This window comes from Schaalia sp. Marseille-Q2122 (assembly GCF_903645355.1).
In the GTDB taxonomy this organism is placed as follows: Bacteria; Actinomycetota; Actinomycetes; order Actinomycetales; family Actinomycetaceae; genus Pauljensenia.
Genome location: NZ_CAHJXR010000002.1, coordinates 1 through 115343 on the forward strand (window position 1 = coordinate 1; position 115343 = coordinate 115343).

The 115343-nt window shown below is 61.6% G+C and carries 106 protein-coding genes, 2 tRNA genes and 1 pseudogene (1 of these 109 running past the window's edge); 90 read left to right on the forward strand and 19 right to left on the reverse strand.

The window, feature by feature from the left end; genetic code table 11:
• Window positions 1-283: 283 nt before the first annotated feature.
• Together HWX48_RS00950 and HWX48_RS00955 are read left to right on the forward strand one after the other, a co-directional pair.
• Window positions 284-754 (forward strand): CopG family transcriptional regulator, encoded by a 471-nt coding sequence (locus tag HWX48_RS00950; protein ID WP_175953780.1) that lies wholly within the window; start codon window positions 284-286, stop codon window positions 752-754.
• Window positions 755-758: 4 nt separating this feature from the next.
• Complete coding sequence (locus HWX48_RS00955; protein WP_175953782.1) at window positions 759-1589, forward strand: zeta toxin family protein; 831 nt, start codon at window positions 759-761, stop codon at window positions 1587-1589.
• A gap of 21 nt (window positions 1590-1610) precedes the next feature.
• Here the strand turns inward: HWX48_RS00955 and HWX48_RS00960 are convergent.
• Window positions 1611-1684 (reverse strand) — tRNA-Ile (locus HWX48_RS00960).
• A gap of 135 nt (window positions 1685-1819) precedes the next feature.
• Between HWX48_RS00960 and HWX48_RS00965 the strand changes: the two genes are divergently transcribed.
• From HWX48_RS00965 to HWX48_RS00975, 3 genes are all read left to right on the forward strand, one after another.
• Entirely contained in the window at window positions 1820-2308 is a 489-nt protein-coding gene (locus HWX48_RS00965) for a hypothetical protein (protein ID WP_175953784.1), read from the forward strand.
• Between the two features lie 106 nt (window positions 2309-2414).
• A tRNA-Asn gene (locus tag HWX48_RS00970) sits at window positions 2415-2489 on the forward strand.
• A gap of 155 nt (window positions 2490-2644) precedes the next feature.
• Window positions 2645-6889 (forward strand): ZmpA/ZmpB/ZmpC family metallo-endopeptidase, encoded by a 4245-nt coding sequence (locus HWX48_RS00975; RefSeq protein WP_175953786.1) that lies wholly within the window; start codon window positions 2645-2647, stop codon window positions 6887-6889.
• An 87-nt stretch (window positions 6890-6976) separates the two neighbouring features.
• Here the strand turns inward: HWX48_RS00975 and HWX48_RS00980 are convergent, their stop codons facing one another.
• The 5 genes from HWX48_RS00980 to rpmB all read right to left on the reverse strand — a co-directional run bounded on the left by HWX48_RS00980 (window position 6977) and on the right by rpmB (window position 8189).
• Window positions 6977-7099 (reverse strand): ribosomal protein bL36, encoded by a 123-nt coding sequence (locus tag HWX48_RS00980; protein ID WP_124868117.1) that lies wholly within the window; start codon window positions 7097-7099, stop codon window positions 6977-6979.
• Window positions 7100-7124: 25 nt separating this feature from the next.
• Window positions 7125-7376: a type B 50S ribosomal protein L31 gene (locus HWX48_RS00985; protein ID WP_175953788.1), complete on the reverse strand. Its 252-nt coding sequence runs from the start codon at window positions 7374-7376 to the stop codon at window positions 7125-7127.
• A 101-nt stretch (window positions 7377-7477) separates the two neighbouring features.
• Window positions 7478-7783, reverse strand: coding sequence for a 30S ribosomal protein S14 (rpsN, locus tag HWX48_RS00990; RefSeq protein ID WP_175953790.1), 306 nt, complete (start codon window positions 7781-7783; stop codon window positions 7478-7480).
• Window positions 7783-7953 (reverse strand): 50S ribosomal protein L33, encoded by a 171-nt coding sequence (gene rpmG, locus HWX48_RS00995; RefSeq protein WP_175953792.1) that lies wholly within the window; start codon window positions 7951-7953, stop codon window positions 7783-7785. The genes rpsN and rpmG overlap by 1 nt, the downstream gene beginning before the upstream one ends.
• Window positions 7953-8189, reverse strand: a complete 237-nt coding sequence (rpmB, locus tag HWX48_RS01000; protein ID WP_175953794.1) for a 50S ribosomal protein L28 — start codon at window positions 8187-8189, stop codon at window positions 7953-7955. Before rpmB ends, rpmG begins: the two co-directional genes overlap by 1 nt.
• A 94-nt stretch (window positions 8190-8283) precedes the next feature.
• Between rpmB and HWX48_RS01005 the strand changes: the two genes are divergently transcribed.
• Entirely contained in the window at window positions 8284-9327 is a 1044-nt protein-coding gene (locus tag HWX48_RS01005; protein WP_175953796.1) for a GTP-binding protein, read from the forward strand.
• Between the two features lie 55 nt (window positions 9328-9382).
• Here HWX48_RS01005 and HWX48_RS01010 read toward each other — a convergent pair whose 3' ends face one another.
• Window positions 9383-10519 carry a hypothetical protein gene (locus tag HWX48_RS01010; RefSeq protein ID WP_175953798.1) on the reverse strand — a complete coding sequence of 379 codons (1137 nt, stop codon included), beginning with the start codon at window positions 10517-10519 and terminating at the stop codon, window positions 9383-9385.
• Window positions 10520-10596: 77 nt separating this feature from the next.
• Here HWX48_RS01010 and rimP point away from each other — a divergent pair, with 77 nt between their 5' ends.
• The 21 genes from rimP to HWX48_RS01115 all read left to right on the forward strand — a co-directional run bounded on the left by rimP (window position 10597) and on the right by HWX48_RS01115 (window position 30238).
• Window positions 10597-11067, forward strand: coding sequence for a ribosome maturation factor RimP (rimP, locus tag HWX48_RS01015; RefSeq protein ID WP_175953800.1), 471 nt, complete (start codon window positions 10597-10599; stop codon window positions 11065-11067).
• A gap of 7 nt (window positions 11068-11074) precedes the next feature.
• Window positions 11075-12136, forward strand: coding sequence for a transcription termination factor NusA (gene nusA, locus HWX48_RS01020; protein ID WP_175953802.1), 1062 nt, complete (start codon window positions 11075-11077; stop codon window positions 12134-12136).
• Between the two features lie 96 nt (window positions 12137-12232).
• The gene (locus HWX48_RS01025) at window positions 12233-12526 is read left to right on the forward strand and encodes a YlxR family protein (RefSeq protein WP_368483974.1); all 294 of its coding nucleotides are present in this window, start codon (window positions 12233-12235) and stop codon (window positions 12524-12526) included.
• A gap of 112 nt (window positions 12527-12638) precedes the next feature.
• Window positions 12639-15494, forward strand: coding sequence for a translation initiation factor IF-2 (gene infB, locus HWX48_RS01030; protein WP_175953806.1), 2856 nt, complete (start codon window positions 12639-12641; stop codon window positions 15492-15494).
• A gap of 176 nt (window positions 15495-15670) precedes the next feature.
• Window positions 15671-16243 carry a 30S ribosome-binding factor RbfA gene (gene rbfA, locus HWX48_RS01035; protein ID WP_175953808.1) on the forward strand — a complete coding sequence of 191 codons (573 nt, stop codon included), beginning with the start codon at window positions 15671-15673 and terminating at the stop codon, window positions 16241-16243.
• 496 nt (window positions 16244-16739) lie between these two features.
• A complete protein-coding gene (locus HWX48_RS01040) occupies window positions 16740-17309 on the forward strand; it encodes a ribosomal protein L7/L12 (RefSeq protein WP_175953810.1) in 570 nt (189 codons plus the stop codon).
• Window positions 17310-17654: 345 nt separating this feature from the next.
• Complete coding sequence (locus HWX48_RS01045) at window positions 17655-17852, forward strand: CopG family transcriptional regulator (protein ID WP_254872896.1); 198 nt, start codon at window positions 17655-17657, stop codon at window positions 17850-17852.
• Window positions 17849-18220 (forward strand): type II toxin-antitoxin system death-on-curing family toxin, encoded by a 372-nt coding sequence (locus tag HWX48_RS01050; protein WP_175953814.1) that lies wholly within the window; start codon window positions 17849-17851, stop codon window positions 18218-18220. The genes HWX48_RS01045 and HWX48_RS01050 overlap by 4 nt, the downstream gene beginning before the upstream one ends.
• A 315-nt stretch (window positions 18221-18535) precedes the next feature.
• Complete coding sequence (truB, locus tag HWX48_RS01055) at window positions 18536-19537, forward strand: tRNA pseudouridine(55) synthase TruB (protein ID WP_175953816.1); 1002 nt, start codon at window positions 18536-18538, stop codon at window positions 19535-19537.
• 36 nt (window positions 19538-19573) lie between these two features.
• On the forward strand, window positions 19574-20563 hold the full coding sequence (locus HWX48_RS01060) for a bifunctional riboflavin kinase/FAD synthetase (protein ID WP_175953818.1): 990 nt from the start codon (window positions 19574-19576) through the stop codon (window positions 20561-20563).
• Window positions 20564-20916: 353 nt separating this feature from the next.
• Window positions 20917-21441 carry a hypothetical protein gene (locus tag HWX48_RS01065; RefSeq protein ID WP_175953820.1) on the forward strand — a complete coding sequence of 175 codons (525 nt, stop codon included), beginning with the start codon at window positions 20917-20919 and terminating at the stop codon, window positions 21439-21441.
• Window positions 21442-21462: 21 nt separating this feature from the next.
• A complete protein-coding gene (locus HWX48_RS01070) occupies window positions 21463-22149 on the forward strand; it encodes a hypothetical protein (protein WP_175953822.1) in 687 nt (228 codons plus the stop codon).
• A gap of 69 nt (window positions 22150-22218) precedes the next feature.
• Complete coding sequence (locus HWX48_RS01075) at window positions 22219-22866, forward strand: hypothetical protein (RefSeq protein WP_175953824.1); 648 nt, start codon at window positions 22219-22221, stop codon at window positions 22864-22866.
• Between the two features lie 195 nt (window positions 22867-23061).
• Window positions 23062-23553, forward strand: coding sequence for a hypothetical protein (locus HWX48_RS01080; RefSeq protein ID WP_175953826.1), 492 nt, complete (start codon window positions 23062-23064; stop codon window positions 23551-23553).
• A gap of 218 nt (window positions 23554-23771) precedes the next feature.
• Window positions 23772-24107 carry a hypothetical protein gene (locus HWX48_RS01085; protein ID WP_217701567.1) on the forward strand — a complete coding sequence of 112 codons (336 nt, stop codon included), beginning with the start codon at window positions 23772-23774 and terminating at the stop codon, window positions 24105-24107.
• A complete protein-coding gene (locus HWX48_RS01090) occupies window positions 24094-24816 on the forward strand; it encodes a hypothetical protein (RefSeq protein WP_175953830.1) in 723 nt (240 codons plus the stop codon). Before HWX48_RS01085 ends, HWX48_RS01090 begins: the two co-directional genes overlap by 14 nt.
• Window positions 24817-25009: 193 nt before the next feature.
• Window positions 25010-25504, forward strand: coding sequence for a hypothetical protein (locus HWX48_RS01095; protein WP_175953832.1), 495 nt, complete (start codon window positions 25010-25012; stop codon window positions 25502-25504).
• 142 nt (window positions 25505-25646) lie between these two features.
• Window positions 25647-26912, forward strand: coding sequence for a peptidoglycan-binding domain-containing protein (locus tag HWX48_RS01100; protein WP_175953833.1), 1266 nt, complete (start codon window positions 25647-25649; stop codon window positions 26910-26912).
• 8 nt (window positions 26913-26920) lie between these two features.
• On the forward strand, window positions 26921-27625 hold the full coding sequence (locus HWX48_RS01105; RefSeq protein ID WP_175953835.1) for an ABC transporter ATP-binding protein: 705 nt from the start codon (window positions 26921-26923) through the stop codon (window positions 27623-27625).
• Window positions 27622-28749, forward strand: a complete 1128-nt coding sequence (locus HWX48_RS01110; RefSeq protein WP_175953837.1) for an FtsX-like permease family protein — start codon at window positions 27622-27624, stop codon at window positions 28747-28749. The genes HWX48_RS01105 and HWX48_RS01110 overlap by 4 nt, the downstream gene beginning before the upstream one ends.
• A gap of 154 nt (window positions 28750-28903) precedes the next feature.
• Window positions 28904-30238, forward strand: coding sequence for a Fic family protein (locus HWX48_RS01115; RefSeq protein ID WP_254872897.1), 1335 nt, complete (start codon window positions 28904-28906; stop codon window positions 30236-30238).
• Between the two features lie 68 nt (window positions 30239-30306).
• On the opposite strand, the gene HWX48_RS01120 is transcribed toward HWX48_RS01115, so the two are convergent.
• The 3 genes from HWX48_RS01120 to HWX48_RS01130 are packed head-to-tail and all read right to left on the reverse strand — an operon-like array spanning window position 30307 to window position 32895.
• Window positions 30307-31218 carry a CE1759 family FMN reductase gene (locus HWX48_RS01120; protein ID WP_217701568.1) on the reverse strand — a complete coding sequence of 304 codons (912 nt, stop codon included), beginning with the start codon at window positions 31216-31218 and terminating at the stop codon, window positions 30307-30309.
• Window positions 31215-32408 carry a CE1758 family FMN-dependent luciferase-like monooxygenase gene (locus HWX48_RS01125; protein ID WP_175953839.1) on the reverse strand — a complete coding sequence of 398 codons (1194 nt, stop codon included), beginning with the start codon at window positions 32406-32408 and terminating at the stop codon, window positions 31215-31217. The genes HWX48_RS01120 and HWX48_RS01125 overlap by 4 nt, the downstream gene beginning before the upstream one ends.
• 46 nt (window positions 32409-32454) lie before the next feature.
• A complete protein-coding gene (locus tag HWX48_RS01130; RefSeq protein WP_175953841.1) occupies window positions 32455-32895 on the reverse strand; it encodes a MarR family winged helix-turn-helix transcriptional regulator in 441 nt (146 codons plus the stop codon).
• A gap of 220 nt (window positions 32896-33115) precedes the next feature.
• Here HWX48_RS01130 and rpsO point away from each other — a divergent pair, with 220 nt between their 5' ends.
• The 8 genes from rpsO (at window position 33116) to dapA (ending at window position 42218) form a co-directional block, all read left to right on the forward strand.
• On the forward strand, window positions 33116-33385 hold the full coding sequence (gene rpsO / locus HWX48_RS01135; RefSeq protein WP_124868065.1) for a 30S ribosomal protein S15: 270 nt from the start codon (window positions 33116-33118) through the stop codon (window positions 33383-33385).
• Between the two features lie 217 nt (window positions 33386-33602).
• Window positions 33603-35966, forward strand: a complete 2364-nt coding sequence (locus HWX48_RS01140) for a polyribonucleotide nucleotidyltransferase (RefSeq protein ID WP_175953843.1) — start codon at window positions 33603-33605, stop codon at window positions 35964-35966.
• 1056 nt (window positions 35967-37022) lie between these two features.
• Window positions 37023-37541: a hypothetical protein gene (locus HWX48_RS01145; protein ID WP_175953845.1), complete on the forward strand. Its 519-nt coding sequence runs from the start codon at window positions 37023-37025 to the stop codon at window positions 37539-37541.
• Window positions 37542-37695: 154 nt separating this feature from the next.
• On the forward strand, window positions 37696-38169 hold the full coding sequence (locus HWX48_RS01150; protein WP_175953847.1) for a hypothetical protein: 474 nt from the start codon (window positions 37696-37698) through the stop codon (window positions 38167-38169).
• A 142-nt stretch (window positions 38170-38311) separates the two neighbouring features.
• Complete coding sequence (locus HWX48_RS01155) at window positions 38312-39610, forward strand: pitrilysin family protein (RefSeq protein ID WP_175954308.1); 1299 nt, start codon at window positions 38312-38314, stop codon at window positions 39608-39610.
• A 25-nt stretch (window positions 39611-39635) separates the two neighbouring features.
• Window positions 39636-40379 carry a 4-hydroxy-tetrahydrodipicolinate reductase gene (gene dapB / locus HWX48_RS01160; protein WP_175953849.1) on the forward strand — a complete coding sequence of 248 codons (744 nt, stop codon included), beginning with the start codon at window positions 39636-39638 and terminating at the stop codon, window positions 40377-40379.
• Window positions 40376-41014: a GNAT family N-acetyltransferase gene (locus HWX48_RS01165; RefSeq protein ID WP_175953851.1), complete on the forward strand. Its 639-nt coding sequence runs from the start codon at window positions 40376-40378 to the stop codon at window positions 41012-41014. The genes dapB and HWX48_RS01165 overlap by 4 nt, the downstream gene beginning before the upstream one ends.
• Before the next feature lie 307 nt (window positions 41015-41321).
• Window positions 41322-42218 carry a 4-hydroxy-tetrahydrodipicolinate synthase gene (gene dapA, locus HWX48_RS01170; RefSeq protein ID WP_175953853.1) on the forward strand — a complete coding sequence of 299 codons (897 nt, stop codon included), beginning with the start codon at window positions 41322-41324 and terminating at the stop codon, window positions 42216-42218.
• Between the two features lie 117 nt (window positions 42219-42335).
• Here the strand turns inward: dapA and HWX48_RS01175 are convergent, their stop codons facing one another.
• Window positions 42336-42941 carry an NAD(P)-dependent oxidoreductase gene (locus tag HWX48_RS01175; RefSeq protein WP_175953855.1) on the reverse strand — a complete coding sequence of 202 codons (606 nt, stop codon included), beginning with the start codon at window positions 42939-42941 and terminating at the stop codon, window positions 42336-42338.
• A 105-nt stretch (window positions 42942-43046) separates the two neighbouring features.
• On the opposite strand from HWX48_RS01175, the gene HWX48_RS01180 reads away from it, so the two are divergent.
• From HWX48_RS01180 to HWX48_RS01220, 9 genes are all read left to right on the forward strand, one after another.
• Window positions 43047-43433, forward strand: a complete 387-nt coding sequence (locus tag HWX48_RS01180) for a helix-turn-helix domain-containing protein (RefSeq protein ID WP_175953856.1) — start codon at window positions 43047-43049, stop codon at window positions 43431-43433.
• A 1263-nt stretch (window positions 43434-44696) separates the two neighbouring features.
• Window positions 44697-46004 carry an MFS transporter gene (locus HWX48_RS01185; RefSeq protein ID WP_175954310.1) on the forward strand — a complete coding sequence of 436 codons (1308 nt, stop codon included), beginning with the start codon at window positions 44697-44699 and terminating at the stop codon, window positions 46002-46004.
• A 9-nt stretch (window positions 46005-46013) separates the two neighbouring features.
• On the forward strand, window positions 46014-46982 hold the full coding sequence (gene aes / locus HWX48_RS01190) for an acetyl esterase (RefSeq protein ID WP_175953858.1): 969 nt from the start codon (window positions 46014-46016) through the stop codon (window positions 46980-46982).
• A 48-nt stretch (window positions 46983-47030) separates the two neighbouring features.
• Window positions 47031-48164 (forward strand): crotonobetainyl-CoA dehydrogenase, encoded by a 1134-nt coding sequence (gene caiA / locus HWX48_RS01195; RefSeq protein WP_175953860.1) that lies wholly within the window; start codon window positions 47031-47033, stop codon window positions 48162-48164.
• 25 nt (window positions 48165-48189) lie between these two features.
• Window positions 48190-49410 (forward strand): L-carnitine CoA-transferase, encoded by a 1221-nt coding sequence (gene caiB, locus HWX48_RS01200; RefSeq protein WP_175953862.1) that lies wholly within the window; start codon window positions 48190-48192, stop codon window positions 49408-49410.
• A gap of 6 nt (window positions 49411-49416) precedes the next feature.
• Entirely contained in the window at window positions 49417-50991 is a 1575-nt protein-coding gene (locus HWX48_RS01205) for an AMP-binding protein (protein WP_175953864.1), read from the forward strand.
• Between the two features lie 68 nt (window positions 50992-51059).
• Window positions 51060-51935 carry a MaoC/PaaZ C-terminal domain-containing protein gene (locus HWX48_RS01210; protein WP_175953866.1) on the forward strand — a complete coding sequence of 292 codons (876 nt, stop codon included), beginning with the start codon at window positions 51060-51062 and terminating at the stop codon, window positions 51933-51935.
• Window positions 51936-52119: 184 nt separating this feature from the next.
• A complete protein-coding gene (locus tag HWX48_RS01215; protein ID WP_175953868.1) occupies window positions 52120-53454 on the forward strand; it encodes an MFS transporter in 1335 nt (444 codons plus the stop codon).
• A gap of 1 nt (window position 53455) precedes the next feature.
• Window positions 53456-54127, forward strand: coding sequence for an MBL fold metallo-hydrolase (locus tag HWX48_RS01220; RefSeq protein ID WP_175953870.1), 672 nt, complete (start codon window positions 53456-53458; stop codon window positions 54125-54127).
• Here HWX48_RS01220 and HWX48_RS01225 read toward each other — a convergent pair.
• A complete protein-coding gene (locus HWX48_RS01225; protein ID WP_254872898.1) occupies window positions 54091-54726 on the reverse strand; it encodes a TetR/AcrR family transcriptional regulator in 636 nt (211 codons plus the stop codon). The two genes, HWX48_RS01220 and HWX48_RS01225, sit on opposite strands and share 37 nt — an antisense overlap.
• Window positions 54727-54844: 118 nt before the next feature.
• Between HWX48_RS01225 and HWX48_RS01230 the strand changes: the two genes are divergently transcribed.
• The 17 genes from HWX48_RS01230 to HWX48_RS01310 all read left to right on the forward strand — a co-directional run bounded on the left by HWX48_RS01230 (window position 54845) and on the right by HWX48_RS01310 (window position 72788).
• Window positions 54845-55606 (forward strand): electron transfer flavoprotein beta subunit/FixA family protein, encoded by a 762-nt coding sequence (locus tag HWX48_RS01230; RefSeq protein ID WP_175953872.1) that lies wholly within the window; start codon window positions 54845-54847, stop codon window positions 55604-55606.
• Window positions 55607-55623: 17 nt separating this feature from the next.
• The gene (locus tag HWX48_RS01235) at window positions 55624-56496 is read left to right on the forward strand and encodes an electron transfer flavoprotein subunit alpha/FixB family protein (protein WP_175953874.1); all 873 of its coding nucleotides are present in this window, start codon (window positions 55624-55626) and stop codon (window positions 56494-56496) included.
• 42 nt (window positions 56497-56538) lie between these two features.
• Window positions 56539-57843, forward strand: coding sequence for an FAD-dependent oxidoreductase (locus tag HWX48_RS01240; RefSeq protein WP_175953876.1), 1305 nt, complete (start codon window positions 56539-56541; stop codon window positions 57841-57843).
• 29 nt (window positions 57844-57872) lie between these two features.
• Window positions 57873-58169 carry a ferredoxin family protein gene (locus HWX48_RS01245; RefSeq protein ID WP_175953878.1) on the forward strand — a complete coding sequence of 99 codons (297 nt, stop codon included), beginning with the start codon at window positions 57873-57875 and terminating at the stop codon, window positions 58167-58169.
• A gap of 291 nt (window positions 58170-58460) precedes the next feature.
• Window positions 58461-60152, forward strand: a complete 1692-nt coding sequence (locus tag HWX48_RS01250) for a ribonuclease J (protein ID WP_175953880.1) — start codon at window positions 58461-58463, stop codon at window positions 60150-60152.
• A 7-nt stretch (window positions 60153-60159) separates the two neighbouring features.
• Window positions 60160-61104: a PfkB family carbohydrate kinase gene (locus tag HWX48_RS01255; RefSeq protein ID WP_175953882.1), complete on the forward strand. Its 945-nt coding sequence runs from the start codon at window positions 60160-60162 to the stop codon at window positions 61102-61104.
• 145 nt (window positions 61105-61249) lie between these two features.
• Entirely contained in the window at window positions 61250-64201 is a 2952-nt protein-coding gene (locus tag HWX48_RS01260; protein ID WP_175953884.1) for a DNA translocase FtsK, read from the forward strand.
• 20 nt (window positions 64202-64221) lie between these two features.
• On the forward strand, window positions 64222-64845 hold the full coding sequence (pgsA, locus tag HWX48_RS01265; protein WP_175953885.1) for a CDP-diacylglycerol--glycerol-3-phosphate 3-phosphatidyltransferase: 624 nt from the start codon (window positions 64222-64224) through the stop codon (window positions 64843-64845).
• 323 nt (window positions 64846-65168) lie between these two features.
• A complete protein-coding gene (locus tag HWX48_RS01270; protein WP_254872899.1) occupies window positions 65169-65504 on the forward strand; it encodes a helix-turn-helix domain-containing protein in 336 nt (111 codons plus the stop codon).
• 73 nt (window positions 65505-65577) lie between these two features.
• Window positions 65578-65805 carry a DUF3046 domain-containing protein gene (locus HWX48_RS01275; protein WP_175953887.1) on the forward strand — a complete coding sequence of 76 codons (228 nt, stop codon included), beginning with the start codon at window positions 65578-65580 and terminating at the stop codon, window positions 65803-65805.
• 269 nt (window positions 65806-66074) lie between these two features.
• A complete protein-coding gene (recA, locus tag HWX48_RS01280) occupies window positions 66075-67163 on the forward strand; it encodes a recombinase RecA (RefSeq protein ID WP_175953889.1) in 1089 nt (362 codons plus the stop codon).
• Window positions 67164-67370: 207 nt separating this feature from the next.
• Complete coding sequence (locus HWX48_RS01285) at window positions 67371-68078, forward strand: regulatory protein RecX (RefSeq protein ID WP_368483975.1); 708 nt, start codon at window positions 67371-67373, stop codon at window positions 68076-68078.
• Window positions 68075-68626: a CinA family protein gene (locus HWX48_RS01290; RefSeq protein WP_175953892.1), complete on the forward strand. Its 552-nt coding sequence runs from the start codon at window positions 68075-68077 to the stop codon at window positions 68624-68626. The genes HWX48_RS01285 and HWX48_RS01290 overlap by 4 nt, the downstream gene beginning before the upstream one ends.
• 36 nt (window positions 68627-68662) lie before the next feature.
• Window positions 68663-70180 (forward strand): tRNA (N6-isopentenyl adenosine(37)-C2)-methylthiotransferase MiaB, encoded by a 1518-nt coding sequence (miaB, locus tag HWX48_RS01295; RefSeq protein ID WP_175953894.1) that lies wholly within the window; start codon window positions 68663-68665, stop codon window positions 70178-70180.
• A gap of 28 nt (window positions 70181-70208) precedes the next feature.
• On the forward strand, window positions 70209-71207 hold the full coding sequence (gene miaA, locus HWX48_RS01300) for a tRNA (adenosine(37)-N6)-dimethylallyltransferase MiaA (protein ID WP_175954318.1): 999 nt from the start codon (window positions 70209-70211) through the stop codon (window positions 71205-71207).
• A gap of 157 nt (window positions 71208-71364) precedes the next feature.
• Window positions 71365-71592, forward strand: a complete 228-nt coding sequence (locus tag HWX48_RS01305; RefSeq protein WP_175953896.1) for a helix-turn-helix transcriptional regulator — start codon at window positions 71365-71367, stop codon at window positions 71590-71592.
• Entirely contained in the window at window positions 71589-72788 is a 1200-nt protein-coding gene (locus HWX48_RS01310; RefSeq protein ID WP_254872900.1) for a type II toxin-antitoxin system HipA family toxin, read from the forward strand. Before HWX48_RS01305 ends, HWX48_RS01310 begins: the two co-directional genes overlap by 4 nt.
• Window positions 72789-72798: 10 nt before the next feature.
• Here HWX48_RS01310 and HWX48_RS01315 read toward each other — a convergent pair whose 3' ends face one another.
• The gene (locus HWX48_RS01315; protein ID WP_175953900.1) at window positions 72799-73503 is read right to left on the reverse strand and encodes an MgtC/SapB family protein; all 705 of its coding nucleotides are present in this window, start codon (window positions 73501-73503) and stop codon (window positions 72799-72801) included.
• Between the two features lie 206 nt (window positions 73504-73709).
• Between HWX48_RS01315 and HWX48_RS01320 the strand changes: the two genes are divergently transcribed.
• Window positions 73710-74702, forward strand: a complete 993-nt coding sequence (locus tag HWX48_RS01320) for a diaminopimelate epimerase (protein WP_175953902.1) — start codon at window positions 73710-73712, stop codon at window positions 74700-74702.
• On the opposite strand, the gene HWX48_RS01325 is transcribed toward HWX48_RS01320, so the two are convergent.
• Window positions 74699-75319: a class I SAM-dependent methyltransferase gene (locus HWX48_RS01325; RefSeq protein WP_175953904.1), complete on the reverse strand. Its 621-nt coding sequence runs from the start codon at window positions 75317-75319 to the stop codon at window positions 74699-74701. The genes HWX48_RS01320 and HWX48_RS01325 overlap by 4 nt on opposite strands.
• 380 nt (window positions 75320-75699) lie before the next feature.
• On the opposite strand from HWX48_RS01325, the gene hflX reads away from it, so the two are divergent.
• Both hflX and HWX48_RS01335 read left to right on the forward strand, forming a co-directional pair.
• Entirely contained in the window at window positions 75700-77259 is a 1560-nt protein-coding gene (gene hflX / locus HWX48_RS01330; RefSeq protein ID WP_175953906.1) for a GTPase HflX, read from the forward strand.
• Complete coding sequence (locus HWX48_RS01335) at window positions 77252-79273, forward strand: ATP-dependent DNA helicase (RefSeq protein WP_175953908.1); 2022 nt, start codon at window positions 77252-77254, stop codon at window positions 79271-79273. Before hflX ends, HWX48_RS01335 begins: the two co-directional genes overlap by 8 nt.
• 14 nt (window positions 79274-79287) lie before the next feature.
• Here the strand turns inward: HWX48_RS01335 and lexA are convergent, their stop codons facing one another.
• Window positions 79288-80001 (reverse strand): transcriptional repressor LexA, encoded by a 714-nt coding sequence (gene lexA / locus HWX48_RS01340; protein WP_175953910.1) that lies wholly within the window; start codon window positions 79999-80001, stop codon window positions 79288-79290.
• Between the two features lie 279 nt (window positions 80002-80280).
• Between lexA and HWX48_RS11165 the strand changes: the two genes are divergently transcribed.
• Entirely contained in the window at window positions 80281-80841 is a 561-nt protein-coding gene (locus HWX48_RS11165) for a LysM peptidoglycan-binding domain-containing protein (protein WP_254872901.1), read from the forward strand.
• A gap of 115 nt (window positions 80842-80956) precedes the next feature.
• Window positions 80957-81403: pseudogene (nrdR, locus tag HWX48_RS01350) on the forward strand (transcriptional regulator NrdR); the annotation flags it as partial.
• A gap of 395 nt (window positions 81404-81798) precedes the next feature.
• Here nrdR and serA read toward each other — a convergent pair.
• Both serA and HWX48_RS01360 read right to left on the reverse strand, forming a co-directional pair.
• Window positions 81799-83043 (reverse strand): phosphoglycerate dehydrogenase, encoded by a 1245-nt coding sequence (gene serA / locus HWX48_RS01355; RefSeq protein WP_175953913.1) that lies wholly within the window; start codon window positions 83041-83043, stop codon window positions 81799-81801.
• Between the two features lie 69 nt (window positions 83044-83112).
• Window positions 83113-85398, reverse strand: coding sequence for an AAA family ATPase (locus HWX48_RS01360; protein ID WP_175953915.1), 2286 nt, complete (start codon window positions 85396-85398; stop codon window positions 83113-83115).
• Between the two features lie 239 nt (window positions 85399-85637).
• Here HWX48_RS01360 and HWX48_RS01365 point away from each other — a divergent pair, with 239 nt between their 5' ends.
• Window positions 85638-87278: a PAC2 family protein gene (locus HWX48_RS01365; RefSeq protein ID WP_175953918.1), complete on the forward strand. Its 1641-nt coding sequence runs from the start codon at window positions 85638-85640 to the stop codon at window positions 87276-87278.
• Here the strand turns inward: HWX48_RS01365 and HWX48_RS01370 are convergent.
• On the reverse strand, window positions 87272-88129 hold the full coding sequence (locus tag HWX48_RS01370) for a spermidine synthase (RefSeq protein WP_175953920.1): 858 nt from the start codon (window positions 88127-88129) through the stop codon (window positions 87272-87274). The two genes, HWX48_RS01365 and HWX48_RS01370, sit on opposite strands and share 7 nt — an antisense overlap.
• Before the next feature lie 98 nt (window positions 88130-88227).
• Here HWX48_RS01370 and dinB point away from each other — a divergent pair, with 98 nt between their 5' ends.
• The 22 genes from dinB to dnaE all read left to right on the forward strand — a co-directional run bounded on the left by dinB (window position 88228) and on the right by dnaE (window position 113655).
• Window positions 88228-89487: a DNA polymerase IV gene (dinB, locus tag HWX48_RS01375; protein ID WP_175953922.1), complete on the forward strand. Its 1260-nt coding sequence runs from the start codon at window positions 88228-88230 to the stop codon at window positions 89485-89487.
• A 69-nt stretch (window positions 89488-89556) separates the two neighbouring features.
• Window positions 89557-89970: a DUF3040 domain-containing protein gene (locus HWX48_RS01380; protein ID WP_175953924.1), complete on the forward strand. Its 414-nt coding sequence runs from the start codon at window positions 89557-89559 to the stop codon at window positions 89968-89970.
• Between the two features lie 821 nt (window positions 89971-90791).
• Window positions 90792-91223, forward strand: coding sequence for a division/cell wall cluster transcriptional repressor MraZ (gene mraZ, locus HWX48_RS01385; RefSeq protein ID WP_175953927.1), 432 nt, complete (start codon window positions 90792-90794; stop codon window positions 91221-91223).
• A 222-nt stretch (window positions 91224-91445) separates the two neighbouring features.
• Entirely contained in the window at window positions 91446-92540 is a 1095-nt protein-coding gene (rsmH, locus tag HWX48_RS01390) for a 16S rRNA (cytosine(1402)-N(4))-methyltransferase RsmH (protein ID WP_175953928.1), read from the forward strand.
• Window positions 92537-92935: a hypothetical protein gene (locus tag HWX48_RS01395; protein WP_175953930.1), complete on the forward strand. Its 399-nt coding sequence runs from the start codon at window positions 92537-92539 to the stop codon at window positions 92933-92935. The genes rsmH and HWX48_RS01395 overlap by 4 nt, the downstream gene beginning before the upstream one ends.
• Before the next feature lie 18 nt (window positions 92936-92953).
• Window positions 92954-94729, forward strand: coding sequence for a penicillin-binding protein 2 (locus tag HWX48_RS01400; RefSeq protein ID WP_175953932.1), 1776 nt, complete (start codon window positions 92954-92956; stop codon window positions 94727-94729).
• 17 nt (window positions 94730-94746) lie between these two features.
• A complete protein-coding gene (gene murF / locus HWX48_RS01405) occupies window positions 94747-96177 on the forward strand; it encodes a UDP-N-acetylmuramoyl-tripeptide--D-alanyl-D-alanine ligase (protein ID WP_254872902.1) in 1431 nt (476 codons plus the stop codon).
• Window positions 96174-97253: a phospho-N-acetylmuramoyl-pentapeptide-transferase gene (gene mraY / locus HWX48_RS01410; protein ID WP_175953936.1), complete on the forward strand. Its 1080-nt coding sequence runs from the start codon at window positions 96174-96176 to the stop codon at window positions 97251-97253. The genes murF and mraY overlap by 4 nt, the downstream gene beginning before the upstream one ends.
• A 62-nt stretch (window positions 97254-97315) precedes the next feature.
• Window positions 97316-98851, forward strand: a complete 1536-nt coding sequence (gene murD, locus HWX48_RS01415; protein ID WP_217701572.1) for a UDP-N-acetylmuramoyl-L-alanine--D-glutamate ligase — start codon at window positions 97316-97318, stop codon at window positions 98849-98851.
• Window positions 98842-100122 carry an FtsW/RodA/SpoVE family cell cycle protein gene (locus HWX48_RS01420; RefSeq protein WP_254872903.1) on the forward strand — a complete coding sequence of 427 codons (1281 nt, stop codon included), beginning with the start codon at window positions 98842-98844 and terminating at the stop codon, window positions 100120-100122. The genes murD and HWX48_RS01420 overlap by 10 nt, the downstream gene beginning before the upstream one ends.
• A gap of 102 nt (window positions 100123-100224) precedes the next feature.
• A complete protein-coding gene (locus HWX48_RS01425; protein WP_175953939.1) occupies window positions 100225-101337 on the forward strand; it encodes a glycosyltransferase in 1113 nt (370 codons plus the stop codon).
• Between the two features lie 8 nt (window positions 101338-101345).
• The gene (gene murC, locus HWX48_RS01430) at window positions 101346-102779 is read left to right on the forward strand and encodes a UDP-N-acetylmuramate--L-alanine ligase (RefSeq protein WP_175954327.1); all 1434 of its coding nucleotides are present in this window, start codon (window positions 101346-101348) and stop codon (window positions 102777-102779) included.
• Window positions 102776-103930 (forward strand): cell division protein FtsQ/DivIB, encoded by a 1155-nt coding sequence (locus tag HWX48_RS01435; protein ID WP_175953941.1) that lies wholly within the window; start codon window positions 102776-102778, stop codon window positions 103928-103930. The genes murC and HWX48_RS01435 overlap by 4 nt, the downstream gene beginning before the upstream one ends.
• A 190-nt stretch (window positions 103931-104120) precedes the next feature.
• Entirely contained in the window at window positions 104121-105458 is a 1338-nt protein-coding gene (gene ftsZ / locus HWX48_RS01440; RefSeq protein WP_175953942.1) for a cell division protein FtsZ, read from the forward strand.
• The gene (locus tag HWX48_RS01445; RefSeq protein ID WP_175953944.1) at window positions 105455-106249 is read left to right on the forward strand and encodes a polyphenol oxidase family protein; all 795 of its coding nucleotides are present in this window, start codon (window positions 105455-105457) and stop codon (window positions 106247-106249) included. Before ftsZ ends, HWX48_RS01445 begins: the two co-directional genes overlap by 4 nt.
• A gap of 114 nt (window positions 106250-106363) precedes the next feature.
• The gene (locus HWX48_RS01450) at window positions 106364-106819 is read left to right on the forward strand and encodes a cell division protein SepF (protein ID WP_175953946.1); all 456 of its coding nucleotides are present in this window, start codon (window positions 106364-106366) and stop codon (window positions 106817-106819) included.
• Window position 106820: 1 nt separating this feature from the next.
• Complete coding sequence (locus HWX48_RS01455; RefSeq protein ID WP_303048059.1) at window positions 106821-107129, forward strand: YggT family protein; 309 nt, start codon at window positions 106821-106823, stop codon at window positions 107127-107129.
• Between the two features lie 201 nt (window positions 107130-107330).
• Window positions 107331-107906 (forward strand): DivIVA domain-containing protein, encoded by a 576-nt coding sequence (locus HWX48_RS01460; RefSeq protein ID WP_175953948.1) that lies wholly within the window; start codon window positions 107331-107333, stop codon window positions 107904-107906.
• A gap of 207 nt (window positions 107907-108113) precedes the next feature.
• Window positions 108114-108641, forward strand: coding sequence for a signal peptidase II (gene lspA, locus HWX48_RS01465; RefSeq protein WP_175953950.1), 528 nt, complete (start codon window positions 108114-108116; stop codon window positions 108639-108641).
• Window positions 108634-109545: an RluA family pseudouridine synthase gene (locus tag HWX48_RS01470; protein ID WP_175953952.1), complete on the forward strand. Its 912-nt coding sequence runs from the start codon at window positions 108634-108636 to the stop codon at window positions 109543-109545. Before lspA ends, HWX48_RS01470 begins: the two co-directional genes overlap by 8 nt.
• Before the next feature lie 3 nt (window positions 109546-109548).
• Window positions 109549-110100: a GNAT family N-acetyltransferase gene (locus HWX48_RS01475; protein WP_217701569.1), complete on the forward strand. Its 552-nt coding sequence runs from the start codon at window positions 109549-109551 to the stop codon at window positions 110098-110100.
• Window positions 110101-110109: 9 nt separating this feature from the next.
• The gene (dnaE, locus tag HWX48_RS01480) at window positions 110110-113655 is read left to right on the forward strand and encodes a DNA polymerase III subunit alpha (RefSeq protein WP_175953954.1); all 3546 of its coding nucleotides are present in this window, start codon (window positions 110110-110112) and stop codon (window positions 113653-113655) included.
• Between the two features lie 148 nt (window positions 113656-113803).
• Here dnaE and HWX48_RS01485 read toward each other — a convergent pair whose 3' ends face one another.
• Complete coding sequence (locus HWX48_RS01485; RefSeq protein WP_254872904.1) at window positions 113804-114538, reverse strand: FadR/GntR family transcriptional regulator; 735 nt, start codon at window positions 114536-114538, stop codon at window positions 113804-113806.
• Window positions 114539-114718: 180 nt separating this feature from the next.
• Here HWX48_RS01485 and HWX48_RS01490 point away from each other — a divergent pair, with 180 nt between their 5' ends.
• Window positions 114719-115343 carry the 5' end (the start) of an ABC transporter substrate-binding protein gene (locus HWX48_RS01490; RefSeq protein WP_175953957.1) on the forward strand. The gene runs 968 nt beyond the window's last position, so only the first 625 of its 1593 coding nucleotides appear in the window; the start codon lies at window positions 114719-114721; the stop codon falls past the right edge of the window.

The window sequence follows — 115343 nt, forward strand, 5'->3', positions numbered from 1 at the left end:
CTGCTGACCTGCGGGCGCAGTTGCAGCGCCTTTCGCCTGAGGATGAGGGCTATGACGGGGTATTCCGTCAGCTCATGGTTATTGAGCAGCGCCGCCAGCGGTATTCGGGCTACGAGCGGGGCTGAGCGGGTAAGCGTGTGGGCAGGCATTGCGCTCGCGAGTCTGGAAGTTGCCTTGTAAAGACCTGGAATTGGCGTGTTTTGGGAGCTGCGGCACGCAGGCCTGCATTTGTGTACTACACTAATGACTCTGAATCGAAGAGAAGAGTGTGAGAGGAAAACAGATGTCGACGGCATCAGTCAAGAATCGTGGGCGCAAGCGCCTAGGGATTAAAGGAAGCGGCGCATCGCCCAAACGGCAGGTTCGACTGAGTGAAGAGATCAATGATCGTTTGGATGAAGAGGCCCGTCGGCAGGGAGTGACTGCCAGTGAGGTGATCCGTGAGGCGATCGATGCGAAACTGCGTGAGCTCGATGCTGTGCAAGAAGGGGAGGAGGTGTATTTCGCCCAAGATGGCGTGACCGTCTACGATGTCATGCTTGAAACAATGTATGCATTAGATGCCGTATTTACCCAGCTGTCATATGAAGCCCCTAATGAGGAGCAGCGAGAGTATTGGACTAATCGTTCGGTGCAGCTTATGGCAGAGAAGGACAGTGTTGGTCTTGATGACATCAGAGCAATGCGTGAATGCATGAAGCGCTGGGACCAAATTCGAACAGATATCGAATATGCGAAGGCGCTGATACTCTAGCCTAGTGAGTCGAGGCGTTATTGATCAAGCATTCTCTCGTCTGTATCAGACGAAGCTGCATTCTCTCAATAGTCAGGATAATCCTGTCATAGTGAGCGTTGGTGGACAGCCTGGAGCTGGGAAATCTCGGACGTTGACGAGAATGAAACGCGAGTATCAATCACGAGTGCCCCTCTTTGAAATAAACGGCGATTCGCTACGGATGTTCCACCCTGACTATCACTGGCTCATCAACGATCCTGACCCTGAAGTATATCCGCGTGAGACCGCAGAACTTTCGGCGGCTCTGGTTGAGCGTTCTTTGGACTGGGCGTGTGCGCATAGGGTGAGCGTTATTGTTGAAGGGACGATGCGGCGGCCTGAGGTTACTGTGGGAACGCTATCGACTTTTGCTTCTCATGGCTTTTCCACTCATTTGGTTGTCCTCGCTGTGCCGAGAGCTTTTTCATGGCAAGGATGTGTGATGCGATATATTGGCGCTCTTCACGAAAAGAAGCCCGCACGCTGGGCTCCTCTTGAAGCTCATGATGCCGCGTGGAGAGGAATTCCTCTGACAATTTCAGAAGCGATTGTCAGTGGGGAGATCGATAGACTAACAGTGATTCTTCGATCCGGGAGAGTCCTGTACGATGCGTATTCGGGGGAGGAACCTTTTTCTAAAGAGGAAGTGCTCGCAGCACTTGAAGTGGGGCAAAAATATGGGACTGCTAGCGAAATGGCTGTCTGGAGAGCTAATCAGAGGCGTATTCAGGCAGTAGCGCCTCTCCTGAATGAGAATATTAGGCAGGAAGCGTCCTTTGTCTTTGAAGTTCCAGAAGTTCGGCAGTGGCGGTGATAAGGCCTGAATGTCGTACGGTGCCCCCAGCGGGGCTCGAACCCGCGACCCACGGATTATGAGTCCGCTGCTCTAACCGACTGAGCTATGAGGGCCCTTCTAGGGTACAGGGTGCAGGCCGGGATATTGAAAACGTGTGAAGCTGTGTCTTTGGGGTGGGGCGTAGTGGACTTGCCCGCTATGCACGTCGTTTTCAAGGACTTCTCAGTATTTGAAGGTACTCTAATGGCATGAGTCCCTTATCTGCACCAACACCTGTTTCTCGACATCTGCCTTCCTTTGATCGTTCAGCTCCGGCAGCTGAAGTTGAGTGCGATCAGTGGGTGGTGGCTGGTCGGCACGCGTTGATTCTCGCCTCAGAGCAGGGCGTGAGGGATTCAGGTATGTGGTACGAGGTTCAATCCGCCCGTTGGAATGGTGAGGATCGCAGCTTGCGGATTGCGTGGGTTGACCCGCAACGGGCAGCGTGGAAGCTCCACACGGTCACAGAAGATCCCGCCGATTTCATGCGGGCAATGACCGAGGCTGTCGATCACTCAATGGTGATGCATAAGCAGATCGTCGTAGAGAACGGTACGAAGGTGGTTGCGCAGATCCGCCGCCGTGAAGATGGTCACCTTTTCTCGATTTTGACGGCAGATGGCCCCCTGAGTCGCGAGGGTCAGGCTCAAGCTGACGCCCTCGAACGACGTCTTCGAGAAGGGGTTGGCCTCGACTAGAACGCCAGTAAATGGCCTGATTGCAGGGAAAAACCTTCGGTGAGGCGAGCGCCACATTTATGGATTTGCGTTGCCTCCCAAAAACTCGCTATATTCATTCCTGCAATCCTGCGTAGCTCAATGGCAGAGCATCCGACTGTTAATCGGACGGTTGTTGGTTCGAGTCCAACCGCAGGAGCCACAAAAACCCCGGCCAGACGGCCGGGGTTTTACTTTTCCTTCGATGTCCCGCTCTGAAACCCCGCAGAATGTGAAAAATCAGTGTAAAAAAGCTGAGAAAACGTTGGTAGGATCTGGGTGTTCCATCATCTTTTTCCTTCCGTTCCGGAGGTTCGTGTGAGTTCATCCTCGCAAGAGGTAAGGCTAACCACCCGGTCAGCCCCCTCGCTTCGCCGCATGATGCGCCTCATCGCCATCCCCTTAATCTCTGCCATTCTCGTGACCATGGCAGTCATTACGCCCGCATCCCCGGCCCACGCCTCAAACACGCCAGGCCCGCAAGCTCAAAGCCTGTGGCAGCAGGTCAGGAGCGAGTACACAAGCGCGAGCTACCGTGAAGCAATCGACACGATGTCGGTCTACATCGGCAACAGTGCTCGAACAGAACTCATCGCACTCCTCAAAGCCGAAGGCATCACCTCTCCCACCGAAGAGCAGATCCGCACAAAAGCTCAGGAACGATTCGCAGCAGAGCTTGGACTCCAGCGAGCATTCGACGCGCTCAACGGGCAACTCGACACCCTCATGCCTCGGATCATCCAAGCATCCGAACCCGGACGGGTGTCCGCCGCCGACCTGCGCCGTGACAAGCTCCCTATCCTTCTCGGCTTGGCCTACCTCACCCACTACTACGGCTTCGAGGTCAAGGGCGAGCGCGTCTATGACCTTCTCATCGACAAAGCGCCCGAATTCGATTTCCGCTGGAAAAAGATCCTCGCTCTGCTCGCAGCGATCGGCCGGGGCGGCCAAACCGGACTCATGGCAACCCGCACCGAGGAAACCTACACTCGCCACCTCAGCCCCATTACCGGGCAGGCAAATATCACCGAGCTCATCACCCACCTGCTCACCTCCCGAGGTGACACCAGGACACCCGATGAATGGCTCCGGAACCAGACACCAGCAGTGATCGAAGAAGTCGGCTCCACCTCACTGTTCTCCAAGTTCGCCAACCGCAGCCAACCCTTCAATCTGCTGAGGAACTATCTCCTGCCGCTCATGGCCATTGAATCCGGCAGTGTCTACGTGGCAAGCACGGAGCAGACCGTACAATTTGGTCTGACCAGCACCTATGGCGGCGCCGACAACCCGCGCCTACGCCCCTTGATTCGACAAACCTTGGCCGAGCAACAAGCCTTTTGGGATTTCTGGTCGCGCATGTCGCAGACCTTCGACCAGGTCGACAAGCAAGGACGCGGTCACGTCGTCGTCCTCGACACCATGAAACGCGGCGAAGAAACCGGAAACACTCCGCGTGAACGCTGGTCGCCTCGCTATGGCGATGCGGCAGACCCGGGTGTGCGTGACTTCTTCTCGCCCCTGTATCTGTACACGGACTACAAGAACTTCCAAGCTCACGCGACCGGCAAGACCGGCATGCGTTTCTACTCCCAAGATGCTCTGGGCCAGCCGGGCGTGAACACCTACACCCACGAACTGACCCACATCTACGACGAGACCATCTGGTTTAACGGACATGGGCGTCGCCCGAGCACCGGCCCGGAGGACTTCGCCCGAGGCCTGTACGAGACGGAGAATAACACTCCCGGCGCGAAGGAAGGTTACTACACCCCCTACTTCAGCCTGAATACCGCCTATGAGCTGGGCGAAGGTCGCCTGCAGAACGCCTCACCGACACGCTTCCAGCAGCCCGGTGACGTGAAGGATTACATGAGTGGCCTCATGGACGTGCTGTATTCCCTGGACGCCATGGAGGCTCGCAGCATCCTCAAGCAGGCGCCAGACAAGCGCGCGATTGCGCTGAACAAGGTCAGTCTTGAGCCTGACAACAGGCACCCTGGTGCTTCCTTCGATACCTTCTCGCGGATCAGCATTGACGAGGCAACCGCCCTGAAGAGCCTTGAGGACATGATTGACCTTGGCGCGGTATCGGGCCGTCTGCTGCCCAAGGGGCGCGCCAGCTCAACGGTGTCGGTGGGCCGGAACGATTACGTGATCGTCCCCCTCTTTGAGCCCATTTATGCTGGCATGCAAAATGATGGCGGCAATGTGGGCGGTGTCCTCTTGCGTCGCTACGCCCATGAGCTTCTCGCCGAATACGGTTGGGAGAAGGGCCTGATCGCCTATGTCTCCAATCAATACCCCAATGACGGCACTGCCTTGACGGCGATCCTGAGCGATCACGGTGGCTCTATGGCCGCCTTCAAGAAGGCCATGTTTGAGCGCCGCGTGAACAAGCTCGAGCAGTTGGCGCCCATCCCTGGTTTCGCTAATGCGCAGGCCATGCAAGAGGCGATGGACAGGGCTGTTGCTGATGACATTGCGCAGATGGAGGGCAATATCGCCCACCCGCGTCCTCACACCGCATTCGCCGCTGACGTGCTGGCGACGCGCGCCCTCAAGCAGCGCATCCTCCAGGCATACATTGCTCAGACCCAGGATTTTAGGACGTCGATCTACTCTGATCGCATGGTCTGGGTCGCTCCGATCGCAGGTACCCTCACCTTGCGCGAGGGGACGCACTCTCGTCCCTTTAGCGGTGAGGACTTCAGCGTGCAGGTCACGCCGCGCCCCGATAACGCCGAGGGCGCATATTCGGGCATTCCCGAGGCCCTCGTCAAGGTCAGCGAGGACGGGCGCTTCGATCTGGGTTCGTGGACCTTCACGCGCCCTGGGACCTACGAATTCACGGTCACGCAGGTGCCGGGTGGCCGCGGCGATGTCACCCACGATCCTGAACCTGTCACGGTCGTTGTCACCGTAGCCGCTCCGGCTGCTGACGTTGCACTGCCACCTGCCGAGAACGGTGTGGTGCGCCTGACGCCGACCGTCTCCTTCCGTAAGGCGAAGGCCGAGGCCGCCGCCCTCACTTTCGCTAATGCGATCAAGGAACGTCGCGCTCAGGTGAGGCCGGAGGTTTCGGTGAGCTACCGGAACGAGGCAGGCGCTGCCCTGCCGACGGACGCTCAGGGCTTTGCCTTCACCGTCGAGTCTGATCCGGCCAATGATGCTACCGGCCATAGCCTCGTGTCGGCCGAGCCGATCCTTTTCGTGCAGGGCCGCGCACAGCTTCCGGCGATCTCTTTCACGAAGCCGGGCACCTACCTGTTCCGTTACCGTCAGGTCGTGGGCGAGCAGGCCGGTGTCACCTATGATGCGACCCCTATCGTCCAACGACTGGTGGTTACTCCGTCGGATGCGGATCCGACAGCGTTCGTCGTGACCAGTACTCTCACTCGTCAGGACGTGCCGGTGGAGCGGATCGAGTTCGATAATCGCTACACCGCTCCTGCTCCGCCGCCGCATGTGCCCGTTGAGGGTGAGGATCGCCAGACGGTTGAGGTGGCGATCCCGATTGAGGATGAGTTTATTGACGATCCAGAGATGTTCGTCAACACCACGAAGGAGGTCTTCGCTGGTGTGGAGGGGCGCAAGAGCGTGACCACTATTCAGCCCACGCGCGATGGTGTGCCCTATGGTGAGGCTCGCGTCACTGAAACGGTGACGACCCCCATGCAGAAGCGTCAGATTAAGCGGGGTGTGAAGCCGATTCCGGTTGCCGGTGAGCAACGCTCGGTTCGTACTGAGAAGATCCCGGTAGTCGATGAGGTGATCCTCGATCCGACCTTGCCCGTTGGCGTGGAAGAAGTGATTCGCGAGGGCGTGGCCGGCGAGGTGCGTATCACCATCATTCAGCCCACGCTTGACGGCCGACCCGTGGGTGTGGCTCGCGAGAAACGTGAAGAGGTGCGCGCGATGCTTACCCGCCAGGTTAAGCGCGGCACGAAGGTTGTGCCGGTGCCTGGTGTGACGGATCCGGTTGATCCGGCGGCGCCCGATTCGCCGGCGAAACCTGAACCTCCGGCGAAACCTGAACCTCCGGCGACACCTGAGCCTCCCGCTGCACCTGGGGGCTCTGAGGAGCATAGCCCTGCCCTGAAGCTGTCGGAGAAAGCTCTTCCTGCGGGCGCGCAGTTTGAGGCCGTCGGCGCGGGCTTCCTGCCGGGAGAGACCGTTTCCTTGTTCCTCCATTCGACCCCGATCCATCTCATGGATGTTCAAGCAGATGCGTCGGGAGCGTTCCGTGTCCTTCTGACGCTGCCTGCTGGCGCGAGTGCGGGTGCGCATCATGTTCACGCGGTGGGGAAGACAAGTAGCCGCGTGGTTGAGACCCCGGTGACAGTCAAGGAAAGCTCGCCTGCAAAGGATGTTCCTGCGCGGCCTTCCGAGGCCGGTCAGGAGAAGGAGAGCGTTACGGCCGCAGGTACGGTGGTTCCCCATCGGAATACTGTTTCGGCGAAGGGCTTGGCTTCCACGGGTGCCTCTACGTTCGCTGTGGTTGCTTGTGCGGCTCTGCTGCTTGGGGTGGGCTCGACCCTGAGGACTCGGCGACGTTCCTGAGCGTTTGCTCAAGGGATTGCTGATAGACGCACTGAGTGCCTCGACCCAATTGGGTCGAGGCACTCAGTGCGTCCGGCCAGCTGTGTGTTAGCCCTGGCGCGCCTTGAGGCGCGGGTTTTTCTTGTTGATGACGTAGGTGTGGCCGCGTCGGCGCACGACCATTGACCCTGGCTGCTTGGCCAGGGAGCGGATGGATGCTCGAACCTTCATGGTGGTGTCCTTCGTGTCGGAATGGTCAGTTCTGGCGCTGTCCGTAGCGGGCGTAGAACTTCTCCACGCGGCCTTCGGTGTCGATGAGGCGCTGGCGTCCCGTCCAGAAGGGGTGGGAGGCGGAGGAGATTTCAATATCGACAACGGGGTAGGTGTTGCCGTCTTCCCATTCAATGCTCTGATCGGAGGTCATCGTTGAGCGCGTGAGGAACTGGAAGTTCGCTTGGCGGTCGCGAAAGACGATGGGGTGGTAGTCGGGGTGGATATCGGGTTTCATCGTGTTCTTTCAGGTCTGAGGTGTGCGCTTCTCTGTCGTATGACGAGGTTGACGCCTCGCCCTCGTGATGCGTGAAGGGGGACGTCGGGGGAGGGGAGGGCTTACCAGGAGGACTTGGTGACGCCGGGCAGCTCGCCACGCAGGGCGGCCTCGCGGAACTGGACGCGCGAGAGGCCGAACTTGCGTAGGAACCCGCGGGGGCGTCCGTCGCTGGAGCCTCGGTTGCGCAGGCGGGTGGGGGAGGCGTCGCGAGGCAGGGCGTGCAGGGCAGTCATGGCGGCTGCGCGTTCCTCGGCGGACAGGTGAGGGTTGATGCTGTCTCGCTTGAGTTGGGAGCGACGCAGGGCGTAGCGTTCGACGACGGCTGCGCGTTGCTCATTGCGGGCGATCTTGGATTTCTTTGCCATTAGCGGGTCTCCACGAATTCAATGTGCCGACGGACAATGGGGTCATATTTGCGGATGCGCATACGGTCAGGGGTGGTGCGTCGGTTCTTGCGGGTGACGTAGCGGTATCTGGTGCCTGCCGTGGATTCCAGGGTGATGATGGGGCGCAGGGCGGTTGTTTTTTGTGCCATTAGAAGCGTTCTCCTCGTGCGCGCATTTGGGCGACGACGGCTTCGATGCCCTGCTTGTCGATGGTTTTAATGCCGCGGGTGCTGACGGTGATGGTGATGTGGCGGCCCAGCGAGGGCACCCAGTAGCGCTTGCGTTGGACGTTGACGTCCCAGCGGCGGCGGGTGCGCCGGTGGGAGTGGGAGACGTTGTTGCCAAAGGAGGGCTGTGCTCCTGTGACTTGGCAGTAGTTGCTCATAGTGGCCTTTCTGACGTTGGCGTTTTCGCCCTACCTCTGTTTTACTAATGATAATCATTATCATCAAGTCAGGAAAGTGAGAGGTTGACCGCATATGCACCTCAGCGTCCTCACCAGCCTTCACCCCCTCATGCGCGACATCACCGCCCTTACCCTCCACGGCGCCTGCCACACGCTCAGCGTCGAACTCACCGCTCATAGCGTCATCCTCACCCTCACCACCCCCGAGGGAGACTCCGGCAGCGAAGAAATCCCCCTCGCCCACCCCTGCGTCACCTGCTCCATGCGCGAAGGCATCCTGCCCGCCATCATCGAACTCGCAGACCTCGGCTGCGAACGCCTCCTCCTCGCCCTCCCCGCAGCCATCGAAGCACTCAGCCTCGTCCCCACACTCGCCGACATCATCGACTCTGAAGAACTCCCCATCAGCCTGCGCGCCGTCGCGCACAGCGTCGACGTCACCACCGCCTGCGAAGACCTCCTCTCCCACACCCTCCTGCACGACAAGGGTCTAGCCGTCATTGACGAGGACGAACGCTGCGCCGGGGAAGTCCTCATGGTCTCCCTCGGCTACGCCGACATCATCATCGCCCTGGGAGAGGACCCCGCAGGCTCCGACCTCGTCGAACACCTACGCCCCCTCGACACCCTCCGCATCAACACCCTCGAAGAACTCACCGCAGAACTCCTCTTCGAACACCGCCACGACGCCAACGACGCCATCGGACGCATCCACCCCACCAGCACCCAAGCATGGGGAGGACCCACCGACAACGGCGTATGGACCCTCGACCTCCACTCCGAACGGCCCTTCCACCCCGAACGCCTCGCCCAATGGGCCAAAGAACTCAGCGCCGCCGACATCTGCGCACGCGGCTGCTTCTGGCTGCCCTCACGACCCCGCCAAATCTGCACCTGGGAAGCCAACGGGCCCTCAGCCTCGGTCGGACAAGCAGGCATATGGACCGAAGATCCCTTCACCCACCTGATCCTCACCGGAAACGCAAGCCCCGAACGCCAAGAAGAAATCGCCCAAACCTTCCAGCGCATCCTCATGACCGAAGAAGAAATGGCCACCGCCCTCGACTGGGTAGGGGCCGCCGACGGCCTCGACACGTGGTTCCCCGCCGACGACTAAAACCCGCCGCGCACGAGCTCAGGCACGCCCAAGCATTCGCACCACAGGAGCGCACCTAGCGGGCAAGCAAGGCCGCCACGTCGGCAGAAGAGAGAACGGAGCGCCACTGCTGCACATCAGCAAGCAAGAGCTCCACACCAAGAGCGCTCACATACTCCGAAGACGACAAGGCCAGAGCAATATCAGCAGCAACGACCTGCTGAGCCAGAGATGAAGCGTTCGACGCCTCCAGTTCGCAGCGCAGCTGGCGCTCATCAGTAGCGCCCTTGCTCAGCAGCTCCGTCGAACGCGTGAGCAGAGCATCAGCATAGAGCTCTGCATCACCCACCGGAGCAACAGCAATATCCATGTGGGGAAGGGTTTGAGCAACGCAATCCCAGGTCCGAACAGCCGCAGTTGCCTCAGGGGAAGCAGCCAGAGCCTCGCGCAGGGATTCACTGAAGCTCTCCTGGGCTTGCAAATCTGCCCACTCCGAAGACAAATCCTCAGCAGACAGCGCCCAGGCGGTAGCTGGGGCACTGGAGGGGTGGGCCTTGAGTTGAGCTGCACGCTCAATGAGGGTGCCCAACTGGGCGGGAGAATCCTCAAGATCAACCCCATAGGCCTGAGCAAGCGCCCACGCATCCATTGCGCGACCAGCAGCAAGAGTCACCACCGGAACCGCCTGCTCCTTCGTGACAGCCTCAGGGGAGGTGCGGTGAGCGGCCAGCACACTCGTCATATCGTGGCGGGCAGTCGCCTCCAGCCACTGCGCGAAAGCCGCAGGGGACAGAGGCGCCTCAGCGACCGGGGTCGGCATCTCAACGAGTGACTGGGGTGTGTCAGCAGGCCAGGGCTCCCACAATCCACCAATCGTCTCCAGACGAGCCTGCGCCCCCTCAACCAGGGCTGAACTAGCGCTCTGGCAATCTCCGCACGCACTCGCCTTGGAGGAAAGCTGGGTGGCGCGCTCCACACTGGCGGCCTCGTGACGGGCCACCTGGTCGCGAAGGGCAGCGGCCTCGTTCATCTCGGGCAGGGGAGTGATCGTGGGAACGAGGGTGGCGCAGGCGCCCAGGGACGCTGCGCAGAGCACGGCAAGCGCCGCCCGCCCCAAGGAGCGTCCGAGCTGTGCCGACGAGGGCGCCGCAAACGCGCCAGAGGATGACAGGGGACGATTCGCTGCTGGGGAAGGGGATGCTGAGACACTCACCCGTCGATCATCCCACGCTCAACGCGAGTACCATGGGAGGTTAGCGTGTGTCGCCAACGAACAATGAGGAGCATCCCATGGCTCACAGCCACAATTCTGAACGACTCGAAGCCCTTCTTGCCGGGGTCGTGGCAGAAAACGGGCTCGAACTTGACGCTGTCATCGAAGCCAAGCAGGGGACGATGGCCCTCGTTCGCGTCATCGTTGATGCCCCCGAAGGGCAAACAGGAGTGGACTCCGACCGCCTCGCCGAGGTCTCCCGCGCCGTATCGAAGGCCATGGATGTGGCAGATCCCATTGACGGTGAATATCTGCTGGAAGTCTCCACCCCCGGCGCAGAACGCGAACTGACCCAACCACGCCACTGGCGCAAGCAGATTGGCCGCCTCATCCGCGCCAAGATGCGCGACGGCTCCACCCTTCAAGGGCGTCTACTTGAGGCCGATGAGGAACACGCGACACTTGATGTTGACGGCGTTTCGACTACTATTTCCTACGCAAACGTGAAGAAGGCGCGCCCGCGCGTCGAATTGAACTCGGAGGAGTGAGGCGACCGTGGAAATCGATATGACAGCACTGCGCATGGTCGAGCAGGAAAAGGGCGTGTCCCTGGAAACCCTGGTCGACGCCATTGAAGAAGCGCTGCTCAAGGCCTATCACAATATCCCTGGCGCCATCAGCCAGGCCCGCATCGAAATCGACAAGCGCACCGGCCGCGTCACCGTCATGGCCACCGAAGAAGACGATGACGGTAATCCCATCGGCGAATTCGATGACACCCCCCGCAACTTTGGCCGCATCGCCCAGGCCACCGCGCGCTCGGTCATTATGCAGCGCCTGCGTGACGCTGACGACGCCCGCGTGCTCGGCTCCTTCGCCGACCGCACCGGCCAGATCGTCACCGGCGTCGTCCAACAAAGCCGCGCTGGCGGCCTGACCATGGTCAAACTCTCCGAGGACGTCGAGGGCGTGCTGCCCGACCAAGAAAAGGTCCCCGGCGAAACCTACCGCCATGGCGACCGCATCCGCGCCTTCGTCGTCTCCGTTGAACGCACCGACCGCGGCGCCCGCATCACCCTCTCGCGCACGCACCCGGGCCTTGTCCTTGGCCTCTTCCAGCGTGAAGTGCCCGAAATTCAAGAAGGCCTCGTCACCATTAAGGCCATCGCCCGCGAGGCCGGACACCGCACGAAGATCGCCGTCGCCGCACAGCGTGAGGGCGTCAACGCCAAGGGTGCCTGCATTGGCCCCATGGGCGCTCGCGTGCGCACTGTCATGAACGAACTCGGTGGCGAAAAGATCGACATCGTCGACTGGTCCGCTGACCCAGCACGTTTCGTCGCCAACTCCCTCTCGCCCGCCCGCGTGACCCGCGTGGTTGTTCACTCCGTGGAAAATCAGACGGCCACAGCAATCGTGCCCGACTTCCAGCTGTCCCTGGCCATCGGTAAGGAAGGCCAAAACGCCCGCCTTGCCGCCCGCCTGACCGGCTACCACATTGACATCCACTCTGACACGGAAAACGGCGAAGAAATCGCCGCGTCGCGCACCTCAATGCCTGATGACGTGACCAGTCGCTCACAGTCGATGAGTGAGATGCCTGAAGACCTGGGCTAAACTAAGGAAATTGTGTGCCCGCATATTGTGAAGGACCGTTCACAAACATCCGCCCCGCGGACTGCTGCTGAACGAGAGGCTGAGGGTCACCCACCGGTGACACCGCAGCGCACCTGCGCAGGATGTGGGGGCAAAACCTCGCGAAACATGCTGATTCGCGTGGTTGCCGACGCTGACCTCCACCTCGTGGTGGATAGGCAGCGAGCACTACCCGGCCGAGGCGCATGGGTGCACCCCGCACCCGAGTGCGTGGCCGGAGCCAAGCAACGACGGGCACTGCCTCGTCTGCTCAAACTTCCCGTCGGCGCACCAGCGCCCACCGAGGAATTTTGGCACGAGCTCGCCCTCGCGGCACTGTCAGAGGCGCCACCGGCGCCTACGCATGAGTAATGGAAGCGGGTTGGAAGCTGATGGGCACCCGATGAGTACCCAGCGATGAGCTGCCAGCAATATCAGTGACGCGTCTCCTGTTTGGAGGGAGACGCCCCCGAACAGGAGAAAAGTGGCAAAAACGCGTGTCCACGAGCTCGCCAAGGAGCTCGGAATCACCAGCAAGGAACTCCTTGCACACCTCGAACAAGCAGGCGAGTACGTCAAGGCGGCCTCCTCTGCCCTCGAGCCCCCCGTCGAACGAGCAGTGCGCGAACACTACGCCGCGCAGGCCCCCAAGGCTGAAGCAGCCAAGGAAGAAGCAAAGCCCGCTAAGAAGGCCGCTTCCCCCAAGCCTGCTCCCGCCAAGAAGGCTGCAGCACAGGCAGAGCCCACCGAGGCACCCGCCGACAAGAGCAGCGCCGACAAGCCTGCAGACAAGCCCGCTGCCCCGGCACAAGAGGCTCCTGCAGCAGCAGACAAGAAGCCTGCCGCCCCCAAGCCCGCCCCTCGCGCTGCCGCGAAGAAGGCTGAAGCCCCGAGGCTCCCGCCCCCAGCCCCAAGCCTGCCGCAGGCGCGCTCCCGGCCCGGCCGCGCCCCGGCGCACGCCCGCAGGCCCCGCCCAGCCTACGCATCCTCCCAGGGCATGCCTCGCCCCGGCGGTTCCGGCGGTCCTCGCCCCGGCCCCCGTCCCGGTGGCTCCGGTGGCTCCGGTGGCCCGCGCCCAGGCGGCGCTGGCGGTCCTCGCCCCGCTCAGGGTGAGCGTCCTGCACGTCCCGGCGGCTCCGGTGGCGCTCCTCGCCCCGGTGGCGGCCGCTCCGCTGGTCCTCGCCCCAACCCGGGCATGATGCCCGGCCAGGCAAACTTCGCTCGCCCCGGCGGCGATCGTCCCGCACGCCCCGGTGGCGGCGCTGGCGGCGGCCGCGGCCGCGGTGGCGCTCCTCGCCCCGGCGCAGGTGGCCCCAGCGCTACCGCAGGTGCTGGTGGCGGCTTTGGCGCCCCCCGTTCGGGTGGCCCCGGTGGTCCCGGCGGCGGTGCAGGTCGCGGTGGACGCGGCTCCACGCCCGGCGCATTCGGTCGTGGCGGCGGTGGCCGCAGCCAGCGCGGACGCAAGTCGAAGCGCGCGAAGCGTCAAGAGTTCGAGCAGCAGAATGCACCCACCATTGGTGGCGTGTCGATTCCTCGCGGCAACGGCCAGGAAATCCGCATCCGCCAGGGTGCATCCCTTGCTGACCTCGCTGAAAAGATCAACGTCAACCCCGCGGCGCTCGTGACCGTCCTCTTCCACCTGGGCGAAATGGCAACCGCCACCCAGTCCCTGGATCAGGACACCTTCGAAGCACTCGGCGCTGAACTGGGCTACGACGTTAAGGTTGTCTCCCCCGAAGACGAGGACCGCGAACTCCTCGAAACCTTCGACATCAACCTTGAGGCTGAAGAACTCGACGATATCGAGAACATGCAGCCCCGCCCGCCGGTCGTCACCGTCATGGGTCACGTCGACCACGGTAAGACCAAGCTCCTTGACGCGATCCGTCACACCGACGTGGTCGACACTGAGCATGGCGGCATCACCCAGCACATCGGTGCCTACCAGGTCACCGTCAACGTTGAGGGCAAGCCCCGCCCCATCACCTTCATCGATACCCCCGGTCACGAGGCCTTCACCGCTATGCGTGCCCGTGGCGCTAAGGTCACCGACATTGCCATCCTCGTTGTCGCCGCTGATGACGGCGTCATGCCTCAGACCGTGGAAGCAATCAACCACGCTCAAGCGGCCGAGGTGCCCATCGTTGTGGCCGTCAACAAGGTCGATAAGGAAGAAGCCAACCCCGACAAGATCCGCGCACAGCTCACCGAGTACGGCCTCGTGGCCGAAGAATACGGTGGCGACGTCATGTTTGTTGACGTGTCGGCCAAGCAGCGCAAGGGTATCCACGACCTCCTTGAGGCCGTGCTGCTGACCGCTGACGCCTCGCTGGAACTGTCGGCCAACCCCGATACTGACGCCCGTGGTGTGGCCATTGAAGCCAACCTCGACAAGGGCCGCGGCGCTGTGGCAACCATGCTCGTGCAGCGCGGTACCCTCAGCGTTGGTGACGCCATCGTCGTGGGTTCCTCCTACGGCCGTGTCCGCGCCATGTTTGATGACGACGGGAAGTCGGTTGAGCAGGCTGGCCCCTCCTGCCCCGTGCAGGTGCTCGGCCTGACCTCCGTGCCCCGCGCAGGCGACTCCTTCCTGGTTGCCCCCGATGACCGCACCGCGCGCCAGATCGCTGACAAGCGTGAAGCCGCCGAGCGTCAGGCTCTGCTGGCCAAGCGTCGCAAGCGCGTCTCCCTCGAGGACTTCGATAAGGTCCTCAAGGAAGGCGAGGTTGATACCCTCAACCTCATCATCAAGGGTGACGTTTCCGGTGCTGTGGAAGCCCTGGAAGACTCCCTGCTGCGCATCGAGGTTGGCGACGAGGTCGCACTGCGTATCATCCACCGCGGTGTGGGTGCCATTACGCAAAACGACGTCAACCTGGCAACCGTCGACAACGCCGTGATCATCGCCTTCAACGTCCGCCCGGCCGAGCGCGTTCAAGAACTCGCCGACGCCGAGGGCGTGGAGATCAAGTACTACAACGTCATCTACTCCGCTCTGGACGACGTGGAAGCCGCGATGAAGGGCATGCTCAAGCCGATCTACGAAGAGGTCGCACTGGGCAGCGCCGAGATTCGTCAGGTCTTCCGCTCCGGCAAGTTCGGCAACATCGCGGGCTCTATCGTTCGCTCGGGCACCATCAAGCGCGGCACCAAGGCCCGCCTGGTGCGCGACGGCGTTGTGGTGGCAGAGAACCTCTCTATCGAGTCCCTGCGCCGCGAGAAGGACGACGTCACCGAGGTCCGCGAGGGCTACGAGTGCGGTATCACCCTGGGCTACAAGGACATCGCCGAAGGCGATGTCATTGAGACCTGGGAGATGCGCGAAAAGGCTCGCGACTGATCGGTCGCTATCGGCTGATCGCCAGTGGTGTCCGCCGGTGGGCGGATGACACTGAGCGTCCCTAGCACATGGTGCCCCGCCAACCCAGTTTTCCGGGCTGGCGGGGCACCGCACCACTTAAAACACCGCAGATAGTTGAGACACCTTCTGGGGTGTTGACAAGGAAGGAGGCACTCGTGGCTGACGAATCGCGCGTGCGCAAGGTTCAAGATCGTATTCACCAGACCGTGGCCGGTATGCTGGGCCGCCGCATTAAAGACCCTCGCCTGGGTTTTGTCACTATTACTGACGTGCGCGTCACCGGTGACCTCCAGCACGCCTCGATCTTCTACACCGTCTTCGGTGATGAGGAGGAACGCAAGGGCACGGCTCGTGCGTTCGAATCCGCCAAGGGCATTATCCGCTCTGAGGTGGGCAAGGCCCTGGGTATCCGCCTGACCCCCACCCTGGAGTTCATCCTCGACGCCCTGCCTGAAACTGCCGCCTCCCTGGAGGATGTGCTGACGGCTGCCCGCCTGAAGGACGCTCAGATCGCTGAGCTGGCTGAAGGCGCGTCCTACGCCGGTGAGGAGGACCCCTACCGTCATCCCGAAGAGGATGAGGACTGGGATGAAGACGAGTGGGATGACGAGGACGAAGAGTGGGACGAGGACGAGGCTGCTGAGGAAGACGGCCTCGAAGAGGACGTTGACACTGACGACAGTGATGATGATTCTCAGGATGCCGAATCGGACGAGGATCTCGACTGAGGGGTGGCCTCGGCAAGCGGCGCTGATCTCAGCAAGCGGCGCCGGCCTCGACGGACGCCACTGACCTCAGCAAGCGGCGCCGACCTCGACGGACGTCACTGATCTCAACAAGCGGCGCCGGCCTCGGCATGCGGCGTCGGCCTCGACAAGCGGCGCAGGCCTCGACGGACTGGCTCCCGTGAACTGAAGCCGCCCCCAAGTCAATACTGCTGACTCACTGATGCTCTGCCGTACTCCCCACATTCGGGAGTGCGGCAGAGTCATTTTCTCTGGGGTGGGCACGAGGGGCAAAGGAGGAGAGTCACCTGCTAGCCTCAAAAGGCATCCTGTTATTGAAAGACTGGAAAGGATCACTGTGGCTCCGTTTCTTGACTCGCTGAAGAACTTTTTCTCCCGCTCTGTGCGAGGCATTCCTCCAACTCCTGAAGAGCACGCCGCTGAGGAAAGTTCTTTCCGCAGGCAAAGGGCGGAAAGCGTCACGGCTTGGGGAAGCGCAATGTCTTCGGACAGTGCTCGTGTGGAGGCGAGTCTGAGTGCGTCACCCATGGGTGGCCTTCCGGCAGATGCCCTTGTCGACATGACGCTCAAGGATGCTGGCGAGAGCCCTGCGAAGGTGATCGAGGTCATGATGGCAGCCTCTGGCATGAGCCTTATTGAGGCAAAGGCCTGCGTTGATAGCACCCCCGCTGTTGTTCTTCGCGCAGTGAGGGCAGACGAGGGACGTCAGTTCGCGCGCGAGGTGTCCATGGCCGGAGGGACGACCATATTGGCTCCGGCTGAAAGCGCCGTAACCTCCGATGTAGCTGTGTCTGATGCTGTGCCCGATGCTCTGGCTGATCTTCCGGACGATGCCGTTGCGGACCTGGTGTTGCGCGCGGTGGGCGCCGCGCCTGTGGCGGTGGTGAAGGCATTGTTTGCCCACTGTGGATGTGACCTGAAAGGGGCGAAGGACCTTGCCGATCAGGCGCCTGTCACCGTCATGGAGGGCGCATCGCTGGAGGTGCTTGTTCCTGCCTACCGCGCATTGCAGGAGGCGGGTGCTGAGGTGGAGGTTGTCGCCCACTAACTGCGTCTGGTTGCACTGGTGCGCCCTGGTTGCACTGGATGCGCCGGGCCCGGAGCTTTTCGATCGACCCGGCGCAACCAGTGCAACGCAGCGCAAGTGGTGCAACGGGAAGCCGTGCAACCAGGCGCTACCGGTGCAACCCGGGGCAACAGGTGCAACGTGAGGCCATGCACAGCGCAGAGTTCCAACAAACAAGTCAGTGTCCTGATGTACCCTTCTCAGAACTGTGCTGTAGAAAAACTTTGTATTACCCATCCAGGCATAACAGTGAGGTCCTCATGCTTGCGTTGTTCTGCCTCATACCGGGAAATACTGGTATCACATCGGTATCATTTTTCTATGGCGATGACATTACGACTGACCGAAGAAGAAGACGCTGCTCTCGTATTTCTTGCCGAACAGCAAGGAGTAAGCAAGCGTGAGGCAACAGTGCGCGCCATCCAAGAAAGTGCACAGAGGTTGGCGCATGAGACTCGTGTAGCCCAGGCCACCGATCGGGGTCTTGAGCGCTGGGCGGATGTGTTGGAGCGCCTTGGAAAATGACTGAGTTCCTCACACGGGAAGATCTTTTCTATCTCGTTGAGCGTCTTGGTGTGGGACCGATCCGAGACTTTGGCCTACTAGAAGCGGCGATGATGCGCCCGCGTACCAACCTGTATGGCGAGGATGTCTACCCGACGCTTCACCGAAAGGCTGCGGCTCTTCTTGAGTCTCTGGTGCGGAACCACTCGCTTGCTGACGGAAATAAGCGACTTGGCTGGTTAGCGACAGTTGTCTTCTATGACCTGAATGGTTACGAGTTTCGCCTCTCCGATGATGAAGCCTATGAGTTAGTGATCGCCGTGGCAGCCGGAGAACTCCCAGTTGATCTTCTTGCGGAGAAGCTGACTGAAGCAACACGGCCTCGCTGAATGAGTGCACACGCACGAATGCCTTCTGATTTCACTGGTGTGCCCTGGTTGCACTGGATGCGCCGGGTCCGGAGCTTTTCGATCGACCAGGCGCAACCGGTGCAACCCGGCGCAAGCGGTGCAACGGGAAGCCGTGCAACCAGGCGCAACCGGTGCAACACGGGGCAACAGGTGCAACGAGGCACAACAGGTGCAACGTGAGTGCCTTCCCTCCGCGTAAGTGGCACTCACACACGCCCTCAAGCCAGCACGCGGCCCCTTGCTACAATCGCTGGGGAAGCTGACCCTAAGAATCTGAACTGAGAACCCCCACCTATGGCGCGTAAAGCCGACCCCACTGCTCCCTCGGGCATCCTCATTGTTGACAAGCCTGCGGGTATGACCAGCCATGATGTTGTGGCGCGCGTGCGCCGCCTGGCCCGCACCCGCAAGGTCGGCCACGCTGGCACCCTTGACCCCATGGCCACGGGTGTCCTGATTCTTGGACTGGGTAAGGCTACGCGCCTACTGACATGGATCACCGGAGAAACCAAGGCCTACCTGGCTACCATGCGCCTGGGGGCCACCACCGCCACCGAGGATGCCGAAGGCGACATCACCTCCGCACGTGGATGCGCAGCCCTTAGCGATGCCGAGCTTGAGGCCGCCCTCGCCCCGCTGCGTGGCGACATTATGCAGGTCCCCTCCAGCGTGTCCGCGATCAAGGTCGACGGTAAGCGCGCGCACGCCCTCGTGCGCGAAGGCGTGGAGGTAGAACTGCCCGCCCGCCCGGTGCACATTGGCTGCCTGGCCAGCTCCGGGGAGCCTCGCCAAACAACAATGACCATCAACGAGGCCGACGCTGCCCGCGACATCCCCGTCGTCGACTGCGACCTCGTGGTGGATTGCTCCTCGGGCACCTACGTGCGCGCTCTGGCCCGCGACATTGGCGAGCACCTGGGCGTCGGCGCGCATTTGACCGCGCTGCGGCGTATCCGCGTGGGAGCTTTCGCGCTTGACGAGGCTCACCCCCTGGCTGACCTTGAGGAGATTGCGCGCACCCACGAGGAGTCGGGAGCGACAGATCGCCCGCCTTTGCCGATTATGCCGCTCAATGACGCGGTGCGAGCCATGTTCCCCGAGCTGGTACTGAACGAGCGTGAGACGGAGCTTTTCGCTCACGGTCAGGCGCCGCGCCGCCAGGGCGGGGAGCTGGAAGCTCTGCGCGAGCAGGCGGGGGAGGAGCCCATCGCTGTTATCGCCGCTGATGGGGTTACTGTTATGGGCTTGGCGCATATTGTCAACGACGCTGTGAAGACGATTTTGGTGTTCTCCTAAGGCGAGACCCTCGTGACGGAGAAAGAAGGAGCACTCGTGCAGGTTTGGACCTCGCTGGCTGATATTCCCACTGGCACCCAGTCGGTGGTGACGATCGGCAATTTTGATGGCATGCACCGCGGGCACCGCCGCGTCATCGCCACTTGCCGCGATCGTGCGCGCCGCCGCGAGGTTCAGGCCGTGGCCTGCACCTTTGACCCGCATCCGGTGAGTGTTCACCGGCCCGAGTCTGGCCTGGCCCTGATCAACCCCCTGCAGGATCGCCTGGATGCCATTGCTGCCAGCGGTGTGGATGCGGCCTTCGTCATCCACTACGACGAGAGCGTGTATTCCCTGACGGCTGAGGAGTTCGTCCGCACCTACCTGGTGGACAAGCTCGGCGCTGTGGAGGTCGTTGTCGGTGAGGATTTCCGCTTTGGGCGGGGCAATAGCGGCGACATTGACACCTTGCGTGAACTGGGCCGCGAGTACGGCTTTGACGTGGTGATGGTGGCCGATATTGAGGCTCCCGAGGGGCGACGCTGGTCGTCCTCGTGGGTGCGCGAACTGTTGGCCGAGGGCGATGTCGCGGGCGCGGCCCGCGTGCTTGGGCATATGCATCGGATTCGCGGCACTGTGGAGCACGGGTTTAAGCGCGGCCGTGAGCTGGGATTCCCCACGGCAAACCTGCACACCGGCATTGAGGGCGTGATCCCAGGGGACGGCGTGTATGCGGGGTGGCTGGTGCGCAATGTGCCCGGCACGACGGCGGGGGAGTTCTTGCCTGCTGCGATCTCGGTAGGGACAAACCCCCAGTTTGATGGTGAGAAACGCACCGTTGAGGCTCATGTGTTGGGGCGTTCGGATTTGAACCTATACGGCGAGCGGGTGGCTGTGACCTTCGTGTCGAAGATTCGCCCGATGATGACCTTCGATTCCCTTAATGACCTGTTGTGTCAGATGGATGATGATCTGCGTGTGACGGCTTTTGTGCTGGGGGTGGGCGTGTCGGGCCGTGTGGATCCTGCGGCTGTGACAGCTCACTAAGGGGCGTTACTTCTTTGGCCTGACGTGGCGGTGCCGTCTTTTTAATGGGGTGGCGGGTAGGATGCGGCTTGATTCTTGTAGAATGGTCAAATACGTGTAGGCTGTGAGGTGCAGAGTTTGAATGGCCGACGTTGGCCGTTGACGCATGGGGGCTCGTTATGGCGATGGCAAGGGTGCATCGGACACGCGCGGTTTCACGAGGGCGGTGGCGTCCTCTTGTTGCGCTGTGCGCGTTGGCAATAGGTGCATCTGGGTGTGCCTCTGCTGGTAGTGGTGAGGGGGCAGCAACAGAACGGAAGCTTGGTGAGTTTCTTCCCTCGTCCGCCGATGAGATCTCTAGTGGTGGAGACCCAATGGCGCCAGAGAATATGCGTGTTCCTTTTGAGATTCTTGATACTCCCAATAAGGCAAAGCCTTCCGCAGATTTTGAATCCTTCTACCGTCAAGAGACCGAGTACTACTTGAGTTTTTCAGACTGCATGAAGGAGCTTGGTTGGGGAGAACAAGAGGTGCTTGAACCGTATACTCCTCGAGTGGCAGTCCAGTTTAATGACTGGTGGTTGGATCGGGAGCGTTTTATTCAGGAAGGCTCAACATGTTTGGCGAAAGGCGGTCCGCAGCCCATGCCACCAGAGCTAAGTGTTGAAGTAGCTGAGGAAGAATACGAAAAGGCCAAGTCTGCTCACGAGTGTTTGGTAGCGCATGGGGCGAACTTGCCGGAGTTTCCTGCCAAGCAGACCTTCTTTGATTACTTTATTGGCAAGCGATACATGTGGGATCCTGCGCACAATTTTGGCATCGGGAAATTTGATCACAGCAATGATCCCTTGTTTGGGACAAAGCCGTTTAAGGCCATCTACGAGATGTGCCCGTGGTGACACGGGGGAGGGAGGGCGCAGGTGTTTCCATTTTCTAGACGACAAGGCTTCCTGTCCTTTGTTGTTGTGTTCGCCGCCCTCGCAGTGTTGACGGCAGGCTGTTCCGTCGGTGGAGAGAACGACGAACAGGTACAGTCCTTACGGAGCTATAGCGATACTTCATCAAGCGCGGCCGATGCTGGACCAGAGGGGGCGGAATCTTTACTGCCTCTCGATATATTGGATGGCGATAGGAAGGCTGAACCGTCTGAGAATTTCGCCGCCTACTACAAGGCAAATGGCGACTACTATCTGGAGCTCTCTCATTGCATGGAGGATAAAGGGTGGCCTGCTATTGAGCTCCAGGGGATCTATACCCCTCAAATGGGGATCCAAATGGCGGGGAGTGAAGTGGATCCCCAGCGATACGCGCGAGACTTCGATGCCTGTCAGGCCAGTGCTCCGCCGATCCCCATGCCGCCCGTTGCTACGCCCGAACTTGCTGAGGAAGAATACGCAAAGGCCAAGTCCGCTCACGAATGTTTAGTGGCGCATGGGGCGCGCATGCCAGAATTCCCGTCCAAGCAAAAGTTCTTTGATGACTTCCTCGTTCATCACGCCATGTGGAATCCGATGGTTGGCCTTGATGGCATCAAGATCGACATGGAAACCGACCCTCTTTTTAGCCAAAAATCTTCGCATGAGATTTACGAGATGTGCCCGTGGTGAGCAGGAGCAGGGAGTCCCAATGAGTCGACTGCACCTGGCCCCATCCCGGCCGCTCGTTGAGGAGGCATTATGACCGCACTGAGGCGCGCAGTGATTGTGCTGCTTCCCTTGTATCTTGCTGGCTGTTCGTCTGTGGAGGCTTCCGGTGCTGAGAGTGATGGCTTTGCCGCTTTCGAAGGGGGCGCTCTTGCTCAACCACAGAGCGTCAACGAGGAATCTTGGCCTGAGGAGCAGCTCCCTGGCGATATCCTCGAGCCTGAGGTTTTTGGTCCGGCCTCGGCGGATATTCAAACATGGCACAGAGAACGTACCGATCATTGGTATCGCATGTCGATGTGTATGGAAGGACGCGGGTGGCCTGCACCAACGGTCGTGAATCCATATACCCCGCATGTTGCTTTGGAACTTGATGGATGGTGGGGGAGCCGCGACCAGTATGTCTCGGATGTAAAGGACTGCTTGACCGAAGCTGGTCCGTATCCTATGCCTCCTGCATTTACCCGAGAATTGGCATTGAAGGAGTATGAGCGTGCTGTAGCTGCGCACTCATGTTTAATTGACCTCGGTGCACCACTGCCGGAGTTCCCATCGCAGCAGAAGTATGTGGACGATTTTGTCGTGAATAAATCTCCATGGTCTCCTCTGGAACATTTGACGCCCGACGACTATCCGCAAGACATGACTCTTGAACAGCTCTATGAACGATGCCCGTGGTGACAGGAGAGGGGAGTAGGAGTGGTTCGGATTTTTGAGCGACGAGGCATTTTACCGAGCGTTGCAGTATTCATAACCTGCGGCGTATTGGTATCAGCGTGTTCCGCTGCTGGTGAGAGTAACGAACAGGCGCAGTCGGTGCGAGGCTATGAAGGTGGCGACAGTGCTGTGAGCTCTGAGGCGCTCCCAACAGGGAGTATGACTGAGCTACCGCATGACATTTTGATTCCTAAAAATGAGGGTGCGCCTGCTACAACGGAGGCTGAATACATCAAGGTAAAGAGCGAACGTTATCTCTTTCTTGATGAGTGCCTGCAGGATAAAGGATGGCCTGAACAGATAGTTCATGATGCCTTCCGCTCGAAGGTTTCTGTCACCTTGCAGGGGTGGGAAAGTGATCCGACGCGCTTTGCGTCAGACGTCGAAACCTGCTACGAAGCTTATGGCCCATCTCCTGCGCCGCCTGCATTGACGAGGGATATCGCTGCGGAAGGTTGGGAGCGGCAGATGAAGGCGAGAGATTGCTTGAAGGAGAAAGGTTTTAGCTTGCCGGATCCACCGTCCCGAGAAGCATATGTGGACGCGCATATGCGTGGTGAGCCTACAGGGACCATCGAGCTGGATATCCGGAAGAATGAGGAACTCTCTAGTCTTGGCAGCGCATGGGCCTACGAGCAATGCCCATGGTGACAATGACCTGAGTGAGTGGGGTGAGAGTGTGGCAGTCTTCCTTGTGTTGAGGTCTGATGCTTTGTGTCGCCGCACTTGTTGTCATCCTTCCGACGATGGTTGAATGTTCACATTTGAGAAGAAAAAGATTATGTCCTAAAAACTCTTGACTATGGGTGTAGTGTGTGTAGCTTGCTTCTATCGCAGTAATGAGGCTGCGATAGACAAGAAAGGAAACGATGATGTTGACCAAGAAATCGCGTATGACGTCATTGGTGGCGATTGCTGCAACGGTGATGCTCGTCTTCTCGACGAATGCCGCAAATGCGGCACACCAGTCGGGGCATAGAACGTGTCGAGTTAACCAGGTCGGCGAGATCTCTGCCTTTGTATATGGAACAGGGCATTTGGAAGCGCCGGGAGACAACTGGAGAAGTCGTCGTTACTTCGATGCTTCACGCAAAGCCAGGTACGAGTACAAGAATGCATGGAGTCAGGGTGGAGGGCATTGGCTTGCTTATGCATCAAGGCACGTCTCTGCCGTGACTACAGGTTGCATCAATGGAAACTTCTGAAGTATGCGGAGCCGCATCCCGTCGGGGGATGCGGCTCCGCCCGCCGAAGTTCTTTTTTCTCGGAGTGTTACTGCTTTCCCTAAGCAGCCTCTCAGCTTGTGCTGGTCTGCCTGACGCTGGATCGTCTAATACGCAGAAGCATACAAATGCGGGCTTGTCTCCATACCAGGAAACAGTTGCCCAGTCAGACAATGCGCCCTCCAAGAGTGTCAATGGGGAAGAAGACTTGCCTCTCGATATTTTGGATAACCCGTTGAAGGCCGAACCTTCGGCTTCGCACGCTCAATTTGATCACGATTTGACGGAGTATTGGCTGAAATATAGTGGGTGTATGGAGGATCGAGGTTGGCCTGAACAAGAGGTCGAAGATCCTCATACCTCACTCGTTGCGATTCGTCTGGATGGTTGGTTTGGGCGAGTTGAGGCTTTCACCGCAGATACGCGCGCATGTTTTGAACAGCTCGGTCCAGCACCGCAGGGGCCGGAACCTTCGGTAAATAGCGCAGACGAGCTTTACGACAGCTATGTGGCATTTCACCAGTGCTTTACGGCTAAAGGCTACTCTTTGAGTGATCCGCCTTCACGCACTGTCTTTCGAGATGATGTTCTCGCAGAACGCATCCCCTGGATTCCTTACGCGGAAGCTATGGAAATTCCTGACATCCGAATTAACGGAATGAGAGCATTGTATGACATGTGCCCATGGTGAGCGGAGAAGGGGGGGATGGATGACAAGGTTTTCTACGGGCGGGGCGACTGTGCGTCGGATGTCTGTATTCGCGGCGGTTGTTCTGTCGGTGGCGGGCTGCTCTCAAGGGCTTCCGAGCGCTCAACAGGACGCAGGTGAAAGCCTGCGACCTCTCAATGCTGCTCAATCGCATGCACAGGGTGATGCTGATGAAGTGGACGAAACTTTCGAGGTTTTCTTCACCAACGCTCAGCGTGAAGCGCCGAGCGCCTCGTTGAAAGAGTATTACGAGGGGCTAACCAATTATTGGTCAGAAATCCTTGTGTGCATGGAAGAAAAAGGGTGGCAGGGGCACGCGATTGAGGATCCGAATACCCCGGCGGTTGCTGTCACAACGCCTGACTATGCCGGTCAGGAAACGTCCTATGTGAAGGACGGACGTGAGTGTGCGCAAAAGGCTGGCCCGATGCCGACAATGCCTGCACTCACGCGAGAATCAGCAGCCCAGGACTGCGAGGCACAAGTTGAATTCGCCCGATGCGCCGAGAGTCAAGGTTTTGATCTCTCGGACCCGCCTTCGTTGCAGCAATACACCGAAGAGTATCTTTCCGGCCCAGTGAAGTGGAACCCGCAGGTGGAACTCGTTGACACTGCTCAAATGACCCCCCGTGAGGTTTTAGAGTTTCGTGAGATCTGCCCCTATTGGTGAAGAAACGAACTGTCGAGGTGTTGTCGTCTAACCCCATGGACGGACGCAACTACCGCCCTCACGAAGAATCTCTCATCCTGGCCCGGGAGAGGTCATCCCACTTTCATTGACTATGGTTGACGCTAACGATAAGGAGGTTGTGATGACGGAACCTACCCCGCCAACGCTCCGCGAGGCTCACCAACCCGAGCCCGCCGCTCGCAGCACTGTCCGTGGGCGCAAGCGCTTTCCTGCAGGCATTCTGGCACTGGTTGCCGTCCTCGTCCTTGCAGGCGTGGGCCTCGGATGGGCGGGACGCACCCTCCTGCTCCCACCCCAAGAAGAACACACCGCCCGCACCTACGCCATCGCCACCACCAACGAAGGCAGCCTGGGCCGCACGCTGAAAATGGCGGTTGCTGCACAATGGCAAAGCGCCTCACGCCTCGTCGCTAAACGTGCGGGCACACTGACCTCCATCGACAGTGGGCGTTCAGGCAGGATCGGCGCAGGCGACGTGCTCTACACCGTTGACCTCAGCCCCGTCTATGTTCTACCCGGCACCGTGCCCGCCTTCCGTGACCTCGCAAAGGATGTTGAGGGCGAGGACGTCGCCCAACTGCAGGCCTACCTTTTCGACTACTGGGGATGGGGCCTGATCCCAGACGGTAAATTCGGCAACGCCACCGAACGCGCCCTCAAAGCCTGGCAAAAAGATCAGGACCTTGAAGAAACCGGCATGCTCCCCCTGGGGCAGGTGCTTTTCACCCCGGAACTTCCCGTGGGATTCGCCTGGGAGGACGAGGTGCAAGTCGGCTCCGAACTGCAAAGCGGCACCGCACTAGTCAAGGTCTACGGCTCCTCGCCAAGCTTCTCCATGAGGATCGCCGACACGCAGCTTGGGGCAATCCGCGAAGGCCTCACCCTGACGCTCAATCACGATGGACACCAATGGCCCGCCCGCATCGGCACCATCACCAAGGACGAAGAAACCAGCGAACTTATCGCTGAAATCCTCCCCCCTGAAGGCTCTGCAAGTATCTGCGCCCCCGACTGCCACCTCATCCCCGCCCAAGGCAAGCGAGGAATCGAAGCAAGCATCGTCGTCATCCCAGAGGCTACCGGCACGGTTGTGCCCATCAATGCCCTGCGCGTGGATGCGCAGGGTCAGCCGCTGATCCTGCGCGAGGACGGCGAGCAGGTGCCCGTTCAGGTGCTGACCACTGTGGGTGGGCAGGCCGTCGTGTCGGGCATTGAGGCCGGGGCGCGCGTGCGCGTTTGGGGAGAGGGCGCCACTTCCGGCAGCTCGGGTGGTGCGCCCAGCGAGGCGCCCGCCGATGGGCAAGGCGGCGCTGACAGCGATGGCAGCCCCGACGGTGAAGGTGACCCTGATACTGAGGGCAATGCGCCCCAATCGGCCAACTCCTAGGGGGCACGATGGCGACCTTGCGTGCCCACGAGGTGCACTTCACCTACCCCGGCGCCCGTGAAGAAGTCGTGACGAAGTGGAGTCACACCTTCAACGCCGGGCAGATCACCTCCATGACCGGAGAATCAGGCTGCGGCAAATCCACGCGCCTCTTCCTCGCTGCGCTGCTCATCCGCCCCAGCTCGGGCGAGATTCTCCTCGACGATGAGCGCGTCGATAATCTCTCCGACGCGCAACGCTCCCACATTCGCGCCCACAACTTCGGTTTCGTCTTCCAAGACAGCGCCCTGGATACCACCCGCACGGTCATCGACAACGTCGTTGAATCCTGCCTCTACCGCGGACAATCCGCCAGGGATCACGAGGCCTACGCCCGCGAACTCCTAGCGACCATGAACGTCAACGTTCCCCTTGACCGCCGCCCCGGCCAGATCTCGGGCGGGCAGGCCCAGCGCATTGCCCTGTGCCGGGCGCTCCTGGGCCGACCTCGCGTGATCTTCGCCGACGAACCCACAGGAAACCTCGACGCAGAAAGTGGGCAGGCAGTGATGAACATGCTGCGCCGCGCCGCCGACGAGGGCGCCAGCGTCATCGTTGTCACCCACGACCCGCAGGTTGCGGCCTTCTCCGACGAGCACGTGCACATTCCCGCACCCTCGCAGATCGCACTGCCAGGACTGGCAGAAGCACCGCGCATTGGAGGTGGGCAATGAGGGCGCGCCGATCGGGGGCACTGTGGCCCTTCCTACGAGAAATCATCCTGTCCTGCCGCGCTCAGCTCGTCACCTCCCTGGTGGTACTCCTCATCGCAGGTGGAGCCGTCGGTGCCGTCCTGGGAACGGCAGGCCTGTCCGCCGCCGCCCAGTCCAAGGTGCTCTCCACCGTGGATAATGTCGGCACCCGCTCCATCAGCATCTACGCCACCAACCCCGCCAAGCCTCTTGAACCAGACATCCTTGACGCCCTAGAAAAGCTCGACATTGTCGAATCCGTCATTGGATTTGGCGTCACCGTTGACGTGGTCAACGCCGAGCTCAACGCCGGAAAACGCGTGGGCGCGCGCCTCGTATACGGCGGTTTCGCCCGCGATCTACACCAGCGCGCCACCTCCCACGCTGCCGCACACTACGGGGATGGCCTGGCAGGCTTTGCTACCCCTGACGCTTTCGATCTGCTGGGCCTGCCCGCCGAGGGCGGGGGAGTGCGCGTCGCTCAGGAAGGGCGCGAGATTACCGTCATTGGGGATATCACCCTGCCCGAGCACCTGGCAGAACTGAGCCCCACGATCCTTGTGCCTGTTGAGCGCCCTGAAGGGTTGAGCGCGATCTTCCTGGCAGCGCGTTCAGCTGATGACCTCCCGCTGCTGACGGACTTGGTGCGCGGGCAGATGCGCGGCTACACCAGCCAGGAATACAACCTGGCAACCTCGCAGGCCTATGCCTCGCTGCGCGCAGCCATTGACGGCGAACTCACCGCCAGCTCCCACTCCCTAATCGTCGGAGTGCTGGGAGCGGGAGCCGGTGCCACCATGCTGGTGGTGTGGGCCGTCGTGCTGCTACGCCGCAAAGACCTGGGTCGCAGGCGCGCCCTCGGTGCGAGCCGACTGATGATTGTCGGCCTAACTGTCGGGCAGGTCGCAGTGCTGACCCTGCTGGGAGCAAGCGTTGGGGCAGGGGCGGCCTCGGCGGTTATGGCTGGGCTTGGCCAAGCTCTGCCTCCCTGGGATTTCCAGGCCGCAGTCGTGGTGGCCTTGGCGGCGGCCAGCACACTGCTGTGCATCGTGCCGGCCCTGTGGGCCGCTCAACGCGACCCACTGACAGAACTGCGAGTGCCCTAGAGACTGTCTGGGCTGTGTCTCCTAGTGGGCGTCTCCTAGTGGGTGCGATTCCACCCACCATCTACTAGTTACTGCTAATTTAGGCTAAATTAGCAGTAACTAGTAGATGGTGGGAGAGTTCAAAGAATCTCCCTGAGGGATGCGAGGACAGGCTATGAAAACTCCCATGCCGCCGCCAACACCATATGCCCAATTCGAGCATGACATGCTCCGCACTGCCTCCCCAGAAGCTATCCTGCGTCTCTTGAGTGCGAAGGTGGTTGAACCTGAAGGCTACGTCGACTGGGAATGGATCCGTTATCACCGCCCTCCCGAAGGATTCACGCGCGAGGAGTGGTGGTTACTATTGCGGGGTCAACGAGTGCGCACTGCGAAAAGTACCCCCTTTACATTGGTTGACGGCACGCCAATCACCTGGAATTACCCCGACAGCTTGTGGAAGCTCACGGATGAAATTACCGCGCAAGCGCGGGGAACTTTAGAGCTTCCGCAAGGGTTGGAGCGCTTGGAGCGCCCTCGTCACTACCTTGTCTCCTCGCTCATTGAAGAAGCAATCACATCCTCTCAAATGGAGGGGGCGTCCACCTCACGCGTCCGGGCAAAAGAGATGCTTCAGGAGGGCCAAAAACCCCGGGATCGTTCGGAACAGATGATTCTCAATAACTACGAGGTGATGACATGGTTGCGTGAGGTGAAGGAACAACCCCTGTCGGCTGATCTTGTCTTTGAGATTCACCGCAGAATTACCGCACAGACAATGGGGGATCCGTCAGAAGCAGGCCGTTTGCAACAGCCCGGGGAAGAGCGGGTGCGGATATATGGCGATCAAGGGCAGGAGCAGATTCTCCACATTCCACCGCCCGCGGAGGAACTGCCACAGAGGCTAGAGACCTTATGTGCCTTTGCCAACGGCGGGGGCGATGGGTACATGCCGCCGCTCCTGCGCGCCATCACGGTGCATTTCATGATGGGGCATGATCACTACTTTGTGGATGGAAACGGCCGCACTGCCAGAGCTGTTTTCTACTGGCTGCTTCTCAACCAAGGATTCTTCCTTGCCGAATATCTGTCGATTTCTCGCCTGCTTCGACGTGCTCCAGCACAATATGCGCGCTCGTTCCTACTTACTGAGCAAGATGAAGGGGATTTAACGCACTTCCTTCTTTTCCATGCACAGATTGTTTCTAAGGCAATTGATGAACTGCACAAGTATGTAGCGCGTAGGGCGAAGGATCAACGGGATATTATCGAGGTATTGCAGCACTCTGACGTCAATCTGCGGCAGATGGCACTGCTCAAGCAGATGGTTGTGGGCGAGATTTCCGGTGTAGATGTGAGCTTCTATCGGCAGAACTTTGGCGTTGCTCCCCAAACGGCACGCACCGATCTTCATGATCTTGTTGAGAAGGGCTTTCTTATTCAACGGTCCGATGGTCGCCGCCACTATTGGATACCTGATCCAAATCTGGGGCGGCGCCTGAAGTGGTGACGTTGACTCTCTGCTGGGTACTGCTAATTTGGGCTAAATTAGCAGTACCCAGCAGGTGGGGCCTTCCTTTAACGCTGCCCGAAGAGCTCTGTCATGGGGACGAAGTCAGCCAGATCGGGGCGCAAGCGACCACTCGTCCCATCCGACTTCAGCAGTGGTGCGGTCGAGCCAGCACCCGGTGCGCCGACAGGGCCGACAGCAGCGGGCGCGCCAACAGTAGCGGGTATGCCTTCAGCGCCAATAGCACTGCCGGAGTTGACGAGGCTCGTCGTCCCCACGCCAGGGGCAACGTTCCCCACCCGACTCTGCCCGGCGGCGTCGGCCTCGTCAGGCCGCCACTGGTGGCGGGCAGGCAAACGCACGGCATTGACCAAAGCAACGAGTTCGGCGCCAGCGCGGCGGATGCGCTCGGCAATGCCCGAAGCGGCGGAAGAACCGACGCCGCCAGACCCGGCGCCACTAGCCCCCACGCCGCCAGCAGGCATCCCCCACGCGGCCCCGAAATCCTCATTCGCCGCATACACGGCCGTCGGTACAACGTGGGCGCGCAAGGCAGAAAACAATGGACGCAACGCATGGTCAATAGCCAGGGAATGACGCGCCGAACCGCCCGTGGCACTCAGGAGAACCGGCCTGCCCGCCAGACGCTCGGTGCCCACCAGGTCAAAGAAAGACTTGAACACGCCCGAATAGGAACCCGCGAAAATCGGCGTCACCGCGATCACCGCATCGGCAGCCTCCAGAGCATCCAGGGCATCCTCCACGCGGGCAGCAGGCATACCCGTCACCATCACCTGCGCAACATCCATCGCCAGTTCGCGCAGCTCCAGAACCCGAACCTCAACCGCGCTATCAACCGAAGGGGCGACGGGTCGCAGAGCGGCAGCGCGCACGGCCTCGGTCAACGCGTCAGCAAGCATGCGCGTCGAGGACGGCACCGACAACCCAGCCGAGACAACAACAAGCTTCAACGCACTCACTGTCCTTCCCCTCCCTCACCGCGAGCCTTATCCTCGGCGCGCAGGCCAGTCCAGTTGTCACCAGTTTCGAAACGGTACTCAGCATCCCAGTCCGCCTCGCCAGCGGCGCGCAGGGCCTCGTCGCGAGCGGCAACGCGAGAAGCGTGAGTAGGAGCGTCAGGCACATCAGCGGGGCGCGCACTGTCGTAGGCCTCCCGCAAGGCGGGAGCAACCTCGGTACCCAAAATGTGCACCTGCTCGAGCACAACCTCCAGCGGCAGGCCCGCATGGTCGATGAGGAACATCATGCGCTGCACGTCGCCAAACTTGTCCCGCATCGCGGCGTAACGATCAATGACCTGCTGGGGCGAGCCCACCGTCAGCGGCGTATCCGCCATGAACTGCTCCAAAGACGGGCCATAACCGTACACCGGCGCGTGGTCGAAGTAGGGGCGGAAGAAGTCAACAGCCTTCTGGGAATCCTTATTCATAAAGACGTGCCCACCCACGCCCACAATCGCCTGATCGGCGCGGCCGTGCCCGTAGTGCTCGTAGCGCTCGCGGTAGAGGTCGATCATGGCCTTGGTGTGCTCTTCCTTCCAGAAAACATTGTTGTGGAAGAACCCGTCCCCGTAGTAGGCGGCCTGCTCGGCAATCTGAGGCGAGCGGATCGAGCCGTGCCACACGAAAGGCGCAACCCCGTCGAGCGGGCGCGGCGTGGAGGTGAAAGAGCGCAGGGGAGTGCGGTGCTTGCCTTCCCAGTTGACCACATCCTCATCCCACAGGCGACGCAGCAGGTCGTAGTTTTCGATGGTCAGCGAGATGCCGTCACGAATGTCCTTACCAAACCACGGGTAGACCGGGCCGGTGTTGCCGCGCCCGAGCATCAGGTCATTGCGCCCGTCGGAGAGGTGCTGAAGCATGGCGTAGTCTTCGGCGATCTTCACCGGGTCGTTGGTGGTGATGAGGGTCGTGGCCGTGGTCAGGTGGATGCGGCTGGTTTGGGCGGCAATGTAGGCCAGTGTGGTGGTGGGGGAGGAGGAGAAGAACGGCGGGTTGTGGTGTTCGCCCAGGCCAAAGACGTCCAGGCCCGCTTCTTCGGCGGCCTTGGCAATCTTAACGACGGCTTTGATGCGTTCACCTTCGGTGGGGGTGCGTCCGGTGGTGGGGTCGGTGCTGATGTCGGAAACGGAGAATACGCCGATGTGCATGGTGCATCCTTTGGGGTGTGGTGCCGGTTGTGTGTGGCGCGGGGGTTTAAGAAGTGAGGTGGTCGCTCAGATGGGCGAGGGCGAGGCCGAGGGCCTGTTGGTCCTTGGCGCTGAGGGCGTCGAAGAAGTGTTCGCGCACGTATTCGTGGTGGTGGGGCCGTATCGCTTCGATGGCGGCCAGGCCTTCTGGGGTGAGGGCGAGGCTGACCTTGCGGCGGTCTTCGGGGGAGGTTTCCTTGGTGACCCAGCCGCGTTGGCTCATGCGGGACACGGAGCGGGACAGGCCCGAGGTGGTCACGAGGACGGTTTCCTTCAAACAGGACATGGAGAGTTGGTGTTGGGGGGCGTGGTAGAGGGAGATGAGGACGTCGTAGTCGGATAGGCCGATCTGAGCGCGCGCCTGCAAGTCAGCCTCTGCGCCCGCAAGTATTCTTGAGGCGGTGAAGAGGTAGCTTTGCCAAGCATCCCAGTCCTGATGTTGAGTCATGAGAAGAATGTAGCATGAAAATTGATTGCGTGCGCAACTAATAACGGGTGTGCTCCATCACCTGCTGGAGAGAGGAAAGAGGAATGGGACACCTTATGGTGACGAGGGCATTCAGATGAGGCTGAGCGTGCTAACCTAGACAAGCCGTCATATCGGCCACGGAACGTATGCCCTGCAGAAAAGCTGTGGAGCTCCGTGCAACGACACAAAGGAGAAGCCTGTGCCGCTGAGCAAGGACGTCAAGGACCAGATCATCGCCGAATACGCTACCCACGAGGGCGACACCGGCTCCCCCGAGGTCCAGGTTGCGCTGCTGACCCGCCGCATCAAGGACCTGACCGAGCACTTCAAGACCCACAAGCACGATCACCACTCCCGCCGTGGCCTGCTCCTGCTGGTTGGTCGCCGCAAGCGCCTGCTGGGCTACCTGGCCGACATTGACATCGAGCGCTACCGCTCCCTCATCGAACGTCTCGGCCTGCGCCGCTGATTTGTCACCGGCCCGGATCCATCTGGAACCGGGCCGGTTCACTACGTAGAGGACAACGCCGCAGCCGACCCGGTTTTCGACAGTGGCTTACGGACCGCTGGTCACCTCCCCCGCAAGGAGTACGCGATCGACGACGCCGTGGGCTTCGATCGAAGGCCGACTCGGGGCGTGAATCCTCACCATGTTTCACAGAAGTAACACCAAGGAGAAATTCCCCATGATGGAAGGCCCCGAGATCATCGCAGCAGAAGCGATTATCGACAATGGCCGTTTCGGCAAGCGCGTCGTGCGCTTCGAAACCGGCCGCCTGGCCAAGCAAGCCGCAGGTAGCGCCATGGCCTACCTTGACGACGAAACCGCGATCCTGTCTGCCACCACCGTTGGTAAGCAGCCCAAGGATCAATTCGACTTCTTCCCCCTGACAGTTGACGTTGAAGAGCGCTCCTACGCAGCAGGCCGGATCCCCGGCTCCTTCTTCCGTCGCGAAGGCCGCCCCGGCACCGAGGCCATCCTCGCTGCCCGCCTCATCGACCGCCCCCTGCGCCCCGGCTTCGTGAAGGGCCTGCGCAACGAGGTTCAGGTTGTCGAAACCGTGCTCGCCGCACACCCTGACGACGCCTACGACGTCCTCGCCATCAACGCCGCCTCCATGTCCACCCAGATCGCCGGCCTGCCCTTCACCGGCCCCATCGGCGGCACCCGCTTGGCCCTCATTGACGGCCAGTGGGTGGCATTCCCTCGCTGGTCTGAACTGGAGCGCTCCGTCTTCAACATCGTCGTCGCCGGCCGCATCGTGGTTGCCGAAGACGGCAGCGAAGACGTCGCCATCATGATGGTCGAGGCCGGCGGCGGCGAAAACCAGTGGGATCTCATCGCCGCTGGCGCCACCGCACCCACCGAAGACGTGGTCGCTGACGGCCTCGAAGCCGCCAAGCCCTTCATCCGCGTCCTGTGCGAAGCCCAGCTTGAGGTCGCCAAGACCGCCTCGAAGGAAACCGTTGAATTCCCCCTGTTCTTCGACTACTCCGACGAACAGTACGCAGCTGTTGAAAAGTGGGTGGGCGACAAGCTCGCCGCCGCACTGCTCACCGAGGGTAAGAAGGCCCGCGAAGAGGCCGTTGACGCCGTGCGCGCCGACATGCTTGACGCCCTTGCTGAAGAGCACCCCGAGGCCGAAAAGGAACTCAAGGCAGCCTTCCGCTCCCTCGAGAAGTACACCATCCGCCAGCGCACCCTGCGTGAGGGCATCCGCCTTGACGGCCGTACCCCCACCCAGATCCGCTCCCTGGGCGCCGAGGTCGAGGTCCTGCCCCGCGTCCACGGCTCGGCCATCTTCGAGCGAGGCGAAACCCAGATCATGGGCGTGACCACCCTGGCCATGCTGCGCATGGAACAGCAGCTGGACAACCTCTCGCCGGTGACCGCCAAGCGCTACATGCACCAGTACAACTTCCCGCCCTTCTCCACCGGTGAAACCGGCCGCGTGGGTTCGCCCAAGCGCCGCGAGATCGGCCACGGCGACCTGGCAGAGCGCGCCCTCAAGCCCGTCCTGCCCAGCCGCGAGGATTTCCCCTACGCCATCCGTCAGGTTTCCGAGGCTCTGGGCTCCAACGGTTCGACCTCGATGGGCTCTGTCTGCGCCTCCACCCTGTCCCTGCTCCAGGCCGGCGTGCCCCTGCGCGCCCCCGTGGCCGGCATTGCCATGGGTCTGATGACCGGCGAGGTTGACGGCGAAACCAAGTCCGTCACCCTCACCGACATCCTCGGCGCTGAAGACGGCTTCGGCGACATGGACTTCAAGGTCGCTGGCACCGCTGAGTTCATCACCGCCCTGCAGCTTGACACCAAGCTGGACGGTATCGACTCCCAGCTGCTGCGCGCCGCCCTCGCCCAGGCCCGCGACGCACGCCTGGCTATCCTCAACGTCATCAACGACGCTATTGACGGCCCCGATGAGATGAGCCCCTACGCTCCTCGCATCATCACCGTCCAGGTGCCTGTTGACAAGATCGGCGAGGTCATCGGCCCCAAGGGCAAGATGATCAACCAGATCCAGGACGAAACCGGCGCTGACCTGACCATCGAGGACGACGGCACCGTCTACATTGCCGCCGTTGACGGCGCAGCCGCTGAGGCCGCCCGCGCCATGGTCAATCAGATCGCGAACCCCCAGATGCCTGAGGTTGGCGAGCGCTTCGTGGGCACGGTCGTCAAGACCACCTCCTTCGGCGCTTTCGTCTCCCTGACCCCCGGCAAGGACGGCCTGCTGCACATCTCGCAGGTGCGTCGCCTGGTGGGTGGCAAGCGCGTGGAATCCGTTGAGGACGTCCTAGCTGTCGGACAGCAGGTTGAGGTTGAGATCGCTGAGATCGGTGACCGCGGCAAGCTGTCCCTGCACGCTGTTGTTTCCGAGGAAATGGAAGCAGCTGCTCAGGAAGAAGCTGGCGAGGACGCTCCCCGTGAGCGCTCCGAGCGTGGCGAACGCTCCGAGGGCCGCCGCGATCGCGGCGAACGCCGCGAGCGTCGTCCCCGCACCCGCACTCGTCGCAAGCGCGAAGACGCTGACGAAGCAGGGGAGTGAGACTTCCGACTTCCTGTCTTAAGCGCGCACTGTTAAGGGTGCCTAAGACACGCATAGTCTGAAAGAGGGCCTGGGGTGGTGACTGCCAAGCAGTCACCACCCCAGGCTTTTGCTGCTCCTGAGCGCTTTGGTGCGCCTGAGCGCTGTTGGTATGGGGTATGCCCCCTACCGAAGGCGCTGTGCCGTACCAATGGCACTGAGTCGGTCCAGTACCTTGGCGCTGAGGTGTACCAATGCCCAGGCCCTGTGCCTGCCCGGGCGCTTTGGTGTGCCTGGGCGCTGTTGGTGCGCCTGGGCGCTGTTGGTATGGGGTATGCCCCCTACCGAAGGCGCTGTGCCGTACCAATGGCACTGAGTCGGTCCAGTACCTTGGCGCTGAGGTGTACCAATGCCCAGGCCCTGTACTTACTCGGGGCTATTGTTATGCCCAGGCTCTGTGCTTGCCTGGGCGCTTTGGTGTGCCTGGGCGTCGTTGGTGTGCCTGGGCGCTGTTGGTATGGGGTATGCCCCCTACCGGAGGCGCTGTGCCGTAGCAATGGCGCTGAGGTGTAGCAATGCCCAGGCCCTGTGCTTACTCGGGGCTATTGTTATGCCCAGGCCCTGTGCCGTACCAATACTGCTGAGGTGTAGCAATGCCCAGGCCCTGTGCCTGCCCGGGCGCTTTGGTGCGCCTGGGCGCTGTTGGTATGGGGTATGCCCCCTACCGAAGGCGCTGTGCCGTACCAATGCCGCTGAGGTGTAGCAATGCCCAGGCGCTATGCTTGCCCGGGCGCTGTTGGTGTGCCTGGGCGCTGTTGGTATGGGGTATGCCCCCTACCGGAGGCGCTGTGCCGTACCAATGCTGCTGAGGTATACCAATGCTGCTACGCCGTACCAATGCTGCTACGCCGTACCAATGCTGCTGCGAGCCAGAAATAGCGACCATCCGCAGGAGGTAACGGACGAAAGGCTGGTGTCGTGTGCCGAGGAATGGGCAGGTAAATCTGTACCGTAGATGGCGCTGAACTGCGTAAAAGGTTAGGCTAGGACAAAAGCTATCAAAGAAGAGGCAAAGTCATGGCAGCAGAACAAGGCGCCCCCAAAGCAGTAGTCGCAACCCTGAGCGTCATCCTCGGTGTCGTCGTCGGTGTCGTTGGCACCTACGCAGTGATGAGCGCCTGGAACCTGACGCCACACACCGGTGCTGAACCCTCCATGCCCGACGATGTTGTTGCCTGCACACAGATCGGCGCCCAAGGCGGCATCAATATTGCCCTGCCCACCAAGGAAATCACCCCCGGCTCCAAGGCTCGTCTCACCGTGGACGATGGAAGTGGGACCCTCCTCTCCGCAGAAATTACAACGGCCGCTAATGACAGCGGCCAGGACTACCTCTTCCTGCCCGTCGACTACGGCTACGAGGTCGACCTCGCCGTTACCCTCACCTACACCAACGCCCAAGGGCAGGAAACCACCCTCACGGCCAAGGGCCAGCCCGTCCTCGTTGAACCCAACGGACCCGAATGCCCACCCCACGTCTACCAGCTCAACCTCGATGTCAAGGACGGCGCCCTACTCCCCAGCACAGAAGAATAAAACCCAAAATAACGACTGTGGATTCCCCTCTATGACGCTTTAAAGCGAGTTAGGCTTTACAGGAAAATTCGTTGAGGCGCACATAGAGGAGGGGAGTTTAATGGGTGCTGAGGTAAAACGGGGCCCACTTCACTCTCGGGGATTCATCGCAACCATGAGCGCCTTGCTGGGCGTAATCGTCGGTGCTGCAAGTCTCTTTTATGTCGTGGACACATGGGGACTACCCCGTTTCCTCATGGAACGAAGCAGCCAGTATGACGGCACGCCAGAGTGTTCTTTGGCTCCCATGCAAGGAGGCATCACTGTCCGCTTCCCTCTCGATGATGTCCTTATGAGAACCACGGCCACGATCTATGTCAACACTGGCAATGACGAGGTCTACACGGCCTCAGCCTCAATACAGGAAGGGCATGACGGTAAATTCTGCCTCTCACTACCGCTGGACTACGACCTCGAATCTGCCATACGAGTCAAACTGGTTTATCAGCGGCGTGCTGGTGGAGAGGCAAGTTTCACGCGTTTTGTGCCCCTCCGGCCAACAATCTCGGAAGCAACGGGAGACGCAGTCGTTTATCGGGCAGACCTTGATCTTGTCAATGGCCGCCTGATCCCGCGTAGTGACAGATAGAGCACCGCAGCTACCGAGCGCAGTAAACTCATGGGGAATGCCCCCACTCCATGAGGAACCTCCATTGAGCTCACCCTTCATTGAACTGCCGCTCTTCGACGAAACACCGGCCTCGCCTAGCGGCACCACCCACCCCGCAGCGATGAGCTTCGCCGACGGCGACACCACCGTCACCCGCACCATCCTCCCCTCCGGCGTGCGCATTATCAGCCAAGAAGTGCCCGCCACACGCTCGGTTGGTGTGAGCATGTGGGTGCCCGTGGGCTCCAGGGACGAACTTCCGCAGCACGCGGGCTCCACCCACTTCCTCGAACACCTCCTCTTCAAAGGCACCGCGAAGCGCAGCGCCCTCGACATCGCCTCCGCTTTCGACGGTGTGGGCGGTGAGTCAAACGCGGGCACCGGCAAGGAAACCACCGACTACTGGGCGCGCGTCCTCGACGCAGACCTGCCCATGGCCGTGGAAACCCTCACCGACATGGTGACCGGCTCCCTCCTTGCGCCCGAAGCCTTCGAAACCGAACGCGGCGTCATCCTCGGCGAACTCGCCATGTCAGAAGACAGCCCCACCGAGGTCGTCCACGAAGCCTTCCAACTCGCCATCCATGGCGACACCCCCCTGGGACGCCCCATCGGTGGAACCAGCGACATTATCCGAGCCGTCCAGCGCGACGACGTGTGGGACCACTACCACACCCACTACGCGCCCAATAACCTCGTCGTCGCAGCCGCTGGCAACGTCAACCACGACGCCCTCGTCGACAAGGTCATCGAAGAGCTCGAAAAGTCCCCCTGGACGGAGGCCATGAAGGACTACTCCGTCCCCCGACCCAGGCGCAGCACCGACAGCGCCCAGGCAACCTACCGTGACCCCAATGAAGGCCCCGACGCTGGCGACATCATCCGCTACCGGGACGTCGAACAGGCCCACATTGTTATCGGCGCCCCCTCCATGCGAGTCGGCGACGAACGCCGCCCCGTCATGTCCGTGCTCCTCTCGGTTCTGGGTGGCTCCATGTCCTCGCGCCTCTTCCAAGAAGTCCGCGAAAAACGAGGCCTGGCCTACTCCACCTACGCCTTCGACTCTGCCTACTCCGAAGCCGGAGCCTTCGGCATGTACGCCGGAACCTCCCCCGCGAAGCTGGCTGAAGTCGAGCGCATTATGACCGACCAACTCCACCTGCTCGCCGCCGACGGCCCCACCGAGGAGGAACTGGTTCGCGTGCGCGGCCAACTGCGCGGCGGCCTCGCCCTCGGCCTAGAGGACAACTGGTCACGCATGTCGCGCGTGGGACGCTCCGAAATCCAAGGCCGCTACCTGACCGTCGGCGCAGCCCTGCAGCGCCTTGAGGCCGTCACCGCCGAACAGGTGCGCGAACTGGCCGCTGAGCTGGCCTCGCACGCCCTGCGCCGCGCCGTCGTCATGCCGAAAAACCGCTGAACGCGCCGCCTGACAGGAGACACCAATGATTCAAGTTGCCGTGATCGGTGCCAATGGGCGCATGGGATCCACCGTTGTCGAGGCCGTCGCCGCTGCTTCCGACATGGAATGTGTCGCTCAGCTTGATGCTGACACCCCCATCACCGTCGAGAGCCTGGCAGGAGCGAGCGTCGCCGTTGACTTCACCGTCCCCTCCGTCACCGAAGGCAACGTTCACGCCCTCCTCGACGCCGGGGTGAATGTCGTCGTCGGCACCACCGGGTGGGACGAGGCGTCGCTGGCCCGCGTTCGTGAACACGCCTCTGACGCTGGCTGCAACGTCATTATCGCCCCTAACTTCGCGATCTCCGCCGTCCTCGCCATGCACTTCGCCGCCCTCGCCGCCCCCTACTTTGAGAGCGCCGAAGTCATCGAACTCCACCACCCCAATAAGGTTGACGCCCCCTCGGGTACGGCCGTTGCCACCGCGCAAAAGATCGCCCGCGCCCGCGCCGAGGCCGACTGCGCACCCATGCCTGATGCTACGGGCTCTGACCCGCTGGGCGCGCGCGGCGGTGTGATCGAGGGCGTGCCCGTGCACGCCGTGCGCCTGCGCGGCCTGGTTGCCCACGAGGAGATCCTGCTCGGCAATGCCGGCGAGCAACTGACCATCCGCACCGACTGCTTTGATCGCATCTCCTTCATGCCCGGCGTTCTGCTGGCCGTGCGCTCCGTTGACCGCCTACCCGGGCTCACTGTCGGCCTCGACGCTGTGATGGGGCTGGTATGAGCGAGAGCTGCTGCAACACCCACGGCGCTGGGGAACACACCCACGATTCTTCTTCGGGCGCCGCGCCCGCAGGCACCGACCGCACCGTGCGCCCCGCCCGCCCCGAGGACGCCGAGGCTATCGGAGCTATCCAACGGGCCGCCCTCGAAAGTCATATCGAGGCGGTACTCAATGCTGCACAAGCCGCCGAGAGCATGAGTGACGTCATCGCCGCTCTGCCTGATGCGCGCGCCTTCCAGGAACACTGGGCGCAAACTCTGACGGCGCCCGCACCTGAGGGGTGCCACACCCTCGTGGCCATCCACGGGCAAAGCGTTGGTGGCTTCATCTGCGCAATCCCCGGCGAGGAACTCCCCGAAATCCCCGACAAGCGCCCAGCCATCCCCGCAGGAACAGAGATCGTCGCCCTCGAGGTCAACGCCCACTTCCAGCGTTCAGGACACGGGTCGCGCCTGCTCAACGCCTTAGCTGAAACCTGCGGCGCGCCGAACCTGCGCATCTGGGTGGGGGCCGAGGACGAGGCGCGCGTGCGCTTCCTCCAAAGCGCGGGGTTCACCCCCTCTGGCCTGCGTCGGCAACTGCAAATGCCTGGAGCCGTCGCGGACGAGCATCTGTGGTGGACGAGCCTGGCCTGACGGTTCCTGCTAAAGGGGTGAGCGCGCGGCGCTGACGGTTGAGTGCTGACGGTTGAGCGCTGACGGTTGAGGGTTGGCAGGGCGGGCTAGCGGGTCAGGCTAGCGGGTCAGGCTGGGAGCTGGGAGGGCGGGGCTGCGAGCGCGGGAGCCTCGCTGCAGCGGAGTAGCTGCAGGCTGACAGGGCGGCGCGCTGTATCTGGGTCGCACGTCCCGCTTGTGCGGATTCTGAAGGAAGCCTTCTCAAAAGTGGGCGCTACAATGTGGACAGCTGTGATCCTGCTCATGCTAGACGCCTAGGGTTGAGAGTATGACAACACACGCTACTCGCACATTTGGCTCCCTCGCCCCCGCAATGGTCACTCCATTCACCGAAGACGGAGCACTGGATGTTGAATCAGCCGTGCGTCTAGCACGAAAGCTTGTCCAGGACGGCTGTGACGCCATCCTCCTATCGGGCACAACCGGTGAATCGCCGACCACCCACCAGCCCGAGAAGAACGAGCTCACCGCAGCAGTCATCGAAGCTGTTGGCAAAGAGGTATTTGTCTTCTGTGGAGCCGGCTCCAACGACACGGCGCACGCCGTGCGCATTGCCCAAGGCGCCCAAGAAAACGGGGCCCATGGCCTGCTGGTTGTCACCCCCTATTACAATCGCCCCTCCCAAGAGGGCGTCCAAGCGCATGTTCGCGCTATTGCGGACGCTGTTGACCTGCCGATCATGCTCTACGACATTCCTGGGCGCACCGGCTTGGCTTTGAGTGATGAAACCATTGACCTGCTGGCACACCACCCGCGCATTCACGCGCTCAAGGACGCCACCGGCAACGTTGCCCAGGGCGCTGAGCGTCTGCGTCGCACCGGGCTGGAATGGTACTCCGGCGATGATGGGTTGAACCTGGCCTTCCTGGAAGCAGGAGGCTCTGGCTCTGTCTCTGTCGTCGCCCACGTCGCCGCACCCTACTACCGGCGGATGACTGATGCTTTCGATAGGGGAGAGCTTGAGGAAGCACGCGAAATAATCCGCCAGGTCCAGCCCCTCGTTGATGCCATCATGGGCGGAGGGCAGGGGGCTGTTATGGCTAAGTGGGCTGTCTACCTGCAGGGAGCCATTGCCTCGCCCACTGTTCGCCTGCCACTTGTCGCGCCACATGACGACGAGATTGAGCGACTGTCTAATGCCATGAAGGCACTGGGGCTGCTTTAGCTTTTTTCTGGAGGGATCTCCTGCGAAAGCCGGTGGGAGGCCACACTAACGTGGCCTCCCACCGGCTTTTGGATGCTCCGCCAGCGTGTGCTCCACGGTGGTGGGGCCATTTTGTTATCAGGCTGGAGTGGAGGCAACGGTGAAACGTTGACGATTGTGTGTGGGGGTTTCCATCTCGTCCACGATGGCGACGGCGAAATCTTGGGTAGAGACGTAGTCTCCGACAGGGGAATCTGCGCCGACGATATACTCCTCGCTTCGAGTGCCTGGAGCGATCTGTGGGGAAGGTGCTACCAGGGTCCAATTCAGCTCTGGGGAGGCGCTGCGATAGGCGTCATATACGCGTCCAAAAGCCAAGGCTTCGGGGCGGTATTCTTCGGGAAAACCAGGAAGATCAAGCAGGCGAGTTCCGTTGACCTCGAGCGCACCAGCACCTCCCACGACAATGAAGCGTCCAATGGGGGCAGAGGCAATGAGGGCCTCATGTGCACTGACAATGGCTTCGTAGTCATCGCGTCCTGGAATAGCGATCAGTGAGACATCGTGTGTGTCAATCGTATTGCGAACAGCGTCTGTGTTCTTAAAGTCGAGTACTTGGCCCTGAGCTTGGTCAATGGAGGAGCCTGAGCGTGACAGTGCGGTAACCTCGTGTCCGCGCATCAGAGCTTCCGTCGTCACGGCTGAACCTACCATTCCGGTAGCACCAAACACTGCGATTTTCATGTCAGAAGCCTTTCGTTTGATGTGTCCGACATAAAAGACGGTATCATTGGGTAACTTATTACCTCAACGTAACCATTAGAGTGACTCTTGACACAGGAGGAGGCCATGCAAACTGCGGACATTTTGAACTCCCATTGTCTTTCGCGCACCGTGCTGCGGCATCTCACCGACCGCTGGACGCCCTTCATTGTGACAGTCCTTGCTGACGCAACACCTCACCGTTTCACTGTGATCAAGCAGCGAATTCAAGGCATTTCACCCAAGGTTCTCACCGAGACCTTGCGTTCGATGGAGAGGGATGGGCTTGTCGATCGCCAGGTGACGGCCTCCATTCCTCCGAAAGTCGAGTATCAACTGACACCGCTCGGGTTGAGTGTGGTGCCTCCCATTGAGGCGTTGCGTTTGTGGGCAGAGGAGCATCTTGAGGAGGTTGAGTCTCATCGTGCGCAATACGATGCGCGGTGTGCGGCCTCTGCTGATGGGGCCTCGTGATGAAAATGTTGAGCACCCCTTTGGTTCGATAAAGATGCCGAGCTGCTGTAGCTCTTTGCCGTCCTCGGCTCAACGCTGGTGGGCGTAGTGCCGGTGCCTATGAGCCTGTGCTTTGCTTCGCTCATATGCCCAACCGTGCCGCGAGTGGCACACCCTGCCGCCTTAGCTGGACTGAGCTTCTTCTGCCCAAGTTTTCCCGGGGATATGGTCGTAGTGCTGGCATGCTCCGTGCCAATGGCGATGAAGCGTACCGATGACGATGAAGGGTGCCGAAGGTGCGGGGGTGGGCCAATGGTGCTGGGACAGGCCAGTGGTGCCGGTATGGGTTGATGCTGGGGTTGCTTGGTGTGGATGTCTCCAGCTGGTGTGGATGGGCGCCATTGGTATGGGTGAGCGTCATTGGTAGGTGGCATGCTCCGTGCCAATGGCGATGAAGCGTACCGATGACGATGAAGGGTGCCGAAGGTGCGGGGGTGGGCCAATGGTGCTGGGACAGGCCAGTGGTGCCGGTATGGGTTGATGCTGGGGTTGCTTGGTGTGGATGTCTCCAGCTGGTGTGGATGGGTGCGATTGGTATGGGTGAGCGTCATTGGTGGGTGGCATGCTCCGTGCCAATGGCGATGAAGCGTACCGATGACGATGAAGTGTGCCGAAGGTGTGGGGATGGGCCGATGGCGATGAAAGGTACCGAAGGCCCTGGGGTGTGGCGCTGGCACCAGAGGCACCAGAGGCGCCAGGGGTGAAGTGTTTTCTTTAAGTAGATAACTATGCGCAATATAAGGCGTAATAAAATGACCATATGGTCACTCTGTGTTGAAGAAAAAGTGAGCCAGGCGGGCATTTTTTGTCTGATGTCTGAGGGGTGGAGAAACCTTCTTTCTGTGAATTTTTTGCGAGTTTTATTTTGGGATAAATGGACCCAAAACGTCCAAAATGCTGACACCTCTGTCGTGATCCGCGCCACTGTGCGGAGAAGTGGATTTTGGACGGGGTGTGTCCAAAATGCCTGATAGATGCCTCGGGACCAAGGTCTAGGCTGCCCTGAGGAAGCGTCGATACAGTGTCATTAAGGCGCCCGACGAAGGCGACCAACGCTATTACTTTAAAGGTCAACGTCGATCAGGGTAATGGCAAAAAGTCGTCAGAAATAAAGCATTTCGCCACCCTTCATTTCGTGGCACATAAAACCGCAAAACGGCGGGCGTCTTGAAGAAGCTCAATACCCCTGCCCTTACTGTATGAAAGGTGGCCACAGTGCTGAGTATGCTCACTCAGGAACGCCATGCGGATGACCTCACACGCTTCCACCGCATCTTCTTGCTCATTCTGGTCTCCATTGGCAGCTCCATCATCTACACGCCTGCGTACCTCCAGTACGTCTTCGACGAACCCCTCGGCAAAGCCCTCATCGCCTCAGGCGCAGCCAGCCAAGAAAACGTCGCAACCACCCTCGGTACGCTCCTGGCCGCCTACTCCTGGACGGCACTCGTGTGCTACCTGCCCTCAGGCATCGTTGCCGACCGCGTCCGTGTCCGCACCCTCGCCTGGGTAGGATTTGGCAGCACCGCCCTCCTCACCTACTGGTACGCCTTCTTCCCCTCCTACACCATGCTCATCGCCCTCTTCGTCGGTATGGGCATCACCACCATCCTCATCTGGTGGGGCATCCGCTTCAAGCTCGTCCGCCTCATCTCCGAAGAGGAAGCCTACTCGCGTAATATCGGCCTCTCCTACGGCTTCTACGGCCTGGCAGGCCTCATCCTCGGCTTCGTCAACGCGGCCATCGTCTCCAACCTCACCGACCAGGGCGACATCATTCCCATGAGGACCCTGCTCCTTGTCCTGGGCAGCGTCATCATGCTCCTGGCGATCCTCTCCTTCCTCTTCATTCCCAAGTTCGAAGGCGAAATCGGCTCCTCCGAAGGCGGCTTCAACTTCAAACAGCTCGGCCAGGTCCTCTCCAACCCCGTCGTCTGGCTCGCCGCGCTCACCCTCTTCTTCGTCTACTTCTTCTACACCGGCGTCAACCAGACCACCGGCTACATGAACAACGTCATGAACATCGCCCCCGGCATCGTCCTCGTCGTCGGCACGGTCCGTACCTACGGTGTATCCCTCATCTCCGCCCCCTTCTTCGGTGCCGTCGCAGAAAAACTCGGCTCCCCCTCGAAGGTCATCGGCGCAGGCTCAGTCGTCGTCATGATCGGCCTGGTCATCTTCGCTTTCCTCCCCGCCGAAGCCTCCCTGGCCTACGTCGCGGTCGCCATGGCCATCCTCTTGGCCTTCATCGCCAACGGTGTCTTTGGTATCTGCTCCAGCCAGCTCACTGAAGGCAAGGTCCCCGTCAGTGTCTTTGGCACTGCTACAGGCCTGCTCTCAGTGATCGGCTTCCTGCCTGACACCTTCTCCTACATCTGGTTCGGATCCATCCGCGACGCCCACCAGGACAACCCGGCGGTTGCCTACAACCAGATCTTCCTCATCCTGGCTGGCGCAGCACTCATCGCCGCGATCTGCGCTTTCGCCCTCGTCGTTGTCGCCCGCAAGCGCAACGCGCGAATCGACGCCTAAGGAACACTCATGGGTCACAAGTACGACGTCCCTCGCCTGTGGACCGAACAAATGGGCCGCGTGGTCGACACCCAAAATGAACTCGCCAAAGACGCCTACGTCACCGGACAGAGCCTGGAGGAGATGCGTCAGGCCTACCGCACTGAACGCGCCTTCTGGAACGAGGGCGGCCCCGCCGTTGCCGTCTCCACCGACTACAACGCCCCCACCCGCTACGGCGAGGTGCGCGTACGCTACTACCGGCCCAATGCTGAAGGAACCCTACCGCTCATCGTCTACATGCACGGCGGCGGCTGGGTCATTGGCGACGTCGATACTCACGACCGCATCACCCGCACCCTGTGCCACCTCAGCGGTGCAGCGGTTGTGAGTATCGACTACAGCCTCGCCCCCGAAGCCCGATTCCCTCGCCAAATCCACGAATGTGTCGACGTTGTCACCCACATCCGCGACCACGCCGACACCTGGAGCATCGACCCCGACGACGTTTCCTTCGCCGGAGACTCCGCAGGGGCGAATATGGCGGCAGCAACGATGCTGATGATGCGCGACGAAGGCACTCTTCACAGTGTGCGCACCCTGCTCCTTTTCTACGGGGCCTACGGGCTCAAGGACTCCATGTCCATGCGTCTCCTGGGCGGCAGCTGGGATGGTTTGACCGAGGAAGACTACGCCTACTACCTCGGCCAATACCTTGCCGACCCAGCCGACGCAAACGACCCCTACTTCAATATCCTCGCCAACGACTTCAACCACGGCATCCCACCGTGCTACATCGTCGCCGCAGGCCTAGACCCCCTGCGGGACGACTCTCGTACCCTGGCCGAAATCCTCTCCCTGTGCCAGGTGCCCCACCTCCTCAACGAGGTCAAGGGCGTCCTCCATGGATTCTTGCATCACTCCAAGATGCTCGACCAGACCATGGAGGTCCTCACCGAAGCCGCCCGCTTCTACACCGAACACCCTCTTGACCGCTGACCCCACTACCGCCGAGCAAGGACGCTCCCGCACAGAAAGTGACACGACATGGATTTCTCACTGTCTGAAGACCAGCAACTCATGGTAGACGCATTCACCGAACTCATGCGCTCACGCAACTGGGACAAGTACTTCCACGAGTGCGACCACAAGCACGAGTACCCCATCGAATGGACCGAAGCCATCTGCGAACTCGGCTTTGACCGCATCCTCCTACCCGAAGAGCACGACGGCCTGGGCGCCGACTGGGTGACCCTCACCGCCGCCTACGAAGCACTGGGGCGCGAGGGCGGCCCCACCTACGTCCTCTACCAGATGCCCTGCTGGGACACCGTCTTGCGTGAAGGCACCGACGAACAAAAAGAAAAGATCCTCTCCTTCGTTGGCACCGGCAAGCAGATGATCAACTACGCCATGACTGAGCCCTCTGCAGGCTCGTCCTGGGACGATATGCGCACCACCTACACCCGCAAGGACGGGAAGGTCTACCTCAACGGTCACAAGACCTTCATCACCTCCTCCCTGCACGTGCCCTACCTGGTGGTCATGGCCCGCGACAGTGAAAACATGGACACCTACACCGAATGGTTCGTGGACATGAGCCTGCCGGGCATCACCAAGGAACCCCTCGACAAGCTGGGCCTGCGCATGGACTCGTGCTGTGACGTCTACTTCGACAATGTCGAGCTCGAAGAAAAGGACCTTTTCGGCACCGAAGGTAACGGCTTCCGCCGCGGCGTGACCGACTTCGACCTTGAGCGTTTCCTGGTGGCCCTGACCAACTACGGACAGGCCTACTGCGCCTTCGAGGACGCAGCCAAGTACGCCAACCAGCGCGTCCAAGGCGGTCAGGCTATCGCCCGCCACCAGCTCATCCAGCTCAAGTTCGCTGAGATGAAGATCCGCCTGACCAACATGCGCAACATGCTCTACGAAATCGCGTGGAAGCACGACCACGGCATGCTCTCACGCGGGGATTGCTCGATGGCGAAGTACTACTGCTCGCAGGCATCCTTCGAGGTCGTCGACCACGCCCTCCAGGTGCTCGCGGGTGTGGGCATCACCGGCGAGCACCGCGTCCAACGCTTCTACCGTGACCTGCGCGTAGACCGCGTCTCGGGCGGCACTGACGAAATGATGATCCTCAGCGCTGGCCGCTCCGCCCTCTACGACTACCGCTGACCCCTGCGCACGAAAGGACCTCACCATGGCACTGCCGACCGAAAAGCCGTCCTTTGGCGTCCTTGATGGCGTCAAAGTCGTCTACTCCGCCGTTGAAATCGCCGCCCCCACCGCCGCTGCCATCATGGCTGAATGGGGCGCCGACGTCACCTGGATTGAAAACGTGTGGACGGGCGACTCCATGCGCGACACCACCTGGGTGAAGGAAATGGAGAGGCGCAATATGCGCTCCATCTCGATGAACCCCTTCACCGATGAAGGTAAGGAAGCCTTGCGCGCCATCGTTAAGGACGCCGACATCTTCATCGAATCCTCCAAGGGCCCCATGTATGCGCGTAAGGGCATCACCGATGAATTCCTCTGGGAGGTTAACCCCAAGCTCGTCATTGTCCACGTCTCTGGCTTTGGCCAGTGGGGTGATGACGTGCAGGTCAATTCGGCTGCCTACGACCTGACGGTCGCCGCATATGCGGGCATCGTCGCCCAAAATGGCACTGTCGAGCAGCCGATGAATATCTCCCCCTACCTGGGTGATTACATCAACTCCCTGATGATTATCTCCTCCTCCTTGGCGGCCCTGCACCGAGTGGGCGTCACCGGTGAGGGCGAGAGCATCGACATGGCCATGTACGAGACCCTCCTGCGCGTGGGCACCTACTACATGATGGACTTCATGAACGCGGGCATCACCTACCCGCGTCCGGGCGCCCGCCACCAGAACCTGTGCGGTATCGGCATCTACGAATGCAAGGATGGCTACATTGGCTTGTGCCTGTATGGGGTGTCGCAAAACAAGTACCTGCTGGAAACCATTGGTCTTGGTCACCTGTGGGGCACCGAAGAGTATCCCGAGGACACGTCGGCCCTGTGGCTCAATGGCCCCAAGGCTGACCTCATTCAGGAGACCCTGGAGGCCTACCTCAAGACTCAGTCCAAGTACGACGTGCAGCGTGACTTCGTTGACCATCGCATTGCTGCGCAGGTCGTCAACGAATTCCCCGACATTTTGGCTGCCGACCACGTCAAGCAGCGCGAGTGCTTCATCGAATGGGAAAACGCCGAAGGTCAGAAGGTCATGGGCCTGAATACCTTCCCGAAGTTCTCCCGCAACCCTGGCTCTTTCTGGCGTCCCATGCCAGCGCTGGGCGAGGACACTCGTGACGTGCTTGCGCGCGCGGGATACTCTGACGAGGAAATCGCGCGCCTGGCCGAGATGGGCACCGTCAAGATTGCTGACAAGGACTGATTGGCCGTGACCCGCTCGGAGTTCGCGCCGGAGACCACCACACTGCCTGAGCTGTGGCAGCGGCAGGTGGACGACAGGGCAGAGCATGAGTTCCTCGTTTTTGAGGACTCTCACTCGCATGAGACCCGTCGTTTCACTTACCGCCAGTTTGACGCGCTGGTGAACCAGTGTGCCAACGCCCTCGTCAGGCGGGGTATTGGTGAGAAGGATCAGGTGGCGCTCTACCTCGATAATTGCGTCGAGTTTGTCGAGTGCTTGCTGGCCTTGGCGAAGATTGGGGCTGTGGCCGTCCCCGTCGACGCTTCTTCGGCGCCCTTCGAGCTGGGGCGCATCCTTCGCCTGTGCCAGGCGCGCACGGTCGTGGCCTGCGCGAGCAACCTCAGCCAAGTGCGTTCCCACCTGCCCACCACCGTCAAGGACGTCATTGTGGTGGGGCAGGGGGACGCCGAGGACGAGGACGCCGCCGCTGGCCTTGCCCGCCTGCGTGAGCTCACCTGGCATGAGCCGGACGTCTTCACCTCCGCAGCGCAGATCAGCCCCTTTGACCTGTGCGAGATCCTCTTCACCTCGGGCACCACCTCTGAGCCTAAGGGTGTGATGATTACGCACGCGAATGTTGTCTTCTCCGGCAATTTCGTCAACTGGGAGCTGGGGATGACCCCTGAGGACCGGTACATGACCTCCATGGTCGCCACCCGGGTGAACTATCAGCTCTCTGCGCTGGCGCCGGTGCTGACCTTGGGGGCGACGCTCATTATGCTCTCTCACTACCGTGCGAGGTGCTTTTGGCGTCAGGCCCGCATCCACCGCGCGACCCTCGTTCAGGGGATGGCGATGATTGCGGCAACGATGCTGCGCCAACCTGTCGACCCGCATGAGCGCGACCATCAGGTGCGCGAAATGCACTACTTCCTGCCGCTGAGCACCGCAGATAAGGACGCCTTCGAGGAACGTTTCGGGGTGCCGTTGCTCAACAACTACGGCTCCACCGAGTGCTTGATTGGCGCGGTGACGGACCCGCCCGTTGGGGAGCGGCGTTGGCCCTCCATCGGCCAGGCGGGCCCGGGTTACGCTGTGCGCGTCATTGACGAGGACGGCGCCGACCTGCCCGACGGTGAAGTGGGGGAGTTGGTCCTTCACGGAGTCCCAGGGGTGAGCCTCATGGCGGGCTACTGGGATAACCCTGAGGCGACGGCCGAAGTGTTGGACGAGGACGGCTGGTACTACACCCGCGACTATGCCTACATCGAGGATGGCTGGGTGTATTTCGTGGATCGGCGTGTGGACCTTATTAAACGCTCGGGAGAGTCCGTGTCTTCAGCTGAGGTTGAGGGCATTATTGACGATTTTCCTGGCGTGCGTGAGGTGGCGGTGATTGGCGTGCCCGATAGTGTGCGCGGCCAAGCCGTGAAGGCCTTCGTTGTGGCCGACCCTGACGTGGAGCTTAGTGCCTGCGCGATTATCGATCACTGTTCACGCCATCTGGCGGCCTTTAAAGTGCCGAGTTTTGTCGAGTTCGTTGAGGAACTCCCGCGCGGCACCTACGGAAAAGTCCAAAAACATCTTCTTTCCACCCTATAAACCCTCGATAAACCCACGATCCCTTCACCTACTCACTGCACATTCACTCCATGAAAGGACACTGACCAATGGCGATCAATACCGACATGGTGGGCCAAACCTTCGGGCCCTTCGTCCGCGACTACACCTTCCGCGACCTAGAGCTTTTTGCTCTGGGCTGCGGCGCGGGCATTGACGGCAAGGACGGCCTCGAATATCTCAATGAGCACGACGAACGCGACCCCAAACTCAAGGTGTTGCCCATGTTTGGTGCCATGCTCATCGTCGACTCAGAGGTGACCCGCACCATTGACTACGGCTACAACTATGCTGGCTCCCTGCACTGGGGCTTTGACATTACCTTCCATCGCCCCATTACGAAGATGAGCGACCACCTGGAGACGATGGTGCGTCTGGAGGGCCTCTACGACCGTGGTGAAGGACGAGGCCTGCTCGCCCAGCACATTGGTGACACCTATGACTCTGACGGGAACCTCCTGTTCACGAATGAGTCCTGGGATTGCCTGATCTACGACGGCGGTTGGGGTGGGCCGACACCTCCGAAGGACATTGTTGACATGCCCGATCGTCCCGCTGACGTGGAGGTTGTTGAGACGATCCCGGAGAATCAGGCCCTCATCTACCGGCTTTCTGGCGACTATCACCCCCAGCACATTGACTGGGACTACGCCGCTGAAAATGGGGAGCCTCGCCCGATTCTGCACGCCATCTCTTACGCGGGTGTGGTGATGCGCCACGCGATCAACGCTTTCGTTCCTGGCGAGCCGGAGCGCATTAAGCGTTTTAAGACGCGTATTACCTCTCCCGTCCACCCCGGCTCCACGCTCAAGACTCAGCTGTGGAAGGTTGGCGAGGGCGAACTGCGTTTTGCACTCGTTGACGTTGACGCTGAAGAAACTGGCGCGAAGCCGCACTTGAACTGGGGCATCATCGAGTATCGCTGAGGGAGGCGCGCGGGGTTTCCAAAGGCGTGAACCTCGCAGGCCATCCCTCGTGGACTCTTGAGCGCCCACGCGTGGCGTGGGAGAGACTCCACCACACTCTCTCCCACGCCACCACCTCCTGACCTCCGTTTCCTCCCAGCCCACGACCACCACCAGACCTTCGCGAGAAAGAAGGGAGAACACCATGAGCAGTAATGAGCCTGTCATTGACCTCGAAGACCTGGAGATGACACCCCTCCTCAAGCGCGTCATTGTCTTCTCTTCAGGTGGCCCCTTCCTCGAAGGCTACGTCCTATCCATCATTGGCGTTGCTTTGGGCGCCATGGGCACCGACCTCGTCCTTGACGCCCACTGGAACGGACTGCTGGGCGTGGCCGCCCTCGTCGGCCTGTTCCTCGGCGCCTCTGTTGGCGGGTGGGTCACTGACCTGATCGGGCGACGCAAAATGTTCGTCATCGACCTGGTCGTTATTGCGGTCCTCTCCATCCTGTGCGCCCTCGTTAACACGCCCACGGCGTTGGTGGCCCTGCGTTTCCTCATTGGCGTGGCCGTCGGCGCGGACTATCCGATCGCGACCTCCATGATCGCCGAATTCTCGCCGAAGAAATACCGGGCTGCAGCGATGGGTATTATCGCCGCCGCCTGGTATCTGGGAGCCAATGTTGCCGCCCTCGTCGGCTTCGCCCTCATTCATACCCCCCACGGCTGGCGCTACATGCTTGCCTCCTCTGCGGTGCCCTGCATTGCCATCCTCGTCGGCCGGTGGAATATTCCCGAATCTCCACGCTGGCTAGTGTCGAAAGGCCGCGCGGAGGAAGCCCAACGCATCGTCCATGAAACCCTGGGCGCCAATGTGCGTCTGCCCGAGGCTGAGGAGGCCGCGAAAACCTCGGTACGTAAGGTCCTCCAGGGCGTCTACCTGCAGCGCGTCATCTTTGTCGGCGTCATCTGGCTGTGCCAAGCGATTCCCATGTTTGCCCTTTACACCTACGGGCCTCAGATCATTAGCGCTGTTGGCTTGGGGGAGGGGCGCAATGTGCTCCTTGGGGAGCTCCTCATTGGCACCTTCTTCATGCTTGGCACCTTCCCCGCCATGTACCTGTGTGAAAAGATCGGCCGCCGCCCCCTCATTATCGGCTGCTTTGGCGGCATGACTGTGGCCCTGGCCATCATTGGCTTCTTCCCTGGGGCGGGCATTGGCCTCATTATGGGCTGCTTCATTGCTTACGCGATCCTGTCGGGTGGGCCGGGCAACCTCGAATGGCTCTATCCCAATGAGCTGTTCCCCACGGAAATCCGCGCTACCGCCATGGGTTTTGCCATGGCCCTGAGCCGCATCGGTACCGTCGTGTCTATCTACGTGTTGCCCGCCTTCATTGTTGACCACGGCATTGGGATGACGATGCTTGCTGGTGCGGGTATCTCCGCCTTGGGGCTTGTTGTCTCGATCATCTGGGCGCCTGAGACTCGCGGCTACACCCTGGCTGAAACCGGCTCACCAGACTTTAGGGGGCGCTGACATGTTCACCATTGAGCAGATCACCGTTGGCTCCTGGAAAGCAGTGTGCTACGCGCTGACAAACAGTGCAGGAACCATCGTCATTGATCCTGGTGCACAACCTGAGGTGCTCCTGCGTTGGCTGGGAGACAAAAACATCGAGGGGATCATCCTCACTCACTGCCACTGTGACCACATTGGAGCCGTCAACGAACTCGTCGACACCTACGGATGCTGGGTAGGATGCGGCCACGACGATGTTGATGGCGTCGCTGACGTACACAGGTCTGGCTTTGACGAAGAGGGCGTTGACTACACCGTTGACCACATCGACCGGCCCCTTCACGAGGGCGACACCGTCACCTGGGGAGGCGACCAGCTGACCGTCCTGCACACCCCCGGTCACACCCCCGGCAGCATCTGCCTACTTAACGAGGCTCAACGTGTCCTTTTCACAGGTGACATGCTCTTTGCCGGAGCGATCGGCTCCACTGCCTTCGTCATGGGTAACCCTGCGGACATGATGCGTTCTTGTGCGCGCCTCGCGGGAATGAATGGGAACCTGATGGTCTATCCAGGGCATGGGCGCGCCACCACGTTGGGTGTGGAACACTCGCTGTTGCGCATTATGGCCGGGCCAGCGCTACGGGGTAGCCCTCAATCTTCCAGCTGGCGGGAAGGCTCGTGGTGGTGAAGTTGATCGTCCACAAGATCGGCAACGTAGGCCGGAACCTTCTCCAAGAAACAGTCGATGACGTCTTCTGGCAGGCAGAAGGTGCGCATCAGGACGCTGCCTTCAATCGCATCAAGCAGGCGCACGACCGAGGTGTTCCGTGGGAGCTCACCGTTGAGCTTGAAGTCCCACAGGCGGGCGTGAATAGCCGACAGGGGAGTGACGAAGACATCCCGGTAGATCTCGCAGATGATGGGGTCTTCAGCGTTGCCTGCCTCCACGAAGAGGCGTCGCATCGCGGAACGATTGGGCCCCAGGTATTCGCGCAGGCGGAAGTCAGCCTCGTTGACGAGGATTTCGCGGGGCGAATCACCCACTGGGCCCGGGCAGGTCACCAGGGCGGTGAAGGCGCAGTGGAGCAGATCGTCACGGTCGAGCCAGCGCGAGTAGAGGCTGGATTTGCCCACCCCCGCTTCGGCGGCGAGCTTTGTCAGATTAAAACCCGCCCAACCGGCCTCGCCGTAGAGGTCCAGGGCGGCGCGAAAGACGCGTTCCTCCAGCTGGGCGTCACGAGGGCGGCCAGGTTTAGGAGGACTCAGCACCGCAGCTTGAGTCACCACGCACACTCCTTTCATGAGGGAGGTCACATATCACTATCTTAACGAGTTTCCCTCACATCTCTCAGGGTTTTCACAACCCCCGTACCGCTAACCGCACCTTCAACAGAAAGAGCAGACGATGAGCATCGTTGTCGCGTACAAATACGCCGCTAACCCACAAGACACCACCGTTGATCCCTCCGGCGTGGTCGACTGGTCGCGCGCCAAGGCCGCAATCTCCGAATACGATCCCGTCGCCGTGCAAGTCGGACGCAGCCTCGCAGACTCCCTCGGAACCGACGTCGTCGGCATCTCCGTCGGCACCAGCGCAGTCGCCTCGTCCATGGCGAAGAAGGGCGCACTCTCGCGCGGCATGGACCGCGCCCTCGTCCTCGCCGACGACGCGACCACCACCTGGAACGCGACCACTGTCGCCAGCGCGCTCGCGGGCCTCGTGGGGAAGGTCGAGGGCACCACACTGGTCCTAGCCGGAGACTCTTCCATCGACGAATCCGCCAAGATCGTCCCTACTCTCATCGCAGGCTTCCTTGGCTGGCCCTGCTTCCAAGAAGTCACCGCCATTGAGGCGGCAGGAAACGGGTGGACCCTCACCCAATCCACCGCGGGTGGCACCCGCACTATCACCGTTGATGGCCCCGTCGTCGCAGCGGTGGCCACCGACGCCGCACCCGTGAAGGTCCCCGGCATGAAGGACATCCTCGCCGCCGGTAAGAAGCCCCTTGACGAGGTCCCCGCAGGCGACCTTGCGCCCACCACCGTCACCCTTGAGGTCACCGGCCGAGCCAAGCCCGTCGCGAAGGCCCGCCGGAATGAAATGTTCACCGGAGACGACGCTGCCGCCCAGCTCGTCGCAGCCCTGCGCAACGCTGGCGCACTCTGAGAAAGGATCGCAGAACAATGACGAACACCTGGATTCTCACCACCAACGAGCACGTCGCGAACCTCGTTGAAGCCGCCGCAGCCATTGGCGGCGCCACCACCGTCATCGCCGTCGCCCCCAGTGCTCCCAGCATCGCCGGAGTCGACCGCATCATCCACGTCCCCCTTGCCGAGGGAGTTCCCGCCGAAGCCTACGCCAGCGCCGTCGCTGGACTCCTCGCCGAGGCAGGCAGTGACGTCATCCTCGCCGCCAACCGCCCTGCTGAGCGTTCCTTCGCGGGCGCCGCAGCAGCCGCCCTCACCCTGCCTGTCATCGTTGGAGCCACCAGCGTCAGCGCCAGCGGCGCCGAGGTCGCCCGCTACGGTGGCCTGACCACCGAGACGGTCAGCTTCAGCGGCGCCGTCCTCGTCCTCGAGGGCGGGGCCCCCGCCGAAGCAGGCGGACCAGCAGCCGAAACCCACGAGGCCACCCCCATGGCCGTCAGCGTCGTCTCCGTCCAGCCCGCCACCTCCGGGCCCGCTAACCTCGCAGCGGCTCGCCGCATCGTCGCCTGCGGGCGCGGCTTCAAGGCCGAAGAGGACCTCAGCATTGCCCAGGCCCTCGCCGACGCCCTCGGCGCTGAAATGGCGTGCTCGCGGCCCCTCGCTGAAGGCACCGCCTGGATGACCAAGGACCGCTACATCGGCGTTTCCGGCATGCACGTCTCGCCTGACATCTACGTCGCCCTCGGTATCTCCGGCCAGGTGCAGCACACCTCCGGCATGGCAGATACCAAGATCGTCGTCGCCGTCAACACCGACGCCAACGCCCCGATCTTCCAGATCGCTGACTACGGCATCGTGGGCGACATCTACGAGGTTGTCCCCGCACTCACCGCAGCGCTGTCCTAAGCGTCGCTCAAGCAAACGGCACTCTCCTGAAACGAGAACATCATGTCTGAAGAAGTCGACGTCGACTTCGACGTCATTGTCATCGGAGGAGGCGTGGCAGGCGCAGTCTGCGCCTACACCCTCGCCCAACAAGGCCGGGAGGTCCTCCTCGTCGAGCGCGGCGCAGAACCGGGCTCGAAGAACCTCTCCGGAGGCGTGTTCTACTGCCGCGTCATGGAAAAAGTCTTCCCCGACTTCGTCAACATCGCGCCAGTAGAGCGCCGCATCACCCGCAACTGCGTGAGCCTCATCAACGACAGCTCCTTCGTCAACATCGACTACTGGGACCAACGCCTGAGTGAGCCCGCCAACGCCGTCACCGTCCTGCGCGTCAAACTCGACGCATGGCTCCTTGAGCAATGCGAAGAGGCAGGCGTGACCGTCATGCCCGGCGTCAAGGTCGACTCCCTCATCACCGAGGGCACCCAGATAGTCGGCGTTCGAGCCGGAGAAGACGAGCTGCGCTGCCACGTGGTTGTCGCAGCAGATGGCGTGAACTCCTTCATCGCCCAGGACGCGGGTATTCGCGCCAAAGAACCCATGAAGCACCTCGCCGTCGGGGTCAAGTCCGTCATCGGACTGCCTCGCAAGGTCCTTGAGGACCGCTTCAACGTCCGCGGCAACGAGGGCGTCGCCTACGCCATGGTGGGCGACTGCACGAAGGGTGTGGCCGGGGGCGGATTCCTCTACACCAATGAAGAATCCGTCTCCATCGGCGTGGTCATGAGGCTCGACGACCTTGAAGCCTCCGGCTTGTCCTCCTCGGACATCCACGACCACCTGCTGCAACACCCCGCCATCGCACCCCTCCTTGAGGACGGGCAGCTCCTCGAATACGGCTGCCACCTCACCATCGAGGACGGCTCGGCAATGACCGCTCACGACCTCACCCGACCGGGGCTCATCATTATCGGCGACGCAGCAGGATTCACCCTCAACACGGGGCTGACCATCCGTGGCATGGACCTGGCAGCAGGCTCCGCGCTCGCGGCCGCTGGTGCTATTCAGAAGGCCTTCGGGGTCATGGACTTCAGCCAAGAGGCGATGGACGTGTACCGGAGCCTCCTGGATGCGAGTTTTGTCGGTAAGGACATGGCGACCTACGCCAAGGCCCCCGCATTCTTGGAACGGCCCCGCATGTACAAGGATTACGGCAAGCTCGCCGCTGACGTGTTCTACGGCGTGTTCAACCACGATCTGACCCCCAGGCGTCACCTGCGTGCGGTGGGATTGGACGCCTTGAAGGCGTCGGGGTTGAAGATGACGCAGATCATGGGTGACGTTTTCGCTGGAATTCGCGCCTTGTGACCCACACCTTCAGAAAGGAGGACAGAACAATGGCTCAACTTGCCATTGACAGTGTTCCGGCTCGACTGGCTGGGAATACCTACAACCTTGATGAGGAGGAATCCCACATTGAGGTCAATCAGGAACTCGCAAAGAAGCTCGGCGCTGGCCCCCTACTCGAACGCATTTGCCCAGCTCACGTGTATTCGGTGGAAGCTGATGGCAGCGTGGGTGTGGAATACGCTGCCTGCTTGGAATGCGGCACCTGCCTGGCTATGGCTCCGGCGGGCGTCCTCAAGTGGCACTATCCGCGCGGCAGCTTCGGCATCATGTTCCGCGAAGGGTAGGGGAGGATCTTCCCTGGCGGGATGATCGCATGTGAACTCCTGGGCGCATGCAAGGGCGGCGGGGGTGGGAGCCAGCGGCTCCCACCCCCGCCGTGTGTGCGGGCAGTTCCATGTGAGGCTAATGCCGCGTAGCGCAGATCGACCGGGGAAAGGCGCGCATTCATAGTCCATCGCGGTGCGGCTGTGCCAGAACAGCGCGCGTGAGGACAGGGGGGATGATGTGAGCCATCACCTGCGGGATGAGGCCAACCCCCTAAGACCGGGGAGGAAAGACCAAGTAGAATCAGCCTTATGAAGCCCCTGTATGAGAACCTCGCTGAACCCGCACCCCTTGAAGAGGGCGCCCTTCGCGTCATCCCGTTGGGAGGTTTAGGCGAAGTCGGACGCAATATGAACGTCCTCGAATACGCAGGCAAGCTCCTTGTCGTCGACTGCGGCGTCCTCTTCCCGGAAGAGAACCAACCCGGTGTTGACCTGATCCTCCCTGACTTTTCCTGGATCGAAGACCGCCTTGAAGACATTGTGGGCATGATCCTCACCCACGGCCACGAAGACCACATCGGCGCCGTCCCCTACCTGCTCAAACTCCGCTCCGACATTCCCATCTACGGCTCGGACCTTACCTTGGCCTTTGTGGAACCAAAGATCCGCGAACACCGCCTGCCCAGCCCCGACCTCGTCGTTGTTGCCGAAGGGGACCGCATTGACGTTGGCCCCTTCAACTGCGAATTCGTGGCCGTCACCCACTCCATTCCCGACGCTTTGGCCGTTTTTGTCCGCACCGACGCGGGCAAGGTCCTCATCACCGGCGACTTCAAGATGGACCAGCTGCCCCTGGATGGGCGCCTGACCGACCTGCGTGCCTTCGCACGTTTTGGTGAAGAGGGCGTGGACCTGTTCATGGTGGACTCCACCAATGCCGAGGTCCCCGGCTTTGTCACCCCCGAGTGTGAGATCGGCCCCGTCCTCGACCGCGTGTTTGCCGAAGCGACCGGCCAGATTGTCGTCGCCTCCTTCGCCTCCCACGTTCACCGTGTCCAGCAGGTGATGAACGCCGCCCACCGCAATGGGCGTCGCGTGGCACTGGTGGGCCGCTCTATGGAACGCAATATGCGCATCGCCGAGGAAAAGGGCTACCTGACTGTTCCCCCCGATGTCATCGTCGATTCAGCGACCATCGGGGACCTGCCCCCTAACCAGCGCGTCTACATGGCTACGGGTTCGCAGGGTGAGCCCATGGCCGCCCTGTCGCGCATGGCTGCAGGCTCCCACAAGTTCGTCACCCTTGAGCCTGACGATATGGTGGTCTTTGCCTCCTCCCTGATTCCCGGTAACGAAAACTCCGTGTACCGGCTGATCAATGGCCTCATGCGCCTGGGGGCTCGCGTCGTCCACCAGTCCAATACGAAGGTTCACGTCTCGGGCCACGCTTCAGCGGGCGAATTGTTGTACTGCTACAACATCATCCAGCCCACCAATGTCATGCCCATCCACGGCGAAATCCGCCACCTCATCGCCAACGGCCAGCTGGCCGTCAAGACCGGTGTGCCCGTGGAGAACGTCGTACTTGCCGAGGACGGCGTCGTCGTGGACCTCAAGGACGGCAAGACCCGTATTGCGGGCGCAGTGCCCTGCGAGTATGTCTATGTGGACGGCCGCTCTATTGGCGAGATCTCCGAAGAGGAACTCGCCGCCCGCCGCACCCTTGGCGCTGAAGGCTTCGTCAGCGTCTACGCCGTGGTGGAGCGCGATTCGGGCATGGTGTTGGCTGCGCCGACCATTCGCGCCATCGGTATGGCCGAGGACGACGCTGTCTTTGAAGAGATCCTGCCCGAGGTGGACGCAGCCCTGCGCGAGGCCGCTGCCCCCGGTGGCGTTGATCCCTATGTCCTCCAGCAGGTCATGCGCCGCGTCATCGGACGGTGGGTGGCTCGCCGCCTGCGCCGCCGCCCGATGATTGTGCCTGTGGTCGTGGAACAGTAGGAACTTCATGCCTGGTCGTTTTATTTCCACGCACTCAATGGTGCTGGCCCTGCCGCTGCACGTGGACCATCTGCCAGAACGCGGGGCCGCCGTTGAAGCGGAGACTGCGGCTGCCCGCCCCGGCGGCGGCTACGTTACCTTGGCGGCGGCCGCAGCTCAGGGGGTGAAAGCCTCCATGGCCTCGCCTCTGGGAACGGGTCCGAATTCCTACACGGTGCGCCAGCACCTGGAGGAGGCCAATGTCGAGATTCTCACTACCGAACTGGTGGGGGATATCGGTATCGCCATCCAGCTTGTCGAGGCCGACGGCTCCACGACCTCCGTGGTCACAGCGGGTGTGGAATCTGAACCCTCCCGCGCCGCACTTGACCGCATTACTCTGCACGACGGGGACCTCGTCCATATCTCCGGTGTGGATCTGACTAACCGCATTGGTGCTGAGACCCTGACCGGCTGGGGGGCGTCCCTGCCGGAGAATGTCACCCTCGTGGTGTCGATCTCTCCTGCTGTAGAGGAAGTGCCGGTGAGCGCCTGGCGGCGCCTGCTCAGCCGCGCCGACGTGGTGACGATGAATATTCGTGAGAAGGCGGCCCTGGATGCGATCTTGACGCGCGCTGAGCCGGGACTGTCGATCCGCCACATTATGCGCCCCCACGCTGCGGTTGTGCGCCGCCTGGGTGTGATGGGCTGTGAACTGCAAGTCAATGAGTCTGCGCCGCGTATTCACCTGCCTGCTTTTGATGCCTTCACGGTGGATACCTCCGGGGTGGGGGACACGCATATTGCCACGATGTGCGCCTCTCTGCTTAAGGGTGCGTCCTTGGAGGATGCCTGCCGTGCGGCTAATGCTGCCGCAGCCTTCACCATCGCTCATGAGTCGGCGCTTCCGGTGCCGACGCTGGCTGATATTGAGCAGATCCTTGAGCAGGGCGGCCTGGTGTATTCCTCCTGAGGGGATCCGCCTGCCTTCCTTCCGGGGGCTGTCTGGGAACTCGCTCAGGTGAACCCTGAAAAATGGTGATATTTGGCCGCTAATGGGGTTGTGCGGCGCGCCGATCCGCCGTGATGCCCTTCGGGCCGGTAGCGTCTGTAGCACCATGGCAAATAGATCATCGTCTTCGAAGAGTTCACGTCAGCGCACCCCGGCTCAAGAGCCCCCGCCGCGCTCCCAAGGTGCCCTCGCACGCTTCTTTTCGGCTTGTGGACGAGGCATTGCCTCTCTCTTCGCCCTGTGGAAAGCGACGGACGCCCAGGTCAAACGTGACGCCCTTGCTTTCGTCATGCTTGCCCTGGCAATCGTCGTGGCCCTGCGTGAATGGTTCAGAGTCTCTGGCCAGGCAGGAGACTTCATCCACCACGGCTCGGCTGGCCTGGTGGGCATCTTCTCCGTCGTGCTGCCGGTGGTATTTGTGGCTCTTGCTATCGACCTGTTCAAGGCCCGCTCCTTGAACTCTGCTTTGCCTCACCACATGGCTGGCGGGATGGGCATTGTGTGTGCCTTGACGGGACTGGTCCATGTGACCAGCGGCAACCCCGCGGCCTCGCCCATTGAGGGGATTGAGGCTGCCGGTGGTGTTATCGGCTGGTTTGTTGCCAGCCCTCTGGTGACCCTCCTGTCTGCGTGGGGTGCGGGTGCGCTGCTGGTGCTTTTGTTGGTGTATTCGGTCCTGCTGGCGACGCGTACTCGCGTTGCTGACGTGCCCCAGCGTCTGCGTGAGTTCCGCGATCGCTTTATTCGCCGCACGCCCCGCAGCACTGGCGAGGATCTGGCCGCTGATCTTGACCAGGCTGGCGGTGGACGCCGTCCCTCGCGTGACCACTTGGCCGCTGGGGATGATCCCTTCCTTGATCAGTATGACGCTGACGAGGCCTTCCGCCGCGCTGCCGACGCTGATGCCGCACCTCATGTGGATCTTGCCGGGGGCGCCTATGATCCTGCCTACGGTGAGGCCGAATATGACGAACCCGGCGACTACTACGCTGCCGGTGAAGGCCATTTTGATGCCTTTGGTGCTGATCAGACTGACGCGACCATGGTGCTGCCGACCTCGCCTGCCGGTGGGGACGTGGATGGGGATGCTCCCACGGAAGTCTTTGCTATTCCCGTAGAACTTCAGCAGGAGGCTCAGCAGGGCGTGGCGGCCGCCGAGAACGCTTCTGACGAGGGCGACGCCGAAGCTGGCTTTACGCCCCAAGAAGCGCCCCCTGTGGAATACCACCTGCCCACCGAGGATCTCCTGGTCCGCGGCACCCCTCACAAGACCCGCTCAGCCGTCAACGACCAGGTCGTTCAGGCTTTGCAGCAGGTCCTCGCCGAATTTAAGGTCGACGCAACGGTGACGGGCTTTTCTCGCGGCCCGACGGTCACCCGCTATGAGGTGACGCTCGGCCCGGGCGTGAAGGTCGACCGCATCACCAACCTGTCCAAGAATATTGCCTACGCTGTGGCCAGCGCTGATGTGCGTATCCTGTCCCCAATTCCAGGCAAGAGCGCCATCGGCGTGGAGATCCCCAACGCCGACCGAGAGACCGTGGCCCTGGGTGACGTCCTCCGTTCGGGCGCCGCCAAGCGCAATCAGCATCCGCTGGTGGTGGGTGTCGGTAAGGATGTTGAGGGCGGCTACGTGGTGACGAACCTGGCCAAGACCCCGCACCTGCTGGTGGCTGGCCAGACGGGTTCTGGTAAGTCGAGCTTCGTGAACTCCATGATTACCTCCATCATGATGCGTGCCACCCCCGAGCAGGTGCGCATGATCCTGGTGGACCCCAAGCGTGTGGAACTCACGATCTATGAGGGTATCCCGCACTTGATTTCGCCGATTATCACCGACCCGAAGAAGGCTGCTGAAGCCCTTGAGTGGGTGGTGCGTGAGATGGATGCTCGTTACGACGATCTGGCAGCCTTTGGGTTTAAGCACGTGGATGATTTCAACCAGGCCGTGCGCGCCGGGCAGGTTCAGGTGCCCTTGGGCTTGGAACGCAAGCTCCAGCCCTACCCCTACCTGCTCGTGGTTGTTGATGAGCTTGCGGACCTCATGATGGTTGCCCCACGTGATGTGGAAGCCTCCGTCCAGCGTATTACTCAGTTGGCGCGTGCTGCCGGTATTCACCTGGTGCTTGCCACGCAGCGCCCGTCGGCTGATGTGGTGACGGGTCTGATTAAGGCCAATGTGCCGTCTCGTTTGGCGTTTGCGACTTCCTCACTGGTGGACTCGCGCGTCATCCTTGACCAGCCGGGCGCTGAGAAGCTCATTGGTCAAGGTGACGCCCTCTACTTGCCCGCTGGCGCCCCTAAGCCCATGCGCGTCCAGGGTGCGTGGGTAACGGAATCGGAGATTCACTCCATCGTCGCCCACGTGAAATCCCAGATGCAGGCCCAGTACCGTCCCGACGTGGTTGCTCCCGCTAAGACCGCGAAGGTTGCCGAGGATATTGGTGACGATCTGGATGATCTGCTCCAAGCCGCCGAGTTGGTGATTTCCACCCGCCTGGGCTCAACCTCCATGCTCCAGCGCAAGTTGCGCGTGGGTTTTGCGCGCGCGGGCCGCCTCATGGACCTGCTCGAATCGCGCGAAATCGTCGGCCCCTCTGAAGGGTCTAAGGCCCGCGAGGTCCTCGTCGAACCCGAGCAGCTGCCCGAAATCCTCGCCATGTTGCGCGGGGAAACCACCCCCATTCCCGAACCCGAGATTTCGGCCCTGCCTGAGCCTGCTGCGTCGGCCTCGTCAATGGGGGCGGCGGTGCAGGTGGCTGACGAGGCCGACGCCGTCGGCGAGCCACGTGCAAACAGCTGGGAAGAGGCCGGCGGGCCAGAGGATGCGGCCGAGGAGGAAAGCACCTTCTACGCCGTGGAATCCCCAGTGAGGACGAGCGGCACGCATGCCACTATCGCTTCAGAAAGTGCGTCGGCGCAGGAGGATGCTGCGCCCACCTACGCCCCTGACCCTCCCGCCGATCCCTACGCCGGATACAACTTTGGTGGCCGCGTGGACTGGGAGGATGAGGAACCTGACGAGAATGAGGATGCCTGGCAACTAACAGGCAGGTAAGAGAGGGTAATATTCGAGGTATGGAACAGAACGTCTCTGCGATCGATCGATCGAAAAAGGTGCCCGTCCTCAACGTGCCCAACGCGTTGACGGTGCTGCGCATCGTTCTTGTTCCGATCTTTATTGCCCTTCTCTTCCAAAAGACACTGACTGCTCAGTGGTGGGCGGTGGCGGTGTTTGTTGTCGCCTCACTCTCGGATCACCTTGATGGTGAGATCGCCCGACGGAATGGGTGGATCACCGATTTTGGGCGGATTGCCGATCCCATTGCGGACAAGGCTCTGACCCTGGGTGCTTTTCTTGCCCTGTCGTGGATGGGGGATTTGCCCTGGTATTTCACGATTCTGGTGGCCATTCGTGAGCTGGGCATTACCTGGTGGAGGAGTGTGCTTTTACGGCAGGGCATCGTGGTCGCAGCCAATATGGGTGGCAAGCTGAAGACCGTTCTTCAGCTGCTGTTGATCTTCCTCATGATCTTGCCGTGGGCGAGCATGCTGGATGTGGAGTCTGTCGGCATGGCGATCGCGAGCTACTCGGTGCTGATAACCATGTGGGCTGCGTTGATTGTCACAGTCTGGTCGGGCATTGACTACATTCTTGATGGCCGTCGCATGGGCAAGGAGCTGAAGAAGGAAGGCGTGTAAGGAAAGGACGAGGGCGTGAGTGCCCGGGTTGTCTGTGTGCGCTGATCTGACATGAAGGGAGCTTCCCCTGGGGGAGGCTCCCTTTTTCCTGCCTATTGGCGTTTTGCTGCCATTGTGTGTCGTGCTGTTGGTGGCCGTTCACGCAAATACGGGGTGGTGCTGTCATGCTGATGGATGTCAGGGGGAGAGCCTTGATCGTCGGTGACAGGAAGGAGTGCTCATGAGTCGCTTGCTGCGGCCGCCGCCCTCGTGGTCGGCCCTGAGAAGAGCCCCGAAAGATCCCTGAATGTGATCGGAAAAGGTGAACGGAGGTGCGCGCGCATATGGATTCGCGATACAGTCAGAACATGATCTCAACGACTACCTCTCCACTGCTGCGAGTTGAACTCGGTGCAGTCCTGCGTCAGCTCCGCAATGCGCGAGGCTGGACGCTGCGCGAGGTAGCCCAGGAAAGCCAGGTTGCTCTCGGCTACCTCTCTGAGATTGAACGAGGCCGTAAGGAGGCCTCTTCTGAACTGCTCAACGCCATCTGCGAAGCATTGGGCGTGCCCCTGTGGTACGTCCTGCGCGAAGTATCAGACCGCATGGCGATTCTTGACGGCACCGTGGCACCCGAACGTGTTTCCGAACCTGTCGTGCCCGTCACCCTCATTAGCTGACTGGTAGACGAGGGCGATGCGCGCACGTGGGTGCCTCCGCATAGCTCGGTAGCGCAGATTCGGTACGACGAGAGTGAAACGATCAGAGTTCTGGCAGGCGGTAGACGCAGTCTATGGGCCCTCCCTTGGCCGTTCCCTGGTGGTTGACCTTTACCTGCCGGCCTGTTCAGGCACTGCCCAAGAAGCCCTTGATCGCGGGTTGGAGCCGGACGCCGTGTGGGCGGCCCTCATTGAGGAAACCGGCCAGAGTGAGGAAGCGCGCTGGGTCCACCGTATCGATCCGAAGAGGCGCCGCCGCTAGAAGCTGGCTCATCCCTGTGTGGGGGAGTGCTTCATATGTGACGTAGCGGGCATCTCATTTCCCGCGTGTCGCACTCATCGAACACCTGTTCCATCTATGCTGTGGATACGCGCAGCACGAAACACGTTATCCACAGTGGCAATGTGCCAACGTGCCTATGTCTCATGGTCGGACTTAGCGTGTGTGGTGACCCCGGAGAGGGGAGAACACCACATTTCAGACCAGCCCTTATTTATGGCCGGAGAGGCCTCAACCGGAAGGACAGTTCCATGGCAGCACGAAAGAGCGCCACCCCCGCAGCCCCTGCAGGCAGCGACCGCAACAAGGCGCTGGAAGTCGCCCTCGCTCAAATCGACAAGCAATTCGGCAAGGGCTCCATCATGCGCCTTGGCGATGACACCCGTCCCCCGGTTCAGGTCATTCCCACCGGCTCCCTCGCCCTTGACGTCGCCCTCGGTATTGGCGGCCTGCCACGCGGGCGCGTCATCGAAGTCTACGGCCCCGAATCCTCCGGTAAGACCACCGTGGCCCTTCACGCTGTAGCCAACGCTCAGCGCGCCGGTGGTAACGCCGCCTTCATTGACGCTGAGCACGCCCTTGACCCCGTCTACGCTCGAGCTCTGGGTGTTGATACCGACTCCCTGCTCGTCTCCCAGCCCGACACCGGTGAACAGGCCCTCGAAATCGCCGACATGCTGATCCGTTCGGGCGGCATCGACATTATCGTCATCGACTCGGTGGCTGCCCTGGTTCCCAAGGCAGAAATCGAAGGCGAAATGGGTGACTCCCACGTGGGTCTGCAGGCGCGCCTCATGAGCCAGGCTCTGCGTAAGATCACCGGCGCCCTGTCGGCTACCGGCACCACCGCCATCTTCATTAACCAGCTGCGTGAAAAGATTGGCGTCTTCTTCGGCTCGCCCGAAACCACTACCGGCGGTAAAGCACTGAAGTTCTACGCTTCTGTGCGTATTGACGTGCGTCGTATTGAAACCCTCAAGGAAGCCGGTGCACCTGTCGGCAACCGCACCCGTGCCAAGATCGTCAAGAACAAGATGGCCCCGCCCTTCAAGCAGGCTGAATTCGATATCCTTTACGGCCGTGGCATCTCTCGTGAAGGCTCCATTATCGACATGGGCGTCGAATACGGCGTGATCCGAAAGTCGGGCTCCTGGTTCACCTATGGGGATGACCAGCTGGGGCAGGGCAAGGAAAATGTCCGCCAATTCCTGGCCGACAATCCTGAACTCTCCACTGAGATTGAGAATAAGATCCTCGCGGAGTTGGGTATTGGCGATGTTCCTGAAGAAGCACCCAATACGAAGTCTGCCGCATCTGATGAAGAGGATGCTGGATTCTGAGCGCCCAGCCTCGCCCGCACCCCACGTGCGGGCGAGGCGCGCATCAGGCCGCTCACGTGACCTGACACAGCCCAGACCTGACACAGCACAGGCATGTCAAAGCACAGACCTGACACTGCCCAGGCATGTCACAGCAGTGTCCTGAGCTAGCTCTCATCGAGCCCTGAGCTGGCACGACCTTTTCCAGACCCATCCCTGAGGTGAATCGTGGTTCGCTATCTCGATCCGGAGCATTACCCAGAATTAGGTGACGACACGGAGTTCACCTCTCTCCCCACTGTTGGGGCAACCTCTTCAGGTGAGGACGACGTTGAACGCGTGTCACACACAGCCCAGCGGGCTAAGAAAGCCCGGACAAAGAAGCAGGTCTCTCCCGCTGAACGTCTCGCTGCTATGCGGGAAAAGAACGCGGCGCTGAGCGGCGTGGCGGCCGTTGAGGGCGCGCGCGAAGTCGCCCTCCGCCAGCTTGATACCCGCTCCCGCTCCCGGGCAGAACTACACGCGGCCATCACTCAGCGCGGCTTCAGTGAAGAGATCGCCGAAGAAGTCCTTGATCGTCTGACAGCTGTGGGCCTCATTGATGACGGAGCCTTTGCTGCGATGATCGTCCGCGAACGCTTTGCCCTGCGCGGCGCCACCGGCCGTGCCCTGCGTGAGGAGCTTCAACGTAAAGGCATTGATAGCGCCACGATCGCCCAGGCCATGAGTGTCATCAGCGAGGAGGACGCCTACGAGCGCGCCCTTGACCTGGCACAACGCAAGGCGCGAAGCATGGGCGGCATCGACCGGCGTAAAGCCTGGGGGCGCCTCTCGGGCATGCTGGCTCGAAAAGGTTATGCTCCCTCTATCTGCCAGCGCGTCATTGCTGAGGTGCTGGAAGACTGGGGTGCAGACCAGGAGGAGGAGTACCTGTGACGCTTGACGATCGAACGCCGGATCAGTCCCGGGCTGCTGACGCTCTTGATGCCCTCAGGCAGGCCGGGCTATCCCTCGCCACCGCCGAATCCCTCACCGGCGGGGGAGTGTGCGCGCGCCTCGTTGAAATCCCTGGCGCCTCCGACGTCGTGCGCGGCGGGGTGTGCACCTACACCTCCGCACTGAAGCATGGAATCCTCGGTGTCGATGCTGAGCTCCTGGCTGAACGCGGCCCCGTTGACGGGGAGGTTGCCGCCCAGATGGCCCAAGGGGCGCGCAAATTATTCAACGCCGACTATGCGATTTCCACCACCGGCGTCGCCGGCCCCGGCCCCGCCGACGGGCACCCAGCGGGCACCGTTTATATGGCCCTCGCCATGCCCTCAGGCACGATAATCCACCGTTTTTCCTTCACTGGCAGCCGCAACGAGGTGCGAGAACAAGCCATTTCCCAGGCGATCACCCTCCTGGATGAGGCCCTGCGGGCGCAGGGCGCGTCGGCCTCGCCCTCGTTCACCGACGACAGCGCACACCCAGCTGAGCGCTGACCCCGCTACACTGTCCACACGATGAGCACTACACCTATGTCTACCCTGCCCCGCACCTACGCCGTGCGCACCCTGGGCTGCCAGATGAACGAGCACGACTCGGAACGCATGGCTGGCCTGCTGGAAGCTGAAGGCTTGATCCCCGTGTCACAGGTGCCCGAGGCTGCTGCCCGCGCAACTGACGCTGGCGATATGGGCGCCGACGTCATTGTCATCAACACCTGCTCCGTGCGCGAAAACGCCGCGACCCGTCTCTTCGGCAACCTCGGCCAACTGGCAGCCGTCAAGCGTGAACGCCCTGGCATGCAGATTGCGGTGGGTGGCTGCCTGGCCCAGCAGATGCGTGACGGCATTATCGAAAAGGCGCCGTGGGTAGACGCTGTTTTCGGCACCCACAATATTGATGTGCTCCCCGCCCTCCTGCGTCGCGCCGAACACAACCGTGAGGCCGCCGTAGAGATTGAAGAAGCCCTCAAGGTCTTTCCCTCCACCCTGCCCACTCACCGCGAGTCCGCGTTCGCCGCATGGGTGTCGATCTCGGTGGGCTGCAATAACACCTGCACCTTCTGCATCGTTCCCCACCTGCGCGGTAAGGAACGCGACCGCCGCCCCGGCGAGATCCTCTCCGAGGTGCAGGCCGTGGTGGACCAGGGCGCAATCGAAGTGACCCTGCTTGGCCAGAACGTGAACTCCTACGGTGTGGGCTTTGGCGATCGTGGGGCTTTCGCTAAGCTCTTGCGCGCTGTCGGTGAGATTGAGGGCCTGGAGCGCGTGCGCTTCACCTCTCCCCACCCTGCTGCCTTCACCGACGACGTCATCGCCGCGATGGCCGAGACGCCCACCGTCATGCCCAGCCTGCACATGCCCCTCCAGTCGGGTTCGGATGCCGTGCTGCGCCAGATGCGACGCTCCTACCGCCGTGAGCGTTTCATGGGCATCCTGGAGCGCGTGCGCGCTGCTATCCCGGACGCGGCCATTACCACCGACATTATTGTCGGCTTCCCCGGTGAGACTGAGGAGGACTTCCAGCAGACCCTGGAGGTTGTCGAGGAGGCACGCTTCTCCTCTGCCTTCACCTTCCTGTACTCGCCGCGCCCAGGTACTCCCGCCGCCGATCGCGAGGACCAGGTACCTGACGATGTGGCTCTGGAGCGCTACAAGCGCCTGATTGCCCTGCAAGAGCGCATCTGCGCCGAGGATAACGCCGCCCTGGCTGGCACCACCGTTGAGGTGCTCATTGGCGAGGGTGAAGGCCGTAAGGATGGTGCGACGCACCGCATCTCGGGCCGCGCCCGCGACAATCGCCTGGTCCACGTTGCCCTACCTGAAGGAATGGCCGAGGAGGATCGCCCGCGTCCTGGTGACATGGTGCGTGCGACGGTTACTTATGGTGCGCCCCACCACCTGCTGGCCGATTCTGCGTTGGAGGGCGGTTTGTTCGAGCTGCGTCGCACCCGCGCGGGGGATGCCTGGCAGGCGCGCCAGAAGAAGGAAGAGGACAATCGCGTGGGCTTGGGTATTCCCACTTTGCGCGTGGGTCCGCCGACGCGCTGAACTGTGCGTTGCGAGCGCCGTGAACACGATGACTGCTGCTGATATTCGCCCGCATGAGTTGATTGTGGCCGTGGTGGGGCCGACCGCTTCGGGCAAGTCCGACCTGGCTTTGGACTTGTGCGAGTCGCTGCCTGCGTTGATGGGTGCAGGTTCGGGAGAGCTGGTGAGTGCTGATGCGCTGCAGTTCTACCGCGGCATGGATATTGGTACGGCCAAGACTCCCGTGGAGGAGCGCCGCAGCATTCCGCATCATCAGATCGATGTGCTGGATGTGCGCGAGGAGGCCTCCGTTGCGGCCTACCAGCAGGCGGCGCGCGAGGATATCGCGGCCATTCATGCGCGGGGGAATGTCGCAATCGTGGCGGGCGGTTCGGGCTTGTATCAGCGGGCCCTCCTGGATGTCATTGATTTTCCGGGCACTGACCCTGCGGTGCGGGCGCGCCTGGAGGCCGAAGCTGAGGGGCCACTTGGCTCGCGTGGCTTGCATGAGCGTTTGCAGGAACTTGATCCTGTCGCGGCTGAGCGCATTGATCCGCATAATGCGCGCAGGATCGTGCGAGCCCTGGAGGTTATTGAGCTGACGGGTAAGCCTTTCTCAGCCAGTATGCCCCGCCACGAGTTCATTCGCCCGGCGGTCATGGTGGCGATCCGCTGGGACATGGCCGACCTGGATGAGCGTATTGCCGTGCGCACGCGCGTGATGTTTGAGCAGGGGCTGATCGAGGAAACACGAGCCCTGCTGGATGCTGGCTTGCGTGAGGCGAAAACGGCTTCGCGCGCTACCGGTTACGCTCAGGCGATTGCCGTCATTGACGGTGAGATGAGCGTGCCCGAGGCAATCGAGTCGGTGGCCTTGGCGACGCGGCAGTTGGCGCGCCGTCAGGTGAAGTGGTTGCGTCCTGATCCGCGGGTTGTGTGGATTGACGCGCAGGCTGTACGAGGCGAGGGCGCGGCCTTCCCTTCGTGTGATGGGGAGCGTTTGCGCGTGGCGGCCGAGCAGATTGTGGAGGCCGAGCTCGCGCGGTGAGGGAAGAGCCAGTAGTGCCTGCGGAGTGTCGCTACCGACGCCCCAAAAACGGAAGAATCCTTCCGAAAGTCTTGCTTTTGTACGCTTGCCTCCCTTAAGATCCGCATATCGGAAGTATTCTTCCGATAAGTAGCTCATGGTGGGGAAGGGAGGGAAGATGACCGCACAGGCAACTCAGCATGAGGCTTTCGCTGAACAGGTCGGCGCCGCGATCCGTGCCGCCCGCCGACGCCTTGGTATGACCCAGGAAGAGCTCGCTGAACTCATTGGCGTCTCAGATCGAACCATGCGCAGCATTGAACAAGGGAAAACAGGAGTCTCCTTCGATTCCGTTATTCGCGCAGCTCAGGCGGTCGGAGTGCGATGGGAGGTGCGAACATCATGACGCTCGCCCCAACGGCTGATGTGTACAAGGCAGGTCACCTCGCTGCGCATATCACCCTCACGTCAACGGGCGAGACGATCTTGGGCTACATCTCTGGCTATGACGGCCCTCCTCTAGCGACAACTCTTCCAGTCACAGACACCGATATCCTCACGCCCAACGGAGCCCTCCCCGCCTTCTTCACTGGACTTCTCCCTGAAGGAGCGCGCCTAGAACGCCTGAAGCAGTGTTCTAAACAGAGCTTGAGTAATGAACTCAGGCTCCTCCTTGAAGTCGGCGCCGATGTGCTGGGAGACGTGCAGGTCGTGCCCCATGGTGCCCTACCTCAGGACGTCGAAGCGCTGGTGCATGAGAGCCTCACGGAAATGGTCTTTGCTGATCTGTTGACACAGGTCGATCGCCGCGCACTTCCTGGGGTGCAAGAAAAAGCCTCGGCGGCAATGATCTCCATCCCCACCCGTGTGCGCAAAGAAAATACGACTCGGACCCCGCAATGTCCGCGTGAGGGCATTATTAAGCTTGATCCTCCGCGCTACCTCGCCCTCACCGCGAACGAGTTCCAGCACCTCCAAGCCGCGCGCAAACTCGGTATTCCCGTCGCTCAAGCAGAGCTCGTTCAGGATTCACGAGGGGAGAGCGCCCTCTTCGTTGAGCGTTTTGACCGCGTGTGTGTGGAGGGGCAGATTGTGCGCATTGCCTGCGAGGATGCCGCGCAGGTCATGGGCGTCACGCCGGCCATGAAATACGAGGTGGCAAGTGAAGATGTCGTGGAAGCCCTGTCAGAGCTGTGCGCTGGCCAGGCCGCAGCCCGCCGTAACCTCTACCTCCAATTCCTCTACGCCTGGCTCACCGGCAATGGTGACGTGCACGCCAAGAACCTCTCCATCCTTCGCGGACCTACAGGCTGGGAGATCGCGCCCATGTATGACCTGCCCTGCACCCTCGTCTACGGGGATGATGAGATGGCCCTGAGCCTTCAGGGACGAAAAAAGAAGCTCACACTCGACCACTGGCGTGGCTTTGCCGACGCCCTCGGCCTGCCAGAAAAATCCCTGCCGAGGATCTTTACCCGCGCCCTCCGGGCGACATCCCTCGTTGACTGGGAGCGCCTGCCCTTCACAGGCTCCGTCCTTCACGGAGTCCAGCGGGAACTTGCCTCACGCCGCTGGCAGTGCGAACGCTTCCTCGACCAGTAACGACAGTCGATCAGTCCAGATCGTTACGGTCGATCTGATCGACGGCGTGGACCTTGGGGATGGCGGCAAGGGAGGACAAGAGCTGGCGTTGAGGATGCGGGCCGTCAAACTTCATGACCACCCTCATGCCTCGTCCTTCTTCGGTCTCAATATGCGCCGTTGAGGTGACCACGGCGGTGTAACCCTGCTCGGATGCCGTCGCCAAAATGCGGTGCATGACGCCCTGCCCCGACTCATACTCAATGACGGTGCGCATATTCCGGTTCGCACTCGGCAGGCGATTCATCAACGGGCCAATGGCGAACACCACCAGGTAGTGCAAGAACAGCGCGTAGAAAGCAATGTGGAACATGCCAGCGCCGCAGGACATCCCCAGTGCAGCAGAGAGCCACACGGTGGCGGCCGTCGTCAATCCACGCACTGCATCGTTGTTGACGAAGATAACGCCAGCGCCGATAAAGCCAATGCCGGAGACAATCTGGGCGGCAATACGCGCCGGATCGGTAGAGATCGCGCCACCGTGCAGGGGAGCAAAACCATAGGCAGAGATCAGGGTAAACACGCAAGCACCCATTCCTACCAGCACGTGGGTCTTCACGCCAGCATTCTTGTGGTGGAATTGGCGCTCAACGCCAAGTAGCGTGCACAGCAGGAAACACACCGTCAAGGCAATGAGCTGCTGCACGATAGGTGAGAGCTCAGCTAAAACCAGCATGGCGAGATCCTCCATCACGGGCGCAATACCAGCGACAATGCCTCACAGTGGCGACGCATCGTCCTCATCCCAAGGATACGTGAGCGACCACGAGGGCGAGGGTAAAGCCCTGAGCGTTGCGGCCAGCCGACCCCGCTCCTGCGCCCGGCGAGGCCGGTGCGCGAACAGCCTCGCCTACCAGCACCCTTGTGGACTAGCGTGGATGCATGGAACACGCTCTGCCTCGAATGTGGAAGGCCCACGGCACTGGCAACCACTTCATCCTCATTGACGACCCCGAGGGCGCTTTCACCCTCACGGCCGATATGGTGGCGCGACTGTGCGATGTGCGCACGGGCATTGGTGCTGACGGCGTCATTCGCGTCATGCAGCGCGGAGGCCTGTGGTTTATGGACTACCGCAACGCCGACGGGTCGATTGCGGAAATGTGCGGCAACGGGGTGCGGGTATTTGTCGACCACCTGCGCCGACGCGGCTTCGTTGACTTGGAGGTCGGGCAGAGTCTCACCATCGACACCCGTGGCGGCACTCGTGAGGTGGATGTCATTCCCGCTCCCACTTTTGGGGATGAATCTGCGGGGGGCATCTGGTATCGAGTGAATATGGGGCCAGCCGTTGTGAGTGGTGTGGGAGACATGAGCGTGCAGGTCGCCGGCGTGCCCGGCACCTATAGCGCCACCCGCATCGCCATGCCCAACCCGCACGCGGTGATCGTTCTCGACAGTGCGGAAACGCTGCGCGGCGCGATTCTGCCCACCGTTGATAATAACGAGGCCCCCGCCCCCATGCGCGCCACCTACACGCCCGCGCCAGAGGCCGGGGTGAATCTGGAAATGATTGTGCGTGAGCCCGACATGCCCGCAGCATCCCACGAATCCCCGGATGCGGGAAGGCGCGGACACCTGCTTATGCGCGTCCTCGAACGCGGGGTGGGGGAGACGGCCTCCTGCGGCACGGGCTGCTGCGCGGCCGCTGTCGCCGCCACCATGGCCGCCTTCTCTGCGCCTTTCACGCCTGACGAGGCCACCGCCGCGCCGACCTCGTGGGTCATCGACATTCCCGGCGGGCGAGTGGTCGTCGACTGCGCGGGCGTCGTCGAGCGCGACGCAGCGGGCGAGATCCGCCTATCGAGCGATACTCCGGTCTATCTGTCGGGCCCGGCTACGCCGGTAGCCGAGATCATCCTGAGTGCTCTTTAAGCGCGGCGCGCCTCGACCTCAATAATGCGGTAGCCCTTCTTGGAGGCGATCTTCGCAGCGGGGAAGCCCTGCTCGTTGAGCCAGGCGATGAGGGAATCAGCACCCAGGTTGCGCTGGACCACCAGGTAGGCGCGGCCCTCCTCTGCCAGCAGGCTCAGCCAGTCGGTGAGCATCGCGTGCATCGCTTCCTTACCGATACGCACCGGTGGATTGGACCAGATGAGGTCAAAACGCGCGCCCTCGGCCCGAGCCTTCTCCAAGGCATCGGGCGCTGGCAGGACCTGGATATTCGTCCCGCCATTGACCGCAGCATTCCGCACGGTCAAGTCCATCGCGCGGCTATTGACATCCACGGCCCAGATCTCAGCCTCGGGGGATTCGCAGGCCAGGGTGACAGCAATCGGACCCCACCCGCAACCCAGGTCAAGGAAGCGGCCCGAGGCCGGGGGCTGAGGTGCCTCGGCCAGAAGCTGGCGGGTGCCCAAGTCCAAGCGGGAACCCGAAAAAACCTTATCCGACACCCACATTTGCAGGTCGTGCCCGCGGGCGGTGAAGGTCAGGAGGCGAAGGTCATCCTCGTTGGCGGGGGCTTGATCCGAAAAATACTGCTGTTCCACGCCACTGAGCGTACTTCACTGCGTACTTCAGTGCCTACTCCACTGCCTCCTCCACTGGCTCCTTTACTGCCTCCTTCGCGGGCTTGCCCGCAGGACCTGCTGTGCGCGAGCCTGCCTGCTTGCAGCTCCGGGCAGTCTGCAAGGGCGCTCCCAGACGCGAGTTCGCGCGTGTGCGCTCAGGGATCTGTTTCGCCGCATGCCCACACGATCTCTGTTGATCTCACACCCTGCGGATCACTCAAATCCGGGGCGCTCGTGCGACACTAGAGGGCGTGTCCACCACTGACATACCCGGACCGGACACGCCCTGCGCTCCCCGCGCACACACTGATCGATGAGCGAATCCCACCCGTTGGCCTCGCTCAGCAATGGAGGAATGTATGTCCCACACCACGCCCACCGCCGGTGACGACGCACGCGACGCCGCCACCCTCAACGAGCCTGTCAGCGGGGCAGGCGCAGGTGGCGACGGTGTGGACCACATCCAGCGCGCCGAGGACGTCGTCGCCCGCGTCCTCGCCCGCCAAGGAACCGCTCTGGCCTCCACCGTCGACCACAACCGGGAGGACGACGCCGGTGCCCTCGAACGTGAGGCTCGCGCCGGTACTCGACGCACCCGTTCAGGCTCCACCGAACTCGAAGACGTCTCCGAGGTCGAATACCGCCAGATCCGCCTCGAACGCGTGGTCCTGGTGGGCCTGCGCACCACCGGCACCCAGGAGGAAGCCGAAGTCTCCCTGCGTGAACTCGCTGCCCTGGCTGAAACCGCAGGTTCTGAAGTGTGTGACGCCCTCATTCAACGCCGCGCCCACCCTGACCCGGCCACCTACCTGGGCAAGGGTAAGGCCCACGACCTGGCCGACATTGTCAAAGACACCGGCGCGGACACGGTCATTGTCGACGGCGAACTCGCCCCCTCCCAGCGCCGCGGCCTTGAGGACGTCGTCAAGGTCAAGGTCGTGGACCGCACGGCGTTGATCCTCGACATCTTCGCCCAGCACGCCAAGTCCCGTGAAGGTAAGGCGCAGGTGGAGTTGGCTCAGCTTGAATACCTCCTGCCGCGCCTGCGCGGTTGGGGTGAATCCATGTCGCGTCAGGCCGGTGGCCGAGTCGCAGGCGGTGAAGGTATTGGTTCGCGCGGTCCGGGTGAAACGAAGATCGAACTCGACCGCCGCCGCATCCGCACCCGCATGGCGAAACTACGCCAGCAAATCCGCGAGATGGAGCCCTCACGCCGCACCCAGCGTGCCTCACGCCGCAAGGGGGGCGTACCCTCCGTAGCGATCGCCGGCTACACGAATGCCGGTAAGTCCACCCTGCTTAACCGTATTACCGGCGCTGAGGTGCTGGTCGAGGACGCCCTCTTTGCCACCCTTGACCCCACTGTGCGCCGCTCCACCACCCCCGATGGGCGCGTCTACACCCTGTCGGACACGGTCGGTTTCGTCCGCCACCTGCCCACCCAGCTGGTCGAGGCCTTCCGTTCCACCCTGGAAGAGGTTGCCGAGGCTGACCTGATCCTCCACGTCGTTGACGCCGCTCACCCTGATCCCGTTGGTCAGGTGGCCGCCGTGCACCTCGTCTTTGACACCATTGAGGGTGCCCGCGACATCCCTGAACTCATTGTCCTCAACAAGGCTGACCTGGCTACGCCCGAGCAGCTGGCGCTACTGCGCACCACTTTCCCCGACTCGGTGGCGGTCTCTGCCTACACGGGCCTGGGCATTGAAGGCCTGCAACTGCGCATCCAAGACCTCCTGCCCCAGCCGCGGGTGACGGTTGACCTCGTCATTCCCTACTCTTACGGCGCACTCATCCACGAGGTGCATGAAGATGGCGAGATTCTCAGCGAAGAATACGTGGGGGAGGGGACGCATATTGTCGCCCGCGTTGATGAAGCTCTGGCTGCGCGGCTGAAGGAAGCTGCCGTGCATGGCTGAGGAGGATCGCAGCGCAGCTGGGGTAGTGGAGGAGCGGGGGGAGCCTGACTCTTCCCAGAGTCACAGCGATCTTACGCGCATTGCGCTGGCTACCCTCACCCGGGTGGTGGAGTCCATGGGGGGCTCCACTCGCGCTGGGCAGATCGAGATGGTCACGGAAAGCTGCTCGGCCATTGAAAAGGCTGAACATTTGCTCGTTCAGGCGGGCACAGGCACAGGCAAATCCCTGGGCTACCTAGTGCCAGCCCTGACCTACAGCGCACTGGAACACAAGCGCGCGCTCATCTCCACAGCGACCTTGGCCCTGCAACGCCAGATCCTCGTCAAAGCCCCCCCCGCCGTTGTCGAGGCGATTGCCCAAACGACGGGGCGCATCATGGACGTGGCCCTGCTCAAGGGCTGGGCGAACTACCTGTGTCTGCATAAGCTGACCGGCGGATACCCCGGCGAAGAGGGCACTCTCTTTGACGGTGCCGACGCGGTCTTTGACCAGCCCTCCTCGCCCCTGGGCCGTGAAATCATGCGCATCCGACAGTGGGCGAAGACCACTGACACGGGCGACCGCGATGACCTGGTCCCCGGCGTCTCCGACCGTGCTTGGCGCCAGGTTTCCCTGCAACGCCGCGAGTGCCTGGGCAAGTCATGCCCCATGCTCGATGAATGTTTCCCCCAGGCAGCCCGCGACCATGCCCAAGAAGCCGATCTCATCATCACGAACCACTCACTGCTTGGAATCCACGCCACCAGTGAGGGAGATATTTTCCCTGAGATTGATCTGCTGATTGTCGACGAGGCGCATGAACTCGCCGAGCGCGTGCGCGACCAGGCCAGCCAGGAAATCTCCTTGGGTTCTCTCATGCGGGTTGCTCGCACCGCTCGCACGCAGGTCAAAGCCGACGTGCAAGCTCTCGAAGAAGCGGCCACCGCTATCGGTGCCATCCTTGAAACCCTTGACGATGGTCTGATTCTCAGCCGTCCCGATAATCTCGACGCCGCCATGCACGCCCTGGACGGAGCTGTACGGGACTGCCTCTCGCAGGTGAGCAAAGGCGGGGGAGAGGCTGCCGCCAAGCAGCTTGCGCGGGCCGCCCTCGAAGAGCTCCTGGGCGTCCTGGATGCATGGTCGCGGCCCGCTGAGCATTCCATCACCTGGGTGAATCGACCATGGCGAGATGGTGAGATCGGAGCGCCTCAGCTCATTATCGCCCCCCTGGATGTGGCCTTCCCCCTGGGAACGGTTGCCCTGGGAGATCGGCCCGCAATCCTGACCTCCGCCACGCTGTCCCTGGGGAACTCCTTTGAGACGATCGCCTACCAAACGGGATTAAAGGTGTCCTCTCGCCCCTGGCGAGGCATTGACGTGGGAACCCCCTTTGAGCCCGACAAGCAGGGCATTATGTACCTGCCCACCCATCTGCCAGAGCCCGGCCCGCAGGGGCCCTCTGAGGCTGCCCTGCGTGAGCTCGTTGATCTGGCTAATGCTAGTGGGGGTGGCGTCCTCGCACTCTTTTCTTCGTGGCGAGGGGTTGAAGCTGGTGCGGCAGCGTTGAGGGAGAACACCGACTTTGAGATTCTCGTCCACGGGGAGGAAAGCGTTGCCGCCCTCGTTCAGCGTTTCCGCGACAACCGTGATTCCTGTCTGGTGGGCACCATGACCTTCTGGCAAGGCGTGGACGTGGTCGGACCTGCGTGCCGCCTGGTGGTTATTGATCGTATTCCCTTCCCGCGTCCCGATGATCCGGTGGCGCAGGCGCGCTCACGCGACGCTGAACGGCGCGGCCAATCAGGCTTCTACGCCGTGAGTCTGACTCACGCCGCGCTGATGATGGCCCAGGCATCAGGACGTCTCCTGCGCTCTCACGAGGACCGCGGCATGGTGGCGGTGCTGGATCGGCGCCTGACCGAAAAGAAGTACGGCGGGGATATTCGTGCGTCTATGCCGCCGATGTGGCCCACGCAGAATAAGGACACGGCGCTGGGCGCCCTGGCGCGCCTGCGTGAAGGCCTGGACTAACAGGCTGCGGGGCGCTACAGGGAACGCAGCACGGTGACGACGCGGCCAAGGATGGTTGCCTCATCACCAAGGATTGGCGCGTAATCCTCGTTACGAGGCAGCAGCCAGACGTGCCCATCGGCACGCGAGAGGACCTTCACGGTGGCCTCGCCATCGATCATGGCAGCGACAATTTCCCCCTCATGGGCGGTGGCCTGGGAGCGGACAACAACGAAATCGCCGTCAAGAATGCCCGCATCCACCATGGAATCTCCGCTGACTTCGAGCATGAACAGCGTGCCTGAGCCGGTCAGGCGTGTGGGAAGTTCAAAGACGTCCTCGACGTACTGTTCGGCCGTGATGGGGGAGCCCGCCGCGATCCGGCCAACGAGGGGCACCGCCGCAGCTTCGCCCTCAGCGTGTGCGACGGGGAGTTCGATGGTGACAACCTTGGCCAGTGGTGCGTCAGTGTCGTGTGCGGGAGCGCCTGGAGGGGGAGGAACGTCAAGGCCGAGGAGCGCCTTAGCTTGTTCGGAGAGTTCCATTGCGCGAGGACGACCGGGAACGCGTTGGAGGTAGCCAGCCTCTTCAAGGGCGTCGAGGTGGTGCTTCACTGTTGAGGGCGAGGCGAGGCCAACAGCGGTGGCGATCTCTCGAACAGATGGGGGGAAGCCCTGGGCGGAGACAGCCTGATGGACCACCGTCAGGATAGAGAGCTGACGGGGCGTGAGCTCTGGTGTCGAGGTCATATCCGCTCCTTTGATGCTGGGTGTGTTGACAGGTCCACGGCCAGGTCCGCTCTGAGGTAGGGCGAGTGTTATGGGCGTTGATCTGCGTGTTCACGCAAATACGGGGTGCCTCTGGTGAAGTAGAAACATCGACCGAGGGCCTGTTCTTGAGATACAGCCTAAGGCACAAAACCCCAGAAGTGAAACATATGTTCGAGAGGTTCTCGACATTGGATCGTAGCCGTGTTATCGTACATCTGTTCGACGAACAGGTGTTCGATTGATGGAAAGGAGCTCACAATGAGCAACGCAAGCGCACAGCGTCAAATGGTGCAGCGTCAGCAGGCACAGTCTCAGGTCGCTCCGCTGCGTATCGTGGGTGGCACGCAGGCCCAGCCGTCAATCGCTACGGTCACCCCCATCTCCCAGGCGCCCTCTGCGCGTCTGCGTCGTGCCCGTCTCCTCGCAGAAGACCCGGCCATGCGTCGTCGTCCTGTGATCGACACAGGCGTATCCCGCGTTCGATCCCACACCTCGGCTCGCACTGCCAGCCAGCGCGCGCAGGCGCGCGGAGTCCAAGGGCAGCGTTCCTCACTGTCTTTCCTGCGTTCGGCGACCTACGCGGTGATCTTCGCCGTGTCTATTGTTGGCGCTGCTGCCTTGGGACTGTTCCTGCAGCCCACCCCCTACGCTGGTCCCACGATCGAACACAGTGTGGTTGCAGGGGATTCGGTGTGGTCGCTGGCAGCTGCGGTGGCGTCTGAGCGCCCCCTAGAGGAAGTCGTCTTGGATATCGAGCGCATGAATGATCTCAACGGCGCTCTGGTTCCCGGACAATCCCTCATTCTTCCGACCCGCTAAAAGGCGCGCGAGAACACGATAATATCGCGCACCACCGTCACAGGGGCATGGGCAATGTTGCATCTGGCGCACGTGAACCGTAGCGTATTCCTGAACAGTGTCAGGAGGCCCCCGCGTGCATTGCCCGTTTTGCCAGAGTCCGGATTCGCGTGTTGTTGATACTCGAATCGCAGATGATGGCGCCTCCATTCGCCGCCGCCGCGAGTGCACAGCCTGCAAGCACCGCTTCACCACCCTGGAAACCTCATCCTTCCAGGTCGTCAAACGTTCGGGCGTTGTCGAGCCTTTCTCGCGCAATAAGGTCGTTCAAGGCGTCATGAAGGCCTGCCAAGGCCGACCCGTCAATGAGCATGATCTCGCCCGCCTTGCCCAGCAGGTCGAAGAAAAACTTCGTACCTCCGGCGTCATCAATGTCAGTTCTGACGAGGTTGGCAAAGCCATCTTGCCCTTCCTCGCCCAACTCGACGAGATCGCCTACCTGCGTTTCGCCTCCGTCTACCTCAGCTTCAACGACCTGGATGATTTCGAAGCTGCTATCACCGAGTTGCGACAAAACGCCAAGCCAGACGCCAACACCAAGCCAGAGGCCAACGCCCAAACCAACAACTCAGGCGATTCAGCCCGCTCAGCAGCTGAAACGACCGCAGCACCTCAACGTGCAGCAGGGGCTGAATCTTCAGGCAAGCGCAAGACTGCGTCGCCAGCGTCGGCCAGTGCGAAAAAGTCTCAGGCGCGCTCTCACACGAGCCCTTCACAAGACCACCAATCCGGTGACGAGGCTCCGACCAAGGCCAGCCGCAAACGCCGCAGCCCTCGGAAGAAGGCCACGCAGGACGCGATGCCGAGCCTGCTTGACTCCTAAACAGGAGTAACTGCATCATCCTCGCACCCGACACGCCCGACGCGCGCGGCGTGCATGACAGAGGGGCGCCCATCGGGCGCCCCTCTCTTCGCGTCTCAGTCCCTACGCTGCCCGCAGGGGGATGGCACAGTGCCATCCAAAGCAGAAATATCCAAACGCACCGTGTCCGGCAGGGAACGGATTGCCTCGATGGCCTCGCAGGGAATCTCGGAGGAAATATCGGTCAACACATAACCAATGGCTTCAGCCGTAGCCAGGATCTGACCATCAATATTGGCCCCTGATTCGGCAAAGATGCGGTTAATGGTGGCGAGGACGCCGGGGGTGTTGTTGTGGATCAAGCGAATACGGTAGCGGCTCGACGCGCTGGGCTGGAGCTGCAGGTTAGGCAGGTTGACGCTCATGTCGGTCGAACCGGTGCGCATGAAGTCGCACATCTTCGCCGCAACAAAACGGCCAATATCGCGTTGAGCTTCCTCGGTGGAACCACCCACATGCGGGGTGAGGATGACATTATCCAAGCCCGCCAGGGGGGACTCGAAGGGATCACCATTGGCCTTGGGTTCTTCGGGGAAGACGTCCACGGCCGCACCGGCCAGATGCTTATTGACGAGGTTTTCACGCAGGGACTCCAGGTCCACCACGAAGCCGCGCGAGAGGTTAATGAACAAGGCTCCGGGCTTCATCTGCGCAAACTGAGCGGCACCGAACAGGTTCGCATTGGCTGCGCCGCCATCAACGTGGATGGAGACAATGTCAGCCTCACGGAGGACCGATTCCATAGTCGGCATCTGAGTGGCATTACCCAGGGCGAGGCGCTCAGCGGTGTCGTAGAAGATGACATTGAGGCCCATCGCCTCGGCCAGCACCGACAGCTGCTTGCCGATATTGCCATAGCCAATAATGCCCAAGGTTTGGCCGCGCACCTCGTGGGCACCATCAGCGGACTTATCCCAAATGCCGCGGTGCAGGCGAGAATTCTTCACCGTAATGCGGCGCGTCAACGCGATGATCTCACCCACGGCCAATTCCACCACCGAGCGGGTGTTGGAATAGGGGGCGTTAAAGACGGCGACGCCGAGCTCGGTTGCGGCAGGTAAATCAATCTGGTTGGTGCCAATGCAGAAGGCACCAATGGCGCGAAGTTGAGGGTGGGCTTCCAGGACGCGGCGGGTGACGTCGGTCTTGGAGCGGATACCCAGGTAGTGGACCCCCTTGAGGGCTTCAATGAGCTCGTCTTCGTCAAGGGCGCCGGTGTATCGGATCACCTCAACGCCTGCGGCTTCATAGATGGAGTCGGCAACTGAGTGGGGATTCTCAAGGAGGAGCACACGCGTCATGCCTTCAGAATGCCAGAGACGCCCCCGCACGCGCCCCACCCACCATCAAATGGACTGTGGTTCCGCTAACTATTCGCCGCCGCCCATACCTGCGGGTAGTGGCAAAGAGTGCACGACGTGCATGGATTGGGTGGCGCGAGTGAGGGCCACGAAAAGGTCGCCGGGCCCGTCAGCAAGGATTTCGGCGGGCTCGACAACGATGACGTGATCAAATTCAAGGCCCTTCACGCCCACAGCTCCCAGCAGACTCACGCGCTGTTCAAGCCCGGTGTAGCCCTCCACATCGGCCTTCCACACGCCAGCGCGTTCGTGTCCGACAACAACTGCCACGCGGCCCATGCCCTCACCCACCTGCGCATCAAGGCGCGCGCAGGCCTGCTCAACGGCCTGCTCAACGGCCGACCAGAGAGGGTCCTTGTCGGGGGTAGCCAGGGCGGCGCCCTCGACGGTGGACACCTGGTAGGCGTCCTCCACCTCGCGGACGGCAACCAGTTCGTGGAGCAGGGGTGAGCCCGCCTTCTCCATGACGGTGGCCGCCAGACGGGTCAGGGTGCCGGGCGTGCGGTAGGAGACGGTGAGAATATGCTCGCCCGTGTAGGCGCGAGCGGCGGGCCCCAGGGCGTCGGGCCAGGAGGTCGGGCGGGAGTGACCTCGTCGCTGGTCGAGGTCACCCACCACGGTGAAGGAGCGCGAGGGGCAGCGGCGCAGGAGGGCGCGCCAGGCCAGGGGGGAGAGGTCTTGGGCCTCGTCAACGACGATATGGCCGTAGGTCCACGAACGATCGGAGGCGGCCCTCTCAGCCAGGGGGGCGACCTCGGTGTAGCCGCGGGCGGAGGCAGCGAGCATCTCGGCGGTGACAATGCCACCCCCCAGGCCCTGGGCACTAATGGCCTCCTGGGCGCGGGCGAGTTCTTCGGCCTCCTCGGCGGCGCGCTCGGCGCTGGAGTGCTGCTCAAAGGGGGCGAAGGGCCCCAGGTGCTCTTCGAGCTCATCCAGGATTGGCACATCAGAGACAGTCAACGGTGCGCCCTTCGCGCGGCGCAGGAGCGCACAATCAGCAGCCGACAGGGGCGAACCCGCCCGACGGTTGACCTCTGCGAGGAAATCAGGGCGCGCCCACAGGCGCTCCAACAATGTCACCGACGAGGTCGGCATCCACGCGAGGTTAATGGCGCGGCGCGCATCCATGCTGGCACGCACCTCGTTCTTCCACATGCGCAGGTCATCGGGGTCAATACTGGCCTCATCACGCGTCTCTTTGGCCTCAATAATGATGCGCTTAGCCAGGACATCAATGAGTTCGAGGGCAAAACCCTCACGCGCCACATTGTGAGGCCTGCCGCTGCGGCGAGCACGGGCCCGCGCCGCAGAAATATCCGAACGCTTCAAAGTCACGCTGCGGCTCCACACGCGAAGCTCCACATCGGCCTCCGGGACGCGCTCAATGGCGCGCACAGCCAGGCGGGCAAGATCAGCCCACACTTCACGGCCCTTCACCTCGGCGACGGCCTCGTCATCGAAGGTGCGCGCCTTCACTCCCGGCACCAGATCCCCCATGGTCAGGGACACGACGCCGGACTCACCCAGGGAGGGCAGGACCTGTTCGATGTAGCGCAGGAATACGCGCGAGGGGCCAATAATGAGCACGCCGGAGCGTTCCAGGCGCTCGCGCTGGGCGTAGAGCAGGTAGGCGGCGCGATGCAGGGCAACGGCGGTCTTGCCGGTGCCCGGCCCGCCTTGCAATACCAGCAGGCCGTCGTCGTCAGCGCGGATGACAGCGTCTTGTTCGGCCTGGATGGTGGCGACAATATCGCCCATGCGGCCATCGCGGGCCTTACCCAAGGCTGACATGAGAGCACCCTCGCCTTGAAGGGAGGACGCATCCACGGCCTCGGCGTCGGCGACAAGCAGGTCATCCTCGAGGGAGATCACGCGCCGGGCGCGGGTTTGAATGTGGCGGCGGCGCACAATCCCCAAGGGGTCCTTGCCGGTGGCCTGGTAGAAGGGACGGGCGGCGGGGGCACGCCAGTCCACAAGAAGGGTCGTGGCGTCCTCGTTGGACAGGGCGGTTCGGCCAATGTAGCGGGCCTCCCCCTCGTCAGTGTCGAGGCGGCCAAACACCAGGCGATCCTCAACGTGCTCAAGGCGGGCGGCCACGTCCCCGAGGTGGGCGGCAATGGCATCGCGTTCGGTCCAGCCCTGGGCGTTGCCGACGCCGTGGTTGGCGTGGACGGACTGTTGGGTGGAGCGGTAGGCGGCACGCAGGGCGTCGAGGCGCTCGTAGGCGCGGTCGACGAAACCCTGTTCGACGGCGAACTCTGCCTGTGTTGCGTCGGCAGAATCGTTGTGTGCCATATCCGCCCTTTCGGTAGGGAAGCAGTGAGGGGCTCAAAAGGCCGGTTGTCTATTCTTCCCGATTTGGGGCGCGCGTGCCGCGTGCGACTCCTCACGTCGTCTGCCATGTGGTGTGGTCCGCAGCCATGTGGTGTTGGCCCGCTAAAGTGTGGACAATGCGCCAAGCATGTAGTTTGGAGGGAGGGGAATGGCACTCCGCCAGCCTCCACATGACCGCCAGTAGCTCGAAAGGAGGCGTCATGACTGATACATCTAGCCCCAGCTCCATCCAGCCCAGCTCACCTAGCTCCAGCAGCGACCTCTTTTCTTTTGGCCCCGCAATGGGGAGTCAATCACCGATTCTGCTCACTCATTTTGATGGGGCGATGGATTCGGGGATGGCTGGCCGCCTGGCTGTTGTGCAGATGCTGCGCACCCTGCCTGCCCAGCGCGTGGCGACTTTTGATTCTGATCAGCTCATCGACTACCGCGCGCACCGTCCGATCGTCACCGTTGATGACTGGGTGACGACGGGCATGGAGGTGCCGACGATCGCCTTGGATCTGCTCCATGACGATACGGGTGCGCCCCTGCTGCTGTTGCACGGGCCGGAGCCGGATTTGCGTTGGGAAGGTTTCTCTCAGGCCGTTGCGGATTTGGCTCGCGAGGCCGGCGTAGAGTTGACCGTGTCGCTGCACGGCTTGCCCTCCGGTGTGCCGCACACGCGTCCGGTTCAGGTGCACGTGCATGCGACGGATGGTTCCCTGGTGCCTGATCAGGCGCAGATGGTGACACCGTTGCAGTTTCCCTCGCCCCTGTCGATTTTCCTGCAGACGCGCTTGAGTACGGTGGGGATTGATGGGGTGGCGTTGTTGGCTTCGGTGCCCTACTACATGACGGAGAATGCGTTCCCGGCGGCGTCCTCGGCGATGCTCAAGCGCCTGTCGGAGATGACGGGTTTGGCTCTGCCTGTGGGTGATTTGGAGCGTGGCGCGGCGGATGACATGGCGGCGATTAGTGCGCTGGTGGATTCTAATCCGGAGATTGCGCAGACGGTTGTCGCCCTGGAGAAAACCTTCGATGCTCTTGATTTGAGGTCTCAGGCGCCCGATTTGTCGATTGACGAGGCTATTGCTGGTGCGTCATCGGCGGATTTTGATGCGGCTTTGGGGGATGATTTGAGTGCCTCCGTGGAGGCGTACTTAGCGACCGTTGAGCGTTTCGAGAAGGAGGACGCTCAGGCCGTTGAGAATGTCATGCGGATGGTGTCGCTCCTGGAGGACGCGGCTGCTCGTACAGCGAATGCGGCCCCGGAGGTAAAGAAGGAGGCTGGCGCGCCCGGTGAAGGCGCCGACACGGGTGGCACTGTCGCGGGCGAGCCGAGCATTCCGGCCAGTGAGGTCAATGCGGAGGCTGAAGCGATTGTCGAGGACGTCGCCACCGCCGAGGTGCCCGACCAGTTTTCCTCCCGTGAGAGTGATGATGACCTGACGCGGGACATTCCCGTCATCCGCCCATGGCAGCGACTCTCTGCCCGAGGAATGGCGCCGGCTGAGCCTGAGTCGGCTGAGCCTGAGTCGATTGGGACTGAGTCGATTGAGACTGCGCTGACTGAGGCTGGGTCGATTGAGACTGCGCAGGCACAGGCTGTGGAGGCTGATCAAGCTACGCCTCCTGCCGCCCCTGGGCGCCAGGTGCCCGCCGAAATCGAAGCCGTCCTCAAACGCATTGCCGAGCGCGAAGCCCGCAAGGAACAAGGCCTCCCGCCCCTGCCCAGCGAACCGCGTCATAATGGCGAACCAGGCGACGCCAACTCAGGTGACGACGCCAACTCAGGTGACGACGCCAACTCAGGTGACGACGCCAACTCAGGTGACGGCGACGGCCTCGTCAATCACTGAGGCGACCACCCCACCTGCGTATCGCGCAGGGACTTCGCACCCGCCTGCCACCTGCGCACCTCATCAGCGCGCATAATCCGCGCCGGAAGAGGCAGGCGCCGCAGCAAACGGTCGACCTCGTCGCACACAGCCTCCGGTGAAGTCCCCAGGATCTGGCCCTCCTCGTCGCGCAGGGGAGAAAACGCGCACAGGACCACATTGCCGCGACGCCCATTGCGCCCCACCTTCGGGTCCGCAATTGCCACCACCACCTCAAAGGCGCGGGCAAGGGCCTCGACCTCGGTGCGCGCATCCGACCCGCCCCCATGACCCGCGTTCAACGCATAAAAACCACCGGGGCGTAGCGCGCGAGCAGCCGCCTGCGCCGCCTCAACGGTCGCCAGGTGAGCGGGCACAATCCCGTGATCAAAAGCGTCACGGACTATGACATCCCAACTGCCCTCCCGCGTCGTATCCAACACTCGACGCCCATCCTCCACGCGAATCTTCAACTCCGGGGAACGCGGCAGATCAAACCACTCGCGCACCAGATCCACCAGCTGCGCGTCGACCTCCACAGCCGTCTGACGCGACCCCGGCCTGCGCCGCGCCCACGCCCACGGCAACGCACACGCAGCCCCACCCACATGCAGAGCCTTCAGCGGCCGATCCGCACCGAAAAACACCTGAGCAAGCACATCAATGTGCTGCATGTACTCAAACTCCAAGTGTTCAGGATGCTCCACATCTACGCACGAAGACTCCACCGACCCAAGAAAGACGGTCGCCCGCGAACCATCCCAGATCAACGATGCCGACCCAGAAGAAACCTCGCGCTGTTCCATGCCGCGCCCCGAACGATGTGATGCCATGACGCACAGCCTACAGGCAAGCCCCCGCACGCCCGCAGCCCACCCCTGCGTAGGATAGGAGGCGCACAGCGCAGCGGCACAGAAAGGAGAGCAGGACCATGTCCAACGCGCCCCGCTCCCCACACGCCCGCCGCAACTGGGGAGACGACGACACCGGAGCCGACATCCTCCACGTCGACATGGACTCCTTCTACGCACAAGTTGAACTCAAAGAAAACCCCGACCTCGCAGGCAGGCCCGTCATCGTCGCCGGCAGTAGCGCTCGCGGGGTCGTCACCTCCGCCACCTACGAGGCCCGCGCCCTCGGCGTCCGCGCTGGCATGCCCACCATGCAGGCACGCTCCCTGTGCCCCAACGCCCACTTCGTCCACTCGCCCATGAGCCTCTACCGCCACTACTCGGCCCGCGTCATGAGCATCATCGCCGAATTCACCCCCGTCGTCGAACAGCTCTCCATCGACGAAGCGTTCATGGACGTCTCCGGCTCCCACCGCAGGCTCGGCTCCTCCACCCACATCGCCCGCAACCTCCGTGAACGCATCCGCAGCGAGGTCGGCCTGCCCGCCTCCGTCGGGATAGCCAGCGTGAAATCCGTCGCCAAGATCGCCTCCGCCCACGCTAAACCCGACGGCCTGCTCCTCATCCCACAGGCCGCCACCGTCGACTTCCTCCACTCCCTACCCGTCGGAGCCCTCTGGGGGGTCGGCGCAAAAACGGAAGAAATCCTCCGCCAACGCGGCATTGACACCGTCGCAGAACTCGCCCACACGCCCATCCACGACCTCCACCGATGGATCGGCGCAGCCTCCGCACACCACCTTCACAACCTCGCCTGGGGAATAGACCCACGCAGCGTCGCCCCACGGCCTGTCGAAAAATCCATCGGCACCGAACGCACTTTCGAGCGCGACTTGAAAAACCCCGAAGAAATCGACGCATTCCTCCTCGAAGCCGCCCACGACTGTGCCCGCCGACTCCGCAGAGCCCACATGGTCGCCTGGACAGTCAGCATCAAAATCAGAGACGCCAACCGGCACACCATCACACGCTCAGCCACCCTCAGTATCCCCACCGATCTTGGCCGTACCATCGGCGAGCACGCCCAAGCCCTCCTCCATGCCGAAGGAATACCCGTTGCTGGAGTCAGACTCCTCGGCGTGCGCGCCGAAACCCTCCAGTCACGCCAAGACGGGGTAGCCGTCGCCCTTGACGATGACGGTCGACCTCGCGCCACCGAAGAAGCAATGGACACCATCGCCCAACGCTTCGGTCGCGGCGCCCTCGCGCCGGCCTCCCTTCTCGGCACCAGCAAACTACGAGTTCAGGTAACTCCCAGCGAAGGGGAGTTTCAGGACTGAAATAGGCCAATAGAGCGATAACCGGTACACTGCAATCACACGACGAATCACGCAGCAAGGAGGTGCGAGATGGCCCTGTCAGAATACGAGAAGCAAGTTCTTCAAGAACTTGAGGCAGAGTTTTCCCGTGATAGCTCGGAAGCTGCAACATCAGCGTCAAGGCTTGCCGCCCAAATGGACAAAGCCGACAACCCGCGCGCTCGCGGGCACTTCGTCCCCCGCTACGTTGCCGCTGGGTCCGTCATTGCCGTCATCGGCTTGGGTATCCTCCTTGCAGCCGTCACCTTGGGCTACAGCCTGTGGTCAATCCTCCTTGGCGTCGTCGGATTCGTCTCCATGCTTGGCGGCATCATGCTTGCCCTCCACACCCAGCCCTCCACCGGGAAGAAGCCTGCGAAGGCGGCGAAAACTCCGCGAGGCCGATCCTGGCAGACCTTCATTGACCGGCAAGAACGCCGATGGGACGACCGCCGACACGGCTAATAGCGGGCGAGAAGCTGAAGGGGCTCCCGGGAGTACCTGCACAGGGGTTGCGCGTCAGGCGCAGCCCCTTTTGTGTTGCTGCCTGCCTGGCTTTCGCACACTGCGTTGCTGCCTGCCTGGCTTTTGCACACTGCGTTGTAGTTTGCACACCGCATAACCCCCAGAAAGTGCAACGCCCCTCCCATGGGGTGGGGGTGTGTGCCCGGCTTTTGCACACTGCGTTGCTGCCTGCCTGGCTTTTGCACACTGCGTTGTAGTTTGCGCACCGCATAACCCCCAGAAAGTGCAACGCCCCTCCCATGGGGTGGGGGTGTGTGCCCAGGCAAGCCGCAAGCAGCGCGCGCCGCCGCCCCACTTTGCTCCTCCACTCCCACCCGGCCTCCACTCCCACCCCGGCATCCACCACTTCCCACCCCGGGCTCCTCCATTTCCCACCACAACCTCCTCCACTTCCTCCCACCACACCTTGCCGGAGGGCTCTTCTCCTCGGAACTTTCACGCCCTGAGAGGGAGGCTGAACACTCCTTTGCCTGCGGAAACGTAGGGCTAGTCGAGGTTTGCGCGGGGAGGTGCATGCGGAATGGGCTCGGAAAGCGCTGGAGTGGCGGCGGGCACCTCGTGCATTGGGGGGAGGTGGGAATCGAGGCTGAATCCGACGCGCCGCGCAAAAAACCCTCCACTTTACTCCACCCCTATTTTTCGCTGAAATTCAGCCAATTTTCTCTTCCGAAACGCTGAAAAATCCGCTTGGGGGTGTTAATGGTGGTGGAAGGTGGGGTAAAGTGGGGGCTAATGTCACACGATGGGGAAGGGGGTGGCGCATGTTTCTCGGTACCTACGAGCCAAAGCTCGATGACAAGGGCCGCGTGATCCTGCCTGCCCGCTTCCGCGACGACATGGAGGGCGGCATCGTCCTCACCCGAGGACAAGAGCGCTGCATCTACGCCTTCCCCGCGCATGAGTTTGAGGTCATGACCCAAGAACTCCGCCGTGCTCCGCTGTCCTCAAAGCAAGCGCGTGACTGGATTCGCGTCATGCTTTCGGGTGCCTACAAGGAAGTGCCCGACAAGCAAGGTCGCATCACAGTCCCCGCAGACCTGCGTACCTACGCAGGTCTTGGCCGTGAACTGGTTGTCATTGGCGCCGGATCGCGAGCCGAAATATGGAATGCCGACTCCTGGAAGGACTACCTGTCCGAACAGGAAGAGGTCTTCTCCAACACAGCTGAAGAAATTATCCCGGGCATGTTCTGACTCGTTGAGTGAGGTCTCCGCCCGCTGTTCTGTCTCTTCTTCCCCTTTGACAGAGCACGGTGGGGGACCTCGCCCAACGAAGCGAACACACCCACCGCGCGCGAGGCCGGGGCCTCGCGAGGCAATACCGAGGCCTTGGCCTCGCCACACAACAACGAGGCACTCGCCTCGCCACACATGCGAAGCACAGTGCTTCGCACGAACCGCCGAAGGAGGTGACCCATGGCAAGCGACACCACGGACCCTGCTGACATCAGCGACGCCCCTGAGGCCGATCACGCCGCCAACGCCGCCAACACAGCCAACACAGCCAACACGCCCAACGCCCCCCAGTCGCATGACGGCGCGCGTGACGCCGCACAACTGCACATCCCCGTGCTCCTCAACGAATGCCTCGACATGCTTGAGCCTGCCATCGCTCACTCCGGCGCTATCCTCATCGACTGCACCCTGGGCATGGGCGGTCACACCGAGGGCGCACTCCGGCGTTTCCCAGAGCTGACCGTCATCGGCATTGACCGCGACCCGGAAGCAATCACCCTCGCCTCGCGGCGCCTGGCGCCCTTCGGTGAGCGTTTCCAGGCCGTCAACACCACCTACGACCATGTGGACGAGGTCGCCTCCGAGTTCGGCAACGATGGCCTCGTTGACGGCATTCTCATGGACTTAGGCGTGTCCAGCTTGCAGCTTGACGAGGTTGAACGCGGCTTCTCCTACTCCAAAGACGCGCCCCTGGACATGCGCATGAATCCATCCAAGGGCGTTAGCGCAGCCCAGCTGCTCGCCACGGCGACGGAACGTGAACTGGCGCGCATTCTCAAGGTCTATGGGGAAGAAAAATTCGCTTCACGCATTGCCCGCATGATCGTTGAGCGTCGCCAGAGTGCGCCGCTGGAACGCACGGGCGAGCTTGCTGATCTGGTTCGTGACGCTATCCCGGCGCCTGCGCGGCGCACGGGAGGTAACCCTGCGAAGCGAACCTTCCAGGCTCTGCGTATTGCCGTCAATGACGAGTTGACGATTCTTGAGGAGGCGCTGCCGCGCGCACTGTCCCATCTGCGGGTGGGCGGGCGCCTCGTCGTCGAGTCCTACCAGTCCCTGGAGGACCGCATTGTCAAAACGATCCTTCGTGAAGGAAGCGAAGATCGCACGCCGCCGGGCTTGCCTTTCGTGCCGCCCGACATGCGACCCAGCCTTCGTTTGCTCACCCGCGGTGCGGGCAGGGCTGACGAGGCTGAGCTCGCCCGTAACCCTCGATCTGCTCCGGTGCGCTTGCGCGGGGCTGAACTGATAGAACCTTGGAGGAATAGAGCATGAGCGCATCGAGTGCCGCACGCACGCGTCCAGCATCCCGTCCCGATTTCCTCCACGAGGTCTCCACACCGCAGCTTCGTGTTGTCGAGGGCGTGAGTCAACGCCGACGCCTCCTCCCGATTGTTGTGGTGATCGTGCTGGTGTTGGTCACGGCGATTGTCGTTCCGATGGTGTTGAACACGCGGATGGCGCAGACTTCTTTTGCGATTCGTGAGCAACAACTCGAATTGAATCGCCTGGAAGCGGAGGCGTGGACAGCTCGCACTAAGCTTCGTGAAGTATCCTCACCGGGGAACCTTGAAAAGGCCGCGAAGAACATGGGCATGGTTCCAGCCGCGAAAACGGGCATTATCACCCTGTCGAGCGGGACCATCGAAGGCGGTAATTCGGCTCGATAATCGGGAAGGGAACACCACATGTTGTCACACTCAAGGCCACGCTGGCTCCACATTGGATTCAGCGTGGCCTTGTGTCTGTGTGCGGTGAATCTATTCTGGATTCAGGTGATCCAAGGGCCAGTGTTGGCCGCTGAAGGTCAGCAGCTGCGCACTTCCGCGTCGGAGATTCCTCCTCGCCGTGGGGCGATTGTTGACGCGAAGGGCATGATCCTGGCTGACTCTGTACAGACCTACCACATTGCCGTTAATCAAAAGAACATTCTCAACTACGTGCACTGGGAGAAGATCACTGGCCCCGACGGCAAGGAAGACTGGGTTGTCCGAGGCCGTGGCCCGGCGGAGGCTGCTCGTCAGTTGGCGCCACTGCTGGGGATGGATGAAGCTGAGCTTGGCGGCAAGATGGTGGGGACATCGCCGTATTCCTACCTGAAGAAGAACGTTGACGCGGTGACGTATCGCCAGATTCGCGCCCTCGATATTCATGGTATTGAGTGGGAGTCAGTGTTTGAGCGCATCTATCCCAATGGTGCGACGGCTGCCCCGCTGCTGGGCAAGTTGGGTAACCGTGACGAGAACTCGGTCAAGCCTGAGGGCGTGTCGGGTTTGGAGCTTACTTTCGAGGAGCTGCTGCGCGGCACGCCGGGCAAGGAGGCCTACGAGATCGCTCCCAATGGCGCGATTATGCCCGGTGGGAAGCGGGTCAGTGAGGAGCCATTGGATGGGGCGACGCTGACGACGACCCTGCACGGCGACTTGCAGCACTTGATTCAGGATTCTCTCAATGCCCGGGTGGCTAAGCATCAGGCTGACTGGGGTGCGGTGGTCATTCAGGAGGTGTCCACCGGTCGGATCCTGGTGATGGCGGATTCGAATGCGAAGGACCCGTCGACTGATGATGTGCAGGCTGTCGCTTCAGTCCAGTACGCCGTTGAGCCTGGTTCGGTGGGGAAGGTCGTGACGATTGCGACGGCTTTGGATAAGGGAACGGTGGATCCAACGACGGTGTTCACTGTCCCGTATTCCATTGAGCCTGCGGATGCTGGCGGTCCGATTAGTGACTTCCATGTGCATGAGACGATGCCGATGACGACGACGGGGATCCTTGCGGAGTCGTCGAATACCGGCACGGTGGCTGTTGGTGAGACCGTGTCTGATCAGGATCGTTACGAGATGATGCAGCGGCTGGGGTTTGGTGCTGCGACCGGCGTCGAGTTGCCGGGCGAGTCTGCTGGCGTGGTGCGTCCTGCTTCCGAGTGGGTGGGGCGTGACCGTTATGTGACGATGTTTGGTCAGTCGTATTCGGTGACAGTGCTGCAGGAAGCCTCGCTGATGGCGACGATTGGCAATGGGGGAGTGCGGATGCCTCCGCGCATTGTGGATTCCTGGACGATGCCTGATCAGACGGTCCACACGCCTGAACCGGTCAAGCCTGTTGAGGTGATGAAGCCCGAGACTGCTCGCAAGCTCATCACCATGATGGAGTCGGCTGTGCATGAGCCTTTGGGGACGGGTCAGCCTGCGAAGGTTGAGGGCTACCGTGTTGCGGTGAAGACGGGTACGGCCGATATCTTCGTTGATGGTGCGCCTGCTGTGGTGTCGACGACTGCGGGTGTTGTTCCGGCCGAAGCTCCCAGGTTGGCGGTGGCCGTGGTGCTCTACAATCCGAAGGTTGGCTTGTTGTCATCGGAGTCGGCGGCACCGCTGTTTAGTGAGGTCGTCACTCAGGCGGTAAGGAACCTGTCGATCCCGGCTTCGGCAACGCCCCCGACTTTGTACGACAGCTACCCCAAGTAATGCCATGGTTATGCTGAATGATGGCAGAGTTCCAGGAAGGACATTCGATGCGTAGACCGGTGGATTGGATTGCCACGGCCGTCAACGGTCGCCTCGTTGGTCATACCAACGACGAGGTGAACGCGGTGGTGACGGACTCGCGTGAGGCTTCCCCCGGAGCGCTCTATGTTGCTCGTCGTGGAGAGAACTCTGACGGTCATGAGTACATTGATGCGGCGATCACCAATGGCGCAGTGGCGGTCATGGTGGAGGTCGAGCGCGAGGAGTGCTCTGTGCCTCAGATCGTTGTGGAGGAGTCGACGGTGGCGTTGGGCCGCTTGGCGCACGCTCATCTGGAGGATCTGCGCGCTACCGGGATGATTGAGGTCGTTGCTGTGACCGGTTCGGCGGGGAAGACGACGACGAAGGATCTGCTCGCTCAGATCCTGGGGTCGAAGGCTGCGACGGTTGCGCCGAAGTTGTCGTTCAATAACGAGGTTGGCTTGCCGTTGACGGTATTGAAGGCCGAGGCTGACACTCGCTATCTTGTCCTGGAAATGGGGGCTTCGGGCGCTGGTCACCTGCGTTACCTCACTGATATTGCCGCCCCGGATATTGCTATTGAGTTGATGGTGGGTCACGCTCACCTGGGTGGTTTTGGTTCCGTTGAGGGTATTGCCCACGCGAAGGCTGAACTGGTGGAGGGCCTGCGTCCGCAGGGGACGGCTGTGCTGAACGCCGATGACCCGTATGTGCGTGCGATGGCGGAGAAGGCTCCTGCTGCAGTGCGCTACTTCAGTACCCGGGGCGCTGACGATGCCCACTATAGGGCTGAGGACCTGTCGATTGATGAGCATGATCGTGCTTCTTTTACCCTTTGCGCAGGGGAGGACTGCGCCGCTGTTTCCCTGAAGCTTGTGGGCCCGCATCATGTTCATAATGCTCTGGCGGCAGCTTCGGCTTGCTGTGAGCTCGGCTTGAGTGTGGGGGATGTTGCTGCGGTTCTGAACGAGGCTCGACCCCTGTCCCCCCATCGCATGGATGTGCAGGAGATGACCCTGGCTGGTCACCCCGTGGTGCTCATTGACGACTCTTACAATGCCAATGTTGATTCCATGCGTGCGGCCCTGTCCTCGTTGGGACGTTTGGGATTGGATCGGGTCAAGATCGCTGTCCTGGGTGAGATGCTCGAGTTGGGTGAGGCAAGTGAGGCTACCCACCGTGAGGTTGGCCAGATGGCCCGCGAAGCGGGAGTGTCCTTGCTGGTCGCTCTAGGCCAGGAAGCCGGCCCTTACTGTGAGGGGCATGATTCAGACACGCGGACGGTGCAGGTTTTCTCCCCTGAGGAAGCCTGCGATGCTGTGATAGAGGCAGTAGCCGAAGAAGCGGTTATTGTGGTGAAGGGTTCCTTGGGTTCAGGAGCCTGGCGTGTCGCTGATGCCCTGAAGGAAAGGGGAGTGGCCCTGTGATTGGGTTGATTGTTGCCTTTATTGTGGGCATCGGGCTGTCGATTACCCTCACCCCGGTCTTCATTCGTTTCCTTGTGCGCAACGAGTTTGGTCAGTTCATCCGTCAGGATGGCCCGACCGGGCATCTCACTAAGCGTGGCACTCCCACGATGGGTGGCGTTGTCTTTATTTTTGCGACGGTGGTGGCTTGGCTGGCGGGCTCTCTCATTAATGGGGGCGTCGACTGGTCCTCTTTCCTGCTGGTGTTCCTCTTTGTGGGCTTGGGCGTCATTGGCCTTTTGGATGACGGTATTAAGATCCGCAAGCAGCGTTCCCTTGGTTTGCATGCTGGTGCGAAGATCATTGGCCAGCTCGTTATTGCTTCACTCTTTGCTGTGGGCGCCCTGTATAACCCGGGCGACCATGATGTTGCGCCTGCCTCGACGACGATTTCTTTTGCTCGCCCCAGCGGCATTGACCTGATGTTCCTGGGTTTTGGGGTGGGCGTTGTCTTTTTCCTTCTGTGGGTGAACTTCTTGATCGCGGCGTGGTCGAATGCCGTGAATCTCACTGACGGTCTGGATGGCTTGGCAACGGGCGCTTCGATCTTTGCCTTTGGCGCCTACATGGTGATTGCTTACTTCCAGCGCATTCAGGCCTGCGGCGGCACGCTGAATGTGTCTGCCTGCTACGAGACGCGTGATCCTTTGGCGTTGGCGGTGTTCTGTGCGGCGCTGGTGGGTGCTTTGGCTGGCTTCTTGTGGTGGAATGCGTCTCCTGCGCAGATCTTCATGGGTGACACGGGTGCCCTTGCGCTGGGTGGTGCTTTGGCGGGTCTGTCGATTCTGACGAATACGCAGTTCCTCGCGGTCATTATTGGTGGCCTTTTCGTTGCGGTGACCGTCTCTGATGTCATTCAGATTGGCGTGTTCAAGATGACGGGTAAGCGCGTGTTCCGCATGGCGCCGCTGCATCATCACTTTGAGTTGCTCGGCTGGAAGGAAGTGACGATCGTGATTCGCTTCTGGCTGGTCGCTGCGCTCTTTGCTGCTGTGGGCGTGGGCATGTTCTACGCGGAGTGGGTGTCAAAGCTGTGAGCCTTGAAGCTGTGAGCAACGGTCCTTCTGCTTTGCTGTCGGACGCGACGTCGGCCGCCGCACTGCCTGTTGGTGCGGGCACGGATTCGCTGATTGCCGTCATCGGGTGGGGGAAGTCGGGCCAGGCTTGCGCCCGGGCTCTCCTTGCGCGCGGCCTACGTGTGGCCGTGTGGGAGCAAAAGCCCTCCGAGGTGGTGATGGAGGGCGTGCAGGTCAGCATTGAGCCTGACTCGCGCCTGCTTGCGGAGGCGGTCGTGGCTGCCGCCCCTGGGCTCATTGTCGTTTCCCCTGGGGTGGCGCAGCATGCCCCGATTTTCGAGGCCGCCGCCGCAGCGTCCATTCCCCTGATTGGCGAGGTTGAGCTGGCCTGGCGTTTGCAGGAGCAGGGCCCTCAGGCGGGGCGCCCGTGGTTGTGCGTGACGGGTACGAATGGGAAGACCACGACGGTGGGGATGCTCGGGTCGATTCTGCGCGCAGCGGGGGAGAGCGCCCTTGAGGTGGGCAATATTGGCACCCCGATTGTGGAGGCTATTGACTCTGATGCGACGGTTTTTGCCGTGGAGTTGTCCTCTTTCCAGCTGTATACGACCTCGACTGTGAGTCCTCAGGCCTCGGTGTGCCTCAATGTGGATGCTGATCATCTGGATTGGCATGGCAGTGCTGTGGAGTATGCGGCTGCGAAGGCCCGCATTTATGAGAACACGCAGGTCGCTTGCGTCTACCCCAGTCAGGATCGTGCGGTGGAGCGCATGGTTGAGCAGGCTGATGTCATTGAGGGTGCGCGAGCCATTGGCTTCACCCTGGGAACTCCGGCGGTGTCTCAGATTGGCTTGGTGGAGGGCGCCCTCGTGGATCGGGCGTTCGTTGCCAACCGGCAGAAGGAGGCGGCTTTCCTGGCCGATCTGGAGGATCTCACCCCGGCTTTTGGTACGCATCTGACTCCCGCTGTTGTTTCTGATGCGCTGGCTGCGGCCGCTCTTGCGCGCGCTCACGGCGTTGCCCCGGAAGCTGTTGCTCAGGGTCTGCGTGACTTCCAGCCTGCCGGGCACCGCCGCGCATTGGTTGCTCATGCTGCGGATATGGCGTGGATTAACGACTCGAAGGCGACGAACGCTCACGCGGCGGTGGCCTCTTTGTTGGGTGTCCCGAAGGGCACAGCCATCTGGATTGCGGGTGGCGATACGAAGGGCCAGGAGTTTGACGAGTGCGTGGCCGCCGTGGCTGATCGCCTGCGCGGGGTGGTGCTCATCGGTGAGGACCGTAGTGTCTTGCGTGCCGCGCTGGCCGCTCAGGCGCCGCAGGTTCCTGTCGTTGAGGTCGATGGACATGAGGATTGGATGTTCTCTGTCGTCAACGAGGCCGTTGCCCTCTCCCGTCCTGGCGATACCGTGGTGCTCGCACCGGCGGCAGCCTCGTGGGATCAGTTCTCCAGCTACAGCGAGCGCGGCGAGGTCTTCGCTGACGCCGTGCGGCGACTGGCTGAGCAATGGCAGGCCAGCCAGGCCATCTCACAGCAGGGGAAGCAGGGCGCGGACGAACCGAAGTGCGACCTGCCTGGCAGCCGTGCGACTGAGGAACAGGACTCCTCATGGCACTAAGGATCCGCTCCCTATTCGACAGGCTGCGTCTGCCTCGTATTGAGTTTGAACGCTCGGGAAACTCACAGCGCGAGTACTCTGCGGTGACGACTTTTTACCTCATTGTGGTCCCGGCGTTGCTGCTCATTGCTATTGGCCTGATGATGGCGTTCTCCTCGCAGGCGGTGATGAATATTGCCTCAGAGAAGGACCCCTACAAGGCTTTCTTGAAGCCTGTGATGCTCGTTCTTTTCGCTCTTGCCGCAATGGGGGTCGTGCAATTCTTCCGCCCTCACTGGTGGCGTACCTTTGCGTGGGCGGCGTTCCTGGGTGCGCTCTTTGCTCAAACCCTGGTGCTTTCGCCCTTGGGGGCTTCTGAGGGCGGTAATACGAACTGGGTGCGTATCCCTGGCCTGCCCTTCCTGTTGCAGCCCTCGGAGATCCTCAAGCTGGGCATTATTCTTTTCCTCGCGTGGATCCTGAGTCGGCCTGGCACCCGCTTGAAGGATCCCTGGCAGATCCTTGTCCTGGCGGGAGTGCCGATTGTTCTTGCTCTTTTGGCGGTGATGTTGGGCCGTGACCTGGGTACCGCCATGGTGATGGCTTTGGCGTGCATGGGCGCACTGTGGGTCGCTGATCTGCCGAAGAAGTGGTTTGCCATTCTTTTTGCTGCTCTGATTCCGGTGAGTGTCCTGCTGGTCCTGAGCAACCCCACGCGCATTAAGCGCGTCATGGAGATCCTGCCGTGGGCTAAGCCGGAGCGTAGCCTGTCTGCTCCCACTCAGATTGACCATGCTATGTGGGCTTTTGGGACGGGTGGCTTGTTTGGCGTGGGGCCGGGTGCTTCGCGTGAGAAGTGGAACTATCTGCAAGAGGCTGACACGGACTTTATCTTGGCCATTATTGGTGAAGAGTTCGGCTTCTTTGGTTCGACGGTGGTGTTGTTGTGCGTTGGCGTGCTTTTGTGGGGTCTGCTGCGATTGTGCGGGCATACGCCGCTTCTTTTTGACCGCGTGGTTGCTGGCGGTGTGGCCAGTTGGATTGGCGTGCAGGCGTTGATCAATATCGCTTCGGTGAGCAATATTGGTCCCGTGATTGGTGTGCCCCTGCCTTTCGTGTCCTCGGGTGGGTCTTCCCTACTCTTTACGAGTATTGCCTTGGGCGTGGTGTTGTCGATTGCGCGCAATGATGCGGGGATGCGCCAGTTGGGTCGCCCGGACGAGGCTTCCGCTGGGCGCGATCCGCGGGTCGCTCGGCCTCGTCGTTCGGCGAGTGCCGTGAAATACGTCTGAATGCTCCCGCTTGGCCCATTTTGTGGCCAAGGAGGGAGGGAAGTGTTGTAGTGTCTCACACAGAGTGTATCTGTTGAGGCATAGTCATAAGGAGGCCGCGCAATGACACCTCGGATCGTCATGGCGGGCGGGGGAACCGCAGGTCACGTCAACCCTTTGTTGGCCACAGCGCATGTCCTTCGCGAACGCGGATGTGAGGTGTCTGTTCTGGGCACTGCAGAGGGCTTGGAGGCGACGCTGGTTCCTGACGCGGGTTTTCCTTTCGCGGTGATCCCGCGGGTGCCGTTCCCTCGTCGCCCGAACACGGCGTTGCTGACCTTCCCCGCGCGTTTCCACGAGGCTACTCGCAAGGCTGAAGACGAGATCCGTGGCGCTGACGTGGTGGTTGGCTTTGGCGGGTACGTGTCAACGCCGGCCTATCGCGCCGCGAAGAAGCTGGGTGTTCCGGTGGTCGTGCACGAGCAGAACGCTCGCCCGGGTCTTGCGAATAAGGTTGGTGCTGCTATTGCGAAGGTTGTGGCGTTGACCTTTGCCTCCACTCCTTTGGTGGCTAAGAATGGTGCCACTATTGTTACGGGTTTGCCTCTGCGTCCTGTGTTGGCGGATTTGTCTGAGCAGCGTTCGACGCCTGAGGGGGCGAAGGCTGCGCGTCAGGCGGCGGCTGAGCGGCTGGGCCTTGACCCGGACATGACGACGATGGTGGTGACGGGTGGTTCCTTGGGAGCTCAGCACCTCAATGAAGTGATGGTGGGGGAGGCTTCCTCGCTGCCGATGGATGTGCAGGTGCTGCATCTGACGGGCAAGGGCAAGGATTCTGCTGTGCGTGAGGCCCTCAAGGGCACGGCTGTTGAGGACCGGTGGGTGGTCATGGACTACCTGACGACCATGGAGGATGCTTTGGCCGTGGCGGACCTGGTGGTGTGCCGCTCGGGTGCGGGCACGGTTGCGGAATTAACTGCCCTGGGCATCCCGGCCGTGTACGTGCCTCTGCCTATTGGTAATGGCGAGCAGCGCCTGAATGCTGCCGATCATGTGGCTGCGGGGGGTGCGCTCATGATTGCCGACGCGCAACTGGATGGGGCTTATGTGCGCACAACGATCTTCCCTTTGTTGACCGGTGGAGAGTACCGACAGATGCGTGAGGCAACGGCTGGCCTGGGGATTGTCGATGCCGCCGATCAGCTGGCTACAGCAATCATGGAACAGGTGAAGTAATGACGGAGCTGACGCAGCCCCTTGATCTTTCGGGCCGCCATTTTCATCTCATTGGTATGGGCGGCGCTGGCATGTCGGTCGTCGCTGAGCTCCTCCACGCACGGGGGGCTCAGGTGAGCGGCTCCGATCAGGCGGATTCGCCTGCTCTCGATCATCTGCGGGCAATGGGAATGACCGCCTATGTTGGCCATGCTGCTGAGCATCTGGATCCGGCTGCAACGGTGGTGGTCTCTTCAGCGATTCGCCCAAGGAATCCTGAATTCGCTGTGGCGAAGGAGCGCGGCCAGGAGGTCATCCACCGCTCCGTCGCCCTTGCTCTTGCCGCTCAGGGCATGCGTTTTGTTGCGGTTGCTGGCGCTCATGGGAAGACGACGACTTCGGGGATGCTCACCATGGCTTTGCGTCATGCGGGGGTTGATCCTTCAGCCGCAGTGGGCTCGGTGTTGCCGGAATTGGGGTCGGGGGCGATGGTGGGCTCAGGCGATATTTTTATTGCTGAGGCCGATGAATCCGACGGCTCCTTCTTGAATTACACTCCCACGGTTGAGCTGGTGACCAATATTGAGCCCGACCACCTGGACCGCTACGGCTCCACGGAAGCCTTCGAGGAGGTGTTCCGTGATTTCCTCGCTCGTCTCCTGCCTGGCGGCGTCCTCGTCACCTGTGTTGAGGATGCGGGGGCGGCGCGCCTTGCCGACTACGCCCAGGAACGCGGCTACGAGGTCATCCGCTACGGCCGCCCTGAATGTAGCCTGGCCACCCCCGATGTGGTCGTTGAGGGGCTTGCGTGCGCGCCAGCTGCTGCCAGCGCGCGGGTGACCTGGCAGCGTGGCGAGCACAGGCTCTCTCAGGAAGTGCGCCTGGCTGTGCCGGGTGAGCATAATGTCCTCAATGCGGCTGGCGCGTGGGCCAGCGGCGTGTGGCTGGGCATTGAACCTGACGCCATGGCTGAGGGCCTGGCATCCTTCCGAGGCACTGCCCGCCGCTTCGAGTGGCGGGGCGAGTGCGCGGGTAGGCGTGTCATTGACGACTACGCCCATCACCCTACTGAGGTTGCTGCCGCCCTCGCGCAGGCGCGCACGGTCGTGGGGGAGGGACACCTGAGTGTCGTCTTCCAACCGCATCTGTACTCGCGCACCGTGTCTTTTGCTGAGCGTTTCGCGCAGGCCCTGAGCGCTGCCGACACCGTCATCGTGTGCGATATTTACGCCGCGCGTGAAGATCCTCTCGAGGGGGTTGACTCGCAGGTCATCACCCGGCATCTGCCCGGGGCGCGCTATGTGCCAGACATGGTTGAGGCCGCTCGCTTGGCCGCCCAGCTGACGCCCGAAGGGGGCCTTGTGATGACGATGGGGGCTGGCTCCATCACCCAGGTTGCGCCTGTGGTGCTCGGCGAGTGGGGTTGCGGGGGCGCAGGGGATGAAAGTGTGGATGCCTCGTGAAGAATCCTCCTCGTCCACGCCGTCAGCCGCGTCCGCAGCAGCCATCTGCTCCTGCGTCGCCCTCCTCGGGATCCTCCATCCGCGAGGCTTCCGCTGCCGCTCCTTCGGCCGGTGCGCCCGCTGCCCCGCCTGCCCCTGCTTTGACTGCGCAGCCGGGCGAGGCCCCCGTGGCGCCCTCGCCAGTCACGTCACCCTCGGCTCACCCCTCGCCTACTGACGCCCCTTCCGCTGCGCGGGCGACGCGAGAGCGCCTCCGCCGCGAACGCTACGCGGGCCAAGGTGCGCAGCTGGCGCGCGAGGCGCGTGAACGTAAAGCGCGTGGCACTCGAACGGAGGAGCAGGGCAGGGCCATCCGTCGGATGCGTAGCCCGATGGGTGCTGATGATGCCGCCGATATTCTGGGCCCCCGCGAAGAGGCCCCTCAGGAAGCGCGTGTTGAACGCATTGAGGAACGCTTACGAGCGCGTAAGCGTTTAAGCGCACTGCATCTGGCCAGCGCAGTGGGCGCTGTCGTCCTTGGCGCGGTCCTCGTGTGGGTCGTGTTCTTCTCCGCCCTCTTTGCCTTGAGTGTTGAGGGCATTCAGATCAATAGCCCGGCGGAGAACTCGCCCTCAGAGGAGGTTCATACCCAGGTCCTGCCCTTTGTGGGAACGCCGCTGACGCGCTTGAGCACCGCTGAGGTGGAAGAACGTATCGAAAGCATCCCGCAGGTGAAGGATGCGACGGTCTCTAAACGTTGGCCCAATGGTGTTGAGGTCACCTTCAGCCTGCGTACTCCCGTGCTTGTCACGCAGGTGGATGGGGCGTTTGTGACAGTGGATGAGGATGGCATTGAGCTTGCCCGTCTTGACCAGCGTCCGAGTGGCCTGCCGCTCGTGCTCTTCCCTGATGGTGTGGAGTCGCGTGAGCAGAATACGCGTGGTGTCAACACGGCCTGGGCTGCGTTGTCTGAGGAGCTGCGCGGCCGCGTGGAATCCATGACGGTGGCGAATCATCAGCTGACGATTGCCCTCCAGGATGGGCGCCAGGTGCGCTGGGGGACTTTGACGGATGAGGCCTTGAAGGCCCGCGTGCTTGAGGTACTTGTCAACCAGCGTGAGGCGAAGATCTACGATGTGTCCTCTCCGACCTCACCGGTTACCTCTGGCTAATTGACGCATGATGTTGCGCATTGCATGGAGGATGCACGTCACTTACCTGGGGAAACTCTGATCGGGTGCGACACGCGCAGCAATGTCCTTGCCGTAGCCCCTATCGGCGCATACCTTTGCCGCGGCAGACAGTGAAGCAAACGTCAACCTTCAAGTTGAGGTTGAGGGTTGAGGTAATGAGGGAGGCGCGATGGCCCAGTATCAGGGACATGCAGTCATCAAGGTTGTGGGTGTCGGTGGTGGCGGTGTCAACGCCGTCAACCGCATGATCGAAATCAACCTCAAGGGAGTCGAGTTCGTTGCCGTCAACACCGACGCGCAGGCACTCATCCTCTCCGAGGCAGAAACCAAGCTTGACATCGGTCGCGACCTCACCCATGGCCTCGGCGCAGGCGCTGACCCCTCCGTTGGCCGCCAGGCAGCTGAGGATCACGCCGACGAAATCGCCGACGCCCTCGAAGGCGCCGACATGGTCTTCGTGACCGCCGGCGAAGGTGGTGGCACCGGCACCGGCGCAGCCCCCGTCGTTGCCCGCCTCGCTCGCCACGCTGGCGCACTGACCGTGGGCGTTGTCACCCGTCCCTTCTCCTTTGAAGGCAATCGTCGCGCCGTCCAGGCCGACCAGGGCGTCGAAGCCCTGCGCGCCGAGGTGGACACCCTCATCGTCATCCCCAACGACCGTCTGCTCGACATCTCCGACAAGAATATCTCCGTCCTTGACGCCTTCAAAGCCGCCGATCAGGTGCTCCTCTCGGGCGTTCAGGGCATTACCGAGCTCATCACCACACCCGGCCTCATCAACGTTGACTTCAATGACGTTAAGTCCGTCATGAAGGATGCGGGATCGGCCATCATGGGCATTGGCGCTGCCTCGGGCGAGGACCGTGCTGTTCGCGCCGTCGAGATGGCGATCTCCTCGCCTCTGCTGGAAGCCTCCATTGACGGCGCCCACGGCGTCCTCATGTTCTTCCAGGGCGGCTCGGACCTGGGCCTGCAAGAGATCTACCAGTCCTCCCTCCTGGTGCGCGAGGCCGTTCACCCCGAAGCAAATATCATCTTCGGTAATGTCATCGACGATGCTCTGGGTGACGAGATTCGCGTGACCGTCATCGCCGCTGGCTTTGATGCTCCCCTCGACCAGACGGCCGAAGCGAACTCGGCAGCGCGGATGCGCCCGGCCCTCCGGCCGTCCCCACCGTGCCCCCTGCCCCCACCGTGCAGGCCTCCGGTGGCTCCGACCCCCTCGGTGAGCACCTACGCCGCTGAAACCCCTCAGCCAGCACGCTCCACCGCCGCGCCGGTTCGTAGCCTGGGCACCCTGCCCGTTGCAGAAGCGCCGGTGACCCCGGTGGCCCAGCACCGCGCCGAGGTCAACGTCCCCTCCCGCCAGATCTTCCCCGCCGCCGCGCAGCCGGTGCAGCAGCAGGCCGATCCAACCTCCTACGAGGACGGTTCGCTGGAAGTGCCTCGCATCTTCGACGAGGACGATCACACGCCTGACCTGGATCTGCCCGACTTCCTGCGATGATTGAGCAACTGTCTGTCGGGGGTGCCTCGCTCTACCTCACCCAGGTGGAGCGGGGCACTTCCCCTTTACGCGACAACTATGGCCTGCATGTCGGGGACGATGCCGCGCTGGTCCTCCAACGTCGCGCCGCCCTCGCCCAAGGTGTGGGCCGTCCACTGCTGTGGATGGATCAGACCCACTCCGCCCGCGTCGCCCTCGTCAGACGGAGCGAGGGCGGTTTTGAGGGCGATGGTGGGGGAGAGGTCACGATCGACGCCGAGACGCTGAGGCTGAGTGCCTCGGCAGTGCAGGAATGGCCAGCCCTGCCCTGTGATGGTGTTGTGGTTGATGCCCGCAGATGGCGTGAAGCTCCGGCGATTGCCGTCATGACTGCCGACTGTATGCCTATCCTCTTTTCTGCTGACGAGGGGCGCGTCGTCGCTGCTGTCCATGCAGGAAGGATCGGTTTCGAGGCGGGGATCCTTCTTCGCGCGCTCGAGATCTTCCAGGCTTTGGGGGTTGCTGTCGACGAGATCAGCATCTACATCGCCCCGGCGATCTGCGGGCATTGCTACGAGGTCCCCGCCCAGATGCGGGAGAGCGCCGCGAAGGCCCATCCATATATTGCCGGAAACACCCGCTGGGGGACGCCCTCCCTTGACCTGCCGCGCGCCGCTGCCGCGCAGCTTGCCCAAGCCGGGTGTGCGCAGGTCAGTATCGACGGCCGATGCACCTTGGAGGAGGTGCAGTGGCATTCTCATCGGCGTGATCCGCGCAGCGGACGTCAAGCGGCAATCATCGTGCCGACCTGAGAAAACGCTTGAGCCGCATCGGGGACTTGCTCGTTATCGGAGTGTCTTACCGGAGAGACAAGAAAAGCGGTTTACCGTGTGGACACAAGGTTTTTTTGGTTTGAGGAGACTCTAATGGCTGGTTTTGGTGCGAAAGCCCGTGAGTTCCTCGGGTGGTACACCCCCGAGGATTACGACCCCGAATTCTTTATTGACGAATACGAGGCAGACCTCGTTGACTTCCCCACGCCTGAAGAGTCCGTCGAACCCCTGGCTCCGGTACAACATGAGGCTGCCCCCGCGCGTCGGGCCGATCTGAGCCGTATTGTCACCGTCCATCCGACCTCCTACAACGATGCCCTGAGCATTGGCGAGGCCTTCCGTGATGGTCTGCCCGTCATCGTCAACCTCTCCGATATGCCTGAGGACGAGGCGCGCCGCATTATCGACTTCATTGCTGGCCTGACCTTTGCCCTGCACGGCTTTGCTGAGCGTGTCACGAACCGAGTGTTCCTGCTGTCGCCTCAGAGTATTGAAGTGACCAACGATGCGGTGAACCTGCGTCGTTCTCGTAGCTTCGATCAGGACTGACGTGGTCTTTTTTCTTCTGGGTAGCGTTCTTTATTGGGCCATCAGCCTGTATCTGACGGTGATGGTTGTGCGCATGATCCTTGACTGGGTGCAGTTCTTCGCTCCTCAGTGGCGCCCTTCGGGGATCGTGTTGGTTGCGGCCAATGTCATCTACGCATTGACTGATCCGCCCCTGATGTTTCTCCGTAAAAAGATCCCCGCTCTTCGTTTAGGAAACGGACTATCTCTTGACGTGGGCTTTATGGTTCTTTTTATTGGGCTTATCGTTGCCCGCAGGATCGCCATCATGATCTTGTCTCTTGGTCTGTGAACAGACAAAAGAAATGCTGAGATGTGGCCCTCATCGTTAGGGGCATCGGCTGCTGACATGTCAAAATAGAGTTACAGTGACGGCAAGTCTCGGATATGATGCAAGTGTTGTATTCCAGTTCTCCGCTTCGGTGAAGGAGCTGGAGGGCACCGCGCAAGTACGTTCCGCGGCCTCAACTAACCACAACCGAAAGGTGAGCAAATGACTCTTCTGACGACTGAGGACGTTCTTAGCAAGAAGTTCCAGTATGTGAAGTTCCGCGAAGGCTATGACCAGGTTGAGGTTGACGAGTTCCTCGATCAGGTCGTCAAGACGATCTACACCCTGAACGTCGAAAACGCCGAACTGAAGGAACAACTCGAAGCCGCTGAGCGTCGCATCGCCGAACTCTCCGCAGCACCCGTTGCCGAGGTTCCCGCCCCCGCTCCCGTCGAAGAGCCCGCTCCCGCAGCATTCCAGGAGCCCGCACCCGTCGTCGCCGACGATGCCACCTCCGCGTCCTCGATGCTCGCCCTCGCCCAGCGCGTCCACGACGAATACGTGCGCGACGGACGCAAGGAATCCGAGCAGATCATCGCTGAAGCCCGCTCCAAGGGTGACGAAATCGTTGCCGACGCGCAGCGTCAGCACGAGACCATCCTCACCAAGCTCGAGCAGGATCGCTCCCTCCTGGAAGCCAAGATCAACGAGCTACGTAACTTCGAGTCCGACTACCGCACTCAGCTGCGCGGTCACCTCGAAAGCCTGCTCAGCGAAGTCATCGGCGAACAGGCCTGATCACTCTCCATACCGACACTAACGGCGGCGGCGCACCAGGTGCCACCGCCGTTAGTGCGGTTAAGAGTGGTCGCACTGGCCGACACACCTTGACCGCCAGGCGCCCCGCCCGGACATGACCCCGCCCGACACGACTGCGCTCGAGATCATCCAGCACAAGACGCCCCCACACACGCCCCAGCGCAACATTTCGAGGAGTCCACACCCGTGACGACACCACTGCCCCCCACACGCGCCGCAGTTCTCGCAGCGGGTGCAATCAGCGCCGCTATTGCACTCCTGACCGACCTGACCAGCAAATGGTGGGCACTGGAAGCACTCGCAGACGGACATCGCGTTCCCGTCCTCGGCAACGTCCTTTCACTGCGCCTCGTCTTTAATCCGGGCGCAGCCTTCTCCCTGGGAGACAACTTCACCCTCGTCCTCACAGGCATTGCCGGCATCATTTCCGTCGTGCTCATCGTCGCCATCTGGCGGGCGCGCACAACCCTCTACGCCGTGCTGCTGGGACTCCTCCTGGGCGGCGCCCTCGGCAATCTCTATGACCGCCTCACCCAGCCCCCCAGCATGGGGCGCGGGCACGTCGTGGATTTCATCGACTACAACGGCTGGTTCGTCGGTAATGTTGCCGACATCTGGATTGTCCTTGCAGCAGCCGCCCTGGTCCTTATGGCCTCGCGCAAGCATCCTGACAGTGGGACACCAGCTGACAGCGAGGATGCCACCCATGCCTGATACGCGCTTCCTGCCCGTCCCTGACGCCCTCGTGGGGGATCGCGTTGACGCCGCCCTCTCGCGCCTCCTGGGATTCTCGCGCACGCGCTGCGCGGAACTGGCAGCCGAAGGCAATGTCCTGGTCAACGGCGTTCCTGCGGGCAAATCCGACCGTCTAAGCGCCACTGACATTATCGAAGTCACCATCCCCGACCCGCCCTCTGCCCCCACACCAGTGACCGGCATGGACATCCTCTACGACGATGACGATATCGTCGTCGTCGACAAGCCCGTAGGCGTGGCTGCCCACACTGGACCTGGATGGGCCGGCCCCACAGTACTGGGCAACCTTGAAGCGGCAGGCTACCGCATTACCACCCACGGCCCGCCGGAACGCCAAGGCATTGTGCACCGCCTGGACGTGGGCACCTCCGGGGCAATGATGGTCGCCAAGTCCGACCGCGCCTACTCCGTCATGAAACGCGCCTTCAAAGAGCGCACCGTCCGCAAGATCTACCACACCGTCGTTGCTGGTCACCCTGACCCCGACTCGGGCACCATCGACGCTCCCATCGGCCGCCACCCCAGCAGGGATTGGCGCATGGCCGTCATCGAGGGCGGCAAACACGCCATCACCCACTACGACACCCTGGAACTCATGCCCGGTGCGGCACTGCTCGAAATCCACCTAGAAACCGGCCGCACCCACCAGATCCGCGTGCACATGTCGGCCATTAAACATCCCTGCGTAGGGGACACCTTCTACGGTGCCGACCCCGTCCAGGCCGCAGCGTTAGGCTTGGAACGCCAGTGGCTTCATGCTGTCGAACTTGGCTTTAACCACCCCATCACCGGGATGCCCACCCTCGTGCGCTCGCCCTACCCGGCCGACCTGCAGGCCGCCCTCGACCTTCTGCGAGGCTGACGCATGACGCCAACCCCAGCAGTGGCCTCGCATATTCGGATCGAGCCCGTTACTACCGCCCAACAGCGCCGAGGCATGGTCGCTGTCCGCTGGGAGGTCTTCGTTGAGGAACAAGACGTCCCCATGGTCCTGGAAATCGACGCGCGCGACTTTTGCAGCGACGTCATTCACCTCGTCGCCATTGACGAGGCCGCCGCCGACGCTTTCCCCTCCGCTGTCTGCGTGCGCGAGCCCGACGTGGTGGTGGGCACCGTGCGCATCATCCCTGATGGTGGTCACCACTACCATCTGGGACGCCTGGCGGTTCTTGCGCGGGCGCGCGGGCAGGCCGTCGGTGCGGTGCTGGTGGAGGCTGTCCACGACTATGTGCGGATGCTCACTCCGGCCGGAGTGGAGGCGCGCATCGTGCTGGACGCCCAGCTGCAGGCCCGCGGGTTTTATGAGCGTTTAGGCTACCGGGCGACCTCGGACAAGACCTTCTGGGATGCCGGGATTGAACACTGCGAGATGGCCATCAGCGTGCATGGTGGCCCGGCAGGGGAGCGAGCAGACTAGGATCGAGTCATGGCTTCACACAGTTCCTTCGTGCACCTGCATAACCACTCCGAGTACTCCATGCTCGATGGTGCCGCAAAGACAGCGGCAATGGCTGCGGAAGCCGCGCGATTGGGACAGCCAGCTCTGGGGATCACCGACCACGGCTACCTTTTTGGTGCCTACGAGTTCTACAAGTCCTGCAAGGCGGCAGGCATTAAACCCATCATTGGCTTGGAAGCCTATGTCACGCCGGGAACCTCGCGTTTTGACCGCCATAAGGTCACCTGGGGTGAGCCCTGGCAGAAGGCCGATGACGTGTCGGCGGGTGGCTCATACAACCACCTGACCCTGCTGGCCTACAACACGACAGGCATGCACAACCTCTTCCGTATGGGATCGCGTGCCTCCACTGAGGGACAGTTCGGCAAGTGGCCGCGCATTGACCGTCAGCTCCTAGAGGAATACCACGAAGGCCTCATTGTCTTTACCGGTTGCCCCTCGGGCGCCGTGCAGACACGCATGCGCCTTGGCCAGTGGGACGAGGCCGTCCGTGAAGCCGCAGAACTGCGTGACATTTTCGGCCCGGAGAATTTCTACGTCGAGATCATGGATCACGGCATTGAATTCGAGCGCCGCACCCAGCAGCAACTCCTTGAGCTTGCCAAGCTCATGAACGCGCCTCTCGTGGCCACCAATGACTCCCACTACGTCAAGCACGAGGATCGCGTCATCCAAGACGCTCTGCTGTGTATTAACTCCGGTTCGCGCCTGTCTGACCCGGACCGCTTCAAATTCGACGGCGATGGCTACTACATTCGCCCCAGCGAAGAGATGCGCGATATCTGGAAGGAATTGCCGCAGGCCTGCGACGCCACCTTGGACATTGCTGAACGTTGCGAGGTGCAGTTCCACACCACCGCTGAGGGCGCCAACTACATGCCCCGCTTTGACGTGCCCGATGGTGAGGATGAAACCTCGTGGTTCATTAAGGAAGTCGAACGCGGCCTGCAGGAGCGCTTCCCTAACGGCGTGCCCGACCACGTGCGTAAACAGGCCGAATATGAGGAAGACGTCATCGTCAAGATGGGCTTCCCCGGCTACTTCCTGACCGTGTCGGACTATATTCGTTGGGCCAAGGATCAGGGGATTCGTGTGGGGCCGGGCCGTGGTTCGGGCGCTGGCTCCATGGTGGCTTACGCTATGAGCATTACCGAACTCAACCCTCTTGAGCACGGCCTGATCTTCGAGCGCTTCTTGAACCCTGAGCGTGTGTCCATGCCTGACTTTGACGTTGACTTTGACGAGCGTCGCCGTGATGAGGTCATCGAGTACGTCAAACGCAAGTACGGTGAGGAACGTATTAGCCAGGTCGTCACCTTCGGAACGATTAAAACCAAGCAGGCCCTCAAGGATTCGGCCCGTATTCTGGGGCGCGACTTTAAGACCTCCGACCAGCTGACGAAGGCGCTGCCACCCTCGGTGATGGGCAAGGACATCTCGGTGAAGGGCATCTTCGATCCTGAAGATAAGCGCTACGCGGAGGCGGCCGAATTTCGCAAGTATTACGAGGAAACCCCCGATATTCACGAGGTCGTCGACTATGCCAGGGGCCTGGGGGGCCTGACCCGCCAGTGGGGTGTGCACGCCTGCGCGGTCATCATGTCCTCCCACACGCTGACCGACATTATTCCGGTGATGAAGCGCCCTCAGGATGGGGCGATCATTACCCAGTTCGACTACCCGACCTGTGAGAGCCTGGGCCTGCTGAAGATGGACTTCCTGGGTTTACGTAACCTCACGGTCATCTCGGATGCGCTGGAAAATATCGCACTCAATGGCAAGGAAGTGCCCGATATTGACCATATGTCCCTGGATGACAAGGCCACCTATGAGTTGCTGTCTCGCGGTGAAACCCTGGGTGTGTTCCAGCTTGATGGCGGTGGTATGCGAGAACTTCTCAAGCTCATGCGCCCCGATAACTTTGAGGATATTTCCGCTGTTGGCGCCCTGTACCGCCCGGGTCCGATGGGCGCGAACTCGCATACGAACTACGCCCTGCGCAAGAACGGGCGCCAGGAGATCACGCCAATCCACCCTGAGCTGAAAGAACCGCTGGAAGAGATCCTGGGTACGACCTATGGTCTGATCGTGTATCAGGAGCAGGTCATGCAGATCGCCCAGAAACTGGCGGGCTATTCCCTGGGCGGTGCAGATGAGCTGCGTCGCGCGATGGGCAAGAAGAAGAAGGAAGTCCTCGATCAGCAGTTCATTCCCTTCTCCGAGGGTATGCGCGAGCGCGGCTTCTCCCAAGAATGTATCCAGGAGCTGTGGGATATTCTCGTCCCCTTCTCCAACTACGCTTTCAATAAGGCGCACTCGGCGGCATACGGCCTCGTGTCCTATTGGACGGCCTACCTTAAGGCGAATTACCCCACGGAATACATGGCTGCCCTGCTGACCTCGACGAAGGACAATAAGGACCGCCGTGCCCTCTACTTGGCGGAGTGCCGCCACATGGGGATCACGGTTCTCCCGCCTGACGTCAATGCGTCAATGGGAACTTTCGCCCCTGATGGCGAGGCGATCCGCTTTGGCCTGTCGGCTATCCAAAACGTTGGCGGGCCGGTGGTGGATGCGATTGTGCAGACTCGTAAGGAAAAGGGCGCGTCGGCAACCTTCCATGAGTTCCTCAATAAGGTCCCGGCGGTGGTGTGTAATAAGCGCACCATCCAGTCCCTCATTAAGGCCGGTGCTTTTGATTCGCTGGGGCATACGCGCCGGGCGCTGCTGGCGCGTTGCGATGAGGCCGTGGATGCTGTCACTGACCTCAAGCGCAATGAAGCCATTGGCCAGTTTGACCTCTTCGGAGGCCTGGGGATGGAGGAGGATTCCACTCCGACCTTCGCGGTGGAGATTCCTGACATTCCCGAGTTCGACAAGCGCCAAAAGCTTGCTGAAGAGCGTGAGATGCTGGGCCTGTACGTCTCTGACCACCCGCTGCGCGGTGTGGACGCGGCCCTGGCACGCCATCAGGATTATGAGATCGCGCAGGTCGTCAATAATGCCGAGGGCATGAGCGATCAGAATGTAAAGATCGCTGGCCTGGTGTCAAGCGTGCAGACGAAGGTGACTAAGCAGGGCAACGCGTGGGCAATCGCCACCGTTGAGGACCTGTCGGGTTCGGTGGAAGTCCTCTTCTTCCCGCGTTCCTATGAGACGATCCAGTCCTTCCTTGTCCCCGACATCATTGTGCAGGTCGAAGGTAAGGTCAATATCCGCGACGATCAACTGTCCCTGTATGGACAGTCGATGACGATTCTTGATGTCCGCGAGGACGCTGATGATCCGGTCGATCTGGAGATGCCCCTGTCGCGCTGTACCCACGCTGTGCTCCATGAGCTTCGTGAGTGTCTTGAGGCTTTCCCCGGAGGGTCGCCGGTGCGTCTGCACCTGCGCGAACCCGGGCGCACGACGATTGTTGAGCTTGATCCGAAACTGCGGGTTTCGCAGTCCTCGGCCTTCTTTAGCCAGGTGAAGGCTGTGGTGGGGGTTGGGGGAGTGCTGACATCCTAGCGGCTGGCGCCTATGGTATGTGGGCCGCTTCGTGGGTGTGGGGTGCTCTGGCGAAATGATCGCCTTCGGTAGCGTTCGTCGCCTGTGGTAAGGGGGGTGCCTCGTACCAGAGGCGATCAGACGTACCAATGCCGCCTCACGGGGGTGCTCACATTTCTGAGAGGAGATCCTCCAGCGGCTGATAGTGGGCGTTGACGGCCTCAAGGTAGGCGTTGACGTCGCCCGATTCGATGGCTAGGAGCATCGCCCGGTGGGCGAGGGCGGTGTCGAGTAGATCACGGGGGGATTGGTGCAGGGAGGGGAGGGCTTCCATATGGATGCGCCACATGGCACCGACGAGCTGACCCATGAGGAGGTTGTCCAGTGGGCGGAGAAGCCCAGAGTGGAAGGCAATATCTTCCTCGACGAAGGATTCGTTGCGGCGTGCTTTGTCTTCCATGGCGTTGACGAGCTCATGCAGGTCATCGTTGCGGGTGTTAGCGAAGACAGAGAGTACGTCTTGGGCGATACCTCGATCGAGGACGCGGCGTAGGACAATGACTTGGCGCAGGGCCTCAATGGAGTCGGGGGAGACCGAGCAGCGCAGAAGAACGGACTTGACGAAGGGACGCAGGGTCATTTCGCCGACGAAGGCGCCGCGTCCCTGGTGAACAGAGACGATTTCGAGGGCTTGGAGCTGGCGGATCGCTTCGCGCACGGAGGAGCGGGAGACGCCGAGGAAGGTGCAGAACTCAGACTCTGTAGGTAAGGGATCACCCGGTTGAAGGCGGTGTTCAGCTATGTAACGTTCGATCGCCTCCATGGTTGCCTCGGCGCGCGAAGTTGCGGGAACCTTCTGGGTGCCCTGGTTAGGCAAATCAAGGGAAGAACGAATGGAGTCCATTTAACGTGCACCTCCAGTGGTTGCATGTCCAGACACAAGATTTTATAACAGTTCGGTCACGTCTTTGGATGAGCTGGCACAGACGCTGTGATCTATCGTATCGTGAACCTATCAGAAATTGTCTGATGTCTGACATCTAGGGTGATGTTGGACTGAATGGTACTCAAAGGGGAGGAAGCAATGCGCTCCACTCGAAGCAAGTTCACGGGGCTTATCGCCCTGACCGCTGCTGCAGCCCTCGGTCTCTCAGCCTGCGGTGGTGGTACCCCCGCCGCAGAAAAGCCCGCTTCGGGCGAAGCTGAAGCACCCGCTGCAGCCGCTGGTCCCGTTGGTGAAATCACTGCTGGTGTCGCCTACGAAACCACCAACTATCATCCCTCCAACACGACCTCCGCACTGGCAATGGGCAGCAACTGGCACGTTGTCGAAGGCCTGTACGAAATGAACATGGCCACCGGCGAGGTCTACGCAGCACTGGCTGCAGGCGAGCCCACCAAGGTCTCCGACACCGAATACGAAGTGACCCTGCGTGAGGGCGCCAAGTTCTCCGACGGCAAGGACGTCACCGTTGAAGACGTCGTTAAGTCCTTCGAACGCACCATGGCTGAAGGTAACCTCTACGCAGGATTCCTCGGCTTCGTTGACGCCGTCAAGGCAAAGGACGATACAACCGTCACCGTCACCCTGAAGCAGCCCTTCACTCTGGTCAAGGAGCGTCTGGCCGTTGCCAAGATCGTTCCCGCTGCTGCCAGCGACGACGATCTGACCAAGATGCCCGTTGGCTCTGGCCCCTACAAGTACGAGA

Excerpts from the sequence above, each read along its gene's own strand:
- HWX48_RS01180 (WP_175953856.1), top strand. The coding sequence starts at position 43,047 with ATGCAAACTGCGGACATTTTGAACTCCCATTGTCTTTCGCGCACCGTG.
- lexA (WP_175953910.1), bottom strand. The coding sequence starts at position 80,001 with ATGACCTCGACACCAGAGCTCACGCCCCGTCAGCTCTCTATCCTGACG.
- HWX48_RS01485 (WP_254872904.1), bottom strand. The coding sequence starts at position 114,538 with ATGGACTCCATTCGTTCTTCCCTTGATTTGCCTAACCAGGGCACCCAG.
- HWX48_RS01255 (WP_175953882.1), top strand. The coding sequence starts at position 60,160 with ATGCCTGGTCGTTTTATTTCCACGCACTCAATGGTGCTGGCCCTGCCG.
- rsmH (WP_175953928.1), top strand. The coding sequence starts at position 91,446 with ATGGCAAGCGACACCACGGACCCTGCTGACATCAGCGACGCCCCTGAG.
- HWX48_RS01230 (WP_175953872.1), top strand. The coding sequence starts at position 54,845 with ATGAGCATCGTTGTCGCGTACAAATACGCCGCTAACCCACAAGACACC.
- ftsZ (WP_175953942.1), top strand. The coding sequence starts at position 104,121 with ATGGCCCAGTATCAGGGACATGCAGTCATCAAGGTTGTGGGTGTCGGT.
- pgsA (WP_175953885.1), top strand. The coding sequence starts at position 64,222 with ATGGAACAGAACGTCTCTGCGATCGATCGATCGAAAAAGGTGCCCGTC.
- HWX48_RS00985 (WP_175953788.1), bottom strand. The coding sequence starts at position 7,376 with ATGAAACCCGATATCCACCCCGACTACCACCCCATCGTCTTTCGCGAC.
- rpmB (WP_175953794.1), bottom strand. The coding sequence starts at position 8,189 with ATGAGCAACTACTGCCAAGTCACAGGAGCACAGCCCTCCTTTGGCAAC.
- HWX48_RS01210 (WP_175953866.1), top strand. The coding sequence starts at position 51,060 with ATGGCGATCAATACCGACATGGTGGGCCAAACCTTCGGGCCCTTCGTC.
- HWX48_RS01065 (WP_175953820.1), top strand. The coding sequence starts at position 20,917 with ATGGCGCCAGAGAATATGCGTGTTCCTTTTGAGATTCTTGATACTCCC.
- HWX48_RS01260 (WP_175953884.1), top strand. The coding sequence starts at position 61,250 with ATGGCAAATAGATCATCGTCTTCGAAGAGTTCACGTCAGCGCACCCCG.
- HWX48_RS01335 (WP_175953908.1), top strand. The coding sequence starts at position 77,252 with ATGGCTGAGGAGGATCGCAGCGCAGCTGGGGTAGTGGAGGAGCGGGGG.
- HWX48_RS01470 (WP_175953952.1), top strand. The coding sequence starts at position 108,634 with ATGCCTGATACGCGCTTCCTGCCCGTCCCTGACGCCCTCGTGGGGGAT.
- HWX48_RS01365 (WP_175953918.1), top strand. The coding sequence starts at position 85,638 with ATGACTGATACATCTAGCCCCAGCTCCATCCAGCCCAGCTCACCTAGC.
- HWX48_RS01080 (WP_175953826.1), top strand. The coding sequence starts at position 23,062 with ATGACTGAGCTACCGCATGACATTTTGATTCCTAAAAATGAGGGTGCG.
- miaB (WP_175953894.1), top strand. The coding sequence starts at position 68,663 with ATGTCTACCCTGCCCCGCACCTACGCCGTGCGCACCCTGGGCTGCCAG.
- HWX48_RS01370 (WP_175953920.1), bottom strand. The coding sequence starts at position 88,129 with ATGGCATCACATCGTTCGGGGCGCGGCATGGAACAGCGCGAGGTTTCT.
- HWX48_RS00950 (WP_175953780.1), top strand. The coding sequence starts at position 284 with ATGTCGACGGCATCAGTCAAGAATCGTGGGCGCAAGCGCCTAGGGATT.
- HWX48_RS01125 (WP_175953839.1), bottom strand. The coding sequence starts at position 32,408 with ATGCACATCGGCGTATTCTCCGTTTCCGACATCAGCACCGACCCCACC.
- HWX48_RS01165 (WP_175953851.1), top strand. The coding sequence starts at position 40,376 with ATGAGCGAGAGCTGCTGCAACACCCACGGCGCTGGGGAACACACCCAC.
- HWX48_RS01395 (WP_175953930.1), top strand. The coding sequence starts at position 92,537 with ATGAGCGCATCGAGTGCCGCACGCACGCGTCCAGCATCCCGTCCCGAT.
- HWX48_RS01105 (WP_175953835.1), top strand. The coding sequence starts at position 26,921 with ATGGCGACCTTGCGTGCCCACGAGGTGCACTTCACCTACCCCGGCGCC.
- truB (WP_175953816.1), top strand. The coding sequence starts at position 18,536 with ATGGCGCGTAAAGCCGACCCCACTGCTCCCTCGGGCATCCTCATTGTT.
- caiA (WP_175953860.1), top strand. The coding sequence starts at position 47,031 with ATGGATTTCTCACTGTCTGAAGACCAGCAACTCATGGTAGACGCATTC.
- HWX48_RS01400 (WP_175953932.1), top strand. The coding sequence starts at position 92,954 with ATGTTGTCACACTCAAGGCCACGCTGGCTCCACATTGGATTCAGCGTG.
- HWX48_RS01250 (WP_175953880.1), top strand. The coding sequence starts at position 58,461 with ATGAAGCCCCTGTATGAGAACCTCGCTGAACCCGCACCCCTTGAAGAG.
- HWX48_RS01310 (WP_254872900.1), top strand. The coding sequence starts at position 71,589 with ATGACGCTCGCCCCAACGGCTGATGTGTACAAGGCAGGTCACCTCGCT.
- aes (WP_175953858.1), top strand. The coding sequence starts at position 46,014 with ATGGGTCACAAGTACGACGTCCCTCGCCTGTGGACCGAACAAATGGGC.
- HWX48_RS00980 (WP_124868117.1), bottom strand. The coding sequence starts at position 7,099 with ATGAAGGTTCGAGCATCCATCCGCTCCCTGGCCAAGCAGCCAGGGTCA.
- murF (WP_254872902.1), top strand. The coding sequence starts at position 94,747 with ATGATGGCAGAGTTCCAGGAAGGACATTCGATGCGTAGACCGGTGGAT.
- HWX48_RS01315 (WP_175953900.1), bottom strand. The coding sequence starts at position 73,503 with ATGCTGGTTTTAGCTGAGCTCTCACCTATCGTGCAGCAGCTCATTGCC.
- HWX48_RS01110 (WP_175953837.1), top strand. The coding sequence starts at position 27,622 with ATGAGGGCGCGCCGATCGGGGGCACTGTGGCCCTTCCTACGAGAAATC.
- HWX48_RS01100 (WP_175953833.1), top strand. The coding sequence starts at position 25,647 with ATGACGGAACCTACCCCGCCAACGCTCCGCGAGGCTCACCAACCCGAG.
- HWX48_RS01240 (WP_175953876.1), top strand. The coding sequence starts at position 56,539 with ATGTCTGAAGAAGTCGACGTCGACTTCGACGTCATTGTCATCGGAGGA.
- HWX48_RS01460 (WP_175953948.1), top strand. The coding sequence starts at position 107,331 with ATGACTCTTCTGACGACTGAGGACGTTCTTAGCAAGAAGTTCCAGTAT.
- recA (WP_175953889.1), top strand. The coding sequence starts at position 66,075 with ATGGCAGCACGAAAGAGCGCCACCCCCGCAGCCCCTGCAGGCAGCGAC.
- HWX48_RS01215 (WP_175953868.1), top strand. The coding sequence starts at position 52,120 with ATGAGCAGTAATGAGCCTGTCATTGACCTCGAAGACCTGGAGATGACA.
- HWX48_RS01445 (WP_175953944.1), top strand. The coding sequence starts at position 105,455 with ATGATTGAGCAACTGTCTGTCGGGGGTGCCTCGCTCTACCTCACCCAG.
- HWX48_RS01245 (WP_175953878.1), top strand. The coding sequence starts at position 57,873 with ATGGCTCAACTTGCCATTGACAGTGTTCCGGCTCGACTGGCTGGGAAT.
- HWX48_RS01220 (WP_175953870.1), top strand. The coding sequence starts at position 53,456 with ATGTTCACCATTGAGCAGATCACCGTTGGCTCCTGGAAAGCAGTGTGC.
- HWX48_RS01175 (WP_175953855.1), bottom strand. The coding sequence starts at position 42,941 with ATGAAAATCGCAGTGTTTGGTGCTACCGGAATGGTAGGTTCAGCCGTG.
- HWX48_RS01450 (WP_175953946.1), top strand. The coding sequence starts at position 106,364 with ATGGCTGGTTTTGGTGCGAAAGCCCGTGAGTTCCTCGGGTGGTACACC.
- HWX48_RS01320 (WP_175953902.1), top strand. The coding sequence starts at position 73,710 with ATGGAACACGCTCTGCCTCGAATGTGGAAGGCCCACGGCACTGGCAAC.
- rpsN (WP_175953790.1), bottom strand. The coding sequence starts at position 7,783 with ATGGCAAAGAAATCCAAGATCGCCCGCAATGAGCAACGCGCAGCCGTC.
- HWX48_RS01420 (WP_254872903.1), top strand. The coding sequence starts at position 98,842 with ATGGCACTAAGGATCCGCTCCCTATTCGACAGGCTGCGTCTGCCTCGT.
- HWX48_RS01045 (WP_254872896.1), top strand. The coding sequence starts at position 17,655 with ATGACATTACGACTGACCGAAGAAGAAGACGCTGCTCTCGTATTTCTT.
- HWX48_RS01040 (WP_175953810.1), top strand. The coding sequence starts at position 16,740 with ATGTCTTCGGACAGTGCTCGTGTGGAGGCGAGTCTGAGTGCGTCACCC.
- dnaE (WP_175953954.1), top strand. The coding sequence starts at position 110,110 with ATGGCTTCACACAGTTCCTTCGTGCACCTGCATAACCACTCCGAGTAC.
- HWX48_RS11165 (WP_254872901.1), top strand. The coding sequence starts at position 80,281 with ATGAGCAACGCAAGCGCACAGCGTCAAATGGTGCAGCGTCAGCAGGCA.
- HWX48_RS00965 (WP_175953784.1), top strand. The coding sequence starts at position 1,820 with ATGAGTCCCTTATCTGCACCAACACCTGTTTCTCGACATCTGCCTTCC.
- HWX48_RS01005 (WP_175953796.1), top strand. The coding sequence starts at position 8,284 with ATGCACCTCAGCGTCCTCACCAGCCTTCACCCCCTCATGCGCGACATC.
- HWX48_RS01090 (WP_175953830.1), top strand. The coding sequence starts at position 24,094 with ATGGAAACTTCTGAAGTATGCGGAGCCGCATCCCGTCGGGGGATGCGG.
- HWX48_RS01140 (WP_175953843.1), top strand. The coding sequence starts at position 33,603 with ATGATGGAAGGCCCCGAGATCATCGCAGCAGAAGCGATTATCGACAAT.
- HWX48_RS01115 (WP_254872897.1), top strand. The coding sequence starts at position 28,904 with ATGAAAACTCCCATGCCGCCGCCAACACCATATGCCCAATTCGAGCAT.
- dapA (WP_175953853.1), top strand. The coding sequence starts at position 41,322 with ATGACAACACACGCTACTCGCACATTTGGCTCCCTCGCCCCCGCAATG.
- HWX48_RS01185 (WP_175954310.1), top strand. The coding sequence starts at position 44,697 with ATGCTCACTCAGGAACGCCATGCGGATGACCTCACACGCTTCCACCGC.
- HWX48_RS01235 (WP_175953874.1), top strand. The coding sequence starts at position 55,624 with ATGACGAACACCTGGATTCTCACCACCAACGAGCACGTCGCGAACCTC.
- miaA (WP_175954318.1), top strand. The coding sequence starts at position 70,209 with ATGACTGCTGCTGATATTCGCCCGCATGAGTTGATTGTGGCCGTGGTG.
- serA (WP_175953913.1), bottom strand. The coding sequence starts at position 83,043 with ATGACGCGTGTGCTCCTCCTTGAGAATCCCCACTCAGTTGCCGACTCC.
- HWX48_RS01475 (WP_217701569.1), top strand. The coding sequence starts at position 109,549 with ATGACGCCAACCCCAGCAGTGGCCTCGCATATTCGGATCGAGCCCGTT.
- HWX48_RS01360 (WP_175953915.1), bottom strand. The coding sequence starts at position 85,398 with ATGGCACACAACGATTCTGCCGACGCAACACAGGCAGAGTTCGCCGTC.
- mraZ (WP_175953927.1), top strand. The coding sequence starts at position 90,792 with ATGTTTCTCGGTACCTACGAGCCAAAGCTCGATGACAAGGGCCGCGTG.
- rimP (WP_175953800.1), top strand. The coding sequence starts at position 10,597 with ATGGCTCACAGCCACAATTCTGAACGACTCGAAGCCCTTCTTGCCGGG.
- dapB (WP_175953849.1), top strand. The coding sequence starts at position 39,636 with ATGATTCAAGTTGCCGTGATCGGTGCCAATGGGCGCATGGGATCCACC.
- dinB (WP_175953922.1), top strand. The coding sequence starts at position 88,228 with ATGTCCAACGCGCCCCGCTCCCCACACGCCCGCCGCAACTGGGGAGAC.
- HWX48_RS01085 (WP_217701567.1), top strand. The coding sequence starts at position 23,772 with ATGATGTTGACCAAGAAATCGCGTATGACGTCATTGGTGGCGATTGCT.
- HWX48_RS01425 (WP_175953939.1), top strand. The coding sequence starts at position 100,225 with ATGACACCTCGGATCGTCATGGCGGGCGGGGGAACCGCAGGTCACGTC.
- HWX48_RS01305 (WP_175953896.1), top strand. The coding sequence starts at position 71,365 with ATGACCGCACAGGCAACTCAGCATGAGGCTTTCGCTGAACAGGTCGGC.
- HWX48_RS01150 (WP_175953847.1), top strand. The coding sequence starts at position 37,696 with ATGAGCGCCTTGCTGGGCGTAATCGTCGGTGCTGCAAGTCTCTTTTAT.
- rpmG (WP_175953792.1), bottom strand. The coding sequence starts at position 7,953 with ATGGCACAAAAAACAACCGCCCTGCGCCCCATCATCACCCTGGAATCC.
- HWX48_RS01270 (WP_254872899.1), top strand. The coding sequence starts at position 65,169 with ATGGATTCGCGATACAGTCAGAACATGATCTCAACGACTACCTCTCCA.
- HWX48_RS01075 (WP_175953824.1), top strand. The coding sequence starts at position 22,219 with ATGACCGCACTGAGGCGCGCAGTGATTGTGCTGCTTCCCTTGTATCTT.
- HWX48_RS01050 (WP_175953814.1), top strand. The coding sequence starts at position 17,849 with ATGACTGAGTTCCTCACACGGGAAGATCTTTTCTATCTCGTTGAGCGT.
- HWX48_RS01130 (WP_175953841.1), bottom strand. The coding sequence starts at position 32,895 with ATGACTCAACATCAGGACTGGGATGCTTGGCAAAGCTACCTCTTCACC.
- HWX48_RS01155 (WP_175954308.1), top strand. The coding sequence starts at position 38,312 with ATGAGCTTCGCCGACGGCGACACCACCGTCACCCGCACCATCCTCCCC.
- HWX48_RS01145 (WP_175953845.1), top strand. The coding sequence starts at position 37,023 with ATGGCAGCAGAACAAGGCGCCCCCAAAGCAGTAGTCGCAACCCTGAGC.
- HWX48_RS01380 (WP_175953924.1), top strand. The coding sequence starts at position 89,557 with ATGGCCCTGTCAGAATACGAGAAGCAAGTTCTTCAAGAACTTGAGGCA.
- hflX (WP_175953906.1), top strand. The coding sequence starts at position 75,700 with ATGTCCCACACCACGCCCACCGCCGGTGACGACGCACGCGACGCCGCC.
- caiB (WP_175953862.1), top strand. The coding sequence starts at position 48,190 with ATGGCACTGCCGACCGAAAAGCCGTCCTTTGGCGTCCTTGATGGCGTC.